Origin of the sequence: Janthinobacterium svalbardense (assembly GCF_002327145.1) — a bacterium.
Lineage (GTDB): Bacteria > Pseudomonadota > Gammaproteobacteria > Burkholderiales > Burkholderiaceae_D > Janthinobacterium > Janthinobacterium tructae.
In genome coordinates, this window is record NZ_CP023422.1 from 115,089 (window position 1) to 230,431 (window position 115,343).

Here is a 115,343-nt window from a genome sequence, read left to right on the forward strand (position 1 = left end):
CCACTCGGGCGGCACGATGGACGTGGAACCGGTGGCAATCACCACGCTGGCAGCTTCCACCAGCGTGTGTTCATCCACCTGCAATGTGCCGGGGGAAATAAAACGCGCATGGCCGCGCAGTTTTTCTTCGTCGGGGATGGCATTGACGCCGTCGAGGACGAACCCGACAAAGCGGTCGCGCTCGCTGCGCACCCGGCTCATCACCTGCTGGCCGTCGATGCGCACGGGGCCCGCATGCACGCCAAAAGCCGGCGCGCTCGCTACCGCATGGGCCGCCTCGGCCGCCGCGATCAAGAGTTTGCTGGGCATGCAGCCCACGCGCGCGCACGTCGTGCCGTACGGCCCGCTTTCGATCATCAGCACGCGCTTGCCCTGCATGCGCGCCGCCTTGTGCGCCGTCATGCCGGCCGTACCGCTGCCGATCACGGCCACGTCCACTTGTAGTGTTTTCATCGTGCTGTCCATCCCACTGAGGTTGCTCACAGCGTTCGATACTACCCGTTTGCCGAAAATAAGGTTTTACTTTGCTGCAATATATGTATTAGTATAACTAATCATTTTTTGAATTTATAAGCTGAGCTAATGGGATCACTCGATTATCGCGCGCTGGCCGTGCTGGACGCCGTGGCCAGCCATGGCAGTTTCGACAAGGCCGCCCTGGCGCTGGGCATCACCCAGTCGGCCGTATCACAGCGCATCAAGGCGCTGGAAGACGCCAGCGGGCGCTTGCTGATCATCCGTGGCCAGCCGGCCGTGCCGACGGGCCTGGGCCAGCGCCTGATCGTGCATCACCGCAACGTCAAGCTGATGGAAGCATCGCTCGACATCGACCTGGGCAACAGCGTCAGCATGCCGGAAATCGCCATCGCCATCGATGCCGACAGCCTTGCCACGTGGTTTCCCGACACTTTATACGCCCTGCTGGCGCCGCCGCGCTGCCAGCTTGACGTGCGTCTGGCCGACAGCGACAGCGCCTTGCAGATGGTGCGCGACGGCACGGTGTTTGGCTGCGTGGCGGCCGAGTCCGGTACAGCGCTGGACGCGGCGGCAGCCACCAGCGTCACGCCGCTGGGCACCTTGCGCTATGTCTGCGTGGCCACGCCCGTGTTTGCGGGCCACTGGTTCGGCGATGGTTTTATTGCCGAGGCAGTGCAGCTGGCACCGGCCGTGGTGGGCCAGCACGGCTTGCTGGCGCGTTTCCTTGCTGAACAACTCAATCTGCGCGAAGCATTTCCGCACCACACCTTACCAGTGGAAGCGGCGCGCCGCAGCTGCGTCCTGGATGGCCTGGCCTACGGCCTGATACCGCAGCGCCTGGCCGCGCCAGCGCTGGCAACGGAGCGCCTCGTGGATCTGCTGCCGGGCAGCACCCTGGACGTACCGCTGAGCTGGCATGCCTGGACCCTGGACACGCCGTTTACCAAGCTGCTGTCGGAGCAGATCGTCAAGTCGGCGCGCAATTACCTGAATTAACTTAAATATCCAGCGGGTCCACTTCCAGCGACCATTTCACGCGCGACTTCATGGCGCGCAGCTCACTTAACCATTCTTTTAAAAACGCCTGCAGCGCGGGCCGCGAGGGCGATTCCAGCAGCAGCTGGGCACGGTCCACGTTGTAGACGCGCGTCATGCTCATGGGAATCGGGTCATTGATGGTCACTTGCGGGTGCGCCATGCACTCCTTGGCCGCCTGCAGGAACTCGATGGCCGTGGCCAGCTCGGGCGCCTCGGCGCGCAGCAGGGCCTGGAACAGGTACGGTGGCAACGCCGCCTGCGCCCGCTCTTCCAGCAAGGTGGTGGCGAAATGGTCGTAATCGTGGTTGACGACGGCGTCGTACAGCGGATGGCGCGCATAGCGCGTCTGGATCAGCACCTCACTGACGCTGCCGCCTTCCGTCTGCGCGGCCCGCCCGGCCCGGCCCGCCACCTGCATCAGCTGGGCGAACAGGCGTTCGCTGGCGCGGTAATCCTGCGAAAACAGGGCCGTGTCCGGATTCAAAATGCCCACTAACGTCAGCTTTTTGAAATCGTGGCCCTTGGCCACCATCTGCGTGCCGATCAGAATATCCACTTCGCCCCGATGCACGGTGTCGAAGGCTTCCTGCGCGCTGCCCTTCTTGCGCGTGGAATCGGCATCGATGCGCAAGATGCGTGCCTCGGGAAACAATTGCTGCAAGCCCTCTTCCACGCGCTGCGTGCCGCGTCCCAGCGGCTGCAAATCGACGTTGCCGCAGGTGGGGCAATGGCGGGGAATGCGCAGTTCCAGGCTGCAATGGTGGCAGCGCAGCCGGTGTTCCGGCTTGTGCAGCACCATGAACGAGGTGCAGCGCGTGCAATTGCTGATCCAGCCGCACGATTCGCAGCAGATGACGGGCGAATAGCCGCGCCGGTTCAAAAACAGCAGCGACTGCTCACCGCGCTCCATGCGCAGTTTTAATGCAGCCACCAGGTGCGACGTCAGGCCATCTTTCGGCTTGTCGCGCTCCATGTCGAGGATCTTGACGCGTGGCAACACCGCATTCTTGACAGCCCGCTCGCGCAGTTCCAGCTTGCGGTAGCGCCCCGTCTGCGCGTGGTGCCAGCTTTCCAGCGAGGGCGTGGCCGAGCCCAGCACGATGGGAATCTGCAATTGCCAGGCGCGCCACACGGCCAGGTCGCGCGCGGAATAGCGCAAGCCTTCCTGCTGCTTGTAGGAAGGATCGTGCTCCTCGTCGATGACGATCAATTTGAGTTTCGGCAAGGAGGCCTGGATGGCTAATCTCGTGCCGAGCACGATGCGCGCCTGGCCCTGGTGGGCGGCCAGCCAGTGCAGCATGCGTTCGCCTTCGGACAGGCTGCTGTGCAGGGTGGCCAGCATGACGCCGGGAAAGCGCGCGCGGATATTGCCTTCCAGCTGGGGTGTCAGGTTAATTTCCGGCACCAGGATGAGGATTTGCGCCGCCTCGTCGCGCGCCAGCACCTGGGCGCAGGCTTGCAGATACACTTCCGTCTTGCCGCTGCCCGTCACGCCGTACAGCAGGGTCGGCTTGAAACCCAAGGCGCCGCCGATGGCGTCGGCCGCTTCCTGCTGCGCGGCATTCAGTGCCGGCATGTTCAGCGGCGTGCCATCGTGCGCATCGGCCAGCTTGGCCAGCTTCTTGATGGCGCGGTCCAGCGCCACGGTGGTGAGCACGCGCAAGTTCTTCGGTAAACCCGGCAGCGCCACTTCACCCAGCGGACGCTGATAGTAATCGGCGGCAAAGGCGGCCAGCGCCAGCCACTGTTCCGACAGCGGCGCCAGCTGGCTGCGCACGGCCAGCACGTCCTTCAATTTCGCGGCGGGCACGTCGGTACTGCTTGAGATGCCGACGATCAGCCCCATCACTTCGCGCCGGCCGAACGGCACCAGCGCCAGTTGCCCCACTTGCGGCAGCGCTACGTCCGCGCCGACGTCCGCATCCGCCGCCGCATTCCAGCGGTAGTCGAACAGGGCGTTCAGGGGCGTGTCGAGCGCGACTTTCAGGATGCACGACGTCAAAATGCACTGCGACATGGGGTTTGGCCTATCTTATAAAAAAACGCGCGGCAGGGTCAATCGCGCGCCGGGAGGTCCGGCATCAAGCCAGCGGGCCATGATACTTGTTTCGTCCGTCAAACGCCTAACAGCAGGCGGGACAGCGTGGCATCATGCCTGAAGAAAATTCTGTGGATAACTTTGTGGACAAAGCAAAATTAACTTTCATAAAAATGTGGACAGAGAATTTTGATCGCCGTCAAGAGGGGCACGCAAGAAAAATTAACTATTTAAAATCAATGACTTAAAAATTGATCCCCGAAAGGCGATAAATCCGTGGGGCATTTCCGCCGCTGTGCATAACTGAACCATTTCTGATTTTTTTATACAGGAATAAGCACCGTTTTGATGCATGCCTTGCGCAAAAATCTCCACCATATGCGGCAAAGTTGACAATTGCCGGGCAAGCGTTCGGTTTTGCCTGGCGGGCGGCGAAACATTGTTGAATGATCATGCAGTGCAACATGCACTTCAGGTGAAATCTGAACTTCGACGCTAAGTATCGGTTAACAAAATACTTTTTAATTTTATCCACAGAATCTGTTGATAACTTTGTGGACAATGAAGGAATAAGGCTGGCGAACGGAAGAATAACCTTATCAATTGCAACAAAGTCCGCCGGGCAAGGCATTTTTTATTTCTTAATAATCAAGCACTTGCAGAGCATCCCCGGGCATGGATTTTCGACTGCCTCTTATTTCCGCAGCAAAAAAAATTGTGCATAAGTCGGTATTTCCTGCTAGGGCGCAGCAAAGAAAAAGGCAGGCTTTCGCTGGAAAGCCTGCCTCTCTGCCCCTGTATCAGGGCAATGCGGTGAAATTACTGGCCGCTGCGCATGGCGCGGCTCATGCTGTGCACGGCTTCCACCATGGCTGCCACCGATTCCGGCGGCGTGAACTGGGAAATGCCATGGCCCAGGTTGAACACGTGACCCGTGCCTGCCGACGGCGCGCCAAAGGCGCCCAGCACTTTCGCCACTTCGGCGCGGATCTGCTCGGGGCTGGCGAACAGGATGGCCGGGTCGAGATTGCCCTGCAAGCCCACTTTATGTCCGACCAGCTGGCGCGCGCGCGTCAGGTTGACGGTCCAGTCCAGGCCCACGGCATCGGCGCCGATGTCGGCGATCTGCTCGATCCACTGGCCGCCGCCCTTGGTAAACACGATGGCGGGAATCTTGACGCCATCCTTGTCGCGTTTCAGCTGCGCCACCACTTGCTGCATGTAGGCCAGCGAGAATTCCTGGTAGGCGCCATCGGCCAGCGCACCGCCCCAGGAATCGAAAATCATCACGGCTTGCGCGCCGGCATCGATTTGCGCATTCAGGTACTGCGCCACGGAGGTGGCGTTAATCGCCAGGATGTGGTGCATCAGGTCAGGACGGTTGTACAGCATCTTCTTGATGGTATGGAACTCTTTCGAGCCGCTGCCTTCCACCATGTAGCACGCCAGGGTCCACGGGCTGCCGGAAAAACCGATCAGCGGCACGCGGCCATTGAGTTCCGTGCGGATTTGCGTGACGGCCTTGAAAACGTAGTCGAGCGACTCCAGGTCCGGCACTTGCAAGGCCTTCACATCCTGCTCCGTGCGCAGCGGGCGCTCGAACTTCGGGCCTTCGCCATCGGCAAAATACAGGCCCAGGCCCATCGCGTCGGGCACCGTCAGGATGTCGGAAAACAGGATGGCCGCGTCGAGCGGGAAGCGCTCCAGGGGCTGCAAGGTCACTTCGGTGGCGTAATCGGGATTCTTTGCCAGGCCCAGGAAGGAGCCGGCCCGCTCGCGCGTGGCGCGGTATTCGGGCAGGTAGCGGCCCGCCTGGCGCATCAGCCAGACAGGGGTGTGCTCGGTCGGCTGGCGCAACAAGGCGCGCAGGAAAGTGTCATTCTGGAGCGGAGCAAATTGTGGCATGGCAGGCAATCGAGCTTGGGAAGAAGCGGTATTATCGCATCCAATCGCCAGCAAATCATTGATTCAGGTGCCGCTTTGCAGCATTTGCCACGCACAGCGATGACTTTCGTTGTGCTGGCCCTTCCTTTATGATGATGCACGCCGCCGCGCTGCCTGACGCCGCCTGGAGGCCCCCTTTTCCACCACGACACGGAGCCCGCATGACCTCGACCGCATCTTGCACCCCTTATGGCATTTGGCCATCGCCGATCAGCGCGGCCATCGTCGCCGCTGGCGCCTCGCCGCTGACACAGCTGGCCCTGGGCGGGGCGGATGGGACCGACGTGTTCTGGCTGGCCGGGCGCGCCAGCGAGGCGGGCCGCAATACTCTGCTGCGCCAGCGCGGCGCGCGCATCGATGAACTCACGCCGGCACCGTTCAATGTGCGCACCCGCGTGCATGAATACGGCGGCGGCGCGTATGCCGTGGCCGGCGATAGCGTGTATTTTTCGCATTTCGCCGACAATTGCCTGTACCGCGTGGCCGGCGACGCCGCGCCCGAAGCGTTGACCACGGGTGGCAACACGCGCCATGCGGACTTCGTCGTCGATGCGGCCCGTGCCCGTTTGATCGCCGTGCGCGAGCAGCACCCGGATGCAGGCCACGCGCATCCGGAAAACTGCCTGGCCGCCGTCGGCTTCGACGGACGCGAGACGGTGCTGGCGCGCGGTCACGACTTTTATGCGGCGCCGCGTTTGTCGCCGGACGGCAGCCAGCTGGCATGGATCAGCTGGGACCACCCGCGCCTGCCGTGGCAAGGCACGGAACTGTGGCTGGCCGATGTGCACGCGGACGGCAGCCTGGGTTCGCCACGCCTGATCGCCGGCGGCGCACGCGAGTCGATTTGCCAGCCGGAATGGTCGCCGAACGGCTTGCTGCACTTCGTTTCCGACAGCAGCGGCTGGTGGAATCTGTACCGCCTGCACGGCGCCGACATCGAGGCGCTGTGCCCGATGGAAGCGGAATTTGCCACGCCGCACTGGACTTTCGGCGCCAGCATGTACGGTTTTCTGTCCGACGACGAGATCGTCTGCACGTATATCCAGGCCGGCGTCAGCTACCTGGCGCAATTGAATGTGGCCGAGGCGAAACTGGAACCGATTCCCCACCCGTACCAGGAAATCCGCGAACTGCGCGTAGGCCCCGGCTTCGTCGCGCTGCTCGGCGGCAGCCCCACCATCGCGCTGGAACTGGCGCGCATCGACCTGTCGAACCACGAACTGGAAGTGCTGGCGCAATCGATCACGCAATTGCCCGCGCTGGCTTACCTGTCCGTGCCGCGCAGCTTGAGCTTTTCTAGCAGCAATGGCCGCACGGCGTACGCCTTCTTTTATGCGCCGACCAATGGCGACGTGCAGGCGCCGCCAGGCACATTACCACCCGTCATCGTCATCAGCCACGGCGGCCCCACCAGCATGGCCAGCAATACCTTGAAACTGGCGACGCAGTACTGGACCAGCCGCGGCATCGGCGTGCTCGACGTCAACTATGGCGGCAGCAGCGGCTTCGGCCGCGAATACCGCGACGCGCTGCGCGGGCAGTGGGGCATCGTCGACGTGGAAGACTGCATCGCCGGCGCGCGCTACCTGGCGGCCAACGGCCTGGCCGACCCCGAGCGCCTGATCGTGCGCGGCGGCAGCGCGGGTGGCCTGACGACCCTGTGCGCGCTGACCTTCCACGACGTCTTCAAGGCCGGCGCCAGTTACTACGGCGTGTCCGACCTGAAGGGCCTGGACGACGATTCGCACAAATTCGAATCGCGCTACACCGATTACCTGATCGCCCCCCAGCCGCAAGCCGAAGCGCTGTATCTTGAACGCTCGCCCATCCATCACACGGATAAACTGTCGCGCCCGATGATCTTCTTCCAGGGCCTCGATGACAAGGTGGTGCCGCCGCAGCAGTCGCAGCTGATGGTCGACGCCCTGCAGGCGCGCGGCGTGCCCGTCGCGTATGTACCGCTCGAAGGCGAAGGCCACGGCTTCCGCAAGGCGGAAAACATCGTGCACACGCTGGAGGCGGAGCTGTATTTCTACCAGCGCGTGTTCGGCCTGCCCGTGGCGGCCGGCGAGCCTCCCGTGCACATCGCCAATTTGCCCGCATGACAGACCCACACTTGGACCAGCAACTGCTAGCCGAATTCGCCGCCCTGGAGCAGCACGAACAGATGATCCTGGCCCTGCTGGCCATTGCGGGCGAGCCGGTGGGCAAGCATGCCGTGTATGAACACTTGCAGCGCGCCAATGTCGTCGAGCCGGACGGCACGCCGTTTGCCCTGCTCACCGTCACGGGCATGCTGCAACATTTGACGCGGCACGCGCTGGCGTCCGAAGTGGTGGGACGCGGCTATGCCTGCGAAGCCAAGCTGCGCTGGCCCGCCATGCGCGCGGCCATCGAACACCTGGCGTTCCGCGACCTGTGCCAGGCCATCGAAACCATCAACCCCGTGCGCCGCAACTGGGATGGCTATGTGGAATTGCGCAGCTACCGGCAAGGCGTGGCGCGCTTGCGCATCGCCCTGTTGCGCAATGACGAGGTGCGCCATGTGGCCGCCATCCTGGCCGCCTGCATGGCGTGCTATGAAGCGCAGCAGCTGCATCCGCTGATCGAGATTTTCGGCCGCCCGTTCGAGCCGGAAATGCTGTCTTTCGTCATGCCGCAACTGCAGGATGACATCCTCGCCGTGCTGCTAGGCAACGCCCCGCGCGAGCCGGCCACGGCGCACGCCATCCGCAGCTACGCGCGCGCGCACCATGCGCGCCAGGCGGCGGCCGGCGACCATATCGGCGCCGCCCTGCCGCTGGCCCTGGCGGAAGATGCCCTGCTGTGCGGCGAACTCGACGCCGCCGCGCGCTACCTGGCAGGCCAGCAGGGGCCGCAGGCGCTGTTTGTCGACAGCAGCATCGCCCTGTTGCGCGGCGAACATGCGCATGCCGTGGCGGGCTTCGACACGGCCCTGAAAGGACTGCGCAAGGAGGCGGGCAAGCGCAAGCTGTGCTTTACGGGCATCGGCGGCCACCTGTATGTGCTGGCCCTGCTGCGCGGCAACGACGCCAAGTTGCTGAAAAGCGCGGAAACCTATCTCGATATCGCGCTGCATGCGCAGCCGAACCACGACAGCATCGTCTACCAGCAGTTGAATACCTTGCGCCTGGTACGTGCCGGCGTCATGCTGGCGGAAAGCATCCCTACGCGCAGCTGGGAAACGGGCTTGCAGGCGCAGCTGTTCCAGGCCTTGCTGTACTACTGGCTGGCGCTACCGCAATTGAGCGAACGCAAGGATCAATTGCGCTTGCTGGTGCAGCAAGCCGACGCGGCTGGCTACGACCTGATCGCCGCGCAAGCGGCCGGCTTGCTGGGCTTGCTGGCTGAGCCGCAGCAGGAGCGCTACGCCACGTCCAAGCGGGCGCAGCACGGCTTGACGGACATGGCGCCGTGGTTCGAGCGCCAGGAAGCGTGGCAGCGCCAGCTGAGCGCGCTGATCAACCTGCAGCAAAACGCACCCGCCGAAGCCATCGGCAGCGTCTCGCGCCTGGTGTGGCTGGTGGCGTTCGACCCGCGCTTCGGCCTGACGGCCGTGGAAGTGCGCGAGCAGAAACGCGACGCACGGGGCGGCTGGAGCAAGGGCCGCGCCATGGGCCTCAAACGCCTGGCCGAAGAGGCAGGCGACATCGATTTCCTTACGCCGCAAGACGCCCGCGCGGCCGGCAGCATCGCACCGTTCAAACAATATTATTCATCAGCACCGCGCTATGAAATCGAGCTGGACAAGGCTGCCATCTTGCTGGTGGGCCACCCGCTCGTCTTTTGGATCGACCATCCCGACACGCGCGTGGAACTGATCGCCGGTGCGCCCGAGCTGCTGATCAAGTCGCACGAGGGGCAGCTGTGGCTGGGCATGCAACCGCCATTGCCCGACAACGGCGGCAACGTCGTGGTGCAGCGCGAGACGCCGACGCGCCTGCGCGTGGTGCACATCCTCGACGAGCACCGGCGCATCGGCGCCATCGTGGGCCTGGGCCTGTCCGTGCCCCTGCATGCAGAGAAACAAGTCATGCAGGCGATTGGCGCCATTTCATCGATGGTCACCGTGCAATCGGACATCGGCGGCGGCGCCGGCGACGCGGAAGTCATCACGGCCGACCACCGCCTGCACGTGCATCTGCTGCCCTACCAGCAGGGTTTAAAGATGCAGGTTTTAGTGCGCCCGCTGCTCGACAACGGCGCCTATTACGCGCCCGGCAGCGGCGCCGAAAGCGTGTTTGCCGACGTGGCTGGCCGCGCCGTGCAAGCGCGGCGCGACCTGAACGGGGAGCGCGAAGCGCAGCGCCAGCTGATTGGTAAATGCCTGGTGCTGGAAGAGGCGGAAGAAGAGCATGGCGAGTGGCTGCTGGGCCAGCCTGCGCTGGGCTTGCAACTGCTGGTGGAACTGCAAGCGCTCGACCCCGCTGGCATGGTGCTGGCATGGCCCGAAGGCGAAACCATGCGCGTGTCGAAACGCATCGACAGCGGCCAGATGCGCCTCAATATCAAGAGCGAAAAAGACTGGTTTGCCGCCAGCGGCGAAGTGCAGATCGATGAAGACAAGGTGATGGACTTGCGCGCCCTGCTCGACTTGATGCAGAACAATAAAAGCCGCTTCGTGGCCCTGGGCGACAACCAGTTCCTGGCCCTCAGCGACGAATTGCACCGGCGCCTGTCCGAGCTGGCCGCGTATGGCGAAGCGCATGCCGATGGCGTGCACATCCACCCGCTGGCCGCCTTCGCACTGGAAGAGCTGGCCATTGACGCGGGTGGCGTGAAGGCCGACAAACTCTGGCGCGAACATTTGCTGCGCCTGCGCGCCCTCGACGATTATCAACCGCAGCTGCCCAGCACCCTGCAGGCCGACTTGCGCGACTACCAGCTGGCCGGCTACGCATGGCTGGCGCGATTGGCGCACTGGGGCGTGGGCGCCTGCCTGGCCGACGACATGGGACTCGGCAAGACGCTACAGGCGCTGGCATTGATTTTGGCGCGCGCGCCCAACGGCCCCACTCTGGTGGTCGCGCCCACGTCCGTCTGCATGAACTGGATCAGCGAAGCGCAGCGTTTTTCACCCACCTTGAACATCAAACTGTTCGGCAGCGGCGACCGCGCCGACATGCTCGATACCTTGCAGCCGTTCGACCTGGTGGTGGCCAGCTATGGCTTGCTGCAGCAGGAAGCGACCCTGTTTGCCGGCGTGCGCTGGCATACGATCGTGCTCGACGAAGCGCAAGCGATCAAGAATGGCGCCACCAAGCGCTCGCAAGCCGTGATGGCCTTGCAAGGGGATTTCCGCATGCTGGCCAGCGGCACGCCGCTGGAAAACCATTTGGGCGAACTGTGGAATCTGTTCCGCTTCATCAACCCCGGTTTGCTGGGTACCCTAGACCAGTTCAATCTGCGCTTTGCCGGACCGATTGAGAAAGATCAGGACAAGCGGGCGGCGGCTGGCGCGCGCTTGCGGCTGCGCCGTCTGATCGCCCCCTTCATCTTGCGCAGGACAAAAACGCAAGTGCTGTCCGAATTGCCGTCGCGCACGGAAATCGTGCTGGAAGTGGCATTGTCGCCGCAGGAAACGGCGCTGTACGAATCGTTGCGCCGCGAAGCGCTGGAAAAGCTGGCCATGGTGGAAGGGCCGGCGTCGAAGAAAGCCATCCAGATCCTGGCGGAAATCATGAAGCTGCGCCGTGCCTGCTGCAATCCGCAACTGGTGGCGCCGGAACTGGGCCTGGCCAGCAGCAAGCTGGCGGCCTTCGCCGAGCTGCTGTCGGGCTTGCTGGAAAACCGCCACAAGGTGCTTGTCTTCAGCCAGTTCGTCGACCATCTGACCTTGATACGCCAGCACCTGGAACAGCATGGCGTCAGCTATCAGTATCTCGACGGCAGCACGCCCATGCAGGAGCGCAAGCGCCGCGTGGATGCCTTCCAGGCGGGCGAAGGCGACGTTTTCCTGATCAGCCTGAAAGCGGGCGGCATGGGCATCAACCTGACGGCGGCCGATTACGTGATCCACATGGACCCGTGGTGGAATCCGGCCGTGGAAGACCAGGCCTCGGACCGCGCCCACCGCATGGGGCAATTGCGTCCCGTCACGATTTACCGCCTGGTGGCGAAACACACGATCGAGGAAGGCATCGTCGAATTGCACCAGCACAAGCGCGACCTGGCCGACAGTCTGTTGGAAGGTAGCGACGCGGCCGCGCGCATGTCGGCCAGCGACATGCTGGGCATGCTGCAGGAAGGGTTGAAGCCATGAGATTGAAAAAATGAACGGGGAAACGGCGTTCCATGCGATGATCCTTTTTCCCTGTTTCTCTGCCACCCCATGACCGACTATATCGCCACCAGCGCCGGCCAGCGCGCCACCTTTTTGTGCGGCAAATCCTGGACGGCCTATGTCAGCACCTTCGTCATCGCCGTGCTGCTGTTCTTTGCTGCCCTGCCGCTGGCTTTCAAGTACAACGCGCGCGCCGCCTTCGTGGTACTGATCGGCTCGGCCCTGATCGTCGGCTACCGCCTGCTGACCATCCGCAGCTATCAGCTGTACATTGATGAGGCGGGCGTGTGGCTGGCCTCCGGCATCTTGCCGTGGAAAAAGAAACTCATGGGCGTCAAATGGCGCGACATGGATGAAGCCGTCTACGAAACCAATTTCTGGAGCTGGCTGTTCCAGTCCTACACGGTGCGCGTCAGCCAGCGCTACACGCAAGACATCGAAATCCACGCCACCGGCATGGCGCGCGGCAAGGATGCCGTGGCGGCCATCAATGCGCGTCAGCAGGAGATGCTGCAAGGCAGCGCCATCGTCGTCTAGCGGGGCTGACTTGCCTGGCAAAAAACTGCGCAAGCGCGGCAATTAATGCTAATCTTTGGCCGCCCTGGCAAGCAAAGCCAACCTTTCAATAGTTGTTTGTTACTTATATTATCAGTTTATTATTTTCTTATAATAGCAAACAACAAAATATTCAAGAGATAAACTATGCTTACAAGAAATAAAGTTGCGCTCGCCGCATTGATGCTGGCCTTTACCCTGACACCGGCCAGCGCCGCCAAAAAGCCGCAGAAGAACGGCAAGGCCGGTACCAGCAGCAGCAAGAAAAAAACCGTCGCCAAGAAAGCGGCCGTCGTCAGTGCCGCCACGGCAGCCACGGTCGCCGCCGTCGCCAGCGAGAACAGCAGCGACCGCTCCATGAATAACCTGAGCGGCCAGTTCCTCACGGCCCTGTGGCGCCTGGACCCGGAAAGCGCGATTTCGGTCGGCAAGTACGATGGCGCCGCCAACCTGAGCATTCCCGACGCGGCCAGCCGCCAAAAGCAACTGGCCTTCATCGAAGAATGGCTGGGCAAGTTCGGCAAGCTAAATGCCAGCAAAATGTCGGACAAGCAACGTACCGACCTGGCCTTGCTGACGAATAAACTGCAATCGGACCGCTGGTATCTGACCACCTTCCGCGAATTCGAATGGAATCCCGCCCAGTACAACGTGGCCAGCTCCATCGACTTCATCCTGAACACGGAATACGCAGCGCAGCCGCAGCGCCTGCGCACCTTGCTCAAGCGCATCGCCAGCGTGCCGCAATACTATGCGGCCGCGCGCGCCAGCATCGTCAACCCCACGCGCGAACACACGCAGCTGGCCATCGCCCAGAGCGCCGGCGTGCTCAGCGTGCTTGATGACCTGAACAAGACGGCACAGGCGTCCATCCTGACGCCGCTCGAAAAACAGCTGTACAACGCGCGCATCGCCGCGGCCCGCTCGGCCGTGCAAGGCTATGCGGCCTGGCTGACGGAACAGGATGCCGCGCTGGCACAGAACGGCAATGCGCGCTCCTTCCGCATCGGCAAGGACTTGTACGAACAGAAATTTGCCTACGATATCCAGGCCAGCGTGAGCGCCGAGCAGATGTACCAGAAAGCCCTGGCCGCGCGCGAAAAGTTGCTTGAGCACATGGATAGCCTGTCCGACGAGCTGTGGGTGAAAACCATGGGCGCCACGGCCAAGCCGCTTGACCGCACGGCGAAGATCGGCATGGTGATCGACAAGCTGTCCAGCAATCACGTGGCGCCCGCCGATTTCGTTCCGGAAATCCGCCGCCAGATCCCGGAACTGCAGGAATGGGTGACCAGCCACAACCTGCTGACGATGGACCCGAAAAAGCCCCTGGTCGTGCGTGAAACGCCCGCTTACCAGCGCGGCGTGGCCGGCGCCAGCATCGAGGCTCCCGGCCCCTACCGTCCGCAGGACCGCACCTATTACAACGTGACGCCGCTCGACGGCGAAACGGCGGAACAGGCGGAAAGCAGCTTGCGCGAGTACAACCACTGGATCTTGCAGATCCTGAACATCCACGAAGCCATTCCTGGCCACTACACGCAACTCGTGTATGCCAACAAGTCGCCGTCGCTGGTCAAGTCCATCTTCGGCAACGGCGCCATGATCGAAGGCTGGGCCGTGTATGGTGAACGCATGATGCTTGAATCGGGCTACGGCAACAATGCGCCGGAAATGTGGCTGATGTACTCGAAGTGGAACTTGCGCAGCGTCACCAACACCATCCTCGACTACAGCGTGCACGTGCAGGGCATGACGCAAGAGCAGGCGCTGGACCTGCTGACGCGCCAGGCCTTCCAGACCAAGCGTGAAGCGACGGAAAAATGGCGCCGCGTGCAGCTGAGCTCGGTGCAACTGACCAGCTATTTCAGCGGCTACAGCGAAATCATGGACTTGCGCGAACAGCGCAAGCAAGCGCTGGGCAACAAATTCGTGCTGAAGGATTTCCACGAGCAATTCCTCAGCTATGGCAGCGCGCCCGTGAAAGTCATCAAGGAGTTGATGAACTAAGCGGCGCTCGCCATCGGCTTGCAAAGGGCGCTGCGGCGCCCTTTTTTCATGCGTTTGCGCCGCCGCAAACCGCCAGCGCCCTTGTCCATTAAGCTGATGGGAAGGCAAGCGCCACCGCACTCCTCACTGGCAATTGCCGATTTTTCTGCTAGGCTGGATTTCAGGAGCGTCCATGCATATGCCCATCCAGTTCGACACCCTCGATTACGCCAAACGCCTCGCCTCGGCCGGCGTACCCACGCAGCAAGCGGAAGCGCATGCGGCAGCCTTGGGTGATGTGCTGGGGTCGGCAGTCGTCGTGCATGGCGAACTGGCGGCGCTGGAGCGCAATCTGCTGGGAGAAATCAAGCTGGTGGCACAAAGAGTCGACACCAGGGCAGGGGCCCTGGATGTGAAAATAAATGCGCTGGAACTGAAACTCGACAGCAGAATAGATACACTAGAACTGAAACTTGATAGCCGAATAGATGCACTGGAACAGAAGTTCGATAACAGAATAGATGCACTTGAACAAAAGTTCGATGCCAGATTCGATAACTCCGAGCAGAAGTTCGATGCCAGATTTGATAATTCCGAGCAAAAATTCAACGCCCGCCTGGAACGCCTGGACTTGCACCAGGGCGCGGACATGAAACACGTGTACTGGATGATGAGTACCTTGATCCTGCTCAACCTGGGCATCCTCAGCAAACTGATGCTGCAGTAAGCACTCACCCACCCATCCGGCGATAAAAAAGCCGCTGCTCCCGAAGGAGGTCAGCGGCTTTTGCTTGCGAATATTGTAGAGCGTCTAGGACGCTTCTTCCGGCGCCTGGGTGGCCCTGACGAAGATGGGCGCCACCAGCAGGCCCAACTCGAACAGCAGGCACATGGGGATGGCCAGCGAGAACTGGCTGACCACGTCCGGCGGCGTGACGATGGCGGCAATCACGAAGGCGCCGACGATGATGTAGGGACGCACTTCCTTGAGTTTCGCGATAGTAACCAAGCCCATGCGCACGAGGATCACCACCACCACGGGCACTTCGAACGTCGCGCCAAAGGCCAGGCACATCGACATGACGAAATCGAGGTAGTTTTCGATATCGGGCGTCACCGCAATCGAGGATGGCGAAAAATCGCTGATGAAGTGGAAGACGCGGCCAAACACGAAGAAATAGCAGAAGGCCACGCCGGCGATGAATAGCAGGGACGAGGAAATGACCAGCGGCGCGATCAGGCGCTTTTCATGCGTGTACAGGCCGGGGGCGATAAAGGCCCACATCTGGTACAGCACCCAGGGCAAGGCGACGATGAAGGCGATCACCAGCGTCACTTTCATCGGCACCAGGAACGGCGAGATGACGCCGGTGGCGATCATTTTCGAGCCGGCCGGCAGCGAGGCGATCATCGGCGCGGCAATAAAATCGTAGATTTGCGAGGGGCCGGGCCAATAGAACAGCACGGCGCAGACGACGGCGATGCCGATCGAGGCCTTGACCAGGCGGTTGCGCAGCTCGACCAGATGCGAGATAAAGGTTTCTTCCACCGGAGATTTGCTACTCATGAGTAAAAGGAGGAGGAACTGGCGCGCGGGCGGAAGCGCGCCACGCGGGCGGCCGCCGACTGCACGTGCTGTTTGCCGCCATGGCGCTGCTTGTACCAGCCAGGGATGGCGGAATTGCGCACCAGTTTCTTGCGGCGGAATTCACGCGCCTTGCGGGCCAGATCTTCATTGGTGGCGCGCAGCATGGCTTCATGCGCATCGTGATGCCCCTCATACGAGCTGGAATCGCCGCGCCAGGCGTTTTCCACCTCGGCCAGGTTGCCGGAGATCGAGTTTTCCACGCCATGCATGGATTTCTCCACGCTTTGCTTGACGGAATGGGCTGCCTCCTGCACTTCCTTCTGCAGGTTTTTCAGCTCTTCCATTTCAATTTCGCGCGAGACTTCGGATTTCACCTGGTTCAGGTAGCGTTGCGCGCGGCCATACAGGGTACCGGCCATGCGCGCCACTCTCGGCAACTTTTCAGGGCCGATGACTATCAACGCAACCACGCCGATGATGGCGATTTTAGAGAGACCGAGATCGATCATAAGCGGACAAGGGCTGTTACCGGACGAGGCAAGCGCCCCGCCACGCTATCAGAACTTGCTTTTCTCTTTCGTCTCGACGTCGATGGTGCTTTTGTCGGCCACTTGCGATGGCGCAGCAGGAGGGGTGTTGGCTGCCGGGGCGTCATCGTCGCCCTTGACGCCATCCTTGAAGCCTTTGACGGCCTTGCCGATATCACCGCCGATATTGCCCAGTTTCTTGGTGCCGAAGACCAGCATCACAATGACCAGAACGATCACCCAGTGCCAAATACTCAATGAACCCATCACATTCTCCTTGCGGGACGGTGCCCGAATAGCGTCGACCAATGCCGGTAGTATACACGTGAACCCGGCGTACGGCGAAATCAGTGCTGGCCACGCCAGGGGCGGGGGCCGCCGTACACATGCATGTGCAGGTGATACACCTCTTGGCCGCCGTTCGGGCCGCTGTTGATCATGGTCTTGAAGCCGCCGGCAGGCGTGCCATCGGCCTCATACGTGACGGCGCAGCCGAATTCGGCAGCGAGTTTCGGCGCCAGGCGCAGCAGCTTGCCCAGCATGTCCGTATGGCTGTCGTCGCAGTCGGACAGGCTGGCCACGTGGCGCTTCGGAATCAGCAGCAGATGCACGGGGGCGGCCGGGTTGATGTCCTTGAAGGCCAGCAAGTCCTCGTCTTCATACACGATGGACGAAGGAATTTGTTTTGCAGCAATCTTGCAGAAAATACAGTTATCCACGCACGCTCCAGTAGGTCAGTGTTTGTCTGTTTCGCCGGCGTCGCGCAATTCATCCTTGCGTGCCGCCTTTTCTTCCAGGCCGGACAGGCCTTCGCGGCGCGCCAGCTCGTCGAGCACCTGCTGCGGCGTCAGGTCGAACTGCGCCAGCATCACCAGCGAGTGAAACCACAGGTCGGCGCATTCGTACAGGACCTTCGACGGGTCGTTGTCGCGGCGCGCATCCTTGGCGGCCATCACCGTTTCCGTCGCCTCTTCGCCGATTTTTTTCAAAATCGCATCGTCGCCTTTGGCAAACAGGCGCGCGACATAGGAGGTGGCGGGGTCGCCACCGTTGGCCAGCTTGCGCGATTCGATCACGGCGGCCAGACGCTTTAAAGTTTCACTCATTTGCTCTTGCTTTCCGCGTAAATCGTCTCAGGGTCTTTCAGCACGGGATCGGTGATTTGCCATTCGCCCGTTTTTTCGTCGCCTTCGAATTTCTGGAAAAAGCACGAATGGCGGCCCGTATGGCAGGCGATGCCGCCGGCTTGCTCGATCTTCAGCAAGACCACGTCTTCATCGCAATCGAGGCGGATTTCCAGCACCTTTTGCGTGTGGCCCGATTCTTCGCCCTTGTGCCACAGTTTTTTGCGCGAACGGCTCCAGTACACGGCTTCGCCCAGTTCCACCGTGCGCGCCAGCGCGTCGCGGTTCATCCAGGCGAACATCAGCACGTCATTGCTGCCCGCTTCCTGCGCGATCACGGGCACCAGGCCGTGCTCGTCCCATCTGACCTTTTTGAGCCACTTGGCATTGCTTGCTACGATGGTTCCGTTTTGCATGTTCTATATCCTGGGTACTATTTTGTTTACGCCAGACGCATGGGAATGCCCTGCTGCGCCATGAAACGCTTGGCTTCCTGTACCGTGTGCTGGCCATAGTGGAAGATGCTGGCGGCCAGCACGGCGTCCGCGCGGCCCACCTTGATGCCGTCGACCAGGTCTTGCAAGCCGCCCACGCCACCCGAGGCGATGACGGGGATGCTGACGGCGTCGGACACGCCGCGCGTCAGGCCCAGGTCAAAGCCCACCTTGGTGCCATCGCGGTCCATGCTGGTGAGCAAAATTTCACCAGCGCCCAGACTTTCCATCTTTTTGGCCCACGCGAACGCGTCCAGACCCGTGGCGGTGCGCCCGCCATGGGTAAACACTTCCCACTTGCCGGGCGACACCTGCTTGGCGTCGATGGCGACGACGATGCATTGCGAGCCGTGCTTTTGCGATGCCTCAAATACCAGCTGGGGATTCGTCACGGCCGAGGTGTTGATGCTGACCTTGTCGGCGCCCGCGTTGAGCAGCCGGCGCACGTCTTCCACCACGCGCACGCCGCCGCCCACGGTCAGCGGAATGAACACTTGCGACGCCACCGCCTCGATGATGTCGAAGATCAGGCCGCGATTGTCGCTCGACGCGGTAATGTCGAGGAAAGTGATTTCATCGGCGCCCTGCTCGTCATAACGGCGGGCGATTTCCACCGGGTCGCCGGCGTCGCGCAATTGCGTGAAGTTGACGCCTTTGACGACGCGGCCATTGGTCACGTCGAGGCAGGGGATGATACGTTTTGCAAGCATGATGGTATCCAGATTGTCGCCAGGCCCAGGCATGCGTGAGCACGCCCCGGCCGGGCTGGCTTAAACGGCGGCGTCGGTCAGTTCGTCGGCGCGTTCTTGCGCCTGCGCCAGGTCGATCGTGCCCTCATAGATGGAACGGCCGCAGATCACGCCTTCGATGCCTTCGGCCTGGACCGCGCACAGCGCTTCCACGTCGCCGATATTGTGCAGGCCGCCCGAGGCGATGACGGGGATCTTGACGGCTTGCGCCAGCTTGACGGTGGCGTCGATATTGATGCCGCCCATCATGCCGTCGCGGCCGATGTCCGTGTAGATGATCGATTCGACGCCGTAGGCTTCGAATTTTTTCGCCAGGTCGATCACTTCGTGGCCCGACATCTTGCTCCAGCCATCCGTTGCCACTTTGCCATCTTTGGCATCCAGGCCGACGATGATGTGGCCCGGGAAGGCGCCGCAGGCGTCGTGCAGGAAGCCGGGGCTTTTCACGGCCGCCGTGCCGATGATGACGTAGGTGATGCCGGCGTCGAGATAGCGCTCGATGGTGTCGAGGTCACGGATGCCGCCGCCCAGCTGCACGGGGATTTCCTCGATGTCGTTTTCCAGTGCGAAATCCTGCACCGCCTTCAGGATGGCTTTGACGGCGCCTTCGTTCTTCGGCTTGCCGGCAAAGGCGCCGTTCAGATCGACCAGGTGCAGCCGGCGCGCGCCTTGCATCAGCCAATGGCGGGCCATCTCGGCCGGGTCTTCGGAAAATACGGTGGCAAGTTCCATATCGCCTTGTTTCAGGCGTACGCAGTGACCGTCTTTCAGGTCGATGGCGGGAATTAGCAGCATGGTCAGTGTGGTTTAAAGTGAGTGAAGAAGCGAAAAAAAGCTGAAAAGGTCACGTAGCTCACATCAAGGTTGCCAGTGAACAAAGTTCTTGTACAGCTGCAAGCCAGCGGCAGCACTTTTTTCAGGATGAAACTGTGTCGCGAAAATATTATCACGCGCGACGGCGCAAGCGAACGGCGCGCCATAGACAGTCTCGCCCACCGTGTGCGCCGCTTCTTGAGGTTGAGCAAAATAGCTGTGCACAAAGTAGAAATACGCGTTGTCGGCAATGCCATCCCACATCGCATGGGACGCCGTTTGCCGCACTTGGTTCCAGCCCATTTGCGGCACCTTGAAGCGCGAACCGTCTTCCTGCAGCTGGCCGTCGAGCTGGAAGCGCACGACTTTGCCTGGCAACAAGCCCAGACCGGCCGCATCGCCCTCTTCGCTGCCGTCGAACAGCATTTGCTCGCCGATGCACACGCCCAGCACGGGCTTGCTGTCGGCGGCGCGCAACAGCGCCTCCAATACGCCCGATTCGCGCAGGCTGCGCATGCAGTCGGGCATGGCACCCTGGCCAGGCAAGACGATGCGGTCGGCGCTGTCGATATCGGCAGCTGCGCCGGAAATGCGCACGTCGGCTTCCGGCGCCACGGCACGCAGCGCCTGCGCCACCGAGCGCAAATTGCCCATGCCGTAATCCACCACCACAATTTTATTCATGTTTGATCCCGGAATCTACAGTATAGCGAGAGCGGCGCTTACAGGCTGCCCTTGGTCGATGGAATGATGCCGGCCGCGCGCTCGTCGAGCTCGGCAGCCATGCGCAGCGCGCGGCCAAAGGCCTTGAACACGGTTTCGCATTGATGGTGGGCATTCGTACCGCGCAGGTTGTCGATATGCAAGGTCACGCCCGCATGGTTGACGAAGCCGCGGAAGAATTCCAGCGTCAGGTCGACGTCGAAGCCGGCGATCATGGCGCGCGTAAACGGGATGTGGTATTCGATGCCCGGGCGGCCCGAGAAATCGAGCACCACGCGCGACAGCGCCTCGTCCAGCGGCACATACGCATGGCCGTAGCGGCGGATGCCCTTCTTGTCGCCGATGGCCTTGGCCACGGCCATGCCCAGGGTGATGCCCACATCTTCCACCGTATGGTGGTTGTCGATATGCACGTCGCCCGTCGCTTCGATATCCAGGTCGATCAAGCCGTGGCGGGCGATCTGGTCCAGCATATGGTCGAGGAAGGGCACGCCGGTGTTCAGCTTTTGCTGGCCCGTGCCGTCCAGGTTGAGGGCGACGCGAACTTGCGTCTCATTGGTGTTGCGCGTGATTTCTGCGGTGCGGTTCATGGGAGGCTCTGGCGATAGGCTAAACGAGGGATGCCTTGAAGGCATCGTAAAAAAGGGAATTCTCTTCCGGGGTGCTGACGCTGATGCGCAGGCAATTGGCCAACGCAGCATGCATTTTACTCATATTTTTTATTAAAACCCTGCGGGCAAGCAGTTTTGCGCAAACATCGTCGGAATCAGCCACACGAATCAGAAGAAAATTTGCCTTCGAGGGAAACACCGTCACACCGGGCAGCTCCGCCAGGCGCAGCGCCAGCGCGTCGCGCGCGCTATTGAGCAGATCCGCCTGCGCATTGAGCACGTCGAGGTGCTCAAGCGCGAATTCGGCCGCCGCCTGCGTCAGCACATTGACATTGTACGGCGGACGCACTTTCTCGAATTGCGCCAGTAGGGCCGGCGCGGCCGACATATAGCCGAGACGTATGCCCGCCAGGCCCAGTTTCGACACGGTGCGCATCACCACCAGGTTCTCGAATTCGGGCAGGCGCCCCATAAAGCTGCGCTGCGCGAACGGTTCATACGCTTCGTCGACGACGGCGATGCCCGTGTCACCGAGGGCGGCGAGGATGCGCTCGATGTCGGCGCTGGCAAACAGGTTGCCCGTCGGGTTGTTCGGATACGCGAGGAAGACCAGCGCCGGACGGTGCTGTTCAATCGCCGCCAGCATGGCCGGCATATCCAGGCTGAAGTCGGCCTGCAGGGGCACACCGACGAAATCCATGCCGGCAAACTGCGCCGAACGCGCATACATGACGAAGGCCGGCACGGGCGCCAGCAGCACGGCGCGCTGGCCCGGCTCCTGGCGGGCGCAAGCCATGGCCAGGATGGAAATGAGTTCATCGGAGCCGTTGCCCAGCATGACGTCGTAGCCGGCTGGCACGCCCAGATTGGCGCAGATGGCCGCCTGCAGGCTGGCGTACGACGGCGGATAGCGGTTCAGCGCCACGCCGGCCAGGCGCGCGCCCAGTTCCTCGCGCAGCTGCGGCGGCAGCGGATACGGGTTTTCCATCGCATCGAGCTTGATGTAACCGCTGGCATCGGCGACCTGGTAGCTGTTGACGGCGCGCACATCGGAACGCACGGTGTTGCTGATTAACTGATCGAGGAAAGACATGCTGCAAACACTCCTGATGGAATTAGGGAGACTAAATGACGACGTCTTCCGGCACGCTAGCGCTGCGCGCCTTGCGGGCCGGCGTTTTTTTCACGGTGGGCGGCTTTTTCACGGCAGCCGGTTTTTTAGCGGCCGCCGGCTTCTTCTTCACGGCCGCCTTGGCGGCCTTCGGTGCGGGAGCCGCCGGTGCGGCCAGCTCCTGCGCCAGTGCCGCCAGGCGCTGTTCGATGATGGCGCAATAATCGGGGTTCAATTCAAAGCCGACGAAATCGCGTCCGCAGCGCTTGGCCGCCAGGGCCGTGGTGCCGCTGCCCATGAACAGGTCGAGCACCACACCGCCGGGCGGGCACGAAGCCTTGAGCATGCGCTCGATGATTTCGAGCGGCTTTTGCGTCGGGTGGTCGGCCCGTTCCGGGTGTTCCTTGTGCAGGCGCGAGACGCTCCACAAGTCTTTCGGGTTGTAGCCCACTTCCAGCCATTTCGCGCCGATGAAGATCGAGCGCGAACGGGCTTTCTTGGTGGCCGCGTCGTAGGCGATGCGCACCGCGTCAAGGTCGAAGTAGTAATCCTTGCGCTTGACGAAGAAGCCGATGGTGTCGTGCACCGATGAAAAGCTGCGCACGCTGCCGCCCATGGACGGCACGCGGCGGTCCCAGATGATTTCATTCATCATCGCCATGCGCTGCTTCAGCATGACGAAGATCTCCGGCGAATAGCGCCAGGTGAGAAAGATATACAGGCTGCCGTTGGCTTTCAGCTTGGGCAGCGCCGCATCGATCCACGCTTCCGTCCAGCGCAGGTAGTCGGCCACCGACTGCTGGTCCGAGGCGTTGCCGTAATCCTTGCCCAGGTTGTACGGCGGATCCGTCAGGATCAGGTCCACCGAGCCATCGGGAATGCGCGCCAGCCCCGCCAGCGCATCTTCGCAATAGACCCGGTTGACCCAGTCCGGCCGCTCCGCCACCTGCGTCATGGCTGCGGCTTCAAACGCAGTTCGGCGCTGCGCGCGTGCGCTTGCAAGCCTTCGCCATACGCCAGGGTGGCGGCGACACGGCCCAGGGTTTGCGCGCCCGCTTCACTGACGTGAATGATGGACGAACGCTTCTGGAAGTCGTACACGCCCAGCGGCGACGAAAAGCGCGCCGTGCGCGAGGTTGGCAGCACGTGATTAGGGCCGCAGCAATAGTCGCCCAGCGATTCGGACGAAAAGCGGCCCAGGAACATCGCGCCCGCGTGGCGAATCTGTTCGGCCCACTGCTGCGGGTTTTCCGCCGAGATCTCCAGGTGTTCCGCCGCGATGCTGTTGGCGATCTCGCAGGCTTCTTGCATGCTGCGTACCTTGATCAAGGCGCCGCGGTCTGCCAGCGAGGTGCTGATGGTGGCCTGGCGCGGCATCGTCGGCAGCAGCTTGGCGATGCTCTCTTCGACTTGCGCGATGTAGCCGGCGTCCGGGCACAGCAGGATCGCCTGCGCCAGCTCGTCGTGCTCGGCCTGCGAAAACAGGTCCATGGCGACCCAGTCCGGGTCCGTCGTGCCGTCGCACAGCACCAGGATTTCGGACGGCCCGGCGATCATGTCGATGCCGACGATGCCGAACACGCGGCGCTTGGCGGCGGCCACATAGGCGTTGCCGGGGCCGACGATTTTATCCACGGCGGCAATCGTCTGCGTGCCGTAGGCCAGCGCGCCGACCGCTTGCGCGCCGCCGATGGTGATCACGCGCGTCACGCCGGCGATCGCGGCGGCGGCCAGCACCATCTGGTTTTTCACGCCATCGGGCGTCGGCACCACCATGATGATTTCCCCCACGCCCGCCACATGCGCGGGAATGGCGTTCATCAGCACGGACGACGGATACGCTGCTTTGCCGCCCGGGACGTAGATGCCGACCCGGTCCAGCGGCGTGATCTTCTGGCCCAGCACCGTGCCATCAGGCTCGGTGTAGCTAAAACCGCGCAATTCCTCGCGCTGGCGTTCGTGGAAGGCGCGGATGCGCTGCGCGGCGATCTGCAGCGCTTCGCGCTGCGCCAACGGCAAGCCGTTCAGGGCCGCCTGCAATTCGGCCTGCGAAATATCAAAGGCCGCCATTTCCGCCGCGCCACCATGCGGGATGCGGTCGAAACGGTTCGTGTATTCCAGGACGGCGGCATCGCCGCGCGTTTTCACGTCGGCCAGGATGCTCGCTACCGACGTTTCAATCGCCGCATCGGTGCCCGCCTCGAACGCCAGCAGCGTATCGAGCGATTGTTGGAAACCATCCTGGCTTGAATCGAGCTTGCGTATCTGTATCGGCATAATCGGCTTTCTGCTACTGAGAGTGTCTAGGCTTGCGAAGCGCGTTCAAACGCCTCGATAATCGGCTGCAAGCGCTCGCGCTTGAGCTTGAGCGCTGCCTGGTTGACCACCAGGCGCGACGAAATTTCCATGATGTGCTCGACCTCGACGAGGTTGTTCGCGCGCAAAGTGCTGCCCGTGCTGACCAGGTCGACGATGGCGTCGGACAGGCCGACCAACGGCGCCAGTTCCATCGAACCATACAGCTTGATCAGGTCGACGTGCACGCCCTTGGCGGCGAAATGCTCGCGCGCCGTGTGCACGAACTTGGTCGCCACGCGCAGTCGCGCGCCCTGGTGCACGGCCTTTTCGTAGTCAAAACCGGCCTGCACCGCCACCGACATGCGGCAAGAAGCGATATTCAGGTCGATCGGCTGGTACAGGCCTTCGCCGCCGTGTTCCAGCAGTACATCCTTGCCCGCCACGCCGAAATCGGCCGCGCCGTACTGCACGTAGGTCGGCACGTCGCTGGCGCGCACGATGATGACGCGCACGTTCGGATCGTTGGTGGCCAAAATCAGCTTGCGCGAGGTCTCCGGGTTTTCCAGCACCTTGATGCCGGCAGCTTCCAGCAGCGGCATGGTGTCCTCAAAAATGCGGCCCTTCGAGAGCGCCAGTATCAGCTGCGAATTGTCGCCCGTGTTCGATCCGTTCATGCTCGTTCCTTGTTATTTGATGCGTACGATGTTCGCGCCGACGGCGGAGAGCTTCACTTCCATGCGGTCGTAGCCGCGGTCGAGGTGATAGATGCGGTCGATCAGGGTTTCGCCATCGGCGGCCAGGGCCGCGATCACCAGCGATGCCGAGGCACGCAGGTCGGTCGCCATCACGGGCGCGCCGCGCAGCTGCTTGACGCCGGCGATGATGGCCGTGTTGCCTTCGATGGTGATGTCGGCGCCCAGGCGGTTCATTTCCTGCACGTGCATGAAGCGGTTTTCAAAAATCGTCTCGGTGACGCGGCTGGCGCCGTTGGCGATGGTGTTGACGGCCATGAACTGCGCCTGCATGTCGGTCGGGAAGCCCGGATATTCCGTGGTGCGGAAGCTGACGGGGTTCGGACGGGCCGACATCTCCGCGCGGATCCAGTCGGCGCCGAAGGTCATCGTCAGGCCCATGGCGCGCAGCTTGTCGAGCGCCGCATCGAGGATATCGGTGCGCACATTGCGCAGCGTGATGTCGCCGCCGGTGGCCGCCACGGCGCACAGGAAGGTGCCCGTCTCGATACGGTCGGCGATGACCGCGTGCGAAGCACCATGCAAGGCGTCGACGCCCTGGATCACCAGGCGGCTGGTGCCGATGCCGTCGATCTTCGCGCCCATGGCCACCAACAGGTGCGCCAGGTCGGTTACTTCCGGCTCGCAGGCGGCGTTTTCCAGGATGGTCTCACCGTCGGCCAGGGTCGCGGCCATCAGCAGATTCTCGGTGCCGGTGACGGTGATCATGTCGGTGACGATGCGCGCGCCTTTCAGCTTGGCGCACTTGGCGTAGATGTAGCCGGCCTCGATGCGGATCTCGGCGCCCAGCGCTTCCAGGCCCTTGATGTGCTGGTCGACGGGGCGCGAACCGATGGCGCAGCCGCCCGGCAGCGAGACCTTGGCTTCGCCGAAGCGCGCCAGCATGGGGCCCAGCACCAGGATCGAGGCGCGCATGGTTTTCACCAGTTCATACGGCGCTTCCAGGGTGGTGATGGCGCTGCCGTTCAACACCACACGGTCGCCGTCCTGCTGCACCTTCAGGCCCGTCTGGCCCAGCAGTTTCAACATGGTGGCCACGTCGTGCAAGTGCGGCACGTTGGTCAGGTCCAGGTCGCCCGCAGTCAGCAGGCCCGCGCACAGGATGGGCAAGGCGGCGTTTTTCGCGCCGGAGATGGCGATGTCGCCGTTCAGGCGGTTGCCGCCGTTGATGAGGAGTTTGTCCATGTGCTTATCCTTGGAATTCTTCAGGTGTCAGGGTTTTCATCGACAGCGCGTGGATTTCCTCGCGCATGCGGTCGCCCAGCGCCGCATAGACGATCTGGTGGCGGGCGATCAGGCGCTTGCCGGCAAACGCGGGCGAGACGATCACGGCCTGGAAGTGCTGGCCATCGCCCTCCACTTCGAGGTGCGTGCATTCGAGGCCGGCCGACAGGTAGCCGTGGATCAGTTCTGGAGTGGTGGTCACGATAAGTCCTTGATATTGAATAGGGTAGTAATGGGATGTGCCGCAATCAATGGCGCAATCTGTAACCGCTTTTCAGCAGGCGGATCGATGCCAGCGCCAGGATCACGAGGAAGCCGGCGACGATGGAAAGACTGAGCCACGGGCTGACGTCGGACACGCCGAAGAAGCCGTAGCGGAAGCCGTCGATCATGTAAAAGAAGGGGTTCAGGTGCGATACCGTCTGCCAGAACGGCGGCAGTGAGTGGATCGAATAGAACACGCCCGACAAAAAGGTGGCTGGCATGATCAGGAAGTTCTGGAAGGCGGCAAGCTGGTCGAATTTCTCGGCCCAGATGCCGGCGATCAGGCCCATGGTGCCCAGCATGGCAGCGCCCAGGAAGGCGAAGATGACGATCCACAGCGGTGCGACAAACGACAGGTCGGCGAACCAGCAAGTGATGGCAAACACGCCAAAGCCCACGGCCAGGCCGCGCGCGACGGAAGCGAGTACATATGCCGAGAAGATTTCCCAGTGCGACAGGGGCGTCAGCAGCACGAACACCAGGTTGCCCGTGATCTTGGACTGGATCAGCGAGGACGAGGAATTGGCGAACGCGTTTTGCAGCACGCTCATCATCACCAGGCCGGGAATCAAAAAGGCCGTGTAGCTGACGCCGGGGCTCGGCTCCACGCGGCCATCCAACACATGGCCGAACACCAGCAGGTACAGCATCGACGTGAGCACGGGCGCGGCCACGGTTTGCGTCGCCACTTTCCAGAAGCGCAGCGTCTCTTTGTAGACGAGGGTGCGAAATCCTGTCGAAATCATACGGTACCTTTATCCATGATCTGCAAGAAGATATCTTCCAGGTCGGCTTGTTGCAATTGCATTTCGTCGATCTCGACGCCCGCTTCACGCAGGCGGGCGAGGATTTTCTCGACTTCGCTGTATTCGTTGACGCGCAGGCTGAACTTGTTCGGCGTCTGCTGTTCTTCCGGGTGCAGCACCAGGTGCTGCAGGTCGGCCGGCAGGCTGCCGTGTTTGAGGTGCACCTGCAGCTGCGAGCCGGCGATGCGGCGGATCAGGGCCGACATGGTATCGAGCGCCACCACCTTGCCGGTTTTCAGCATGGCGACACGCTGGCACATGGCTTGCGCCTCTTCCAGGTAGTGGGTGGTCAGGACGACCGTGTGACCACCTTCGCGGTTCAGGCGCGAGATGAACTTCCACAGGGTCTGGCGCAGCTCCACGTCGACGCCGGCCGTCGGCTCATCGAGCACGATGACGGGCGGCTTGTGCACCAGCGCCTGGGCCACGAGCACGCGGCGCTTCATGCCGCCGGACAGGGCGCGCATGTTCGTGTCGGCCTTGCCGGTCAGGTCGAGGTTTTCCATGACCTCGTCGATCCACTTGTCGTTGTTCGGCAGGCCGAAATAGCCGGACTGCAGACGCAGGGTTTCGCGCACGGTGAAAAACGGGTCGAACACCAGCTCCTGCGGCACCACGCCCAGGTTGCGGCGCGCATTGCGGAAGTCCTTGACCACATCGTGGCCATGGATCTTGACGGTGCCCGCGTCGGGGCGTATCAGGCCGGCGATGATGGAAATGAGGGTCGTCTTGCCGGCGCCATTCGGGCCGAGCAGGCCGAAAAATTCGCCTTCCTCGATGGCCAGCGACACGCCGCCCAGCGCCTTGAGCGATTTATAGCTCTTTTCTACATTCGTGATTTGAATTGCGGTCATGTGCTTGTTTCAAGTGTAATGCGTCTGGTGTGATGCGCCAGTTGCCGGAAACATCCAGGCCGGCAGGCCGGTGCAGGGCGCCCCCTTCAGACGAGGACGGCGCAACAGTCAATTATAGTTGGAAAATTCGTGGAACACTTGGAGATCAATCCGGCGGCGCTGCTGGCCTGCCGGCTTGAAAGCTACTGCTGATGCGGGGAGTGGGACAGGATCAATGATGATGCAGGTCGGACGGGCTGCGTTCGGCGTGGCCGTCGGCGCTGCCGCAGTCGTCGGCGCTCAGTGTGCTCGAGACGAGCGAGCAGACGCCATACAGCTTGGTGAGGTTTTTCAGGTTGTTCGGCAGGTTTTTCAGCTCCAGCACGCCGCCCGCATCCTGCGCGGCGCGCTGCCACGTCAGCATGACGGAAACGGCGGCCGAATCGACAGCCTTGATGTTGCGCAAGTCGAACTTGGTCTGACCCGAGCGGATGGCATCCATACCCTGCTCCAATGCCACAGTGGCATTGTGCACGGTCAGGGAAGTCAGGGATTGCAAGGTGTCGAGAGAGTCGGGCATGGCGTCGGGCTGCGCTGGTCTGGAGCTGGTTCAGGAGCTATATGATAGCCGATTATTTGGCTTTGACGGTCGGACGGCTGGCCAGGGCCTTGTTTTTTGCCTGCAAGGTCTTGATCAGGCCATCGATGCCGCCCTTGCTGATCTCGCTGGCGAAGCTGCTTTTGTACGTTTCCACCAGCCACGCGCCCAGCACGTTGATGTCATAGATCTTCCAGCCGGACGGGGTTTTCGCCACGCGGTAGTTCAGGGGCACGGGTTCGCCGCGCGCCACGTTCACCTGCGAGCGCACTTCCACTTCCGTATCGCCAGGTTCGGCGCGCATCGGCTTGAATTCCACGGTTTCGTTCTTGATCTGCGACAGGGCGCCCGAATACGTGTAGATCAGCAAGGTGCGAAATTCCGCGGACAGCTGCTTTTGCTGGTCCGGCGTGGCGTCGCGCCAGAAGCGGCCAGCGGCCAGGGCCGTCATGCGCTGGAAATCCACATACGGCAGGATCTTGCTTTCCACTAATTCGGTGACGCGCTTGATATCGCCAGCCTGGATCGCCTTGTCGGCCTTGGCCGTGTCGATCACGTCCTGGCTGATGCGTTTGACCAATACGTCCGGCGCTTCCGTCGCCGGGGCGGCCTGGGCGGCGGTGGCAAAGGCGATGGTCGCCATCGCCAGCAGTTGTTTCATCAATTTCATGGTTCTACCTTTCATGGTGTTGCTATGCACCGGCTGACGTTGATCGCAGCCGTGGTGTTTCTGTACCGGAGTTTACTCCTGGGGCCTTGCCTCGGAAGCCACGGTATTGCTACCAGATGTTACGAGGTCCGCGGGCGCCACATCGGCCGCTGCCGTCGCAGGCGGCGTTTCCGCTGGGACAAGCTGCGGTTGCGCATCGTACTCCGGCGCATAATCGCTGGTGTCGTTTTTTGGCACTTTGCGGTCGCGGCGGTCCGTGTCGCCATCGAAAACCTTGCTTTCGCGCGCCTGCAGGAAGCCGTCGCGGATGAATTCATAGCGGTCCAGCGCGGCCGCTTCCATCAGGTTGGTCGCGTCGAGCAGCGCGGCGCGCTTGTCGACCACGCGCGTCACCGTACCGATATTGCGCACATTGACCGGATCCTTGTAGCGCCATGGGTCGCCCGTCATATCGAGCGGCAGGGCCACCGTGTCGCGCACGGTCGATGGGCCCAGCAGCGGCAGCATCACATACGGACCTGGCTGGATGCCATACCAGCCCAGGGTCTGGCCAAAGTCTTCGTTATGCTTCGGAATGCCCGCCTGCGAAGCGATGTCGATCAGGCCGAGAATACCGAAGGTCGAGTTCATGCTGACGCGCACGACGTCTTGCAAACCCGCTTCACCCTTGCCTTGCAGCAAATTGTTCACGGCGCTCCAGACATCGGACAAGTTGCCGAAGAAGTTGCCCACACCCGTTTGCACGAACGATGGCGTGACCGTCTTGTAGGCCGTGGCGACCGGTTTCAGCGCCACCTTGTCGACGGTGTCGTTGAACTTGAACATGGCGCGGTTATACCCTTCCAGCGGGTCGCGCGGATTGGTGCCGGTGGCGCAAGCGCTCACGCTGGCGGCGATGGCCAGGGCCAGGCCGATACGCGCCAGGCTGCCTTGGGATTGTTTGGTCGACTCGCTCATTTGCTGTCCTTTCCTTCCGCTGCCTTGCTGTAGATGAACTGATTGATCAGGTCTTCCAGCACTGTGGCCGATTGAGTACGGGCAATCTTGTCGCCCTCTGCCAGGTTCGTCAGATCGCCGCCTGCTTCCAGGCCGATATACTGCTCACCCAGCAAACCGGCCGTCAAAATCTTGGCCGAGCTGTCTTTCGGAAATTTGTAGCCATCTTCGATGTCGAGTTTCACCAGCGCCTGATACGTCTTGTCGTCAAAGCGGATCTCCGCCACGCGCCCCACCACCACGCCAGCGCCCTTGACAGGCGCCTGCGGCTTGAGGCCGCCGATATTGTCGAACTTGGCAGTAATGGTATACGTCTTGCTGAAAGACAGCGAGCTCATATTGCCGGCCTTGAGCGCCAGAAACATCAATGCCGCCACACCGAGCAAGACGAACAAGCCGACCCAGACATCTATAGATTTACGTTGCATAAACAATCCTAAATAATTTTTACTTGCTGCCGCCTGCGCAGCATCTTGCCCAGGCCAGCTGTTGTTCGCTAATCGGCAATTACTTGCTAAACATCAACGCCGTCATCATGAAATCGAGCCACCACACCATCAACGACGAAATCACCACCGTGCGCGTGGTGGCGCCGGACACGTCTTCCGGCGTCGGCTGTGCCTGGTACCCCTGGAACAGCGCGATGAATGTCACCGCAATGCCGAAGACCATGCTTTTGACATAGGTACCATTGCCGATATCTTTCCAGACATCCACACCGCCCTGCATCTGCGACCAGAACGAGCCTTCATCGACGCCGATCAGCACCACGCCGACCAGGTAACTGCCGATGACACCGACGGCCGTGAAGATGCCACCCAGGATAGGCATGGCGATCACGCCAGCCCAGAAACGGGGCGCCAGCACGCGCTGGATCGGGTTGACGGCCATCATTTCCATGGCCGACAATTGCTCGCCCGCCTTCATCAGGCCGATTTCCGCCGTCAGCGAGGTGCCGGCGCGGCCCGCGAACAGCAGCGCCGTGACGACCGGACCCAGCTCACGCATCAAGGACAGCGCCACCAACTGCCCCAGCGACTGCGTCGCGCCAAAGGTACTCAGTGTGTAATAGCCTTGCAAACCCAGCACCATGCCGACAAACAGGCCGGACACGGCGATGATCACCACCGAACGGCTGCCGAGATAAAACAGTTGCTCGATTACCAGGCCCGGACGGCGCCACAGGCCCCCCGAGGAAGCGATGATGATAAAAAACGAACGCACGGCAAAGCCGAGGTCTTGTACTGACCGCCGCAACCATGCTCCGATCGCCGCCAGGAACCGCGCGATCATCGGCCCGCTCCCGCGTGCAAGCCCAGGTCGTCGGCCAGCGACTTGCCCGGATAGTGGAACGGCACGGGGCCATCGGCCTCGGCATTGACGAACTGCTTGACGTACGGATGCGTCGACACGGCCATCTGGGCCGGCGTGCCGTGCGCCACGATCTTGCCCGATGATAGAAAATACACATAATCAGCGATGGCGAAACACTCCTTCACGTCGTGCGATACCAGGATAGACGTGGAACCCAGCGCATCGTTCAGATTGCGGATCAAATTGGCCGTCACGCCCATGGAAATCGGATCCAGGCCGGCGAACGGCTCGTCGTACATGATCAGTTCGGGGTCGAGCGCGATGGCGCGCGCCAGCGCCACGCGGCGGCCCATGCCGCCCGAGATTTCGGCCGGCTTCAATTGCGCCGCATTGCGCAGCCCCACCGCGTGCAGCTTCATCAGCACCAGGGTGCGGATCAGCTCTTCATTCAGATCCGTGTGTTCGCGCAAGGGGAACGCCACGTTTTCGAACGCCGTCAAGTCCGTAAACAGGGCGCCGTGCTGGAACAGCATGCCCATCTTGCGGCGCAACTGGTATAACTCGTCGGTCTTGAGCGTATGCACGATCTGGCCGTCGATATTCACGGAGCCGGAACTGGGGCGCAGCTGTCCGCCGATCAGGCGCAATACGGTCGTCTTGCCACTGCCGGAGCCACCCATGACGGCCACAACTTTTCCACGTGGGAAATCCATTTGAAGGCCCGATAAAATCGAACGTTCTCCATAGGCAAAGTGTAAATCACGGATCTCAACAAGATTTGGCACGACGAAGCTCACTATTTTAATGGCGTATTGTAGTGCAGAAACGCCAACCTCTGCTGAGACACCCCTTGGGACAGCCCCGTAAAGGGGAAGAATACAACACTAATGAATCGAAAGTCAGATATTGTAGTGGAAATTTGACCAGCGCATCGCGTCCCCATCCGATGGCGCTCAAGGTTATTGACTTGATAAGTCAAATAACAAAGGCCACGCCGCAATCCGCGCCGTGGCCCTGTCAAAAAAACGAACAATTGCTCGTTAATTAGCGTGGCAGCAGGGATGCCCCCATCAGGAACTCATCGACGGCGCGCGCACACTGGCGCCCTTCGCGGATGGCCCAGACCACCAGCGACTGGCCACGGCGCATGTCGCCGGCGGCAAACACCTTGGCCACCGACGTCTGGTAGCAACCCTGGCCGTCCGTGCTGGCCTTGACGTTGCCGCGCGCATCCGTATCGACACCGAACGCTTGCAGAACTTGTTGCACAGGGGAAACAAAACCCATGGCCAGGAAGACCAGGTCGGCCTTCATCTCGAATTCCGAGTTCGGCACTTCGCTCATCTTGCCGTCTTTCCACTCCACGCGGCAGGCGATCAGCTTTTCCACCTTGCCGCCCTTGCCTTCGAAACGCTTGGTGGCCACGGCCCAGTCGCGCTCGCAGCCTTCCTCATGCGAGGACGAGGTGCGCAGCTTGGTCGGCCAGTACGGCCAGACCAGCGGCTTGTTTTCCTGTTCCGGCGGCTGCGGCATCAGTTCGAACTGGGCCACCGAGGCGGCGCCATGGCGGTTCGAGGTACCCACGCAGTCGGAGCCCGTGTCGCCGCCGCCGATCACCACCACGTGCTTGCCCGTCGCCTTGATCTGGTCCTTGAGCTTGTCGCCCGCGTTGACCTTGTTTTGCAGCGGCAGGAAATCCATGGCGAAGTGCACGCCTTTCAGTTCGCGGCCCGGCACGGGCAAGTCGCGCGGCTGCTCGGCGCCGCCGGCCATGATGACGGCGTCAAATTCTTTTTCCAGGTCTTCCGGGAAAATGGTTTCCTTGGCCCAGTTGTTGACGTGGGCAGGGAAATCCTTGCCGACCAGCACGCTGGTGCGGAAGACCACGCCTTCGGCTTCCATCTGTTTCACGCGCAAGTCGATGTGCGATTTTTCCATCTTGAAGTCAGGGATGCCATAACGCAACAAACCACCGACCCGGTCGCTCTTTTCAAACACGGTGACGGCATGGCCGGCGCGCGCCAGCTGCTGCGCCGCCGCCAGGCCGGCAGGGCCGGAACCGACGATGGCCACTTTCTTGCCCGTGCTGAAAGGGGCCGGCTGCGGCGTGACCCAGCCGTGCTCCCAGCCCATGTCGATGATTTTATGCTCGATCGACTTGATGCCGACCGGATCTTCGTGGATGCCCAGGGTGCAAGCCGACTCGCACGGCGCCGGGCAGATGCGGCCCGTAAATTCCGGGAAGTTATTGGTCGAATGCAAGATGTCGAGCGCTTCGCGGTAGGCGCCGCGGTACACCAGGTCATTCCAGTCAGGAATGATGTTATTCACGGGACAACCCGTGGTGCAGAAGGGAATGCCGCAATCCATGCAGCGCGCACCTTGCACGGTGGCTTGCGCATCCGACAGGTGCAGCACGAATTCCTTGTAGTTCTTCAGGCGCGCGGCAGGCTCCAGATAGTGCTCGTCCTGGCGCTTGAATTCCATGAAGCCGGTAATTTTACCCACGATAGTTCCTTTGTATTTTTAGCTGGCGGGAGCGGCGCGGCCGCTCCCTTCACATTCATCTCGGCTGGCTCAGGCGGCGACGGCTTGTACTTCCATGGCGGCGTCCGCTGCCATTTCAATCAGCGCGCGCTTGTATTCGTTCGGGAAGACTTTCACGAACTTGCCGCGCGCCACAGCCCAATCGTCCAGCAGGACGCGGGCGCGGGTGCTGCCCGTGTGCTTGAAGTGACGCTCGATCAGGCGCTTGAGGATGACCTCGTCGGCTTCCGGCACGCCGTCGCGGTGCTGCGTATGCCAGGCATCGCGGTCGAGATGCTGTTCCGCTGCCGACACGACCTTGTCCAGGCTGACCATGGCCGTGTTGCACTTGCTGGCAAAGTCACCCAGCGGGTCATATACATAGGCGATACCGCCCGACATGCCGGCCGCGAAGTTGCGTCCCGTGTTGCCCAGCACCACGACGGTGCCGCCCGTCATGTATTCGCAGCCATGGTCGCCCAGGCCCTCGACGACCGTGGTGGCGCCCGAGTTGCGCACGGCAAAGCGTTCACCGGCCACGCCATTGAAGAAGGCTTCGCCGGCAATGGCGCCGTACAACACCGTGTTGCCGATGATGATGTTGTCCACCGCCCAGCCACGGAACTCGGTATTGGGCCGCACGATGATGCGTCCGCCGGACAAGCCTTTGCCGACGTAATCGTTGCCCTCGCCCACCAGGTCGATCGTGATGCCGTGCGCCAGAAAGGCGCAGGCCGACTGGCCCGCCGTGCCTTGCAGCTGGATGTGGATGGTGTCGTCCGGCAAGCCGGCGTGGCCATATTTCTTCGCCACTTCGCCGGACAGCATGGTGCCCACCGTGCGGTTGACGTTGCGCACGGGCGAGATGAAGGAGACGCGTTCGCCCTTCTCCAGCGCCGCGCGCGCTTGCGCGATCAGCTTGTGGTCCAGTGCCTTCTCCAGCGCATGGTCCTGGAATTCCACGTGGCGGCAGGCTTGGCCGCTTGGTGTTTCCGGCTTGTAGAAGATGGCCGAGAAGTCCAGGCCTTGCGCCTTCCAGTGCGAAATCGCCTTCGATTTATCCAGCAAGTCGACGCGGCCGATCAATTCATCATACGTGCGGATACCCAGCTGCGCCATCAATTGACGGGCTTCTTCGGCCACGAAGAAGAAGTAATTGACGACATACTCAGGCTTGCCGGAAAACTTGGCGCGCAGGACGGGGTCTTGCGTGGCCACGCCCACCGGGCACGTGTTCAAATGGCATTTGCGCATCATGATGCAGCCTTCGACCACCAGCGGCGCCGTGGCGAAGCCGATCTCGTCAGCGCCCAGCAGGGCGGCGATGACCACGTCGCGGCCCGTCTTCATCTGGCCGTCGGCCTGCACGCGGATGCGGCTGCGCAAGCCATTCAAGACCAGCGTTTGTTGCGTTTCTGCCAGACCCAGCTCCCACGGCGTACCCGCATGCTTCACGGACGACAATGGCGAGGCACCCGTGCCGCCGTCGTGGCCGGCGACCACCACGTGGTCGGCTTTGGCCTTGGTGACGCCGGCAGCGACCGTGCCGATGCCCACTTCCGACACCAGTTTCACGGAAATCGAGGCACGCGGATTGGCATTCTTCAAGTCATGGATCAGCTGCGCCAGATCTTCGATCGAATAGATGTCGTGGTGCGGCGGTGGCGAAATCAGGCCCACGCCCGGCACGGAAAAGCGCAGGCTGGCGATGTATTCGGACACTTTATGGCCCGGCAACTGGCCACCTTCGCCCGGTTTCGCGCCTTGCGCCATCTTGATCTGAATCTGGTCGGCCGAGTTCAGGTAGGCGGCCGTGACGCCGAAACGTCCCGACGCCACCTGCTTGATGCGCGAGCGCATGGAATCGCCTTCCTGCAGCGGAATATCGACGACGATCTGCTCGGCGCCCACGATGGATGCCATGGTGTCGCCCTGGCGGATCGGGATGCCCTTCAATTCCTGCACGTAGCGGTTCGGATCTTCGCCGCCCTCGCCCGTGTTCGACTTGCCGCCGATGCGGTTCATGGCCACCGCCAGGGTCGCGTGCGCTTCCGTGCTGATGGAGCCGAGCGACATGGCGCCGGTAGCGAAGCGCTTGACGATTTCCTTGGCCGGTTCCACTTCGTCGAGCGGGATCGCCTTGGTCGGATCGAGCTTGAACTCGAACAGGCCGCGCAGGGTCAGGTGGCGACGGCTCTGGTCGTTGATGATTTGCGCGTACTCTTTATAGCTGGAGAAATTGTTGCTGCGCGTGGAATGCTGCAACTTCGCAATCGCATCCGGCGTCCACATGTGGTCTTCGCCACGCACGCGGAATGCGTATTCGCCGCCCGCGTCGAGCTTGTCAGCCAGCACGGGATCGTTGCCGAAGGCCAGCGCGTGCAGGCGCAGCGCTTCTTCCGCCACTTCAAACACGCCGATGCCTTCCACGTTCGACGCCGTGCCCTTGAAGTATTTGTCCACCAGCGACTTGTTCAAGCCGATGGCTTCGAAGATTTGCGCGCCGCAGTACGACATATACGTCGAAATGCCCATCTTCGACATGACCTTCATCAAGCCTTTACCCACCGCCTTGGTGTAGTTATAAATGGCTTTCTCGGCCGACAAATCGCCGGGCAAGCCGTGCGCCATCTCGGCCAGGGTTTCCATGGCCAGATACGGATGGACGGCTTCCGCGCCATAGCCAGCGAGCAGGGCGAAGTGGTGCGTTTCGCGGGCCGAGCCCGTTTCCACGACGAGGCCGGTGGAGGCGCGCAAGCCCTTGCTCACCAGGTGCTGGTGCACGGTCGAGGTGGCCAGCAGCGCTGGGATCGCCACCTGGTCGGCGCAAATCGCGCGGTCCGAGACGATCAGGATGTTGTGGCCGGACTTGACGGCGTCGACGGCTTCCGCACACAGCGAGGCCAGGCACGCTTCCACGCCTTCCTTGCCCCAGGCCAGCGGGTAGCAGATATCGAGTTCATACGACTTGAACTTGCCGCCCGTGTGGGCGCTGATGTTGCGCAAACGCGCCATGTCGTCAAAGCCCAGCACGGGCTGCGCCACTTCCAGGCGCATCGGCGGGTTGACGTTGTTCGTATCGAGCAAGTTCGGTTTCGGGCCGATGAAGGACACCAGTGACATCACCATCGCTTCGCGGATCGGGTCGATCGGCGGATTCGTCACTTGCGCGAACAATTGCTTGAAGTAGTTATACAAAGGCTTCAATTTGTTCGACATGACGGCCAGCGGCGAGTCATTGCCCATCGAGCCCGTCGCCTCTTCGCCGGCCACGGCCATCGGCGCCATGAGGAATTTCAAGTCTTCCTGTGTGTAGCCGAACGCCTGCTGGCGGTCCAGCAACGATGGCTGCTCTTTTTCGCCCTGGGCACGGTCTTGCTTGGCTTGGCCTTCGGCCATCTTGATCTCGTCGAGCTTGATGCGCACCGAGTTGATCCACGCCTTGTACGGCTTGGCGTTGGCGTAGGTGTTTTTCAGCTCCTGGTCGTCGATGATGCGGCCCGCTTCCAGGTCGATCAGGAACATTTTGCCAGGCTGCAAGCGCCATTTCTGGATGATTTTCGACTCAGGAATCGGCAGCACGCCCGATTCCGACGCCATCACCACCAGGTCGTCGTCCGTGACGATGTAGCGCGCCGGACGCAGGCCGTTGCGGTCCAGGGTGCCGCCGATGTGGCGGCCATCCGTAAACGCCATGGCGGCGGGGCCGTCCCACGGTTCCATCATGGCCGCGTGGTATTCATAGAAGGCACGGCGGTTGTCATCCATCGTCGTGTGGTTTTCCCACGCTTCCGGGATCATCATCATCATCGCCTGGGCGATCGGATAACCGGCCATCAACAGCAGTTCCAGCGCATTGTCGAAGCACGCCGTGTCGGACTGGCCTTCATAGATCAACGGAAAGAGTTTCTGCAGGTCGTCGCCCAGCACGGCCGACTTCATCACGCCTTCGCGCGCGCGCATCCAGTTGAAGTTGCCTTTCACCGTGTTGATCTCGCCATTGTGCGCGATCAAACGGTACGGGTGGGCCAGCGGCCATTCGGGGAAAGTATTCGTCGAGAAACGCTGGTGCACCAGGGCCAGGGCCGAGATGCAGCGCGCATCCTGCAAGTCCTTGTAATACACGCCCACCTGGTCGGCCAGCAGCAAGCCCTTGTACACAATGGTACGGGCCGACATCGATGGCACGAAGAATTCCTTGCCGTGCAGCAGCTTCAAGGCCTGGATGGCGTGGCCCGACGATTTGCGGATCACATACAGTTTGCGCTCGAGCGCGTCGGTGACCATGATGTCCGGGCCGCGACCGATGAAGATCTGGCGGATGACCGGTTCCTTGGCGCGCACGGTGGGCGACATCGGCATGTCCGTATCGATGGGCACGTTGCGCCAACCCAGCACGACTTGGCCCTCGATGCGCACGGCGCGTTCGATTTCCTGTTCGCAAGCGATGCGCGACGCGTGTTCCTTCGGCAGGAAGACCATGCCCACGCCGTATTCGCCAGGCGGCGGCAATTCCACGCCCTGCTTGGCCATTTCTTCGCGGTAGTACTGGTCAGGAATCTGGATCAGGATGCCGGCGCCATCGCCCATCAACGCATCGGCGCCCACGGCGCCCCGGTGATCGAGGTTTTTCAGAATCAGCAAACCCTGTTCGACGATCGAATGGGTCTTGTTGCCCTTGATATGGGCGACGAAACCGACGCCGCAGGCATCGTGTTCATTGGCTGGGTCGTACAGGCCTTGCGCTTTCATGGGCTTCTCCGCTGCAGTGAGTATCGAAAAACTAGAGTAGTGCAACGCAACAAAAAACTCAACTAGAACAATTAGGGTCGGAGTCGAATTAAATTCAATTCTGAAGCTCTAAAAATTTAATAGGGACATAGTCGAACCGATTTCAATAAAACGTCAGAACGAAACCATTTTTTGTTTTAAATGCGAATACTTTTCACGGCATCCGTTGCGGCCGCGATTTTTCGGGGACGGCCCCGCTTGGCAGGCAGTACTTGCCGCTGCATTTTCTGCTCCAGCGCCTGCTTGAAAGCGTCGGAACCCAGCGGCCAGCCCTTCAATACAGCCTCTTCCACCACTTTCACCTGGCTGCTGCCCAGTCCCTGCTCGACCAGGCGCAGATACGCCGCCTCGCGGTCGAACGGCGTGTTGCCCAGCCCCCAGTACAGCGCGTGGTCGGTGATGAGGGGATCGGGACGCACGCCGGCATGGTGGGCATAGCTGGACCACGCATGGTCCAGCGCCTGGGCCGCCAGGCCTGTTTGCACGGGCACGCATTCCAGGTAGCGGCAGCAAGTCAGGAAGAAATTGTCGGCATCAATGACGGAGGTTTTGTAGCGTCCCTGCCACAAAGCACCTTCGCGGCCGTATTTTTGATTGAAGTACGGCACGTAATAGCGTCCCAGCCACTGCATCAGCTGCCCCAGCCCCGTGGCATCGCTGGGCGTGGCCAACAAATGTAGCTGATCAGGCAATAAAACATAGGCGTGGATGGCCACTTTGAACATTTTCGCGCCCGCTTTCAGCCAGGACAGGAATTGTGCGTAGTCGGACGCGTCCTGGAACACCGGCTGACGGTTGCTGCCGCGCTGGATCACGTAATGGGGCAGTGAGGGAATGATGAGACGGGGCAAACGGGCCATGGCAAAGTCATAAAATGAAGGCTAAGACCTTGATTTTACACACTTTGCATACAAGGAACGACTCTGACCCTGTTTTATTAAAAATACGCCGAAAAATGATGGACTCTGTCCCTTTTATGCTACCGCCCGCTTGCGGGCGGCGCAATAGGGACGATCAGGACAGATTAAAGCTGGCTGACAGGCTGTAGCCTTCGCCATACGCACTACGCAGCGGCAAGTCCTGGCCCAGGCCGGTCTTGGCTTTCTTGCGCAGGCGGTACACGAGCATGTCGACCCGGCGGCCCGCATCGGGATCTTCGCCGCCCATGCCGGCCACGATGACGTCGCGCGGCACGGGGCGGGTGTTGATGGTGAGCAAGTGCAGGAAGTTGAATTCCTTTTCCGTCAGGGCGATGACGGCGCCCATCAACTCAAGTTGGCGTGCGCTTACTTTCAAGGTCCACTTGCCTGGTTCCGGCACGGGATCTTGCGGACCCACGCGGCGGTCGAGCGCCTCGATGTGGGCGGCCAGTTCGGGAAACTTGATCGGCTTGGTCAGATAGTGGTCGGCGCCCAGGCGCAAGCCCAGGATGCGGCTGTCGAAAGCGACACGCCCCGTCAGCACCAGCACGCCGATTTGCGGATACAGCTGGCGCATGCGGGGGATGACGTTGAAGCCGTCCTCGTCAGGCAAGCCCAGGTCCAGCACGACCACGCCGACATTGCCATGGCTCAACGCCGTCCACATCCCGCCAGCGGAGCTGGTGATATGAACTTCGTGTTCGAGCTCAACGAGAAACTCCGCCATGTCTTCGGCGTAGTCCAGATTGTCTTCGACGATCAGTATTTTCGTCATTGCAACGCCATTCTTCCGTTAGTGAGCTACCGTGGGCAAACCATGCCATTCACTTCTGCACCATGATGGACGGCACAATAGGTTTACGTCAAGGAATTATCACGGTTGCCTTCAGCGGAAGCAAGGCTTTTCCTTGTCTAGACAGGAAGCGGCAGCCAAATGCGGAAAAGCGCCCCGCCTTCGGGCAGATTATGCCCCTGCAAACTCCCCCCATGCACGTCCACCACGGCGCGCGCCATGTACAGGCCCAGGCCCGCACCGGGATGCGTGGCATGGCTTCCACGGCTTCCTTTATCGAACAGCTGCGCCAGTTCTTCTTCCCGCAAGCCGGGCCCCGCATCGCGCACGCACAGGGCCACACCGCCCTCGGGCACCAGCCTGGCCGACACGGTGATGCTGCTCCCCGGCGGGCTGAACTTGACGGCATTGTCCAGCAGGATTTTCAGGCACAGGGCCATGCCGGGCACGTCGCAGCGCAGCCTGGCGGGCAAGTCCTCGTCCAGTTCCAGCTGCACGGTGTGGCTGGCCGGTACGGTGGCGACCGCCTGCTGCAGCAAGGCCAGCGGCGCGATGCCGTCGGCGGCCCGCTCGCGGCCGATGGCCGCCATGCGTTCGGGCGACAGATAGTCGTCGATCATGGCCAACAAACGGTCGACGGCCATCTGGATTTTCACGTAGCGCTTGCGCGTGGCCTCGTCGGCGTCTTTCGACGTCGAGACGAGGCGCTGGATGGCGCCGTCGATGGTGGCCAGCGGCGTGCGGAATTCGTGCGACAGCATCGAGGCGAAGCGCTTTTGCTCCTTTTCCCGTTCCGTTTCCTGCGCGTGAAAGGCGCTGACGTCGCGCAGCGTGCCCACGACGGTTTCGCCCCGCCCCGGTGCGGCGGGCACGATGGTCGAGCTGATTTCCAGCGCCAGTAGATGCCCGTCGGCATGCGGCAGTTCCACTTCGCGCAGCAGGGATAAACGGCTGGTGTCGCCAGCGTGCCAGCGCTGCAGCCGGGCCGGCAGGTCTTGCGCCAGACGCGCCGCGTGCGCGCGCAAGGCCGTAACGTCATGGCCCGTCAGGCGCTGCGCGGCGGGGCTGATATACAATAATTCGAGGGTAGTGGCGTCGAGCAGGAAGGCCGCATCGCGGCCGTGTTCGGCCAGCAGGCGGAACTGCGCTTCGCCCGCCCGCGCGCTTAGCAGGGCGCGGCGCAACTGGACGCAACGCAGCGCCATGAGGATGGCGCCGGCAAGCAGCAGGAAGAGAAAGGGCAGCATGCTTTATACCTGGCAAGAAAGAAGCGCCAAGTATAAGCGTGCGGCGCCCTTAATCTTCCAGTGGGGCGAAAATCTGCTGCAAGTCTTCCTGCGTGAGCGCCATCTTCTGCGCTTCGCCTTCGGCCAGGATCGATTGCGCCAGTTCCGATTTCTTTTGCTGCAGCAGCTGGATTTTTTCTTCCAGCGTGCCCTTCGCAATCAATTTGTAGACGAACACGGGCTTGTCCTGGCCGATGCGCCAGGCACGGTCGGTGGCCTGGTTTTCCGCCGCCGGATTCCACCACGGATCGTAGTGGATGACCGTGTCGGCCGCCGTCAGGTTCAAGCCCACGCCGCCCGCCTTCAGGCTGATCAGGAAGATGGGCACGGCGCCCTGCTGGAAGGCCGCCACTTGCGCGCCCCGGTCCTTCGTCTCGCCCGTCAGCAAGGCGTAGGGAATGTCGCGCGATTCGAGCTCTTCCTCGATCAATTCCAGCATGCTGGTAAATTGCGAGAAGACGAGGATCTTGCGCCCTTCGTCGAGCAAGTCTTCCACCATCTGCATCAAATCAATCAGCTTGGCCGAACCGGCCGACTGCTTCTTCGCCGGCAAGGATTTCACCAGACGGGGATCGCAACAGACCTGGCGCAGTTTCAGCAGCGCTTCGAGGATGACGATCTGGCTGCGCGCCACGCCTTTCTTGTCGATTTCTTCGCGTACTTTTTGATCCATCGCCAGACGCACGGTTTCATACAGGTCGCGCTGCGGACCCGTCAATTCCACCTTGCGCACCATTTCCGTCTTCGGCGGCAGTTCCTTGGCCACATTGTCCTTCGTGCGGCGCAGCAGGAACGGTTTGATGCGGCGGTTCAGCAGCATGCGGCGCAGCGGGTCGTCCTGGCGCTCGATCGGATGGCGGAACTGGGTATTGAAGGTCTTCTCGTCACCCAGCAAGCCCGGCAGCAGGAAGTGGAATTGCGACCACAGTTCGCCCAAATGATTTTCCAGCGGCGTGCCGGACAGGCACAGGCGGTGGCGCGCGCGCAGCAGGCCCGCGCTTTGCGCCGCCTTGCTGCGCGTATTCTTGATGTAGTGCGATTCGTCGAGGATGACCAGGTGGAAATCGTGCTCGCGCAGGGTTTCCTCGTCGCGCGGCAACAGGGCGTAGGTGGTCAGCACCAGGTCGCATTGATCGATCTGGTCGAATTGCTGCGCGCGGTCCTTGCCCTGCAGCAGCAACACTTTCAGGCTGGGCGCGAACTTGGCCGCCTCGTCCTGCCAGTTGCCCATCAGGCTCGTCGGTGCAATCACGAGGGCCGGATGCGTGAGGCGTCCCGCTTCCTTTTCCACCAGGATATGCGCCAGGGTTTGCACGGTCTTGCCGAGGCCCATGTCATCGGCCAAAATACCGGCCAGGTCATGGTCGCGCAGGAATTGCATCCACGCCAGGCCATCGGCCTGGTAGTCGCGCAGGGTGGCCTGCAGCCCGGCTGGCGCCGCCACTTTTTGCACAGAACCGAACTGGCTCAGCTTGCGGCCCATGGCGCGCAACTGCTCGCCGCCCGTCCAGCGCAGTTCCAGGCCACGCGCCAGCTCTTCCAGGCGCGCCGCGTCCAGGGTCGACATGCGCACCGCATGTTTGATCTTGTCGCTGAAGTACAGTTCCCCCAAGGTGTTGAGGATCGGGCGCACTCTGCCCCACGGCAGCGCGACGCGCGTGCCGTCCGGCAAGGTCGCCAGCATCTGGTCATCATCGGCATGCGCTTCGATGACTTTCGGGTTGAAATCGTTGGGCGCGTTGCGGATCAACTGCACCAGCACGGGCAGCAGCGGCACTCTTTCCTGGTTGACGACGATGCCCAGTTCCAGCTCGAACCAGGCGTTGCCGCTGTCCGGGTCCTGGTCGTCGATCTCCGCGTACCAGTCACCGGCTTCGCTCACGTCGTAGCGGTACTTGGCCGTCTTTTCCACGATCCAGCCCTGCTTGCGCAAGGCATCGATGCCGGACTCGGCAAACCGCAGCCATTCCGCCTGGGAAGGCAGTTGCAAGGCGCCCTTCAAGCCGCTCAAGGGCGCGGAGCCCGGCTTCTTGAATTGCAGCTCGGCCAGGGTGGCCAGGGCGCGCGCTTCATCGAGCGTATTTCTCTGGATAATTTCCGTCACCTCGCCCACTTGCCGCACCACGCGCTGCGACGGGTCGAACGCGACGCGCTCGCCATCGTAGTCGTAGGACAGCACGGCGAAATCGCTCCAGCGCTGCGCGCTGCCATCGGCCAGCAGGGCGCTGTCGAGCAGCAAGACCGGTTGCGCCGGCACGTCCTTGCGCAAGCGCTGCGGCAACGGTTGCGGCAGCGGCATCAAATGCTGCAAGCCTTGCGCCAGCAGCAGTTGCGACACGCGCACCTTGTCGTTCGCATTCAACGGCGGCGCCTGTGCCACCAGCGCTTGTAGATCGGCGAGGGAAATGTCGGAGCCGCCCTGGTTCAGTTCCAGCACGCCGCACGACAGGTTGTCGATGTACCACGGCGGATCGGTGGGCAGCATGTAGTCGATCTGGTCGGCGCCATGGTGCTTCGCGCCTTCCGGCGGGTCCACTTGCCAGCCCAGGCGCATGGTCTTGCCTTCGTCGCGCCAGAACAGGCGCGCGGGACGCACGGGACCTTCCTTCAACGGGTACACGAGGCCATTGCCGACATCGGCCCAGGAATTGGCCCACAACAGTTTATCCTGCTCGGCCAGCATTTTCAGCAGGGCCGCGCCCACCTTGCCCTTCGGCTCCGTGGCGCTGCCCGTCTGCGAGTTCTGCCCGCTGCGCATGGCCACGAAGAAACGCACGAGGTCTTCGTCGGCTGGCGTCAAAAACGTGGGCGGCGCAGACAGCAGCGAAAAGATTTCGCTGATGGGAGTAGCGGCCGCCACGTCGCCATTTGGCCGCAGCCGCGCCTTGTACAGGCACAGGGCCACGTGGCGGCCACCGCTGGTGGGCGCCAGCACGTAGATCAATCGATGGGCGTTGAGTTTGGGGTCTGGTTCGGCAATGCTCAGCACGGCCTTCGGATGGGCGGCAGCCTCCACCCGCTGCAGCCAGGTGGCGATAGCATACGGCAAAGGCGCTCCCGGCGCGCTGGCCGGGGCAACTGGGGTTTCACTGGTTTCGTCGCGGGTAAAATCCATGGGGCGCATTTTTGTGTAAAGGTCGTATCCAAATCGGCAACAGGCAATATTATCCGCCATACAGGCGTTGCTGGCTTGATTCACACACGCTCTTTGAACAGTTTTAATGCGCGATGCCTAAAAAATAAGTATTTAATACGACACTTGAGACCCGCAAGCGGCAAAAGTGGCCCGTCACCGGCCATCTTCGCCGCCCGTGGACGGCTCTTGTCAGGCCGGCACAGTTTCTTCTTCTGCCACGCTGGTGGCCTCGACTACCGGTGCCGTGCTCGTATCGGCTGGCGTAAAGTTGCGCAAGAACAAGAAGAACTGGCCCATCATCTGCGTCCACAGTTGCAGATTGATATTCAGGTATTCGCGGCTGACGCCACCGGCGACCAGCACATCCATTTCCAGCACGACGAAATCGCCATGCTGGGCCACACGGGCAAAACGCTTGCTGCGGTGCCATTCGGCCAACAAGCCGACTGGCAAATCGCCGCCCTGCACGCGCAGCGGGCAGCTCAGGGTCAGGTCCGCGTACTGGCCGGGCGCCGTTTCATTGCCCCACAGCACTTGAAAGCCGATGCCATGGCTGGCACTGTGCAGGCGCACGACGCCGTCGTGTTCGATGCTCGTCACGGCGCAGCCGGCCGCCTTGATGGCCTCGGCCGTTTGTTCCGCATTCAGGGTGGTCAGCAAGTTGGTGTTGGTGTGTTCCATCGTCATTCCATTCATTTCAAAAAAAAGTAAACTATTGGGGGGCCGGCGCGGGCGTGGCCGGCGTTTCTGTTTGACGCGCATCGAAGCGCCCCTGGTACAGCTGGTCGCCATACTGCTGCGCGATTTGTTCCAGCTTGACGCGGCTTTGCGCGGCGAACGGCTGGCGCGCCTGCATGACGTCCAGCACGTCCAGGCCTTCATACGCTTGCAAGATTTCCTGTCCGGCCGCATACAGCTGGGCATTCTTGCTTTCGCAGCGCGCCAGGGCGCCGCGCTGCGACGCCACTTCGCCGTCGAGGCGCGCACGCTCCGCGTCGATCTGCTTGCCCGTGGCGGCCAGTTGCTCGCTGGCCTGGCGCAATTGCGCCAGGTTGGCCGTTGCCTCTTGCGCGGCGGCGGCGCTGCGCTGTTGCTGCTCGCCCAGTTTTTCCCGCTGCGCGCGCTCCTGCGCCAGCTGCGACTGGCTGCGGGCCAGCTCCTTCTTCAAGCCATCGCTGGCAGGCGCAGCGGCAGCAGCGGGCGCGGCCTTGGCGGCCGGCCCGCCCTTGGCTTTCAGCACTTCCAGCTCGCCACGCGTCTGCTGCAATTGCGCCGTGACATTGCGCAACTCGGCACGCAGGCGCTCTTCCATGCTTTGCCCCTTCTGTCCCTGCGCCTGGGCGGCGCCACCGGCCAGCAGCATCAGCAGTAAAACCGGCAAGCGCGTTTTGTTGAATATCAACATCATGGCTCCTTAAAAACGCGCGTTCAATTCGATTTGCAGGGTGTCGATCGACAACGCCGAACCGAACACTTCGCGGCTCGACGTCCAGCGGCCATTCAGCCACGTATTCTTGTCGAGCGCATACGCGCCGCCCAGGTAATACCCGCGCGCATTCGTGCCGCCCAGGTGGAAGGTGGAATCGTTGTAGGCGTCAGGCAAAGCGTCCGGTTCGATGCGCTTGTAGCCAAGCAGCACGTTCCAGTCGCCGCGCGCTTGCGTGTTCGCCTTGCCCAGAGTCGCCTGCAGCATGTAGGCATTGCCGCCGCTCCTGAAATCGGCTTGCGAGACGCCGCCCGTGCCGCCGAAGTTGTTCATGATGCCGCCCTTGGCGCGCGCCCACATGGCACTCTTGTCGTAGGCCATGTTGCGCACATAATCGCCTTCGATGCGCAAGTCCGTGCCGCCGGCCACCTTGCTATCCCAGCGCGCATTCAGATTGGCCAGGCGGAATTTCGACGCCAGCCCCACGAATTGCGGCTGCGGTGTATTCGCCGGGTCGAGCGGATTGAGCGCGATATTGCGCAGCAGCATCAAGCTATTGCCCTTTTGCATGCTCGATGGACGCGACCAGTCCGTGCTGCAGCCATCGGCGCCTGCGTACAGGGCGCACGGCTGCGAATATTCTCCGCTGATGTTGCGGAAGTTGTAGTAGGCCAGGGCGCCGCGCAATTGATGGTCGCTATTGATCTTCCACGAGGCGCCCACCTGCGCGCCCAGCAGCCATTTGTTTTCGCTGGACATTTTTGCCTGGCTGCGGCTAGGCGCATTGTCGGACGAATACTCGAGCGGAATCAGGCCCAGGGTGCCGAACACGGTGACGTCCTTGCTCTCGCCCACCGGCTGCTGCAGCTTGGCGGCGATACCGTCGAAATTGAGTTCGCTGGAAAACAGTTCATCGCCAGACACAAACGGGTTATCGAAGCGGCCCGCCGTCAGTTTCAGCCAGGAAGCGGGCTGGTACGACAACCAGGCCTGGTCCAGCCAGATGTTTTTCTTGCCCAGGCCACCGCCCAGGGTTTGCGTGGTCGATACCGGGCTGTCGTCGTTGCCGCTGGCCAGGCGGATGCCCGCTTGCGTGCTGTCGGAAATGTCGGCCAGGATGCCCAGGCGGGCACGCGCGCGCAGCAAGTGCTTGCGGTCTTCGCGCGTGTTCAGCAGCGCCGGCAGGGCCAGATTGGTGTTCGAATTGACGTCGTAGCCGCTGCCGCTGTTGAGCGAGCGCCAGTCGATCTCGATATTGCTGTTGGCCATGTCGTAGTAGCGCGATTCGTAGCGCGCGCGCACATCGCCTTCGACGCGAATGCGCTTGGTCCAGGCCGGCGTTTCATTCGGCGCCGCCCAGCCGCCCGCCTTCGCCTCGGCCAGCACTTGTCCCTTGATCTCGTCGCGGATCTGCTCGCGCACGGTGTGTGAAAGATACGGCACGCGCACGTCGCCTGGCTGTACCTGCGCCAGGGCGGCCGGCGCGGCGGCCGGACGGGCTTGCGCTGCGGCCAGCGCTTCGCTCTGCGCCTGCGCCAGCAGCGCCTCGCCGGCATCCTTGTTCAGGGCGCCGCTCTGGATCAAGCCGCGGATCAGTTTGACCATGGTGCTGTCGGCCGGTGCTGCGGCCTGGGCTTGCACTGCACCGGCCGCCATGCTCAGGGCGAAGGCGGCCAGCGCCAGCGGAAGGCGGCGCATGCGCTGTGGGGAAGAAAATATGAGGTTCATCGCTTCTTTCGGTAAAAATTAATATGAATTAAGGACGCTATGGCCGGCGGCCTTTAATGGATACGCGAGCCGGGAAACGCAGGGACGCCGGCGGCCGCTCATCGGCGCGGAAGTCGCGCACCATGGCCAGCACCTGCTCATCCGTCTGCGCATTGCCCGTGCCTTGCACAAGGTGGACCTTCGACGTCCGGCCTTCCGTATCGAGCCACAGGTCGACGCGGATGTCGGCGAACGCCAGCTGGCGCGTGCGCGGGTCGCGGGCGAACGCCATCTGCAAGGCATTGGCCACATAGCGGCCATACGATCCCGCACCGAGGCCGCCGCCACCGCCGCTGCCGCTCATGCCGCCGCCGCGTCCGGCCTGGATGCCGAAGGCGTCGCTGCCGGCCTGCGCCGCACCGTCGATGGTGACGGGGTCGCCCTTGTCCGGCGACGGGCTTTCCGGCGCGTCATCCATGGGCTTGTCGGCCGGCGTCGGTTCCGGCTCCGACACTTCCGGCACCACCTTGTCGGGCGTCGGTTCCGGCAGTTTTTCCGGTTCCGGCGGCGGCGGTTGCGGCGGTGGCAGCATCAGCATCGGCGGCGCCGCCACTTCGCGCTTGGTGGCCGCCGTGTCGGACAGCAAATACCAGACCAGCGCGGCCAGCGCAGCGGCCAGCAGCGCGCCGCCGGCCACGCCGCCCCAGCGGCGCCACCACTGCGCCGCGCCCGACGGTTCCGAGGCGGCCGTCTTCATCATGTCGTCACGCTTCACCTTGCGCTCCTCATGCCGGCTTGCCGGTCACCAGGCCCACCTGGTTCAGGTCGATGCGGCGCAGCAAGTCGAGCACTTCGACCACTTTCGCGTATTGCACGGCAGCATCGCCGCGCACGATCACGGGAAAGTCGGGCGTGAGGGCCTTTTCCGTGCGCAGCCGCTCTTCCAGCTCCGGCAGGGTGACGGGATAGGCATCGAGGAAGACCTGGCCCGCGTTGTCGATGGTGATGGCCTTGGTCTTCGGTTTCTCCAGCGCCATGGCCGAGCTGGCCTTGGGCAGGTCGACCTTGATGCCCGGAATGCTGGCGTTGCTGGTCAGGATGAAGATCACCAGCACCACCAGCAGCACGTCGACGAAGGGCGTGATGTTGATGCCGCCGCTACGCTTGCGGGGGGTAAACTTGGCGGAGGTGGCCATGGTTATGTGCCCCTCACGCCTGTTGCAGCACGGGACGCATCTGCCGTCCGTCGCCCTGCTCTTCAGCCAGGCGCGTGGCAAATTCATCGACGAAGACCGCCATATCGGCGACGATGGCGTCCGAACGCGAGGACAGCCAGTTGTAGCCGAACAGCGCGGGAATCGCCACGCCCAGGCCCGCAGCCGTACACAGCAGCGCAGCGGCCATGCCCGGCGCCACCGAGTTGATGTCCACCGCGCCGGCCATGGCCGCCACGACGAACACCAGCATGATGCCGATCACGGTGCCGAACAGGCCGACATACGGCGCGCCTTCGATGGTGGTCGAGAGCCAGATCATGCGTTTCGACATGCGCTCGCTTTCGCGCACCATCACGCCATCCATGGCGGCGCGGATGGCGCCGATCGTCGCGTTCGACACGGCGTTCAGGTCGTAGCCACGGTCGTGGCGGCGGCGCATCTCGTCGATGGCCACGTCATACAAACGCCACAGCGAGGAATCGGTCTTCACGGAAGCGCTCAGCTTGCCGTTGCGCGCCAGGTGGTCGAGCGGCGCGCCGGCTGCTTCGTGGAACGACTGCATGAATTGCGCATTGGCGCGCGCGATGGCGCCATAGCTGCGGCCCTTGCCGATCATGATGATCCACGACAAGGCCATCATCAGGCCCAGCAAGCCCACGACGATCCAGGCGTCGAGCGGCATGGCGGCGATGATGAAGCCGAAATGGCTTTTACCGGCCTGCTGTTCATCGGCGCCAAACACGGCCAGGCGCGATTCAGAACCTTGCGAAACGGCATCGGCCAACAACAGCGCATCGGGACGTGCCGTGCGCGACAGGCGCAGCTCGTCGATGGCTCCCGTGAAGTTGGCCAGGGTGGCGGTGCCGGTGGCGACCGGCGGCGCATCGGCGCCTACCGAGGCGGCAGTCGTAAAGGCTGGCAGGGCGGTAGCCAGCGAGACGGCCGGACGGCCGCCCACATACAGGGCCACGTTGGCTTTGTCGGCCTTCACCGCCAGGTGCGACCATTGCGCCGCCTGGATCGGCTGGCCAGGCTTGCTGCGCTGGCCATTTACCTGCACGAACGGCACGCCCTGGTCGATACCGATCAGCAATTCATTGGCGCCGTCGCGGCGCGCATACAGCACTTGCTGCGGGCCCAGGCTGTCCGGGCGGACCCAGGCAGAGAAGGTAAATGGCGCAGCGGCGGCCAGCGCCAGCGAAGGCGAGGCGGGCAGCATCAGGGGCGCGCTGCCCAGGCGGGCACCGGCACCGATGACGGAACCGTCGAGCGCCGGCACGGCCGTCTGGGCATGGTTGCCGTAGGCGGTGCTGTCGCGCGAGGGCACGCCCGGCTCGGCGAAGTGGTACACCAGGCTGTAGTCGGGGTCGAAGGTACGCTGGCCATTGCCGGAAGCGGGCGCCTTCGGATTGCCGTAGTACATCCACAGTTGCTGTGGCGTGCCGGCCGTCAGGGCCGGTACGTCGACCCAGATCAGGGCGATGCCCAGCAGCGGGTTGAATTGCTCGATCTGGTGGTTCAGCACCGTTTTATCGTCGCCCGCCACGAAGCGCAGGTCGGCGCCGCTGTCGCTGACGCCCTCGAAGTTGAAATTACCCGAATGCAAGCGCAACAGCACGGGAATGCGGCCGGGATCGCCGCCCACGGCGCCGGCCTTCGGGCCGGCATCGACGGTGACGGGTTTGCGGTAAGCCCAGTCGGGCTGCCACCAGGCGTGCGCCAGGCCGGGAACGAGCGTGCCCAGGATCGTGAGCAAGAAAAAAAGACGTTGCATGACAGTGATTCTCCGAAGAAAAGTCTAAAAAAGTGCAGTGCTGGTGAGCTGGCCCGTCAGTAGCTGGCCGACAGGTTGAAATTGATGCGGCGCACGTGTTTGTGCGTGCGCGGGCCATCGCGCAGCGGATACGCAAAGTCGATGCGGCCATTCAGGTAGCGCAGGAACTGGAAGCTGCTGCCCACGCCCACGGACGCCAGGCCGAACAGGTCTTTCTGTTCCACCAGCGGATCGCGCAAGCGCAGGCGCGCGCCATCGACAAACGCGTACAGGCGCCAGTTTTCCAAGCGGCTGAAATACGTCAACTGGGGCGTGCGCCATTCGACGCTGCCGGACACGCCGTAGTCGCCCGTTGCTTCGGCCGACAGGTAGCCGCGCACGGAATTGGCGCCGCCGGCGGCCATCTGTTCGCCCGACACCAGCGCCGCATCGGCCAGCTGGCCCGCCAGCTTGCCGTACAGCTGCGCGCCGCTGCCCAGGGTGGTGGTGGCGTTGGCGTCGCCCTTCAGGACGAGGAAGCTGGGCGAGGCCTTGTAGCGCTTGTTGTCGTAGGCGGCGCTGTCGCTGCCATAGCCGAACGAGGCGCGCGTGCCGGCCACCAGCGACAGGCCCAGGCCATACGTCGCCGCCTCCGTCTGCGCAAAGCCGTTATACGACACGCTCAGGGGCACATACTTGAGCGGAATGCTGCTGCCGGCACCATTCAGTTTCAGCGCTTCCTGGTTATCCTTGAAATCGATGCCGGCAGAAAAACTGTGCCACCAGATGCCGCTGTTGGGCACCGTGTAGTTGACTTTCATGCCCAGCGCATGGCCCTTGCCCAGCACGCTGGTACCGCCCGTGCTGGCCACGTTGCTGTTCGACTGGTAGCCGGTCGCTTCCACGCTCCAGCCCTGCGTGCCGATCGGTGCCACATACGAGGCGGACCACACTTTGGTCTGGTTCAGGTCGCCCGGCGTGCCGAAAAAGCTGAGGGCGGCGCTATGCCCCAGCTGCCACAGGTTGTCGTGACCGAGCGACATGCTGGTACGCAATTTCTTCGTATCGGCGCTGTAATCGTTGTTCAAGCCGACACTGGCGCGCCACGGGCTGCTGTCTTCCACTTTCAAGTCCACGTCCATGGTGCCGGGCAAGCTGCCCTGCTTGACCAGCGGCATCACCTGACGCTTGGGGCCACGGTTCAGGGCCGTCAGTTCCACTTGCGCCTGCGTAAAGTCGGGCACCTTGCCCTCCGTCAGTGCCGGCACTTGCTGGCGCACGTCGAGCGGCGAGTTGTACTGCGCACCGACCACGCGCAAGCGTCCCACCTTGGTTTCGCTCACCTGCAGCACCACCACGCCCTGCTCCACCTGCTGCTCCGGCAAGTCCACGTAGACGGACTGGTAGCCGCGCGCCTGATAGGCGGCGACCAAGGCGTCGCGCGCCCCTTCCACGTCCTTCAGGGTGCGGCCCGGCCCCAGGAACGGCGTGACCGCCTCTTCGATGGCACGCGCATCGAGCACGGTATTGCCGCGCACCAGGTATTCCTCGATCGTCACTTGCCGTTCCGGCGCGGCCACGGGGGCGGCCGCCGGGACGGCGTCTTGGGCGAGCGCCATGCCGGGCAGCGCCAGCATGGCCAGGCACAGCAGGCTCAAGGCGGTCGCGGGCGCCTGCGGCGCGCCGTTACCTCGTTTCTTCATCTCACGCATATTCCATTCACCTCAAAATCAAACGGTTGCCCTACCCGGTATCGCGGCGCCGAACGCTATGCTCGGCAAGACAGTACCTAGACGAACGCCGCACGCACGAACTGACGTTTGTCATCAAATGTTCATAAAACTCCGGCCACGACGCTGGCGCCGCGACCGGAATGGCCTCCCGTCAAGCTCGTACAGCGGTCACGGCTGCAAGCCGCGACGCTCGTTTGGCGTGAGCGCCTGCAGCTGCGGCGCCGTCAACGGTCCCGCGCCCAGCACCTGCACCACGCCGGCCGGCTGGTAGTTCGACGCCTGCGGCTCGCCGCCCTTGCCCTTGCCGCTGCCGCCCTCGTCCGTCTGCTCGTTGCCAAAGCCCAGCACCTTCACGGTAAACAGCGACGGCAGCGCCTGGCGCGTGGCAGCCCGTTCGCGCTGCAGCACGTCCTGCGCCGCCGTCACGGCTTGCGAGGCGGCTGCGCTGGCATTGCTGAGCGCACCCACGTTCACCGCGGCGATGACCGGCATACCCGTGGCTTTGCCCTGCACCTGGATGTTTTCCGCATTCACCACCTGCAGCGCGGCCAGGTTGACGTTGCCCGAGACGCGGATGCCCGCCTCGCCCGCGTCGATGGTGCCCAGCGGGGCGATCAGGTCGATGTCGCCAGGCGGCACCTCCGGGATCGGGTTCAGGGTGGCGATGCCGGCACCCGTGCTCGGCGTGCTGGGTGACAGGCTGACCAGGCCGATGCTGTCGTACACGCGGCGCTGCGGCGTGTACACGACGGTGGACTTGGTGCCGCGGCCCGCGTTGATGTCGCCCTGCGCCGACCAGGCCAGGATGTTGCCGCCGAAGGTAGTAAAGATGCGGCTCTGGCCCAGCAGGATGCTGTCTTTCGCATAGATCTGCACCTCGCCCGCCCCCTGTGTCAGCACGCCCGAGCCTTCGCCCGGCGCATAGCCGCCATCGACACCGATCAGCGCGCGGCCGCCCGGCACCGTGATGCCGATATCGCCGCCGACATCCGTGTGGATGCCGGCATCGTTGACGACCACGTGCGGTACGTTGTAGCTAGGACGGCCAGCCTCGATCCACTCCTGCGGACTCAGGTAGCGCACGCCCGCCAGCGGCCGCTTGGTGTACACGCCGGCGTAGTCATCGACCGTGTACAGTGCGCTGCTGAACATCGTCAGGTCGCCCTTGTAATCGATCTTCTTGCCAGCCTTGTCCTGCGATGGGAACAGGGTGGCGATGGCCTCGCGGCCGCGCAGGTAGCTGCCGCGGCGCACGCCGTCCGCATCGTTGTACTCGCGCCCCGCCGCTTTCAGCTCGGCAAAGTAAACGTTGCTCAGGTACACCTGCTGCTGTTCCTTCGGCAAGGCGGCAAAGAAGCTGCGCGCATCGGTGGCGGGGTCATAGCGGATGCCCAGGCCGCTGTCGCCGCCGAAGCGCGTCGTCAGCCAGTTCACCAGGTGCAACTGGCTGACCAGCGCATACTCACGCGCCAGGTCGCGCCGCACGCCGCCCGTTTGCTGGCCAGCTTTCTCCAGTTCAGCCTGTTTCGTGCCCAGGAAGGTCGCCGCGCCCGCCTCGTCGCCGCTGTAGGCGAACTGGCCACGCAGCCAGTCGGCCAGGGTCAGCTTGCCGCCGTAGACATACACGGCGCTGCCGGACTGGTCGGCCAGTGGCTTGCCCGGATCGGCCAGCTTGGCCGGGTCCAGGTAGCGCGCCGCGAAGGCCGCATAGTCGGGGCCATTGCGGCCCACGCCGGCGGCCACGGCGATGCCGGCACCTTGCTCGCCTGGCCGGGCATTGACGATGCTGCCCAGGCTGCGCAATTCCGCCTTGTCGGCCATGTACAGGTCGCGCCCTGCGCTCACGTTCAGCTGGCCTGGTCCCGCCACATAGAAGGTGCTGTAGCGGATATCGCGCCCGGCGCTGACGACGGAAACGTCATCGGCATGGCGGTGCACGAACAGGTTGCCGCGCGCGGACGAGCTGCCCGTGGCGACCGGCTTGTCCGGGTAGTCGGGCCGGCCGACGAAGCCCTTGCTGGTCCATCCCGCCGCGCCATCGGGCACGCCCTCGACGCTGCCGAGCGGCGTGCCGGAATTGACGATGTCGCGTCCGGCGCGCACGGCGACGGCGCCACCGCCCTCGTACCACACGCCCAGCGGGCCAGTTTCACCCTTCAGTGTTGCCCGGTATACGATGCCGCCCGTGCGCAGGCCGACGATGTCGCCGCTGTTGGCATAGAAATGCGCCGGCACCTGGCCCACCGGCACATAGTCCGACACCGTCGGCGCCGTCATGCTGAACAGCGGATAGGTCTGTTCGGCCACGCCGGCGCCGTTGGGACTCGAAGCAAACGAGAGCAGCGGCGAGGGCGCCAGCGCATTCGCGTTGACGTTATGCAGCGGCAACAGGCCGAACCAGACCGTATCCAGCGCGCCGACGAAGCCGGGGTTGAACGGGTTCGGCAACAAGCGCGGATCGGCGCCCGATGGCGTGATCGGATAGCCGGCCGCGTGGATGGAATCGGCCGCCAGCATTTCCAGCTGGCCCGCGCCGGTCCTGACAAATTGCGGCGCCACCGGCGACGGTGCGAGGATCACGCCGTTTTGCGGCATGTCAACCTTGCTGCCCTCGCCCAGCCTGCCCAGGCTGGCATTGCCGTAGTACAAGCTGCCGCTGGCGGCCACGGCGCGCAGCACGGATGGCATGACATACCGCCCGTCCGATGGCGCGTGGTTGTCGCCCGTCACCGATTGGATCCAGGCCGACGTCGGCGTCAGATTGCCGCCTGCGCTGAACAGGTCGATGGCCGTGGCCGGCGTCCACAGCGAGAACCAGCTCCAGCCCTCGCCCTTGCGCTCCACGCCCTGGTAGTTGAACGGCGAGCCATTGGCCAGCTGTTTCACGCGGCCCGCATCGGCCGTGCCGCCCAGCACCAGGTCGCCGCGCGCGTCGATGCGCACGCCACTGTCACCGGGCACAAGGATGGGCCCGCCGCTGGCAATCGCCGTGCCCGCCGTATAGGTTTCATACGGACGTGACTCCTTCGGATCGGCGCGGTCGAAGCGCAGCTCGACGCCGCCCACCGCACCCGCTTCCATGCGCAGCGCGCCACGCAGATTGGTGAGAGTGCTGTTGAGCGTCGGATACTGGCGCTCGAAGCGCGTATCGGCATTCGGGAAGTCGCTGTTGGCATCGAAGCTGCGTACCTCGGCAACAGGGTTGAGTCCGCCGCCGATGCGGATGTCGAGGTCGCCGCCACCCGTCAGCAGCAGCTTGCCGTCCGGCGTCACCCTGCCCGTGCTGCCCACGGCCACGTTCAAGCCCTGGCTGCGCGGCGTGTATGCGCCGCCCGGATCGGCGCGCGAGGTCAGCATGCCGGCGTCGCCACCCGCCTGCAGCAGCACGTTGCCACCGCCCAGGGTGCCGATGCCCGTAAAGCCGGACACGATCGGCAGGCCGGCAAACAGGTCGTAGCCTTCTGGACGCGAAATATAGGTGCCGAAGTTGATCCACCATGCCGTCGGCACGCCCGCGCCCGTGCTGCCGCTGCCCTGGCGCCACAGCCAGGTGCCGATGTCGCTGGTGTCCTGCTGCGCGTTCAGGGTGCCGATGGCATCCTCGCGGCGGGTCAGGGCGGTGCCCACGGTGTCGCCCTTGACGTCGCCCTGGGCGCGCAGCAGCAGGTTGCCGCCGTGCTCCGGATACCAGGCGCGGTACAGGCTTGCGCTGCCGCCATCGACGTAGGGCGTCAATTGATCGCCTAGCGCGCCGAGCAACTTGCCCTTGGCGCTCAAGCCGCGCGGCAGGTTGAACAGATCCTTGCCATCGACCAGCGGCGAGGCCGACTGCGTGCCCGCCGTGTAGACGCCATACAGTGACCGCATGTCAAAGTCGCCGGCGGCGAGCAAGTCGAGGTCGCCCGTGCCCGTACGCAGCACGCTGAACAGGGGCTGGCGCGCCGGCGCAGTCACGTCCATGTATTCTGGCGGCGTGCCATCGGCAACCTTCACCACGATCACGCCATAGCCCCAGTCATTGTAGGCAAGCAGCGCTTCTTCTCCGCCAAAGTCGGCCACGTTGATCGGCGTGCCCGGCTCATAGCCAAACATGCCGGCATCGTCGCCCCATATGTATTGTCCAGGCAAGCCGGTACCTGGAATTAACTCGCGGGCAGCACCCATGCCGTAATGCGTATCGGCCAGCATCAGATGGGCATCCTTCGCATGCGGCCGCAGCGCGCGCGTGTCGGCGGCGGCCGTATCGGCGCCGCCCACCAGGCGCAGTGACCACGCTTGCGAACCCTGCGCAAGCATGGGCGCCAGCGCCAAGTTGCGGCCCTGGCTGCCCGTGCTGTCGGCCGGGCGCAGCGCCACCATGGTCGCGTCGCCTGGCAGCTTGACCACCGTGCCGGCGGGCAGCACGCTGCCCTTGTCCAGCGCCAGCGCCGAGGCCAGCACCACACCGTTGAAGAAATTACCACTATCGTTCGTGTCCATGGGCTTGCCTTCCGGGAAGGGCAAGGCGACATTCGCCGGCCACAGCATGGCCGCCACGCTGGCCGCGCCCGGCAGGCGCAGGCCCGCATCGAGCTGCATGCCGCTCGACAGGGTCAGCGCCTGTTGCAAGACGGTGCCGGCCGCGTACAGCACGCTGCCATCGGCATTGCGCACGGCGCCCCCCAGCACGCTACCGGCAGGCAAGTTCAGCGTATCCGTCAAGGTGGCGCGCACCGCCAGCAAGGTGCCACCGCGCAACTGCATCGGCTTCATCGGCAAGGCGAAATTGACGCTCGTGCCTGATTTGAAATACGTGCCTTCGGCCAGGGTCACCAGGCCCGCTTGCGGCACGACAACCTCGCCGCCCCAGGGCAAGCGGCCCTTCACCAATTGCCAGCCCTGGTCGTCCGACGTGACGGGCAAGCTGCGGGTATCGAAGCCATCCGTGATACTGCCAAAGACGCTGAGCTTGCCGCCGGCGCGCAGCACCAGCGCGCCCGCCTCGCCCGAGCCGTACACGCCGCTCAGGCGCGCCAGCGGATTGACACCGTCGTAGCGGTGGCCGGACAGGTCGATGTCGCCATCGATGTGCAAATCGCCGCCCGGCGTGGCGCTGACGATCTCGACGCCGGGGCGCAAATGGAAGGCGTTGGCATCACCGCGCAAGCCGCGCAATTTGTTGTTCATCAAGTTGCCGTTGGCCAGCGCATGCAGCATGAAAGCCTGGCTGTCCGCATGCTTCTCGTCCAGGTAAGCCTGGTTGATGCCCTGGTAGCTGCGGCCATCCGCATCCTTGCCCGTGCCGGCGGGGGCATCCTTGTATTGCCAGAAGGCGTTGACGTTGATGGTGCGCGCGCCGGCGATGTTCAGTGCGCCAGCCGCATCGATATCGATATCGTCGCCCGTGGCGCCGCCGAGGCGACGCGCGTCCAGATCGATGCTGCCGTAGTTGCCGCCCTTGTCGCCGCTGCGCAGGTCGAAGCGCGCACCGTTTTCCAGGGTCAGGCGGCCGCCGGGCGCAGCCAGTTCGATCACGGCGCGGTTCGGCGCCTCGATCACCTGGCCATAGCTGTCCGTGCGCAGCAGCGTGCCATGCGCATCGAGCACGGCGCCGGATGCGATGGTGACGCCGTCGCGGCCGGCCAGGCGGATGCTGCCCACCTGTTCGCCGCTGGCATCGATGCGGCCCTTCACGGTCAAGCTGCCGCCGTCGACGGAGACGCTCACTTCGCGCGCCTTGAGCTCGTCACCGATGGTCAAATTGCCCTGCTTGAGCTGGAAGCTGCGGCTGCCGAATACCTTGCCCGTGGTCAGGCGCTGGTTCAGGCCGGCGAAGTCGCCGATCTGCCGGGCGCGGATCTCCACGCCACCGGCCGCGTACGCTACCTGGGTGCCGCCCGCGTCATAGCTGCCGCTGGCGCCGCCCAGTAAGGTACCGCGCAAGTCGGCCGTGCCGGCCGCCTCGCCCGTGGCGATCACGCTCAGCTTGCCGGCGCGGTTGTTGACGGCCGACACGTCGATCACGGAGGCAGCCGCCTGGCGCACATCGCCTTCGCGGCTGTCGAGCATCACGTCGCCACCCCAGCTGTATTTGCTGGTATCGTAGAAATCGATCTTGCGGCCCGCCAGGTCCAGCTTGGCCTTGTCGCCCAGCAGCACATCGCGCTCGGCCGACAGGGTCAATTTTCCGCTCGGCAAGACCACCGCTGTATCCACGCTAACGCTGTTGCCGCTCAGCGCCACTTCGGCGCCCAGGGCGCCGGCCAGCGCCGCATTCGTCGGCGTGGCGGCAGCAGCGCCTGCCGGTGCGCTCACCTTGAGTTCACCGCCTGCCGTGATGCGGTTGACGGAACCGGCCGCGCCCGTCAGCAGCGGCGTGTTGATGACCACATCGCCACCGCTGTAGCGGTAGCCGTTGATGGCCGTGTCCCACGCGCCCTGCGACTGGTACACGGACAGGCTGCCCTTGTTGTTGGCCGTCAACTGTTCGCTGGCATTTAGTGCCACCTGGCCGAAGCCCAGTATCAAACGGTCCAGGTTATGGATGGTGTCGGGACGGCTGTCCGGCGTGAAACCGAACTCGATGCGCTTGGCGTCGACCTGCAGGCGGCCGCTGCCCGTGCCGGGGCCAGCGGCGACGACGGCACCGGGCGCATTCGTCGCGCCCTGCCACACCAGGGTGTCCGTGTGAATGCGCGCCAGCGCGTCCGTGCTGCCATAACCGTAGATGGCGGGCGTATTGAGCACCAGGCGCGACAGCGACGACTTGCCCGTGGCCGCATCGATGGTCGACAGCTGCGCCGAATCATAGAAGTTGAAGGAGTTGCGTGCCGTCAAGCCCAGGCTTTCCAGCGCCGGTGCGCCCGTGCTGGTATCGCCACGCAGCAGGCGGTCGAGCACGCCCTGGTTCAATGCCAGGCCGTCCGGCAGGGCGCTGCGGGCACTGGCGTCCGCCAGCGAGGCTTCGCTGCCGATATTGATAGCCCCCATCGCCAGCACCAGGTTGCGCGTGCCGTAGCGCACGTTGTCGCGCAGGGTAAACGCGCGCTCCGTCACGGCGGCGATGGTGCCTTCCGAATACAGCGAGGTCGTGCCGCCGCAGGCGACTATCGTCTTCGCGCACGCGCCGATGTCGATGATGCCGGGACCATCCGAATCGGACGGCGTACGCACGGCCGGCAGCATGTCCAGCCAGCCGTTCGAGACGGCCAGCACGCTACCCATCGGCTGGTACACATAGCCATCGCGCGAGTCCCAGGCCGCCTTGCCGCGGCCCAGCGTATTGATGCCGGAACCTTGCTCGAGGAAGATGCCATCAGTGGTTTTCGTCGTCACCAGGAACACCTCGGCCGCCTTCAGCACGGCGCCGTCGCGCAGCACGATGCCGCCCGCCGATTCGTTGATGGCGGCGATATTGGCGCGCTGGTTGCTGCCCGTGGCGATATCGCTGTAGGTGACGCGCGGCAAGCCGCCGATGCCCAGGCGCTGGGCGCCAAAGGCGTTGATCTGCGAGGCGTGCACGGAGACGCCATCGAAGTCCGCCAGCGGCGCCGTGCCGTCGGCCAGCACCTCGTAGCGGGTCGATGCATGGCGCCCCGTGCCCAGCAGCAGGGAGCCGCCAAAGCCGCCCTCGGCCGGCGCGTACAGGGCGCTGCCATCCATCATCAAGGGCGTGTGATTATTCTCGACACTGTGCAGGAACGGGGCGATCAGCTGCACGCGCACGCCCTTGGCGTCGCGTTCCAGCATGGCGCGCGGCACGCCGTCGCGCGTGGCCTGCGCCACGGCAAACGCGGCATAGCCCGTTTCATTGAATTGCGAATAACTGCGCAGCACGTCGGCCGGCGTCAGGATGGCCTGGCCGGGAACGGCGTCGCGGATGGCCGTGCCGGCGATGCCCGTTTGCGCCGCCGTGGCATACGAACCGTTGCGCATGGCCACCGTGCTGCCCGCTTCGACGGCGCCGGCCAGGCCATTCAATTCCACACGGAAGGCGCCCGGCAGCAAGGCGAAATTCGATGGCAGCAGGGTGTAGGTGCCGGCCGCCAGGCCAGGCACGCCCGCGCCGATAGTGATCTGGCGCCCCACGGCGGGCTTGCCCGCGCCTTGCTCGGCCGTCAAAGGCGCCACGTCCGGCTGCACGCCGGGAACGATGGCGTACACGGGGTTGGTATTGATGCCAGGCAGGGTGAAGCCGCCATTCGGCTTCATCTGCACCAGCGGATTGAGACGCGCATCGGTGGAGCCGCCGCGCCCGGCCAGGAAGGCCGCGCCCGTCAAGGTGCCGCCGCCCGACAGGTCGAGCACGGCGCCCGCTTGCACGTCAACGGCAGCGCCCGTCAAGGCGATCTCGGGGCCGTTGCCCACGCCCTTGAGCACGACATCGTTGCCGTCATACAGGTAGCTGAGGCCATCGAGCGTGCCGCCATACGGCATCGTCAAGCCTTTGGCGCTGACGGACGTCAGGCTGCCCGGCAACAGGTTGACGCGGCCCGTGTAGGCTTCATAGCCTTCGGCGCCCAAGGTGATCTGGCCCAGCGGCGCGCGCAGCACGCCACGCTGGTTGATGGTGGGCGCAACCAGGTTCAGGCTGCCAAACACGGAATAAGGCTGATTCGGCGTGGCGCTGCCGGCGCTGCGCTCGATATTGAGCATGCGCAAGGGATCGAGCGCGACGCGGATATTGCCGAACTCGTCGACCTGGCTGCTCTGGCCCACCATGACCATGCCGCTGTCGCCCGTGGCAGGATAAATCTGCGCGGCGGCCAGGGTGGCGTTGCCCGGCTGGTACAGGGCGGCGTTGTTCGACATGCGCAAGTCGCCGCGGCTGTTCAGGGTCAGCTGTTCGAAGGCATCGCGTTCGACCGCCAGCGGCTTGCCGCTGCTTTGCACGATCTCGCCGCGCGTGCCCATGTTGACCTCGCCCGCAAGATCGAGCATGCCCGCATCGATCTGCAGCAGGGAGCCGTCGGCCACCAGCGGCACGCCCAGCATGCCGCGCCCCTTGCCCCCATTTTTCGACCCTTTCACGGCATTGGGCACGATGTAATTGTCCTTCTGTCCGCGCATGGCCGTACCCAGGCGCACATACGGCGCCGCCAGGTGCACCTGGCTGGCAAGCGTGCTCACCTGGTCCTGGCCCTCCGTCTCTGGCTGCGGCCGTGCCGTCAGTCCCAGCGAACTGGCGCTCAGGCGCAGGCTCTGGCCCAGCGCCAGCTTGACGTCGCCATCCACGCTGAGCATGCCGTTGACATGCATGGCCAGGTTATCGAAGCCGCCGGCCTGCACGCGGTCGGCACCCAGGCGCGCAGTGCCGTAGCGCAAGGCCTCATCCTGCTGGCCGGCGCGCAAGTCTGCCGGCAGCACGCTGTCGCCCTGCACTTGCGCCAGCACGAATTCGCGCGGCACCCGCACCGCATTGTCGACGGTGTCGCCTTGCAGCGTCTGGCGGTCCACCTGGCCATAGTTGGGCGTGTCCAGCGCCATCGCCAGGGTGCCGCCAGCCGCGCCGGCGCCACCGGCCGCCGCACGCAGGGTACCATCGGCAAAGATGCCGTTGTAGGAACTGAGCGAAATCAAACCGCCGCTGCCGGCAACGTTGACGGCGCCCTGGTTTGGCAAGTCCAGGGTGGCTTGCGCACCGCTGGCGTCGAGCAGCGCGCCCGGGCGCACGACGACGAAGGCATCGGCCGCATCGACGCTGGCGGCATCGGCCTTGTAGCGGGCGCCGATTTCAATGCTGCCGCCCTTGTCGGCGCGGCCATAGCGTCCGCCCCGCATGTCAGTGGCCACGGTGGCGCGGCCGGCGACGTCGAGCACGGCGTGTTCGCCGATCCAGATCGAGGTGGCTTGTCCCTTGCCGTTCGGCACATCCATGTCGCTGCCCGTGCCAAACGTGCCGGGCAGGATGGCGATCTTGCCGCCCCAGGCGTCGAGCTTGCCGTCGATGCTGATCTGGTCATTGCCCGTGATGCTGATCTGGCGGCCCGGATCGACCGTGATGGCGGCCCCTTCCTGCACCGCCAGCGCGCCCCGCACGTTGGGGCTGCCGGCCGTCAGCGACAGGTCGGCGCCGCCGCGCTGCGTCAAGCGGGCCTTGCGCGTATCTTCCTGGTACAGCGCCGGCGTCCACGCTTCCAGTGCGGCGGACGGATCGGTACCGCTGGCCACCGTGCTGCCGGTGGCGGGATTGAAGCGCAGCACGGGCATCCGCACATCGATCTGCGCATTGTTGACCACCACGACGCCGTCGCGGCCAGAGACGGCGTAATCGGCAAAGCCGCTCTGGAACAGGCTGGCGCCCAACGCCAGCATGGGCTGCACGGCAACGTCGCGTCCCAGCATGGTGCCGGTCGGCAGCAGCACGCCGCGCGGCGTACGCACGTCGTCGGCGGCGATGCTGCCGGCCGCATACTGTGTCGTCAGCGGCAGGATGGGCAAGCCGTTGGGAAAGACCTCCGCCGTGACCACGAATCCCGCATTGAGACCGTTGATGGCCGTTACCACGCTGCCGGCGGGCGCGATGGAACCGCCCTGGACATACCTGGTGCCGTTGATGAAGAAATTCGCGCCCTGCGGCACCAGCAAGTCGGCCCCCAGCACCAGCGGTTTCAGCGTCGACACATCCGCCGTCACGGGCTTGGCCAGGGTCTCGCCCGGCTTGATCAGGCTGGTGATGATGGCGAAATCAAAGGGGATCTTCTCGCCCTGGGCAATCAAAAATTCATCGCTCAGGCGCAGGCCGACGGGGGCGCTGCTTCCCGCTGGCAGCACGTCGCCACCCTGCAGTTTGCCGCCGATGCTGACGGCCGTGCCGCTGTCGATCGCCAGGCGCCCGCCGCCCTTCACGCCATGGCCGCGCAACTCACCGTCGAGCTTGAGCAAGGCGCCGGTGGAAGCTTTTTCGCGCGGCAAGTCGACCGCCAGGGTGATGTCGCCGCCACGCCCGCCCTGCAGGCTGCGATTGCTCATCAGGGCGGCGCCGGACGAGACGTCGATGACGCTGCCGCCAGCCAATTCGATACCGCCCGAACTCTTCAGGGTGACCTTGCCGCCATTGATATACGGCAAACCGGCGACGGCGCCCGGGTCCAGTTCCAGGTTGCTCCACTGGCCGCGCGCATCGAGACGCACACCGGGCGCCACGCGCACGCCGGCCGGGCCCGTGGGACGCCCTTCCGGCGACACGGGCGCATCGAGCCACACGGCGCCCGTATTCGCCAGATAGCGCGACACCATGTTGCCGGCAGCAATGCTGCCGCTGCGCGCGCTCACATTCGCCTTGAGCGCCACGTCAGTGGCGTGCAGGGCGATGTCGCCGCCATCGGCCACGCGCACATCCGCATTGACGTCGAGCTTGTCGTAGGCATAGATATTCAGTGCGCCCAGTTCCAGTCCGTTGAGCCAGTCCGCGTCGAGCTGCAAGGCTTTGCTGCGCGCGGCCGGCAAGGCATCGCCCAGCAACTGGCCATCGGCGATGCCGGCCACCTTGCCGATTTGCACGTTCTCCAGCATGGCTTGCGGGCTGTCGCGCAGCTGGCCCGTCCTGGTATCGAAGACGGGCGTCATTTTGCCCACGATCAATTGACCGGCACGCGCCGCCGCCGTCTGCGCCTGCTTGTAGCTCTCCATGCCGTCATCGCGCTTGCGCTGCTGGCGCTCGCCCTGGAACGCGGAGGTATCGATATCGCCTTCCAGCACGGCCGCGCCCGTGGAAACGATCAGGCGGCCCGCATCGCGGCCCACGGTATAGCCGTTTTCCAGGCGCTCGCGCGGGCCGATCAAGGCATTCGCGTAGGTTTCCGTCGTGTTCGCGCCCCAGCGCGCATGCGTGCTTTCATAGCCGCGATACAGGCCCGTGTACAGGTTGTCGCCAGGGGCCGTGCTGAGCTTGTACATCGCGCCATCCGCCCCCTTCAGCCACGTCTGCTTGACCATGCCCGTCTGCACGTCCAGCGAACCGCCGGCGATGTTGATGCGCGAACCGGCCTGCGTCACCACTTCGCCGCCGCCAAAGCCGACGGTACCGCCCTGGGCCGCCCACTCGCCGATGCCATGGCCGCTGGTGTTCAGGTAGCCGCTCACTTCCAGCAAGCCGCCTGCCGTGTACCAGCGGTCCGTGGCGTAGCCATTCGTGCCGGCCGGCACCAGCACCAGGTCGCGGCGGTCGACCCACACGTCGCTGTTGTTGAGGTATTTCGCGTCCCGGCTGCCGGGCGCGTCGCGCTGCTCGTTGCCCTGCACATTGATCAGCACATTATTGCTGCTCATGTCGACCTTCACGCCGACGGCGCCGGAAACGTCGATGGCGGCATCGCGCGCCACGTGGCTGCGGCGGGCCGCATCGACCAGCACCTGGCCACCCGTGGCCAGGGTCAGCGAGTCGCCCTCGAACTCCACGTTGCCGGCGGAAACAATGCGCACCAGCGACTGGTCGCGCCGGTCCTGCGGCGTGTCCGTTCCCTTGCCCGTATCTTTCAGCAGGGTGTCGCGCTGCACATCGAGCGCCGTGGCGCCGTTGTCATCAATGACGACAGCGCTGACGCTGCCGCGCGCCAGGGTGACGCCGGCGTTCTCGCCTGCCGCCGCCAGGTGGATGCTGCCGCGGCCATTCACTGTCGTGCTCGACAGCAGCACACCATCCTGGCGCACGCTATTGCCGCTGAGCGTGATGTCGCCCGTCGCCGCCTGGATCACGCCGTTGTTGACGACGGCACCGGCGCTGCTGCCGGCCGTGCGCAGCATCTCGACTTCATTGCCGCGCGTGCTAGAAAACTGGTTTTTGTCCGTGCCCTGGCCCGGGCGCACGACGATGGCGTCGCCGGCGGCCAGAGTCGTCTGGCCATTCGGCGTGGTGATGGCGCCCGCATTCTCGACGCTGCGGCCAGCCAGCAGCACATAGCCGCCGCCTTCCGTCACCGTCTGCGGCTTGCGCGTGTCGATGCGCGCGCCGGCGGCGACGACGACATCGGCCTCGGCCTTGCCATGCGTGTAGGTATTCTGGCCCAGCAGCAAGTCATTCGCGAAGGTCGGCACGGCGCCCGTACCCTGCGCCTTGCCGTACAGGCCGCTCTTGAACTGGCTGTCGCTCATGCCCATGGCGGCGGCCGCCAGGTTGCGCGTATCGACCTGGCTGCTGCCCGTAAACACGATGCCGTTGCGGTTGACGATCATCACCGTGCCGTCGGCCTTGATCTGGCCCTGGATCTGGCTGGGGCGCGCCAGCGGATCATTCACGCGGTTCAATACGGACCAGTGCGATTTCTGGTCGAATTGCAGGGTGGTGTTCTTGCCGACGTTAAAGCTTTCCCAGTTCAGGATCGCCTTGTCATCCGTCTGCATCACCTTCACGACGGTCTTGCCGTCGGCCTGGGTCTGCACGGGCCCTTGGGCATTGAGCCAGCCGGCCGTCAGGCTGTTGCTGTCGACCTGCAAGCCGCCCTTGGCCAGGCCATCGGGGGCGCCGCCCGCCGCCAGCGCCGCCTGGCGCGCGGCCGCCTGCACCGCCTGCTCGGCGGCGATGCCGCGCGCGGCCAGCAGCAGATTGTTCAGCGATTGCTGCAGCTTGCCTTCGGCCTTTTGCTGCTGCAGCAGGGGATTGTTCAGCGATGTTGCCGGCTGGCCATTCGGCAAGCGTCCCGTGGCGGCAGCCGTGCCCTGCTGCGCTCCCTTGCCTGCGAACCAGGCGCCGCTGAACGGCTGCTGCGCCTGGGCGCCACCGGCCTGCAGCAGCATGGCGATGGCCAGCGCCAGCGGTTTCAAGCGCACCGGGCGCCCGGTCCGGTTGCCCGCCATGGCGGAGGAGGATGCGTGTTTCGTGACCGACTTGCTTCGCTGCATGGCGACATTCCCTTTTCATGTTCCGTTGCTGACCGATATCGCGAAAGGGCACGCGGCACGCACGGGGCGGGCGGCAGGCACTGATTCGCGGCTTCCAGCAGCATTGACAGGGAACAAGGTCCGGGACTGCAAAAGGTCATGAAAATGTCATAATTGGCGGGGCGCCAAGGCGGAGCTCAGCCGAACAGCACGATGCCGCCCGGCAGCCGCGTCACGCGCGCGCCATACGCGTCCTGGATCAGGGCGATCACGTCGTCGAGGCGGTCGAGCGAAAAGCTGGCTTGCACGCGCGTATGTTTCAAGGCGTCGCCATTGAGGATCAGCTTGCCGGGACGGTAGCGGTTCACTTCGTCCACCACCTCGGCCAAGGTGCTTTGCTTGAACACCAGCAAACGCTGGCGCCACGCGCTGACGTCGCTCTTCGCCACCGCGCGGGCGATGCCGAAATGCTCGGGCCGGTAGCGCAGCTGCTGGCCGGCCGCCAGTTCCGCATCGTTGCCGGCCTGCGCCACGCGCAGGCGGCCCGCCAGACATGTCACGCACACTTCCTGGCCGAACAGGCGGATATTGAAGCGCGCGCTGCCGGCCGATACCGTGCCGTCGCCCGCCTGCACGCGCACACGCGCCGCGCCGCGCAAGCCGGCCTGAAATTCCGCTTCGCCCGCCAGCAGCACCAGCGCCGCAGCGCCGTCCTGCAGCGGCGCCGCATCGAGGCGCGTCTGCGTATTCATCTGTACCAGCACGCCACCGTCGAGCGCCACTTCGCGCTGCTCGCCCGTGCCCGTGGCGTAGTCGGCGGCAAGACCCGCCACGGCAGGCCACAAGTCCGTCGGCGGGCGCAGCACCAGCAAGCCCAGCGAGGCGGCCACGGCACCGCCCAGCCAGGCCCGCCGCGCCGTGTTCACGGGCCGCTGCGCCCGCTTGACGGCGCACGCGGCCGGTGCCATAGCCCCCCACACGGCGCGCGCCTCGGCAAAGGCGTTGGCATGCTTGCGGCTGCGCGCGCACCAGTGGCGGAACACTTGCGCATCGCGCTCGCTGACCTGGCCCGAGGCCAGGCGCACGACCCACGCCTGCGCTTCCTTCTGGATGACACTCATGTCGTCTTCCGCTTGTTCAATCATGATGTTTAGACGTTTTTCCTGCGCCGGGACCGAAGCGCTGAATGAAATCGCGTCCCATGCGTTCGCAGCAATGTTCCAGGCCGGCGCGCAATTCTTTCTCTACCGTGCGGGCGGAAATGCCGAAGCGCTCGGCGATATCGCGGTGCGGCAACTGGTCGACGCGGGCGGCGATGACGATGGCGCGCCGGCGTTTCGGCAACTCCTGCAAGGCCCGCTCCAATTCTTCCAGTTCGGCGCGCGCGCTGAAGGTGCGGGCCGGGTCGGCCAATTCATCGGCCATCTCGTACAGATCGTCGATATCGGGCAGGCTGAGCAGACGCGCATTGTCGCGGCGTTGATCTTCCGCAATGTTGATGGCGATGCGCATCAGATAGGCGGACGGATAGCTGATCGCTTCGGGCGCGTTCATCCGTTCCACCCGCAGATACGTTTCATGCAGCGCATCATTGGCCAGGTCTTCCGAGCCCAGACGGCGCTGCAGGTGGCGGCGAAACTGTCCGTAGCGTTCCAGGAACAGCTTGCGCAAGGTGGTTTTGAGTAATTCCGGCATGCTCAAGGCGCCCCGGCCAGCAGATACGGCGCGCAATCGGCGCCCGGGTCGGGTCGCGGCGTGAGTAAAATCGTCAGCGGCTGCGGCAAGCCTGCCGGCGGCGCGTCATCCATCAGCAGGCTGCGCAGGCGCTGCAGCACGGCGCGGTCGCGCTGCGCCACGCCGCTCGCTTCCAGCACGTGCACGGCGCGCACCTTGCCCCGCTCGTCGAGCCACAGCTGGAAGGCCAGCCGGTAGCGGCCGAAAGCGTCCGGATGCAGCCGGCACAGGGCGCGCGTGAGCGAGCGCTGCAGGATGGCCGCATAGCCCTGCAACGGCGGCGTGGCGGGCGCCGCTTCGGCCGGCGCAGGCACGGGTGCCACGGGGGCGTCGGCCAGCGCCAGCAAGGTAAAGGCATTGCTGCCGCTGAAGCGCGCCCCCAGCTGGGTACCGGCCAGCAAGCGCTGCAGCGCCTCGGCCGGTGTGTAGTCGCCGCGCACGGGCGCGGCCACTCTGCCTGCCGCCAGGGTGCTGCTGACGAGCACGGAATACCCCGTCACTTCGCCAAACGCCACCAGCGCCGCATCGAGAGGCTGGGCGGGCAAGTCGAAGCGCACGGTGGCCTGCGTGCCGGGGTCATTACCGGACGCACTGGCAGCCGGTCGCGCGAATGTCATGAATGTCATCAATGTCATCAGCAAGCAGGCGGACAGGGCATTGCCCCTTGCGGTGCGGCGGTGGATTCGTGTCATTGTCCAGGGAAATCAACGAGAGCCTGCTCATGAAGTGTCTTGACTGCAATGTTGTCTGCAGAATGGCAGGATGGTAGCTTCATAAAATGACAACTGTATGACATTGCTCATTAGCGACCGGGCTGGCGTGTCATCGCTGCGACACATGACCTTGCTACGCTGAGCGCCTATTCCACCGCTCCGGGAGCCACCATGGCACGCCTGTTATCGCTATTGCTGTTGACCTGCGCCGCCATGGCCGCGCAGGCGGACGAGCACACCGTCGTCGTGAAAGCCGCCGCACCGGAGAAGGGCTGCGTGGAGGTGGAAGTGAACGGCAAGCGCGCGCAATCGATGTCTTGCTTGAGTGAAAAATTATTACCCAACAGCAACACCGTGAAGGGGCCGCCGCCTACCCTGTCCGGCGCGGAAGCGACCGTGCAGCGTCCGTCGAACCAGCTGGGTCTGTACAACCGCGCCGCCCTCGAACACCGCATGGGCAATGCCTTTGGCAAATCCGTCACGCCGCAGAGGCCAACGCCGGCGCCGCCCGCCAGCCCGCTGCTGCCGGCCCGCTGACGCTGTTGTCAACGCACAGTCCATTTGCGCTGTCAAGATTGCGCAATCGCGCCGATTGCGTATCATTCCAGGCTTGATCGCTCTGGAAACAACCATGCTGCCCACTATCGAACAACGCCTTGCCCTTGAACTTGCCGCCAAACCGGTGCAGGTTGCCGCCGCCATCGAACTGCTCGACGAAGGCGCCACCGTGCCCTTCATCGCCCGTTACCGCAAGGAAGCGACCGGCGGCCTCGACGATATCCAGCTGCGCCTGCTCGAAGAGCGCTTGCGCTACCTGCGCGAACTGGAAGAGCGGCGTGCCGCCATCGTGGCCTCGATCACGGAACAGAACAAGATGACGCCCGAGCTGCTCGACGCCGTCATGCACGCGGAAGACAAAACGCGCCTGGAAGATTTGTACCTGCCCTACAAGCAAAAGCGCCGCACGAAGGCGCAGATCGCCATCGAAGCGGGCTTGATGCCGCTGGCCGACTGTTTGCTGGACAATCCGGAACTGACGCCAGAAATGGAAGCGGGCAAGTTCCTGCGCGACGCGTTTACCAGTGCCGACGGGAATAATCCGGGCGTGGCGGACACCAAGGCGGCCCTCGACGGCGCGCGCCAGATTTTGATGGAGCGTTTCGCCGAAGACGCGACCTTGCTGCAATCCTTGCGCGAATACGTGCAAGAGCACGGCATCGTCGAATCGAAAGTGGTGGCAGGCAAGCAGGATGAAGGCGAAAAATTCGCCGATTATTTCGACTACTCGGAAACCATTTCCACAGTCCCCTCGCACCGCGCACTGGCCCTGCTGCGTGGCCGCCGCGAAGGCATCCTCGACGTCACCCTGCGCCTGGACACGGAAGCGGAAAAACCGAAATGGGATGCGCCGCACAATCCGTGCGAAGGCCGCATCGCCGTCCGCTTCGGCATCAAGCAACAAGGCCGCCCGGCCGACAAATGGTTGCTTGATACGGCGCGCTGGACCTGGCGCGTGAAAAGCTTCATGCACCTGGAAACGGAACTGATGGGCGCACTGCGCGAACGCTCGGAACTCGACGCCATCAACGTCTTCGCCACCAATTTGAAAGCGCTGCTGCTGGCCGCACCGGCCGGCCAGCGTGCCACCATGGGCCTCGATCCCGGCCTGCGCACGGGCGTCAAGGTCGCCGTGGTCGACGCCACCGGTAAAGTCGTCGACACGGCCGTGATCTACCCGCACCAGCCGAAAAACGACTGGGATGGCTCCTTGCACACGCTGGGCCGTCTGGCCGCCAAGCACAATGTGTCGCTGATCTCGATCGGCAACGGCACCGCTTCGCGCGAGACCGATAAACTGGCGCAGGACCTGATCAAGCAGCACCCGGAAGCGAAGATGACGAAGATCGTCGTCTCGGAAGCGGGCGCGTCGGTGTATTCGGCATCCGAATTCGCCTCCAAGGAATTGCCGGACATGGATGTGTCCCTGCGCGGTGCTGTGTCGATCGCGCGCCGCCTGCAAGACCCGCTGGCCGAACTGGTGAAAATCGACCCGAAATCGATCGGCGTGGGCCAGTACCAGCACGATGTGAGCCAAAGCCAGCTGGCCCGCTCGCTCGATGCCGTGGTGGAAGATTGCGTGAACGCCGTGGGCGTGGACGTCAATACCGCGTCCGCTCCCCTGCTGGCGCGCGTGTCCGGCCTGTCGGCCAGCGTGGCGCAAAGCATCGTCAGCTACCGCGACATGAAGGGCGCATTCACCTCGCGCGCGGCCTTGAAAGCCGTGCCGCGCCTGGGCGATAAAACGTTCGAACAGGCAGCCGGCTTCTTGCGCGTGATGGGCGGCGAGAATCCCCTGGACGCTTCGGCCGTCCACCCGGAATCGTACCCGCTGGTGGAAAAGATTTTGGCGGACATCAAGAAGGATATCCAGGCCGTCATCGGCGAAACGGCGCTGCTGAAAACCCTCAGCCCGGCAAAGTATGCGGATGAAACGTTTGGCGTGCCAACCATTACCGATATTTTGAAGGAACTGGAAAAGCCGGGCCGCGACCCGCGCCCCGAATTCACCACGGCCACCTTCAAGGAAGGCGTGGAAGAAATCCGCGACTTGCGCCCGGACATGATTCTCGAGGGCGTGGTCACCAACGTGGCCGCCTTTGGCGCCTTCGTCGATATCGGCGTGCACCAGGATGGCCTGGTGCACATCTCGGCCCTGTCGAGCACGTTTGTGAAAGACCCGCACACGGTGGTCAAAGCGGGACAAGTGGTGCGCGTGAAAGTGCTGGAAGTCGATGAAAAGCGCAAACGCATCGCGCTGACCATGCGCCTGACGGACAGCGCGCCACAGGCGGGCAGCAAGCCCGAGCAAAAGGGCGACCGCAACGACCGCCGCAGCATGGCGCAGCACCAGTCGCAGTCGCGCAATGCGCCCGAGCCGGCCGGCAGCATGGCCGCCGCGTTCGCCAAGCTGCGCGGCTAAGCCCATGGCCGACAGGCATGACCTCGTCATCCTGGCGGTAGACGCCGCCAGTGCCGGGGCGCAGTTATTGCTCGACGAATTGTCGGACGTGCTGCTGCGCATCAATGGCGACAGTGGCCGTTCTTCCTTCGATGTCGAAGCGGCAACGCCGCGCGGCGGCTTTTACCTGGCGCGCGATGGCGCTGGAGAACTGCTGGGCTGCGCCGCCCTGCGGCCGCTGGGCGAAGCGGAAAGCACCATAGGCGAGCTCAAGCGCATGTATGCGCGCCCGGGCTCAGCCGGCGTGGGCTCAGCCCTGGTGGCCCATGTAGAGGCGCAGGCGTGCCAGCATCACTACCATGCCCTGCACCTGTCCACCCGCGTGGCAAATGGCCGCGCCGTGGCGTTTTATGCCAAACACGGCTATGCACCAGTCATTGCCTGGGGTAAATACGTGGGCGCGGCACAATCGATCTGCCTGGGCAAGACCTTATAAGCCCCAACGTGGCTGACTTGCCCGATTTATGACTTGAGCGCATACCCGTGCCGTCGTTTTCTTATAAAATGACGGCATCTATTTATTTACCCATCAGAGGCAGCTATGAGCGACGTACAAACCTGGATCAAAGAAACCGTGACGAGCACGCCGGTCGTGCTGTTCATGAAAGGCACCGCCCAATTTCCACAGTGCGGCTTTTCCGGCCGCGCCATCCAGATCCTGAAGGCCTGCGGCGTGGAAAACATCGCTACCGTCAACGTGCTGGATGACCCGGAAGTGCGCCAGGGCATCAAGGATTATTCGAACTGGCCGACCATTCCGCAGCTGTATGTGAAAGGCGAGTTCATCGGTGGTTCCGATATCATGAATGAAATGTTTGAATCGGGCGAACTGAAAACCCTGATCGATGCCTGATAGCCAGCTTGCGCGGCCGCGCCGTATCGTCATCGCCATCACGGGCGCCACAGGCGCCGTGTATGGCTTGCGGCTGTTGCAATTGCTGGTCGCCATCCCTGGCGTCGAAACGCATCTGGTCTTGTCGGATGCGGCCGTACTGACCCTGCACCAGGAAACGGGCGTGGGGCGCAAGGACATCGAAGCGCAGGCGCACGTGGTGCACAAGCTGCGCGATATCGGCGCGTCGATCGCCAGCGGCTCGTTTCAATCGGATGGCATGGTCGTCGCGCCGTGCTCGATGAAGACGCTGGCGGCCGTGGCGCATGGCTTGTCGGATAACTTGATTACGCGGGCCGCCGATGTGGTGCTCAAGGAGCGCCGGCGCCTGATTCTGATGGTGCGCGAAACGCCGTTCAACCTGGCGCACCTGCGCAATATGACGGCCGTGACCGAAATGGGCGGCATCATCTTCCCGCCATTACCCAGTTTTTATCACCACCCGCAGAGCATCGCGGAGATGGTCGACCATACGGTGGCACGCGTCATCGACCTGCTCGGCATCGAGCACGCCCTGGCGCCGCGGTGGCATGGTTTGAAAATCCCAGATCCATCAGCAACAAACTGAAAAACTACACACGTCACGATACCTGACAAAAGCGTAGCGAGCGGAAGGAAGAGGTGGTCGAGAAGCGCAACCGTACTGTAGTACGGTGAGCATCGCAGACCGCCTATGCCGACGCGCAGTAGCTTAGCTCAGGCATCCACCACTCAGCGCTTGTCGAACTGATGGGCACTGGCCTGCTTTAAATCCCTGGCTTCTTCAACCATCCTGCGGTGGGCGATCCGTTTGCGCATCACTTCCGCATGTTGCGCGGCAGTCATGGGAGGCACGGTCATCAAGTCCTTCAGCTGCGCGGTATTGCTGTAGTTACTTTTCATAAGACGGCTCAAATGCTCGGCTCCGTAGTGGATGAACTGGCTGCTTCTGCTGTGATTATGCGCTGGTATTGGCTGCCGCGCCGCTGCGTACGGGATTATTGTCAAATAATTCCGCTGCAGCGCAACATGCGAGGTCTTATTGTGCGGCAAAATCATGTCTCCAGTATGACGCTGCGCAAATAAAAGGACAGGGAGAGCACCGCCAGCGAAAAGCGGACGGCGCCGGCCGGGGAGGGTCTGAATGCTTACTTTTGGTAGTTGACTCTGACCAGCATGCGAATAAATTCACGCGCGATTTGACGATGATGTTCATCCAATCTTTGCAAATCGGCAATTAATTTCACATCGGCAGACTCAAAACGCGATAAAGCGCTGCCCGCTTCGCCATTCGGCGTGGCGCTTTCCGGGCCGCCAAACCGCAACCATTCCGCCGGAACGCCCAACCATTGGGCAATCATGCGCAATTTCTCTTGCGTGGGAATTGCTTCACCTACTAACCATTTCCTAGCTGCATGCACGGTAATCGGGCGTCCGTCGAAACGGATGTTGAATTCCCGGGCCAGTCTGGTCGGGCTGTCTGGAGAGTAATGGGCGTTTTTGAGAGCCAACTGAAGTCGTTGGCTGAAGCTTTCGCGTTCGTTAGAAGAATTCATAGGTGTACTATTTCATGTTGTAACATGAAAGTCAGTTTCTTGAATGACCATACAGATTGTTACATTTGAAAAGAGTATAAATTAACAATTAACACTCCGGCCAGGCTTTTCAGGTGCAAAAGCGGTCCAAATTTTCTCTTGTGATTCTGTGTGGCTTCGGTTCAAATTCGCGGCTGGCCTTGATTTTCGCACTGCAGCACGATTCAAAGCCTCGGTTTGGCATTACAACGTACGGTATCGGATAATGCCCTGCTCCACCGATACACGCAATGCCCATGTCATACAATTTCTTGTAGACAAAGTTTTCAGAAGGGCCATTCTGTTTTCAATATGGAAATAACCAATACAACGTGCTCATAGTGAAACGTTGTTTTTTGATCGTGCCTACTGCCCAAAAAATTTTACTGCCATCGCAGCGAAAAGAATGTCGCCGTTATGCCAGGAAAGCTCTTTTTGGTGTCATCTTGGCCACCAACTCTCGATCTTAAGCGTGTTTGCGCAAGAAGAATCAATTTATTTTCAGTAACTGTTGTCTTATTCACCAAATTTCCCTCTCCACACACGTTTTTTTCTTTGTTGCAGCACGGGCAGGGCACGCTACAATAGTATTGACGTTGACGTAAACGGCACTTTGCCACCATCTGCCCGGCAGCACCCATCTATCGACCGATCACCCATGCAACCGACACCGCCCGCAGCAATGACGACCTATACCATTACCGAACTGGCGCGGGAATTCGACATCACGGCACGCGCCATCCGTTTCTATGAAGACCAGGGCTTGCTCAGTCCGAAGCGCGAAGGCGCAGGCGGACGCAGCCGCGTCTACACGCCACGCGACCGCACCCGCCTCAAACTGACGCTGCGCGGCAAGCGCCTGGGCCTGGCGTTGTCGGAGATCAAGAGCCTGGTCGACATGTACGAGTCGCCGAAGGACACGCGCGCGCAAATGGACCGTTTCCTGGGCGTGCTGGCGCAGCACCGGCAGACGCTGGAACAGCAGCGCATCGATATCGAAATGGCGCTGGCGGAAATCAGCGCGCATGAAGACGCGTGCGCGCACATGCTGGCGGACTTGAACCTGGATGAGGCGCAAACCAACTAGACATCGATGCGGTGGCGCTTGCCATGCGCGCTTGACGCGTCTCACTTTACGTTTACGTAAACGTCACAACTGAGTATCATAGCTTCACTGACCCGGCACCCATGACCGCCACACTTATAACGACGAGGACGACATGCTCCATCTCCCAGGCTTGACCTTTGACCACGGCGACGACATCGCATCGCTCAGAGTAGCGATCCAACAATTTGCCGCCGCCGAAATCGCGCCGCGCGCGGCCGAAATCGACCGCACCGACCAGTTCCCCATGGATCTGTGGCGCAAGATGGGCGACATGGGCTTGCTCGGCATCACCGTCAGTGAAGAATACGGCGGCGCCGGCATGGGCTATCTGGCGCACATCATCGCCATGGAAGAAATCTCGCGCGCCTCGGCCTCCGTCGGCCTGTCCTATGGTGCCCACTCGAACCTGTGCGTGAACCAGATCAAGCGCAACGGCACGGCCGAGCAAAAGGCGAAGTACCTGCCGAAACTGATCACGGGCGAGCATATCGGTGCGCTGGCCATGTCGGAGCCGAACGCGGGCTCGGACGTCGTCAGCATGAAGCTGCGCGCCGACTTCAAGGGCGACCGCTGGGTCTTGAACGGCACCAAGATGTGGATCACCAATGGTCCCGATGCGGACGTGCTGGTGGTGTACGCGAAAAACGACCTGGAAGCGGGCGCGCGCGGCATGACGGCGTTCCTGATCGAAAAGAATTTCAAGGGCTTTTCCATCGCGCAAAAGCTCGACAAGCTGGGCATGCGTGGCTCGCACACGGGCGAACTGGTATTCCAGGATTGCGAAGTGCCGGCCGAAAACGTGCTGGGCGGTCTGGGCAAGGGCGTCAACGTGCTGATGTCGGGCCTCGACTTCGAGCGCACCGTGCTGTCCGGCGGTCCGCTGGGCATCATGCAGGCCTGCATGGATCTGGTCGTGCCTTACGTACATGACCGCAAGCAATTCGGCCAGGCCATCGGCGAATTCCAATTGATGCAAGGCAAACTGGCCGACATGTACTCGACCATGATGGCGTGCAAGGCCTATGTGTATGCCGTGGGCCAGGCTTGCGACCGCGCCACCACGCCGGAAGCCGTGCGCCAGTTGCGCAAGGATGCGGCCGGTGCCATTCTGTATAGTGCGGAGAAGGCGACCTGGATGGCGGGCGAAGCGATCCAGGCCCTGGGCGGCAACGGCTACATCAACGAGTATCCGGCCGGCCGCCTGTGGCGCGATGCCAAGCTGTACGAAATCGGCGCCGGGACCAGCGAAATCCGCCGCATGCTGATCGGCCGCGAACTGTTTGCGGAAACCAAGTAAGCACGGGCGCGCGGTTATCGACTGGGTGATGCGCCATTCATGCGAGCACAACTATGACGCACATTGCCTTCCCCAAATTGCTTTCTTCCCAGATTGCATTCGATATCGCGCGCACCATCCGCGATGGTTTTGACAAGCATTACCGTCTGTTCCGTGAAACGAGCCAGCACGCCAAGCGGTATTTCGAGCAAGGCGCCTGGAGCGAGGCACAGACGGCGGCCCGCGAACGCATCGACTTTTATGACAAGCGCGTGCAGGAATGCGTGCAAATGCTCGAAGATGAGTACGAAGAGTCGGAGTTGAACGACGAAGTGTGGCGCGAACTCAAGCTGCACTACATCGGCATGCTGACGGAACACAAGCAGCCAGAACTGGCGGAAACCTTCTTCAATTCCGTCTGCTGCAACATCCTGCACCGCACTTATTTCAATAACGACTATATTTTCGTGCGTCCCGTCGTTTCCACGGAATACATCGAGACGCAAGACCCGGTGCCCACCTACCGTGTGTATTACCCGGGCAAGGATGGCTTGCGCCTCACCTTGCTGCGCTTGCTGAGCAACTTCCAGCTGGACTGCGCATTTGCCGACCTGGAGCGTGACGTGGCCCAGGTGGAAGCGCGATTGCAGCAGCTGTTCGGCGGCGACCGGATCGAGCCTAACCACCAGCTCCAGGTCTTGACCAGTTTGTTCTACCGCAACAAGGGCGCCTACCTGGTCGGCAAGGGTATCAACGGCAACCGAGAATATCCGTTTGTCGTGCCCATCCTTCACAACCGCCATGGCAAACTGGTGCTCGACACGGTGCTGTTCGAGCATCAGCAGATTGCCGTGCTGTTTTCGTTTACACGCGCCTATTTTCTGGTCGATATGGAAGTGCCGTCGGCCTATGTGCAATTCCTGCGCAGCTTGCTGCCACGCAAACCGCGCAGCGAAATTTATACGATACTGGGCCTGCAAAAACAGGGCAAGACGCTGTTTTACCGCGACTACCTGCAGCATCTGAAACACTCATCGGACCACTTTGAAAGCGCGCCCGGCATCCGCGGCCTGGTGATGCTGGTGTTTGCCCTGCCGTCGTTTCCGTATGTCTTCAAGGTGATCAAGGATTTTTTCCCGCCGCCCAAGGAAACCACGCGCGCGCAAGTCCAGCAAAAGTACTTGCTGGTGAAACACCACGACCGCGTGGGCCGCATGGCCGACACGCTCGAGTATTCCAACGTGGCCTTTCCCCGCGCCCGCTTTTCTGCGGAACTGCTGGCCGAGCTGAAGCAGTTCGCCCCCTCGCTGATCGAAGAAGACCAGGAGCAGATCATCATCCGCCACCTGTACATCGAGCGGCGCATGGTGCCGCTGAACATGTGGCTGAGCAATGCCGAAAAGGAAGGCCGCGCTGACCTGGTGGAACACGCCATCATCGAGTACGGCAATGCCATCAAGGAATTGGTGGCGGCGAATATTTTTCCTGGCGACATGCTGTATAAAAACTTTGGCGTGACCCGTCATCAACGTGTCGTTTTTTACGATTACGATGAAATCGAGTACATCACCGATTGCCAGTTCCGCGTCATTCCCCAGGCGCGCACGGAGGAGGAAGAAATGTCGGCCGAACCGTGGTATCCCATCGGCAAGCACGATGTGTTTCCCGAACAATTCGGCACCTTCCTGCTCGGCAATCCACGCATCCGCACCTATTTCATGCAGCACCATGCCGACCTGCTGACGGCGCAATACTGGCAGGCGCGCAAGCAGCGCATCGAAGACGGCCATATCGAGGACGTCTTCCCGTATCCGCAGCACCTGCGTTTTTGTAAGCAAGCACCTTCCCACCCCCCAACCGGAGATCCAACATGCATGATCCAGTCGTAATCGTCGGTGCCGCGCGCACCCCCATGGGCGCCTTTCAGGGCGATTTTGCCAACGTCACCGCCAGCGACCTGGGCGCCGTGGCCATCCGCGCCGCCGTCGAACGGTCCGGCGTGGCGCCGGATGCCGTTGAACACGTGTTTTTCGGCAATTGCCTGATGGCCGGCCAGGGCCAGGCGCCCGCGCGCCAAGCCTTGCGCAAGGCTGGCTTGCCGGACTCCACAGGTGCCGTGACCCTGTCGAAAATGTGCGGCTCGGCCATGCAGACGACCATGTTCGCGCATGACACCTTGCTCGCCGGCAGCGCCGACGTGGTGGTGGCAGGCGGCATGGAATCGATGACCAACGCCCCTTACCTGGTGCCGAAGGCGCGTGGCGGCTACCGCATCGGCCACGGCATGATCTATGACCACATGATGATGGATGGCCTGGAAGACGCCTACAGCCGCGATGAAAAAGGCAATGCCCGCTCGATGGGCACGTTTGCCGAAGAGTGCGCCAGCCAGTACAGCTTCACGCGCGAAGCGCAGGATGCGTTTGCCATCGAATCGGTGAAACGCGCGCAAGCGGCCACCAAGGATGGCAGTTTCGAATGGGAAATCGTGCCCGTGACCGTCTCCGGCCGCGGCGGCGACACCATCGTCAGCATCGATGAAGGCCCGCAAAAGGCCCGCCTGGAAAAAATCCCTACCTTGAAAGCGGCGTTCAAGAAAGACGGTACCATCACGGCCGCCTCGTCTTCGTCGATCAACGATGGCGCGGCAGCTCTGGTGCTGATGCGCGAATCGACGGCGAAAAAACTCGGCTGCACCGTCATCGCAACAATCCACGGCCACGCCACGCACGCGCAGGCGCCGAACGAGTTCACCACGGCTCCTATCGGCGCCATCAAAAAGCTGTACGCGAAAACGGGCTGGAGCAGCAGCAACGTCGACTTGTTCGAAATCAATGAAGCGTTCGCCGCCGTGCCGATGGCCGCCATGCACGACCTCGACATTCCACACAGCAAGATCAACATCCACGGCGGCGCGTGCGCGCTGGGCCACCCGATCGGCGCCTCGGGCGCGCGCATCATCGTCACCCTGCTGGGCGCCTTGAAGAAAACCGGCGGCAAGCGCGGCGTGGCGGCCCTGTGCATCGGCGGCGGCGAAGCGACGGCGATGGCGATCGAACTGGTATAAGCTGCTCTGTTGACGACAGGCGCGCGCGGCATGAACACGTTTGCTGCGCGCCTTTTCATTCATTACTCAGGGAGAAAGACATGCCTACCGCATTGATCATCGGCGCCTCGCGCGGCATCGGCCACGCAATCGTCCGTCAATACCGCCACGCTGGCTGGCGTGTCATCGCCACGGCGCGCACGCCGGACGCCTGCGATGCCCTTGCGCAACTGGGCGCGGAAGCGCATCAGCTCGACGTGACGGATGTGGAAGGCTGCGCAGCCCTGGGCTGGAAGCTCGACGATGAAAAGCTCGACGTCGCCATCCTCAACGCGGGCGTGTATGGCCCGCGTCACGACGGTTCCCCCACGCAAGAAGATTTCGATGCCGTCATGCACACGAACGTGCTGGCAGCCATGCGGCTGCTGCCGATCCTGGCGCCGCTGGTGGCGTCTGCAAAAGGGAAACTCGCCGTGCTGTCCTCGCACATGGGCTCCCTGAGCGAACGGGGCAACCCCAGCGGTTCGCTGTACCGCGCCAGCAAGGCCGCCTTGAATTCCGTGCTGATCGATACTAGCCTCGTGCATGGCCCGCAAGGCGTCAGCTGCGTGGCCTTCCACCCGGGCTGGGTGCGCACGGACATGGGCGGTACCGGCGCCGATATTTCGCCCGAGGAAAGCGCTGCCGGCATCCGCGCCACGCTGGCCAGCCTGCCGGTTACGGACAAGGCCGTGTTCCGCAATTACGATGGCAAGCCCATCGCCTGGTAATTCCCGCATCCACTATAAAAATATACGAGACGACGTCCATGATACTCAATGAAGAACAATCGATGATCCAGGAAGCGCTGCGCAGTTTTTCGCGCGAGCGCCTGGCGCCCAATGCGGCCCGCTGGGACAAGGAACATCATTTCCCCAAGGAAGAATTGCAGGAACTGGCCGCGCTGGGCGCCTTTGGCGTGGCCGTGCCGGAAGCGCTCGGTGGCGCCGGCCTCGACTACGTGTCGCTGGCCCTGGTGCTGGAAGAAATCGCTGCCGGGGATGGCGGCACGTCGACCATCATTTCCGTGAATAATTGCCCCGTGTGCAGCATCGCCATGATGTACGCCAACGATGCGCAAAAGGAGCAATGGCTGCGCCCGCTGGCACAAGGCGCCATGCTGGGGGCATTTTGCCTGACGGAACCGCACACGGGCAGCGACGCCTCGGCCCTGCGCACCACGGCCACGCGCGACGGCAACGAGTACGTCATCAACGGTACGAAACAATTCATTACCAGCGGCAAGTATGCAGACGTGGCCATCGTCATGGCTGTCACCGACAAGGCGGCCGGCAAGCGCGGCATCAGCGCCTTCTGGGTGCCGACGAACACACCTGGCTACATCGTGGCGGGACTGGAACAGAAGATGGGTCAGCATTCGTCGGACACGGCGCAAATCCTGTTCGACAATTGCCGCATCCCGGCGGAAAATTTAATCGGCGAAGAAGGACAAGGCTACAAGATCGCCCTGTCCGGCCTGGAAGGCGGACGCATCGGCATCGCTTCGCAAGCCGTGGGCATGGCGCGCGCCGCGTATGAGGCGGCCTTGCTATATGCACGCGAGCGCGAAAGTTTCGGTAAAGCCATCTATGAACACCAGGCCGTGCAATTCCGCCTGGCCGACATGGCCACGCAAATCGAAGCGGCGCGCCAGCTGATCCGCCACGCGGCGTCGATGAAGGATGCGGGCTTGCCCTGCCTGAAGGAAGCGGCCATGGCCAAGCTGTTTGCGTCGGAAATGGCGGAAAAAGTATGCTCGGACGCGATCCAGGTGCACGGCGGCTACGGTTATGTATCCGACTTCCCCGTCGAACGCATCTACCGCGACGTGCGCGTGTGCCAGATTTATGAGGGCACGAGCGATATCCAGAAAATTTTGATTGCACGGGCGTTGTAAGCCCAACTGCAGATACTGGGGTCGTACCCTGCAGGGTACGACCCCGGGGTTACGCCCTTGGGTTTTCAATAGACGAAAAAAAAGCCTACTCAGGGTAGGCTTCGTTCCAATGTATTACCAATGCTTTAATCGTGTCATGGACGCCAGTGCTATCTGCAAAGTGCCTCCTGATTTTCGGACTCCCATGCTATCTGCATGGTGACTCCAAGGTGTAAATCGACCATCGTATCCGGAATTACAAAATCCACTCTTCGCTCTGTCACGCCATCGACATTACACCTGTCGGTCGCCGCGCTGAAACTGGATGGTGAGATGATTTGCTGCCAAATCTCAATCACTGAACGGAGTATAGCACAGCCTTTTGTGCGACGCAACAACCTTTTTAAATCAAGTCCTTAGCGCCAGCGGCTTGTCCTCTTCGCCGCCACGCGCCACTCTTTCATATTCGGAAATCACCTGCGCGCCCAGCAGCAGCAGGGTGGCGCCGATTTCCAGGCTGAACATGACGACGATGGCCGTCGTCATCGAGCCATACACGACGTTGACCTGCGACAAGGTGGAAAAATACCAGACCAGTACATGGCGGGCGATTTCCCACAGCAGGGCCGCCGTCACGCCGCCGATCAGCGCATGCGTAATCGACAAGCGCCCCACGGGCATGACCAGGTAAATCGAGCTGAGCACGAGGATTTCGCCGCCCAGCCCCAACAGATACAGCAGCACGCCGGACACGCCTTCCAGGCCCCAGTCGTGGCGCAAGAAGCGCACGCTTTCCTCGCCCATCACCTGCAAGCCGCCCGCCACCAGGGTAATGAGCAAGATGCCCACGCCCAGGCACAGGATGTAGCAGTACGGCAGCACGGCGGAAATGAGGAAATGGCGGCGGCGGATGGCGACGCGGTGAATGAAAATCACGCTCATGGCGTTTTCCAGCACGGTAAACGCCAGCGAGCTGAAAAACAGCATGGTCAGCAGCAGCAGCCAGCCGATCACGCCCCGGTTGTCGAGAAAATGCGCGATCTCGCCCACGATGGCCTTCGATTGTCCCGGCACCAGCCATTCCAGGTAATGGCCGATTGTTTGCAGCAATTCGTCCTGCGCGATCACGTGCGACAGGGCCACCACCACCAGCATCAGCAGGGGCACGATGGACAGCAGCGAGTAGTACGCGACGGCGCCCGCCAGCAGCAAGCCCTGGTTGGCGCGAAAACCCTTCAGCACCTGCAGCGCGAAGGCCAGCGGATGGCTGAGGATGTAGGTACTGGCGTGGCGGTTGATCATGTCGGGTGCGGTGAAGAAGTCGGCGCGGCCTTGTGCCACGCCTTATCACACTAGCATACTGACAATCGCCCTGCTGCACCGTGCGCTAGCAGACGGCCGGCTCCCGCAAGGTCAAGGTTTGCCGGTCCGCATCCAGGGTCGCCAAGATGCCCATCGGTAGCGTGAACTGGTGGCGGATGTGGCCAAACGAGTAGCCGCTGACGGCCGGCACGCGTAAAGGCTGCAAATGCTGGTCCAGAGTTGCATCGAGGCTCAGCGCAGTGTCGCCCTCGGCCGCCTCGCAATGCTCGAAAATGCCCAGCATCAAGGCCGCCGCCTTGTTGAACCCCACGGACAGGTCGAGCTGGCATAACATCCTGTCGATGCGATACGGCACTTCATTGATTTCTTCGAGGAAAAGGATGTGTTCGCGGAAATCAGCCGCATACGGCGTGCCGGCCAGCGCGCTGACCATGCACAGGTTGCCGCCCGTCAAGCGTCCCGTCGCCTGGCCGCCACGCACGGTGCGGATGGCGAAATTCGGCTGCGTCTGCGCGCGGCGGTGATTCTCCAGCGCCATGGGGATCGTGTAGCTATCTTGCGGCGTCATCAGCACGTTTTGCAGCTGCGTCACCGTGTACTCGGAAAACGTGGACGACGCCACAGGGCCGTGAAACGTCACCAGGCCCGTCTGGCGGCCGATGGCCAGGTGCAGGGCCGTGATGTCGGAATAGCCGATCAGCACTTTCGGGTTGGCGCGGATCAAGGCATAGTCGAGCAGCGCCAGCAGCGAAATGCAGCCGGAGCCGCCACGGATGGCCCAGATCGCCTTGACGTCCGGGTCGCGGAACGCCGCGTGCAGGTCGTCGAGACGCTGCTGCACCGTGCCCGCATAGTTACCGTGCACGGCGCGGATGTTGGCGCCCAGGCTGGCGCGCAAGCCCAGCGATTCGATATTGCGCTGAGCCTTGGAGATGGCGTCCTCATCCGTAAAGCCGCCCGGTGCGATGATGGCGACCAGGTCGCCGTCGCGCAGGCGCGCCGGTTTGATCAATGCGTGTTGCTGTTGCATGCGTTTGCCCTCCCCTTGCGCGGCCGCCGCCCATGCCGGTGTGCCTGCCGCCCCTAAGGTGGCGGCCAGCAAGCCGCCGAAGCGGCGCCGGCTGAGATTGGTCTGACTGGACATGCGGCCCTTTCCTGAAATAAAAAACGGCGACGCCAGGCGCCGCCGCACGAGGTTAGCATGCCGACAGGATCGCCGCCGGCAGCGCTGCCTTACAGGAACTTGTACTTCAGCTGGAAAGTGAAGGCGCGGCCACGCGGGTCGGCCACGCGCGGATCCCAGCCGGCGCCCACCACTTCATCCACGTTGTGCGCGGTGAACGGTGGATCGCGGTCGAACAGGTTCTGGATGCCCAGGGTCAAGGTGGTATTCTTGAAGCCCGTGTACGTGCCCGACAAGTTATACGTGGTGTAGCTGGACACATCGGCCTTGAAGCCCGGTGGCGGCGTGCCCTTGCCGTCATTCGGTACCTGGTCCTTGTAGCCGGAAGCAAAACTCTGGACCAGCAAGCCGCTCCAGTCGCCGCGCGAGACACCGAAGCTGGCATTGTGTTTCCAGCGCAAGTACAAATCACGCGTGTAGAAATTGCCCACCAGCTCCTTGTATTCTTGCCCCTTGTATTCGGCAAACTTGAAGCTGTCCATATACGTGCCGTCCAGGGTCGCCGTCCATTTCGCATCGCCAACCTTGCCTTCGCCGCGCAAGCTCACGTCGAGGCCGCGCACGCGGCTGCCGCCCGCATTGAACCAGCCCGCCTGTACGTAGTCGATGGTGCCATCGGCCTTGCGGAAAATATACTGGTTCAGCGCCTGGTAATTGGCCAGCACGACTTGCGGCGTGCGTTTCAGGAGCTGGTCCTGGGTATTGATGGCCCAGTAATCGAACGAGGCGGAGTAGCCTTTCACCGGCTCGATGACGATGCCGACGCTGCCCTGCTTCGACGTCTCAGGCTTCAGGTTCAGGTTGCCGCCCGTCGTGTAGCTGAGACGATCGATGCTGCAATATTCCTTCACGCCGGGATACTTGATACAGCCTTCCTGATCTTTCACACCATTCGGCAATTCCTGCGTCAATACGCCCGAATAGAGCTGGTCGAAACTCGGTGCCAGGAAACCCTTGCTGGCCGAGGCGCGGAACAGGACGAAGTCGGCCGGCTGGTAACGCAAGGCAATCTTCGGATTCGTGGTGGCGCCCACCTGGCTGTAATCGTCACGGCGCACGGCCAGCTGCATTTCCAGGTCTTTCATGATGGGTACCAGCAACTCGGCATACACGGCCTTGACGTTGCGGCTGACATCCTTCAATGCGGCATTTCCTGGCGCCAACAGAATCAGGTTGGCATCGACATCCTGTGCGAAACTGTAGCCTTCGCGGCGCAAGTCAAAACCGGCCGCCATCGCCACGGCGCCAGCCGGCAGTTGGAACAGTTCGCCCGAAACGGCGCCATCGATCTGGGTGAGAGTCGTCTTGCCATGCTGGAAGGCGCCACGGAACTTGGTCGATTCGATCAATTGCCTGGCCGCTTCCGTCTGGCTCTGGCCCGCACCCACCCACGGATTGATGATCCCGGTCCCCAGGGCCGCGTACAACTTGTCCGTGTAGGAATAGCCATCGGTCAGCTTGGTCTTGGTGGTGCTCTGTGCGTAGGAAACGCCGGTTTTGTAATCCCACTTGCCGAAGTTGCCTTCAAAACCCAGCAGTACGCGCGCATTGTCGGTGGTGTTTTCCTGCGTGCGGTTGCCCACGTCATTCGCGCGCCATTTGTAGGCAATCGGCTTGGTCTTGTCGAACGACGGGATGTAGGCCGACAAATCCTGGTAATACGCGCCGCCCACGGGGTAGACGGCCTTGTTGGCAATGCTCGTCTGCACCTGCATCGGCGTCAAAATCGCCGTGGCCTTGGTGCGCGAACCGAGCGCTTCGACAAACATGCGGTGGTCGGGCGCCAGCTTGAAGGTGCCGCGCGACAGGAAATTGGCCCGCTCAACAGGGAATTGCAGCACATAGTCGGCGCCATAGTCGTAAGCGCACGAATACTTGGTGCGCAACGGTGACGTCACGTCTTTCCACAGTGCCGTCTGGTATTGCGACATGCCGGCGACGCTGTCGCACTTGCCCTGGAAGCTCAGGGGATTGGCTTGCAGGTATTGATTCGGGTCGCCAGGCAGCTGGAACGCGGTGCCCAATGCCGTGCCGGCCCCCGCCATCTGGTTGGCAAACGGCGTTCCCGTGGTGTCCGGCGACAGCCCCCGGCCCGGCTGGTAGCCGTTGACGAAGGAGCGGTCGCTGCCGTTCAGGCGCTGCGCCTTGTCGACGGTCAGGCTGGCCATGAGGTTGTAGCCATCCTCTTCCAGCGAGCCCGTGCCGGCCAGGATGGAAGCGCGGCGCGTGGCGCCGCCACCGGCCTGCGTGTCGTTGGTGGAAACGGAGGCTTCCACGCCGCTGTAATTGGTTTTCAGAATGAAATTGATCACGCCGCCGATGGCGTCCGTGCCGTAGATGGCCGAAGCGCCATCCTTGAGGATTTCCACGCGCGAGATTGCCCCGAGCGGAATGGAGTTCAAGTCGACCGCGCGGCCACTGGCGCCATGCGTGGCGACGCGGCGGCCATTCAGCAGCACCAGAGTCGCGCCCGGTCCCAGGCCTCGCAGCGAGGCGAACGAGGCGCCGCCAGCCAGACGGTCCGCATCGGCGCCAAACACGTTATTGCCCGAAGTCATGTTTTCGGCCCCCGTGCCATTCGCCGACAGGGTGCGCACCAGTTGCTCAGCCGTCGTGATGCCCTGTTTTTCCATCTGCTCAAAGCTGATGACTTGCACCGGCAGCGCGCCTTCCTTGGCCACCCGCTTGATGCTGCTGCCCGTCACTTCGACCCGTTGCATCGCTGGCGGCACCGCTTCCTGTGCCATCACCGGCCCCACTACCCCCATCAATGCCACCAACTGCGCTAGCTTCTTCAATTTCACAGGTCTTCTCCTTGTTGGGCAATCGAAACTTGAGTTCTCAAGTCAGGCTGTTAGATATGTCGCAACGTCTGTCTCGCAGTACATTTTTTTATGACATTTGCGCATGACTTTATTTGTTTTCATTTTCAGAGTAGCGCGATGCATCCGGGCCCAGCCAATGAAAAATGCTTTCCCAACCATAACTTTTTGGAATGAATGCCCTTTTCCGCGACGTGGTCACTTGCCTGCGGGGCGGCCCTTGGCGGGATCGACGTCCAGATAGCGCCAGGACGTGAATTCCACGGGGTGGCGCCTGTAGTTTTTTAGCCACGGTTGCTGCAGGTCGGCAGAGATGGGATGCGTCAGCAACACCCACGGCGTGTAAGCGTGGATCAGCTGAAACAGGTCGAAGTACAGACTGCGTCGGCGCGGCGTATCGGATAGCAGGCGCGCCTCCTCATAGCGTTTATTGTAATCGGGCAAGTTGAAGCGGGCATAGTTGGCGCGGCCAACGTTGCCGCCATACAACAATTGCATAAAGTTATCGCCATCGGGAAAGTCGGCGATCCAGTTGGTCTCGAACATCTGCACCTTGCCCAGGCGCGACGCCTTGATGATTTCCGTCTTCTTGTCGCTTTTAAATGCCACGCGCAGGCCGATGGCGTTCAGGTTGCGCCGCCACAACTCATCGCGCAGCCGGCCCACCGTGCTCGGCTCCGTATGCATGCTCAAGATCAAGGGCGTGCCGTCCGGCTGCGTGCGGAAACCATCGACGCCCACCTTGTAGCCAAAACGGTCCAGCAAGGCGCGCGCCAGCACCGGGTCGTAGCCGACGGGGCTGCGGTACGCCTTGTCGTAACCGAGCACATTCGGCGGCAGCGGCGATTGCGCCGGCAAGGCCAGGCCCTTTTTCAGCAGCGCGATGTCTTCGCGGCTGTTGTAGCTAAGGGCGATGGCGCGCCGCAGGGCCAGCTTGTCCTTGCTCGTACCGCCCAGCACGGGGTCGTCCATATTCATCCACATGTAATACGTTTGCAGCACGGGAAAGCGCGTCAGTTGCAAGCCCTTGGCGGCCAGCGCCGGTTTCAGGGCACCGTTTTCCAGCACCATGTCCGTCATCGATTCCGGCACTTGCTCCAGGTAATCGAATTCGCCTTTCAGGAAACCCAGCATGCGCGATTGATACTCCTCGACGATGCGCACTTCGATGCGCTCGACCAGCGGTAATTGCTTGCCTTCCAGCGCGCTGGCGATGGCGCGCGCGTCAAGTGGCAAGGCGGCCAGCGCCTTGGCCTCGGTATGGAACACGGTGGGACGGAAAGTCGGATTGGCCTGCAGCACGATCTTGTCGCTGCGCTTCCATTCCTTGACGAGGAACGGCCCCGTGCCCACGGGGTGATTACCGATCTGCCCTGCCGCCGGGTACGCTTCGGCCACTTCGCGCGCCACCACAGCTGTCGCCGGCATGGCCAGGTAAAACAGGAAGTTCGGATCGACGGCGTTGAGGCGGATGCGCAAGGTGTATTTGTCCAGCGCCTGCAAGCCGGCGATCGGCGTGTCGTAGCTGAATTTGGCTTTCAGGGCCGCATCACCCACCAGCTTGTCTTCCAACAAAAACAGCCACGGCGACTTCAGACCGGGGTCATACAGGCGCGTCAGGCTGTACACAAAATCCTGCGCCGTCACTTCGCGCGGCTGGCCCTTGAAAGCGGGATCGGGGGTGAAGTAAATACCGGGCTGCAGGTGAAAGGTATACGTGCGCCCGCCATCTTCCACGGTGGGCATGCCGCGCGCCGTATTGCCCTGCAGCTGCACCGGACGCGCCAGGTAGTCGTAGCGCAGCAAAGGGTCAAAAATGTTTTCCATCAAATTCAGGCTGGCCAGGTCCGACGCCACGGCCGGGTCCAGGCCCGTCTCGCTGGTGCTCAAAAACAAGTGCAAGGTTTTGTTCGCGCGGGCATCGGTGGCGGCATGCGCTGGCGCAGTGAAAAGCGTCAACAGGGCCAGGCCGGCGGCGCAGGCGGTTTTGCGGAAAAACATCATCAGTGATCCAGTGCAGACAAGGGTAACGAACAGCGATAAGCGACAGGCATCCCCCACACTACGCGGGCAAGCGACGGGGCGCCAATGAAAACAGGCTGCCAGCTTATAACTTTTTGGCATGCGATTGCTGCATTCTTTCATCAACTCGTATCGGGCTGCCCCTATACTTTGTTTGCAGACATTTTTCACCCCCGACACACAGAACTGATCGCATATGGCACTTAATTACATCTGGTCCGGCTTTTTCCTCGTTGGCTTCCTGGCCGCAGTGCTGCAGTGGCTGTTTCTCGGCGATACCGATATCTTCAAGCGCATCATCGATGGCACGTTCGAAACGGCACGCATGGGCGTGATGGATATCGCTCTGCCGCTGGCGGGTGTGATGACCTTGTGGCTGGGGATCATGAATATCGGCGAAAAGGCCGGCATCGTCGGCTGGCTGGCGAAAGTGATCGCGCCCTTCTTTTCGCGCATCTTTCCGGAAATTCCGAAAGACCACCCGGCCACGGGCCACATGGTGATGAATTTCTCGGCCAATCTGCTGGGCCTGGACAATGCCGCCACGCCGTTCGGTTTAAAAGCCATGGAAAGCCTGCAAACCCTGAACCCGAACAAGGAAGAGGCGACGAATGCGCAAATCATGTTTTTGGTGCTGCACACCTCGGGCCTGACCCTGATTCCGCTGGCCATCATGGCGCAGCGCTCCATCCTCGGCGCAGCCGATCCGTCCGACATCTTCATCCCCTGCATGATCGCCACCTATGTGGCCACCGTGGTCGGCATCATCACGGTATCCATCAAGCAACGCATCAACCTGCTCAACCGCGTCGTCCTGAGCTGGATGGGCGGCATGACGAGCGCCATCGTGGCCATGATCTGGTACTTCACGCAATACCTGACGAAACAGGAAATCGAGCTGGTCTCGAAAGTGGTCAGCAACCTGGTGTTGATCAGCGTCATTGCCATCTTCATCATCGGCGCCCTGCGCAAGAAGGTGAACGTGTATGACGCCTTCATCGAGGGGGCGAAAGGCGGCATCCAGACCTCGATTACCGTGATTCCCTATCTGGTCGGCATGCTGGTGGCCATCAGCGTGATCCGCAATGCGGGCGTGTTCAATTTCCTGATGAGTGGCATGAACTGGTTCTTTGCCAACCTGGGCATCAATACGGACTTCGTGCCGGCCTTGCCGACAGCCATGATGAAGCCGCTCAGCGGTTCCGGCTCGAAAGCCATGATGATCGACGCCATGAATACCTACGGCGTCGACTCGTTTGTCGGCCGCCTGGCCTGCGTCTTCCAGGGCTCGGCCGACACCACCTTCTATATCGTGGCCCTGTACTTCGGTTCCGTCGGCATCCGCAAGACACGCTATGCCATCACGGCCGGCCTCATCGCCGATTTCGCTGGCGTGGTCACGGCCGTCTTTGTTGCCTACGTCTTTTTCCACTAAGGAGCACCATGTTACGTCCTGTTCTGATGGCTGCGCTGTTGGCGGGTCTTGGCCTGTCGACTGCCCACGCGCAATTGCCCGAATCCGTCAGCCTGCTGCTGCGCAGCGCGAATATCCCCGAAGACGCCATGGGCGCCATCGTCTTGCGTGGCAACGCCACCGTGCTGTCGCACGGCGCCGAGCGCAGCATGCAGCCCGCTTCCACCATGAAGCTGGTGACGACGGCCGTGGGCCTGGAGCAACTGGGCCCCATCTTCCGCGGCCGCACGGAGTTGCGTACCAGCGCCGACGTCATCAATGGCGTACTGAAAGGCGACCTGATCCTGCGCGGCGGCGCCGACACGGATTTCAACGCGGACGTGCTGGCACACATGCTGCAAACCCTGCGTAACCAGGGCATCGTCAAAATCAAGGGCGATCTGATACTCGACCGCCAGCTGTTCCAGCCGGCCCGGCCCGATATCGGTATGCCGCCCTTCGATGAGTCGGCCGAGTTCCGCTACAACGTCATCCCCGACGCCTTGTTGCTGAACACCAATTTGCTCGATATCAACATGAACTCGACGGACCGGCAATTGAGTATCCTGATGCAGCCGGCGCTGGAGAATGTCAGCATCACCAGCGACATGAAGCTAATCAAAGGTAATTGCGCGCGATGGGAAGATGGCTGGCGCCCGCCGGAATACCGGCGCGATGCGGGCGGCAAGCTGCAGGTGATACTGCACGGCACCTTCCCACAAAATTGCAGCAAGGCCACCAGCATCAACGTGCTCGACCGCAACGATTATGCAGACCGCTTGTTCCGTGCCACCTGGAAACGCCTGGGCGGCACGATCACGGGCACGGTACGCGAAGCGCCATTTACTGGCTTGCCGCCGACGGCCGAGCCGGTCGGCACGCGCATGCTGGCCGACCATGTGGCGCGTGCCTTGCCGGAAGTGCTGCGCGATATCAACAAGACCTCCGACAACACCCTGGCCCGCACCTTGTTCCTGAGCCTGGGCAGCTTGCAGAGCGATGGCTGGCTGGGCAGCCGCCCCGTTGCCATGGCGGTGCCGGAAGATACGGCCAATCGGGCGCGACTGGTCATCCAGGAATGGTTCCAGCGGCACCATATCGACACCCAGGGCATGCTGATCGACAACGGTTCCGGCTTGTCGCGCACGGGACGCATTGCGCCAGCGCAAATGGCCGGCGTGCTACAAGCGATGCAGCAAAGCCCGTGGGCGCCGGAGTTCCAGTCCAGCCTGCCCATCGTGGCGCTGGACGGCACCATGCGCAAGCGCCTGCTGAACAGCCCGGCCGCCGCGCGCGCCCGCATCAAGACGGGCACATTAAAGAATGTGGTGGCCATCGCCGGCTACGTACCTGACGCCAACAACCAGTTGTGCGTGGTGGTCGCCATGATCAATAGCGACCTGGTGGGCAATGGCAATGGCCGCGCCGCCGTGGATGCGCTGATCGAGTGGGTCGCCAGGAGCGGCACCACGCCGGTGGTTGCCGCTCAATAAAAGGGATGCAAAGACAGGAAGGCGGCGCGCAGCGCTGCCTTTTTTTACCTGTACGCTGTAAAACCTGCGCTTTTATAGTGACAAACGCGCCAGACGAAAAAAAACCCGCCAATTGCTTGACGGGTTTTTCTCTAGGTGAAACAGCCGGGGGCTGTTTCATCAAATAACAAGCCTGACGATAACCTACTTTCACACTGGTTGCAGCACTATCATCGGCGCAAAGTTGTTTCACGGTCCTGTTCGGGATGGGAAGGGGTGGGACCAACTTGCTATGGTCATCAGGCATAACTTGTACTGGCATTTGTCCTCAGTAGAGCGACAAAGCCTGAATCTGGAAGAAGCAAAGATTAGGGTAATGAATTGTAGTATCAACAAACGCACAACGTTGTACCGTCTTATCCTCTGTACCTGCTAAGGTTATAGGGACAAGCCGTACGGGCAATTAGTACTGGTTAGCTTAATGCATTACTGCACTTCCACACCCAGCCTATCAACGTCCTGGTCTCGAACGACCCTTCAAAGAGCTCAAGGCTCTGGGAAATCTCATCTCAAGGCAAGTTTCCCGCTTAGATGCTTTCAGCGGTTATCTCTTCCGTATTTAGCTACCCGGCAATGCCACTGGCGTGACAACCGGTACACCAGAGATACGTCCACTCCGGTCCTCTCGTACTAGGAGCAGCCCCCTTCAAATTTCCAACGCCCACGGCAGATAGGGACCAAACTGTCTCACGACGTTTTAAACCCAGCTCACGTACCACTTTAAATGGCGAACAGCCATACCCTTGGGACCGGCTACAGCCCCAGGATGTGATGAGCCGACATCGAGGTGCCAAACTCCCCCGTCGATATGAACTCTTGGGAGGAATCAGCCTGTTATCCCCAGAGTACCTTTTATCCGTTGAGCGATGGCCCTTCCATACAGAACCACCGGATCACTATGTCCTACTTTCGTACCTGCTCGACTTGTCAGTCTCGCAGTTAAGCACGCTTATGCCATTGCACTATCAACACGATGTCCGACCGTATCTAGCGTACCTTCGAACTCCTCCGTTACACTTTAGGAGGAGACCGCCCCAGTCAAACTGCCTACCATGCACTGTCCCCGATCCGGATAACGGACCAAGGTTAGAACCTCAAACAAACCAGGGTGGTATTTCAAGGTTGGCTCCACGAGAACTAGCGTCCCCGCTTCAAAGCCTCCCACCTATCCTACACAGATTGGTTCAAAGTCCAATGCAAAGCTACAGTAAAGGTTCATGGGGTCTTTCCGTCTAGCCGCGGGTAGATTGCATCATCACAAACATTTCAACTTCGCTGAGTCTCGGGAGGAGACAGTGTGGCCATCGTTACGCCATTCGTGCAGGTCGGAACTTACCCGACAAGGAATTTCGCTACCTTAGGACCGTTATAGTTACGGCCGCCGTTTACTGGGACTTCAATCAAGAGCTTGCACCCCATCATTTAATCTTCCAGCACCGGGCAGGCGTCACACCCTATACGTCCACTTTCGTGTTTGCAGAGTGCTGTGTTTTTATTAAACAGTCGCAGCCACCAGTTTATTGCAACCCTTTCACCCTCATGGAGTAAACCATTCAAGCTACCGGGGCGTACCTTTTCCCGAAGTTACGGTACCAATTTGCCGAGTTCCTTCTCCCGAGTTCTCTCAAGCGCCTTAGAATACTCATCTCGCCCACCTGTGTCGGTTTGCGGTACGGTCTCGTATGACTGAAGCTTAGAGGCTTTTCTTGGAACCACTTCCGATTGCTTCATGCACAAGTGCACTCGTCTCAACCCCTTGAATTACGCACCCGGATTTGCCTAAGTGCCTTCTATGAGCCAAAAACCAACTATTCCAACAGTTGGACAACCTTCCGCGATCCGTCCCCCCATCGCATCATACGACGGTGCAGGAATATTAACCTGCTTCCCATCAGCTACGCATCTCTGCCTCGCCTTAGGGGCCGACTCACCCTGCTCCGATGAACGTTGAACAGGAAACCTTGGGCTTACGGCGTGGAGGCTTTTCACCCCCATTATCGCTACTCATGTCAGCATTCGCACTTCTGATACCTCCAGCATCCTTTACAAGACACCTTCGCAGGCTTACAGAACGCTCTCCTACCATATCCAATAAAGGATATCCGCAGCTTCGGTGACTGGCTTAGCCCCGTTACATCTTCCGCGCAGGACGACTCGATCAGTGAGCTATTACGCTTTCTTTAAATGATGGCTGCTTCTAAGCCAACATCCTGACTGTTTTAGCCTTCCCACTTCGTTTTCCACTTAGCCAATCTTTGGGACCTTAGCTGGCGGTCTGGGTTGTTTCCCTCTTGACGCCGGACGTTAGCACCCGACGTCTGTCTCCCAAGCTCGCACTCATCGGTATTCGGAGTTTGCAATGGTTTGGTAAGTCGCAATGACCCCCTAGCCATAACAGTGCTCTACCCCCGATGGTGATACTTGAGGCACTACCTAAATAGTTTTCGGAGAGAACCAGCTATTTCCAAGTTTGTTTAGCCTTTCACCCCTACCCACAGCTCATCCCCTAATTTTTCAACATTAGTGGGTTCGGACCTCCAGGGCGTGTTACCGCACCTTCATCCTGGCCATGAGTAGATCACTTGGTTTCGGGTCTACACCCAGCGACTGATCGCCCTATTCGGACTCGATTTCTCTACGGCTTCCCTATGCGGTTAACCTTGCCACTGAATGTAAGTCGCTGACCCATTATACAAAAGGTACGCAGTCACGGAACAAGTCCGCTCCTACTGTTTGTATGCACACGGTTTCAGGATCTATTTCACTCCCCTTCCGGGGTTCTTTTCGCCTTTCCCTCACGGTACTGGTTCACTATCGGTCGATTACGAGTATTTAGCCTTGGAGGATGGTCCCCCCATATTCAGACAGGATGTCACGTGTCCCGCCCTACTTGTCGTACGCTTAGTATCACCGGTCCAATTTCACATACGGGGCTATCACCCACTATGGCTCCTATTTCCAGAGGATTCTGTTATCGGTCCGACTATCACGTACAGGCTCTTCCCATTTCGCTCGCCGCTACTTTGGGAATCTCGGTTGATTTCTTTTCCTGCAGCTACTTAGATGTTTCAGTTCGCCGCGTTCGCCTTGCATACCTATGTATTCAGTATGCAATACCCTAAAAGGGTGGGTTGCCCCATTCGGAAATCTGCGGATCAAAGTGTGTTTGCTCACTCCCCGCAGCTTATCGCAAGCTACTACGTCCTTCATCGCCTGTAATCGCCAAGGCATCCACCATGTGCACTTATTCGCTTGTCCCTATAACGTTAGCCTCTCATCATTTGCATAATGAAAGAGCGCTACAGGGATAAGAAAGTACAACGTTGTTGCTTGTTTGTTGATACATACAATCATTACCCATCAAGTCGCCTCATGCATTGCTGCACACATAGACTTGATCAATAAATAATCTTTACTTCTTCCAGATTGTTAAAGAACGAAACAGCTTTGATCGCTAAAAGATCAAATCTAAACCCAGAGGCTTACATTTGTACTTTCGAGTAAAACGTGGTGGAGGATGACGGGATCGAACCGACGACCCCCTGCTTGCAAAGCAGGTGCTCTCCCAGCTGAGCTAATCCCCTGGGTATCTGTGTTACTGGTAGGTCTGGCTGGACTAGTGTCCACCTTACCCCCGGGTTTGTTTTTACTGGTAGGGCTGGTTGGACTCGAACCAACGACCCCCGCGTTATCAACACGGTGCTCTAACCAGCTGAGCTACAGCCCCAACGCGGAACTACTACGACTACTGTTTCTTCTTAATTAAACAGCCGATAAGTGTGAACATTTGATGCGTGAATCAGTTACCTGATTCGTGCAAACTCTAGAAAGGAGGTGATCCAGCCGCACCTTCCGATACGGCTACCTTGTTACGACTTCACCCCAGTCACGAATCCTACCGTGGTAAGCGCCCTCCTTACGGTTAAGCTACCTACTTCTGGTAAAACCCGCTCCCATGGTGTGACGGGCGGTGTGTACAAGACCCGGGAACGTATTCACCGCGACATGCTGATCCGCGATTACTAGCGATTCCAACTTCATGCAGTCGAGTTGCAGACTACAATCCGGACTACGATACACTTTCTGCGATTAGCTCCCCCTCGCGGGTTGGCGGCGCTCTGTATGTACCATTGTATGACGTGTGAAGCCCTACCCATAAGGGCCATGAGGACTTGACGTCATCCCCACCTTCCTCCGGTTTGTCACCGGCAGTCTCATTAGAGTGCCCTTTCGTAGCAACTAATGACAAGGGTTGCGCTCGTTGCGGGACTTAACCCAACATCTCACGACACGAGCTGACGACAGCCATGCAGCACCTGTGTACTGGTTCTCTTTCGAGCACTCCCTGATCTCTCAAGGATTCCAGCCATGTCAAGGGTAGGTAAGGTTTTTCGCGTTGCATCGAATTAATCCACATCATCCACCGCTTGTGCGGGTCCCCGTCAATTCCTTTGAGTTTTAATCTTGCGACCGTACTCCCCAGGCGGTCTACTTCACGCGTTAGCTGCGTTACCAAGTCAATTAAGACCCGACAACTAGTAGACATCGTTTAGGGCGTGGACTACCAGGGTATCTAATCCTGTTTGCTCCCCACGCTTTCGTGCATGAGCGTCAATCTTGACCCAGGGGGCTGCCTTCGCCATCGGTGTTCCTCCACATATCTACGCATTTCACTGCTACACGTGGAATTCTACCCCCCTCTGCCAGATTCTAGCCTTGCAGTCTCCAATGCAATTCCCAGGTTGAGCCCGGGGATTTCACATCAGACTTACAAAACCGCCTGCGCACGCTTTACGCCCAGTAATTCCGATTAACGCTTGCACCCTACGTATTACCGCGGCTGCTGGCACGTAGTTAGCCGGTGCTTATTCTTCAGGTACCGTCATTAGCAAGAGATATTAGCTCTCACCGTTTCTTCCCTGACAAAAGAGCTTTACAACCCGAAGGCCTTCTTCACTCACGCGGCATTGCTGGATCAGGCTTTCGCCCATTGTCCAAAATTCCCCACTGCTGCCTCCCGTAGGAGTCTGGACCGTGTCTCAGTTCCAGTGTGGCTGGTCGTCCTCTCAGACCAGCTACTGATCGATGCCTTGGTAGGCTTTTACCCTACCAACTAGCTAATCAGATATCGGCCGCTCCACGAGCATGAGGTCTTGCGATCCCCCACTTTCATCCTTAGATCGTATGCGGTATTAGCGTAACTTTCGCTACGTTATCCCCCACTCTAGGGTACGTTCCGATATATTACTCACCCGTTCGCCACTCGCCACCAGAGCAAGCTCCGTGCTGCCGTTCGACTTGCATGTGTAAGGCATGCCGCCAGCGTTCAATCTGAGCCAGGATCAAACTCTTCAGTTTAATCTCTGTTTAATGTCATTTCTGACAGGTCGGACAGTATCACTACCATCCAAATCTTTTGCATTACAAAAGATTTACTCACTCAAAAAACTGACAGGCTACTTCCGAAGAAGTATCCTATTTCATTATTTCTTGTGAACATTTGATATTTTAAGTTAGACGCCAATCCGAAGATTGACGCTGCACTTACATCAAATGCCCACACTTATCGACTGTTAATTGTTAAAGAACTGTATTCGGTGCTACTTTCGCGCTATCGACAAAGCGTTGTGTTTGTCAGCTGCGAAGAAGGAAGAGTATGAAGCATTTCGCTAAATCCGTCAACCTTCTTTTCTACTACCCAGCCCCTGAAGGCTGTCCCTTTTGTGCCGCAAACTAGTGCGTCTCATCGGGGAGGCGAACTATAGCAAAGCGGAGCGACAGAAGCAAGGCTTGCGTCAGAGATTTTTTATCGCCGCGCTGACCCAGTGAAAGCCCAACCGCTCCTGCTCCATGCGGATGCGCTGGCCCAATACGTCGTCTTGCAGTAGTTGAAACAAAGTGTGCTCTTCCGGCGTCAATCGGCTCAGCTTGCCGAGATGGCGTTTATGGGCTTCTTCACTGCCCCATAACGAGCGGTGCGCTTCCAGTGTCGGGATATCCATCAGTATCGAACCGGCATGCGGAAAAATGGTGCGCAGCCGGTCGAGAATGGCAAAACCATGCGTATCGATATCGCCCCAGTAAATGATTTGCTTGCAGTCCAGCCAGCGCACATCACACAGGCGCTCGACGCCATAGCCGCCACCAAAAATCACCATGCTGTGTGGCACGTCCGGGAAGGCCAGGCCGTTGATTTCGTTTTCGGTAATGAAGACCCGTTCAACCGCCGTCTGCAAGGCGGCAAACTGCGCCACCGGCACGCTCAGGTCCGACAGCCCGCCAAGATAGTGGCGTGCATCGAGCAGGCGAAAGCGTATCAGTGCGGGCTTGGCTAACAAGCCGTAGCGCGCTTCGAACTGGCGCGCACCGACCGCCTGCACATTGATCGCGCCCGGCGGCAAGACCTGGTCGAGCAACTCGGCCAGCAGACCCTTGCGTGCTTCGATGAATTTGCCATCGACACCGGCAATATCAAGTTCGCGCAGATACAGCTGCGAACGCGGATTGGCCACAAACCATTGCAGAACCGCCAGGATACGCGGCCAGTCGGCGGCGTTCTCCAGCACGCTCATCGGACGCCGCACCAAGTAGCCGGCCAGCACCGGAAAAGCCTGAAGGCTCAAGGCCGCCAATTGCTCGAAGCGGCGTTTTTCAGCACCCTTGCCGATCAGGCGCAAGGCATCGGCTTCATCGGCCAGCACGATTTTGTCGGGCAACTGGTTGCGGCCAAGCTGGCGATGATTGATTTCACGACGGGTGATCTCGTAGCCATAGCCCTTATGGCGCCGGCTGCCTTCTTCAAGCTGCCGTATCCAGTGCCGCACCGCATCGAACTGCGTGCCCAATTCGGCCGTACCCGGTTGGCGCACATTGAGCGTCAACGGAAACAGCGCTTCGCCGCCCTGCTGCGCCGCCAGCCAGCGGCCACTGTCCCACAGGCGCAGCAAGTGCGCCTGTATCATCGCCGGCGTGGTCCAGGCACTGTTGCTCACGATGATGGTGCCGCGCGCGTATCGCGCTCGGAGCGATATTGCTCGATGCTCAGGCAGCGCAGCATCGACTGCCGCCCCTCTTCGCTATGGACAAACCCCAGGCCCGCCACATAGGGTTCGATGATGTGGATTTTCTGTAGTGGCGTGACGATCAGCAATTGCAGATTCATACGCTTGAACAGTTCCAGCCCATAGCGCGCGGATTCATCCGAGCCGCGGCCAAACGCTTCGTCGATCACGACAAAACGGAAGGAGCGCGAGCGCACCACGCCCCATTCGAGGCCGAACTGGTATGCCAGGCTGGCGGCCAGCACGGTATAGGCCAGCTTTTCCTTCTGGCCGCCGGATTTGCCGCCCGCATCCGTGTAATGCTCATGCTCACGGTCGTCTTCACGCCAGCGCTCGGAGGCCGAAAACACAAACCAGTTGCGCACATCGGTCACCTTGCGCGTCCAGCGCTTGTCGACCTCGGCGCTGCCGCTACGGCCACGGAAACGCTCGATGATGGTTTTCACTTGCAGGAATTTGGCTTCCGAATATTCCTCGTCGCTCGACCCGGTCAGCGCGCCCTCGGTGCAGGCGCGCAAGTCGGCCTGGAAGTCGCGCAGGTCGGCGTCCAGGTTGGGCTCGGCTTCCAGCGCGATATAGCGGTTGGGGTTGTAATCGATGTCGTGCAGGGAGCGGTTGATGATATCGATGCGCTCGCGGATAGTCTCGCGCTCGCGCTTGAGCTGTGATTGAAAACCGGCAATTTCGCGGATCGTGTTTTCATTCAGCAGCTCCTTGAAGCGCTGCGCAAAGCGCGGCAAATCATCGGCCTGCAGCGCCGCCAGCATCTTGTCGAATTCACTGGCGGCATTGATACTGACATCGACTTCACGCGTATCGAGCGGCCAGGCCGTCACGTAATCGCTCATGGCATTGATGATACGGTCGCGCAAGCCGGCGATTTTCTTGCTGTCGGCATCAATCCGCGCCTGCAAGAACCCGCGCATGTCTTTTTCACGGTTGTCGCACGACTCCACCGTCAGCTTGTGTTCGCCCAGTACTTCAGGCTGCAACTGCAGCAGCAGAGGAAAATACAGCTCACGCGCGTGCACCGGCGTGGCGTCCAGCAACTGTGCGCAGTCGGCCAACTGGCGCCGCGCCTGATCCTGGCGTTCGCTGAGCTTGGCATGTTCAGTGGTGTGACGGCTGATGTCCTCATCCGTTTTGGCTTGTGCTTGCGTCAGCGCCTCAAGCTGGCTCTGCAGCTCTTGCAGCAAATCGGACGCCGCTTCCAGCGCCTCTTTTTCACGCAGCAGTTGTTCGATCGCCAGCAGCACCGGCTTCCACTCCAGATCACCGAAATGCTGGAACAACGCCAGTTGCTGCCACTGCCCCACGCGATCTTGATGCGTCTTGAATTCCAGTCCCAGTGCGCTGATGCGCGCAACGTGGGCAGTAATGCGCAACGACAAGTCACGTGCGTGCTTTTCCAGCGCCGCGATCTTGGCCTGGTTGGTCCAGCCCAGAACATAACGGGTGCGGTCTTGTAACTGATGACGGTCATCCTTTTCGTGCCGCTCGCCACCCGCCTTGATCTGGCCGTTGCGCGTGATGGCCAGTTTTTCGCGCTGGAATTGCTGCAGCGAGTCACAGCAGGCATAGTCGAAACGCCGCGCCAGTTCACTGGCGATCCAGGGATAAAACGCGGAATCGGGCTTGATCGACAGCTTGCGCACCAGTGAATCCGGATGCAGCGGCCGCGCTTCCGGCACGCTGACCGTGCGTACCCGAAAGTACACCAGGCGGGCGCCAAGATGGCTGCGGTCGACCCACGCCGCCACCGCCGCATAATGGGCTTCCGGCACCAGCAGCGCCAGGCCGAAATTGTGCAGCAGGCGTTCGGCCGCGCCCTCCCACTCGCCGGCATCATCGCGTACCTGGATCAGTTCGCCAACAAAGGGCAGCTCGTCACCATCGAGATCGAGCGCGCCACACAGCAAGTCGCGCAGTTTCAGCATCTGGCCTGGAATATTCGAGCGGCGCTGGCGTAACGATTCGAGTTCTCCTGTTAACTCCCCATGGCTGCTGCGCAATTCACGCAACGTCACGCCGGCCTCGGTCAGGCGGCTATTCGACTCGTCACGTTGCGCCACGCATTGCGCGTGGCCACTGTCGATGGCGCGCACATTAGCGCGAAAGCTTTCGTCATCGGTCGCACCCGGCAAGCCCAGCGCTTGCGCCAATTCATCATATTGCGCCGCGCGCCGCGTACGCTCATCCTTCAGCATTTGCTGGCGCGCAATCTCGGCGTCGATCTGCGCCAGGCGATTGCCGCCGTTGGCGGAAATAGCTACACGGATATCATCGCGGCGCACGCCGTGCTCACCGCGCAACTGTTGCAGCCGCTGCAGGCGCGCAGCCGTTTTTTCCAGCTCCAGCACCAGTTGTTCCAGACGGTTTTCAAGCAAGTCGCTTTTCAAGGCAGCAAACCATGGCCGCAGCGCTTCGCGGCAACCGCGCAATTGCTCATCTTGCTGCTGCAAGCTGGCATGGCGTGCGCAATCGCTTGTGAGCGGCAGCAATTGCTCGATTTGCTGTTTCGCCTTCAGTACCGCTTCGTGCGCCCGATGCAGATCATCGAAATGGGCGATCAGGGCGGCGATACGCTCCTCGACAGGAAATGCTTCCAGCATATGCTCGCGCACGAAGTCGGTCAGGTTGCCGACCGATTTCATCGATACCGTCTGGTGAAACAACTCCATCGCCTGTTCATTGCCGATGCCGAAGCGGCGGCGGAAATCGGCGCCATACGGTGGAAAGCTGTCGTGCAGGGTCACGCCCTTGCTGGCGCGCAGGCGCTTGCGCAACTGGTTGATATCGGTGCCGAAGCCGGCAAACTGGTCTGCGATCGACAAGGCACTGTCCGCCACCACATAAAAGCGCTCGGGCTGGCCGCGTGCATCCTTGAGCCAGAAGACCTGCGCCAGGGTCACTGTCTGATCGTAGCCCTCGTTATAAAAGACGCCAAGAATCACGGCATAAGTATTCTGGTCACGCAAGGCGACCGCGCGCGCCGTGTTGCCAGTGTCGCCGCGTTCCGATTTGTAGTGGCCGAGCACATACGTGCGCAAGCTGCGCTCATGCGCATCGGCGCCAGCGGCCTTGTTGTAGGAAATTTTTTGCGCGGGCACCAGCAAGGTGGTGATCGCGTCGACCAGCGTCGACTTGCCAGAACCGATGTCGCCGGTCAGCAGCAGATTATCGCCGCCCGGATGCAGTTTCCACACACGCGCATGGAAGGTACCCCAATTGAAGACTTCGAAGTGATGCAGGCGAAAGCCGGCGCGCTCCATGGCCGCCGGGTCGGCGAAATCAAGCTGGGGCATTCCACCGTCCTCATGGTCACGCGCCGTCATTGCGCCTCCTCCGACAGGCTCATGCCATGACCGGCGTAATCATTCAGGCGCTGCTCGAAATCGCTGAGCCATTGCGCATCGACAAATGCCTTCAAAATGCGCCGCACTTCAAATTGCTGATCCTGTCCACGCAAACGATACAGGAAGCCCAGTTCGACCACTTTGTTCAGATGCGTCTCCATACGGTCGAGCAAACGTGCTTCATTGGCGGTATCGGGCAGGAAAAGGCGCAATTGTTCGGTGATCTGCTCACGACTGACGATCAATCGCGTGTCACCGCCATTACTGTCAAACTCCGCCAGCTTTTTACGCAACAGCACCAGGATCAAACTGACCGGATAACTGAGCTGGCGGCGCGGCACCAGGCGCGGCAGTGCAACTTCCCCTTCCGACGTGGCGCGCTGGCGCAGATAGGCATAGCCCTCGGCTTCATCGAGGATCAGCTCCAGCCCGATGTGCTGGCAATAATCGCGCACGCGCGCTTGCAGCAGCAGCAGGGGCTGCCACAAGGCGACATCATTTTCCTGGTACAAGACGCCTTGCATCAAGGCGATCAGGATCTGGCTGTAATGTGTTTCGCTGGAAGAATTCATCATGCACTAAAAATAAGGAGAGGCACCGTGGCAATGCGCGCACGACCTTGTGCATCGGTCCAGTGTATCGTTTCTTCTTGCGTGTCGTCGATCACGCTGGGCAATTCCTGCGTCGCCAGGCTCAGATAAGTGGCCAGTTCCGCCAGGCCCTGCTCGAGCGGATACTCGGCGATCAATGCGGCGAGTGACACTTGTTTGCGCTCCTGTAGCGCACGCCGGATATTCGACGCCAGCTTCAGGCGATCGACATAGACCTGCTCGAACAAGGCATCCGACGGCACCGGTTCGGCCGCGTCATCGAGCACGCCCTGCAAGATGACGGGTTTGAATGGCGGCGTAAACAAAGTGCGGTCCATCGGTGCCAGCACATTCGGCGCTGCGGCGTCGATATCGATAAAGGCCGCATGCTCGACCACCGCGCGTGCATCGAGCGCCTTTTTTTCTATGTCACGTATCAACTGCATGATGCGGCGATTTTCCAGCCAGGCCTGATCGTCGAGATAGCGCCGCAGCTGTTCGGACAAGCGCGCTACCGTGCGCTGCGTCACTTCGCCAGCCTCCAGCCAGTCGTAATGAATTCGCAGCAAGCGGCCATCGGGCGCCAGTTCGCGTACCGGATCAAGCGCCATTACCGCATTCAGCAGCGCCGTCAATTCATCCTGGCGCGAGGGCGACATCAACAGATCCCAGAAGGCGCGAAAACTCTTGCCTTCATCGGAATCGGCGATCACATCGCGCTTGCCGAAAATCTCCTGCAGCAATTCACCCTTGCTACCCTCCCAGGTAGCGATGCGCTCCCGCACTGATCGGTCCAGGCTGCGAAAATTATGCTCTACAGCGCGAAAGTCGGACAACAGTTCGCGCGCCGTCGATGACATTTGCAGGAAGCGTTCGCGTATCTGCGTCGGTTCCATCATGTCGAGCCGGCCCTGGGCGATTTGCGCGATTTCCGCATCGATCGCCGCCTTGCGTTTTTGCAGCTCGGCGATACGGGTGCGGGGATTTAATTCCGTGCCGTCGATAATCTGACGCAGCAAATCGAATACCGTCATCAATCGCGATTCGGTACCGATGAATTGCCGTTGTCCCAGGCCAAGCAGCCATTCGATTGCCTGTTCGGTCGGCGACGTCAGATCATAGTGCGGTTCGTCCTGCCCGCTTGGATAATATTTGCGTAGCCAGCCCCGCTCATCGGAAGCCCAGTCGTCCAGATACGCTGTCGCGCTTTTGGGAAACAACACCTCGCCAGCCAGTTCGTGCAGATGATACAGATGATCGTCCAGATGCGATGCCAGTTGCTGGCGCGCGATGGTACGGATATTGGGCGCAATAAAATGATGGTGCAGAAAACTGGCGATCATCGGTGCATGATCGGCGGCGAGCAAACGCCAGGCCGGATGGTTGCGGCGCTGGGTAGAAAGTTGTTGATAGTCCATCTGTATGCGTTTTAGGGGCTATTGCGCACTGTAGCACCGATCAATGGCACAACTCATGATAAATCTCTAAACGTAAAAAAACCCCCACCGGATCACCGATGGGGGTTTTTTCGAATAACAAGCCTGACGATAACCTACTTTCACACTGGTTGCAGCACTATCATCGGCGCAAAGTTGTTTCACGGTCCTGTTCGGGATGGGAAGGGGTGGGACCAACTTGCTATGGCCATCAGGCATAACTTGTACTGGCATTTGTCCTCAGTAGAGCGACAAAGCCTGAATCTGGAAGAAGCAAAGATTAGGGTAATGAATTGTAGTATCAACAAACGCACAACGTTGTACCGTCTTATCCTCTGTACCTGCTAAGGTTATAGGGACAAGCCGTACGGGCAATTAGTACTGGTTAGCTTAATGCATTACTGCACTTCCACACCCAGCCTATCAACGTCCTGGTCTCGAACGACCCTTCAAAGAGCTCAAGGCTCTGGGAAATCTCATCTCAAGGCAAGTTTCCCGCTTAGATGCTTTCAGCGGTTATCTCTTCCGTATTTAGCTACCCGGCAATGCCACTGGCGTGACAACCGGTACACCAGAGATACGTCCACTCCGGTCCTCTCGTACTAGGAGCAGCCCCCTTCAAATTTCCAACGCCCACGGCAGATAGGGACCAAACTGTCTCACGACGTTTTAAACCCAGCTCACGTACCACTTTAAATGGCGAACAGCCATACCCTTGGGACCGGCTACAGCCCCAGGATGTGATGAGCCGACATCGAGGTGCCAAACTCCCCCGTCGATATGAACTCTTGGGAGGAATCAGCCTGTTATCCCCAGAGTACCTTTTATCCGTTGAGCGATGGCCCTTCCATACAGAACCACCGGATCACTATGTCCTACTTTCGTACCTGCTCGACTTGTCAGTCTCGCAGTTAAGCACGCTTATGCCATTGCACTATCAACACGATGTCCGACCGTATCTAGCGTACCTTCGAACTCCTCCGTTACACTTTAGGAGGAGACCGCCCCAGTCAAACTGCCTACCATGCACTGTCCCCGATCCGGATAACGGACCAAGGTTAGAACCTCAAACAAACCAGGGTGGTATTTCAAGGTTGGCTCCACGAGAACTAGCGTCCCCGCTTCAAAGCCTCCCACCTATCCTACACAGATTGGTTCAAAGTCCAATGCAAAGCTACAGTAAAGGTTCATGGGGTCTTTCCGTCTAGCCGCGGGTAGATTGCATCATCACAAACATTTCAACTTCGCTGAGTCTCGGGAGGAGACAGTGTGGCCATCGTTACGCCATTCGTGCAGGTCGGAACTTACCCGACAAGGAATTTCGCTACCTTAGGACCGTTATAGTTACGGCCGCCGTTTACTGGGACTTCAATCAAGAGCTTGCACCCCATCATTTAATCTTCCAGCACCGGGCAGGCGTCACACCCTATACGTCCACTTTCGTGTTTGCAGAGTGCTGTGTTTTTATTAAACAGTCGCAGCCACCAGTTTATTGCAACCCTTTCACCCTTCTGGAGTAAACCAGTCAAGCTACCGGGGCGTACCTTTTCCCGAAGTTACGGTACCAATTTGCCGAGTTCCTTCTCCCGAGTTCTCTCAAGCGCCTTAGAATACTCATCTCGCCCACCTGTGTCGGTTTGCGGTACGGTCTCGTATGACTGAAGCTTAGAGGCTTTTCTTGGAACCACTTCCGATTGCTTCGTGCACAAGTGCACTCGTCTCAACCCCTTGAATTGCGCACCCGGATTTGCCTAAGTGCCTTCTATGAGCCAAAAACCAACTATTCCAACAGTTGGACAACCTTCCGCGATCCGTCCCCCATCGCATCATACGACGGTGCAGGAATATTAACCTGCTTCCCATCAGCTACGCATCTCTGCCTCGCCTTAGGGGCCGACTCACCCTGCTCCGATGAACGTTGAACAGGAAACCTTGGGCTTACGGCGTGGAGGCTTTTCACCCCCATTATCGCTACTCATGTCAGCATTCGCACTTCTGATACCTCCAGCATCCTTTACAAGACACCTTCGCAGGCTTACAGAACGCTCTCCTACCATATATATCTGTGATAAATCACAGAACAATATCCGCAGCTTCGGTGACTGGCTTAGCCCCGTTACATCTTCCGCGCAGGACGACTCGATCAGTGAGCTATTACGCTTTCTTTAAATGATGGCTGCTTCTAAGCCAACATCCTGACTGTTTTAGCCTTCCCACTTCGTTTTCCACTTAGCCAATCTTTGGGACCTTAGCTGGCGGTCTGGGTTGTTTCCCTCTTGACGCCGGACGTTAGCACCCGACGTCTGTCTCCCAAGCTCGCACTCATCGGTATTCGGAGTTTGCAATGGTTTGGTAAGTCGCAATGACCCCCTAGCCATAACAGTGCTCTACCCCCGATGGTGATACTTGAGGCACTACCTAAATAGTTTTCGGAGAGAACCAGCTATTTCCAAGTTTGTTTAGCCTTTCACCCCTACCCACAGCTCATCCCCTAATTTTTCAACATTAGTGGGTTCGGACCTCCAGGGCGTGTTACCGCACCTTCATCCTGGCCATGAGTAGATCACTTGGTTTCGGGTCTACACCCAGCGACTGATCGCCCTATTCGGACTCGATTTCTCTACGGCTTCCCTATGCGGTTAACCTTGCCACTGAATGTAAGTCGCTGACCCATTATACAAAAGGTACGCAGTCACGGAACAAGTCCGCTCCTACTGTTTGTATGCACACGGTTTCAGGATCTATTTCACTCCCCTTCCGGGGTTCTTTTCGCCTTTCCCTCACGGTACTGGTTCACTATCGGTCGATTACGAGTATTTAGCCTTGGAGGATGGTCCCCCCATATTCAGACAGGATGTCACGTGTCCCGCCCTACTTGTCGTACGCTTAGTATCACCGGTCCAATTTCACATACGGGGCTATCACCCACTATGGCTCCTATTTCCAGAGGATTCTGTTATCGGTCCGACTATCACGTACAGGCTCTTCCCATTTCGCTCGCCGCTACTTTGGGAATCTCGGTTGATTTCTTTTCCTGCAGCTACTTAGATGTTTCAGTTCGCCGCGTTCGCCTTGCATACCTATGTATTCAGTATGCAATACCCTAAAAGGGTGGGTTGCCCCATTCGGAAATCTGCGGATCAAAGTGTGTTTGCTCACTCCCCGCAGCTTATCGCAAGCTACTACGTCCTTCATCGCCTGTAATCGCCAAGGCATCCACCATGTGCACTTATTCGCTTGTCCCTATAACGTTAGCCTCTCATCATTTACATGATGAAAGAGCGCTACAGGGATAAGAAAGTACAACGTTGTTGCTTGTTTGTTGATACATACAATCATTACCCATCGATTTGCTTTTTACGGCAAACCAATCAATAAATAATCTTTACTTCTTCCAGATTGTTAAAGAACGAAACAGCTTTGATCGCTAAAAGATCAAACCTAAACCACAGTCTTGTTGACTGGCTTACGTTTGCACTTTCTAGTAAAACTTTGGTGGAGGATGACGGGATCGAACCGACGACCCCCTGCTTGCAAAGCAGGTGCTCTCCCAGCTGAGCTAATCCCCCTGGGTATCTGTGTTACTGGTAGGTCTGGCTGGACTAGTGTCCACCTTACCCCCGGGTTTGTTTTTACTGGTAGGGCTGGTTGGACTCGAACCAACGACCCCCGCGTTATCAACACGGTGCTCTAACCAGCTGAGCTACAGCCCCAACGCGGAACTACTACGACTACTGTTTCTTCTTAATTAAACAGCCGATAAGTGTGAACATTTGATGCGTGAATCATTACTGATTCGTGCAAACTCTAGAAAGGAGGTGATCCAGCCGCACCTTCCGATACGGCTACCTTGTTACGACTTCACCCCAGTCACGAATCCTACCGTGGTAAGCGCCCTCCTTACGGTTAAGCTACCTACTTCTGGTAAAACCCGCTCCCATGGTGTGACGGGCGGTGTGTACAAGACCCGGGAACGTATTCACCGCGACATGCTGATCCGCGATTACTAGCGATTCCAACTTCATGCAGTCGAGTTGCAGACTACAATCCGGACTACGATACACTTTCTGCGATTAGCTCCCCCTCGCGGGTTGGCGGCGCTCTGTATGTACCATTGTATGACGTGTGAAGCCCTACCCATAAGGGCCATGAGGACTTGACGTCATCCCCACCTTCCTCCGGTTTGTCACCGGCAGTCTCATTAGAGTGCCCTTTCGTAGCAACTAATGACAAGGGTTGCGCTCGTTGCGGGACTTAACCCAACATCTCACGACACGAGCTGACGACAGCCATGCAGCACCTGTGTACTGGTTCTCTTTCGAGCACTCCCTGATCTCTCAAGGATTCCAGCCATGTCAAGGGTAGGTAAGGTTTTTCGCGTTGCATCGAATTAATCCACATCATCCACCGCTTGTGCGGGTCCCCGTCAATTCCTTTGAGTTTTAATCTTGCGACCGTACTCCCCAGGCGGTCTACTTCACGCGTTAGCTGCGTTACCAAGTCAATTAAGACCCGACAACTAGTAGACATCGTTTAGGGCGTGGACTACCAGGGTATCTAATCCTGTTTGCTCCCCACGCTTTCGTGCATGAGCGTCAATCTTGACCCAGGGGGCTGCCTTCGCCATCGGTGTTCCTCCACATATCTACGCATTTCACTGCTACACGTGGAATTCTACCCCCTCTGCCAGATTCTAGCCTTGCAGTCTCCAATGCAATTCCCAGGTTGAGCCCGGGGATTTCACATCAGACTTACAAAACCGCCTGCGCACGCTTTACGCCCAGTAATTCCGATTAACGCTTGCACCCTACGTATTACCGCGGCTGCTGGCACGTAGTTAGCCGGTGCTTATTCTTCAGGTACCGTCATTAGCAAAAGATATTAGCTTTCACCGTTTCTTCCCTGACAAAAGAGCTTTACAACCCGAAGGCCTTCTTCACTCACGCGGCATTGCTGGATCAGGCTTTCGCCCATTGTCCAAAATTCCCCACTGCTGCCTCCCGTAGGAGTCTGGACCGTGTCTCAGTTCCAGTGTGGCTGGTCGTCCTCTCAGACCAGCTACTGATCGATGCCTTGGTAGGCTTTTACCCTACCAACTAGCTAATCAGATATCGGCCGCTCCACGAGCATGAGGTCTTGCGATCCCCCACTTTCATCCTTAGATCGTATGCGGTATTAGCGTAACTTTCGCTACGTTATCCCCCACTCTAGGGTACGTTCCGATATATTACTCACCCGTTCGCCACTCGCCACCAGAGCAAGCTCCGTGCTGCCGTTCGACTTGCATGTGTAAGGCATGCCGCCAGCGTTCAATCTGAGCCAGGATCAAACTCTTCAGTTTAATCTCTGTTACTTTGCCATTTTATTGGCACCGTCTTGCGACGGGTCGCTCACTCAAAAAACTGACAGGCCACTACTTGCGTAGCGCCTATTTCATTATTTCTTGTGAACATTTGATATTTTAAGTTAGACGCCAATCCGAAGATTGACGCTGCACTTACATCAAATGCCCACACTTATCGACTGTTAATTGTTAAAGAACTGTATTCGGTGCTACTTTCGCGCTATCGACAAAGCGTTGTGTTTGTCAGCTGCGAAGAAGGAAGAGTATGAAGCATTTCACTACATCCGTCAACTCCTTCTTTTCCTGCCCATCGCCGTTTCCGGTGATCCTCAAGTGCCGCATTTGACTGCGTCTCATTGGGGAGGCGAACTATAGCAAAGCGCCCCGCCAGTAGCAAGGCTTTTCCGGGGTATTTGCGGCCAACTGCTACAATTTCGCCCCCTCAGCGCAAATTCGCGTCCCACCATAGAAGATTCACCATGAAACAACAAGCTCAAGGATCAGGCCTGACCCTGAAACGAGCTGGCTTTACCACTGGCTTCGGCGTGCTCGCCGCCACCCTCGGTTCCGCAGTCGGTCTCGGCAATATCTGGAAATTCCCCTATCTGACGGGCGCGAATGGCGGCGCCGGCTTCCTGCTCATCTATTTACTCGCCACCTTATTAGTAGGCCTGCCCGTGATGATCGCGGAAATTACCCTGGGCCGCCGCGCCAAGGTCAACCCGATCTCCACCATGGAACAACTGGCACCGAAGGGCAAACCCTGGTGGCTGGTCGGCGTGATCGGCATGATCGCCGCCTTTCTGATCGTCGCGTTTTACTCGGAAGTGGTGGGCTGGGTGTTTGCGTATATCGCCAAAGCCATCGACGGCTCCATCCTCAGCAGCGACAAGCTGGTGACGGAAGCGGCCTTCGCCTCCCTGATCAGCAATCCCCTGCAATCGCTGTTCTGGCAATGGGGCGTGCTGCTGTTTATCGGCGGCATATTGATGCTGGGCGTGACCAAGGGCATCGAAGCGATCGCCAAGAAACTCATGCCGCTGCTGTTCCTGCTGCTGCTACTGCTCTGTGCGGTCAGCCTGTCGCTCGATAAAGCAGGTGAAGGCCTGGCCTTTTTGTTTCGTCCTGATTTTTCAAAGCTGACGGCTTCCGTCGTGCTGACGGCCATGGGCCTGGCTTTCTTTAAATTGTCCGTCGGCATGGGCACGATGATGACCTATGGCAGCTATTTCCGCGACGACCAGAATATCCCTGTCACCACCTTGCGCGTAATGGCGGCCGACCTCGGCGTATCGATGCTGGCCGGCATCGCCATCTTCCCCGCCGTGTTCACGTTTGGTTTCGCCCCCAGCGCGGGACCGTCGCTGGTGTTCATCACGATTCCGGCCGTGTTCTCGCAAATCCCGATGGGACAAGCGCTGATGGTGGTGTTCTTTATCCTGGCCGCCGTGGCCGCCACGGGCGCGATGCTGTCGCTGATGGAAGTACCGGTGGTGATTTTCCATGAGCGCTTCGGCTGGACGCGCACCAAGGCTACCGTGGTGACCATGCTGCTGCTTGCCGTGCTCGGTTCCGTATGCGCGCTGAGCAACAGCACCCTGGCGGACCTCAAGCTGTTTAATTTGAATATGTTTGACCTGTTCGACTTCGTCTCATCGAATATCTTCCTGCCCGTGGGCGGCATCGCGATTGCCTTGTTTACAGGCTGGGCCTGGGGCAAACAGCATTTCATCGAGGCGATCAGCAATCACGGCCAGTTGCAGAATCAAACTCTGGCGTATGTGCTGCTGTTCCTGCTGCGCTTTGTCTCGCCTGTATTGATCCTGATCGTGATGCTGAAGGGATTACAGGTCTTCTGATCAGAGTACCCGGGTGTAGGTCTGGCGCACCAGTACCCGGTCGCCGCAATCGAAATGCCACCATTCGCTGTTGATGCCGAAGAAACCCGCCTGGAACATGGCTTCGCGCAACAATCGGCGATGCGCCACGTGTTTCTCGGTAATTTCTCCCTTTTCCAACAAGGACAGCTCCAGCGCCGGGTGTGAGCGTTCACTCAAGTCGTCAAATCCCGTGCCCATGTCCAGTTCCTGCCCATCCGGTCCCACGATGGTGATGTCGAGCGCCATACCAAATGAGTGAATCGAGCCGCGCGACGGTTCGGCGATGTAGCCGAGCAACTCCGTGCCCTGCAGCGCATCCCACAATTGCTGCTGGACCCGCTGCGGGCGCAGGGCATCGAGCACCAATAAATGATGATCGGGGCGATGCGCGGCCAACCAAGCCACGGCCTGTTCCAGCGCAGCGGCCGCATCGCGGTGCAGCCAGGCGCAATCAATGGGACTGTATAAGTCGCGGCCGACGAAATTGTCGGGCGTGGCATAGCGCAAGTCGACGGCGATGCCGGCGATGCTATTCAAATGCCGAAATTGCGGATCGCTGCCGACCGCTTCCAATTGCAAAATTGCAACAGACATCAGACTCCTCTTTCCAGACACTGACGCGCCGCCACGCCGATGCTGTCGGCCAGGCGCCGCGCGCCATGCGACAGCGGCGAGTGGCTCGCCGTCAATAAATACAGTTGAATCGGTATCGTGGGTGCCCAGGGACGGCGCTGCAAGCGCTCGGGCGAGCCGGAGGCGGCCGTAAACGGGTCGACCACGGCCATGCCGGCGCCCGCTTCCACCAGGGAACGGGCAATTTGATAGGTTTGCACCACGGTACTAAAGACGGGGTGGATATCCTGCGCCTCGCAGGCGGCAACCACCAGTTCGCCCAGCGGATCGTTGTCCGCATGGCCGATCAGCTCGCCATTCAGGCCATGCGCCGTCAAGGGCGTGCCGCAGTCGGCCGCATGCCAGGTGCCAGCCGGCGCGATCACCGTCATGACACCCTGCGCGATCGGTTCGGCCACGATGCCCGGATGGCGCGGGTCTTGCAGCGACACGGCCAAGTCCGCTTCACCGAGGCGCAGGGTATTGACGATCTCGCCCGTGTGGTGGGTAGCCAGCTGGCAACGCGTGTGGGGAAAGTCGCGCCGCCACTGCGTCATGGCAAACGGCAAGACACTGATGGCGAGCGTCGGCGTGGAAACCAAACGGATAGTTTCCACCGCATGGCCCTTCAGGCTGGCCGCCAGGCGGCGGATGCCCAATAGATCGCGGTTGAGCTTTTCCGTCTCGACAAACAAACGGTGCGCCTCGGGCTTCGGGTACAGCTTGCCCCGCACGCGCTCGAAAAGCGGCATGCCCAGTTGCAACTCGCAATGCTGCAAGACCTTGGTCACGGCCGGTTGCGAGATATGCAGCACCTGGGCGGCGCCGCTGATGGTGCCGACTTGCATGATGGCGTGAAACACTTCGATATGACGCAGCCGCATGAGCTATTCCTTTACCTTGCCGTGGCCACCTGGGCCGTCAACGTTCAGCATATAAGAAAAAGTCATGGGCTGGAACGGCTATGCTACTTTGCTACAACAGCAGGTGTTGCAACCGCTGGGGCGGCGTCGTCAGCACTTCCAGCAGGGCCGCCGTTTCGCCATCGGGCGTGCCGTCAAACAAGGTGTTGCGGTATTTCATCTGGAAGGCGATCAGCACATTGCGCGTCGCTTCATCGAAGATGCCCGTATTCGGCGTCGCATAACCGTGCTGGGCCAGCTTTTTCTGGAACCAGACGGCGTCCGGCACTTGGCTCTCAAACATGAGGCGCTGCGCGGCCACACGGTTCGCGTCCGGCCAGACGATCAGGCCCGCATCGGCCAGCTGGCGCCATGGGAACAGGGGGCCCGGATCCTGCTTGCGCTGCGGGGCGATCTCGTTATGGCCGAGGATGTTTTCCGGTGCGATGTTGTAGCGGGCCTGGATATCTTTCAGCAGCGGAATCAGCTCATCGATCTGTGCCTGCGGAAACGGATACCAGAGGCGGCCTTCCGGCGTGTCCTTGTAACCGGGGTTGACGATCTCGATGCCGATCGAGCTGACATTCAACTGTGTATAAGTCTTCCAGTTACTCACACCCGCGTGATTGGCCTGGCGCGACTCGTCGACCAGCACGTAAAACTTCGGCTTGTCCGTGTCGGTCAGCAAATAATGGCTGCTGACGACCTGTTCCGTCAGGATCTTGATCGAGCGGGGCAAGTCGCTGACCGTGTAATGGATGACGATGAATTTCACGCGCGGGCTCTGGCTGCGCGCCGTCAAACTGTGGTCGAGGTGCGGCGCGGGCGTGCTACAGGCGGAGAGCAGAGCCACCAGCAGGGCGAGAGCGATTTTTTTCATGAAAGATCCGTGTTCGGGTTAATAAATTGTTCAGTTCTTGCTGGCTGCCCTGGCTGCCAGCTTGGCCGCAGCCTCATGCGAACGGGCAACTTTTTGCTCCATCATCAACGATACCGGCAAAGCGGCGCGCATGGCAACTGCAATGGCCGGGTGCAACTGCGCCGCGCGGCCCGCCAGCACCACGGGACGGGGACCGTAGCGCGCCGTCAGGGCCAGCGCCAGGCGCGCCAGTTCCTGTCCCGCGCGCTGCAAGATGTCCAGCGCCAGCGGGTCGGCATCCGCACTGGCGGCCACGGCCAGCGCCAGCCGGCCGATGGCGCCCCGGTCCTGTCCATACATGAAGGCGCGCGACAGCGACCAGTCGCTACCGCCGATATGCGCAAACACGGCTTCGGCCATGGGCGAGCTTTGCCAGCTGCCGGGCGCCTCGTCTTCGCGGCGCCAGATGTGGCGCAAGGCTTCACGGGCGATCCAGTAGCCGCCGCCGCCATCGTCGAGCAGCACGCCGCGCCCGCCCGCGCGGTGAAACACGCCATCCGCATCGATCCAGGCGGCAATCGAGCCCGTGCCAGCGTAGACCAGATAACCTTCGCCCGGTTCAAAACTGTCGCGATAGGCAATGTCGATATCGTTGCCCACGCTGACATCAGCGGCGTCCAGCGCCAGCAAAGTGGCCAGCGTTTGCGCCAGCACAGCATCGTCGCCGCCAAAACCCGTCAAGCCCGCCACCACGGCACGCGGCTGGCCAACGGCCAGCACGGCATGG

General features: G+C 61.3%; 78 protein-coding genes, 3 tRNA genes and 6 rRNA genes (2 of these 87 cut by a window edge). 20 read left to right on the forward strand and 67 right to left on the reverse strand.

Annotated features, from left to right (window positions below; translation table 11 throughout):
* Positions 1-453: the start of a dihydrolipoyl dehydrogenase gene (locus CNX70_RS00495; RefSeq protein WP_096232593.1), read on the reverse strand. It extends 996 nt beyond the left edge of the window; only the first 453 of its 1,449 coding nucleotides appear in the window; its start codon is at positions 451-453; its stop codon lies off the left edge, out of view.
* 129 nt (positions 454-582) lie between these two features.
* Between CNX70_RS00495 and CNX70_RS00500 the strand changes: the two genes are divergently transcribed.
* A complete protein-coding gene (locus CNX70_RS00500) occupies positions 583-1,473 on the forward strand; it encodes an ArgP/LysG family DNA-binding transcriptional regulator (RefSeq protein ID WP_096232595.1) in 891 nt (296 codons plus the stop codon).
* Between the two features lies 1 nt (position 1,474).
* Here the strand turns inward: CNX70_RS00500 and CNX70_RS00505 are convergent, their stop codons facing one another.
* Together CNX70_RS00505 and hemE are read right to left on the reverse strand one after the other, a co-directional pair.
* Complete coding sequence (locus tag CNX70_RS00505; RefSeq protein WP_096232597.1) at positions 1,475-3,532, reverse strand: primosomal protein N'; 2,058 nt, start codon at positions 3,530-3,532, stop codon at positions 1,475-1,477.
* An 840-nt stretch (positions 3,533-4,372) separates the two neighbouring features.
* A complete protein-coding gene (gene hemE, locus CNX70_RS00510; RefSeq protein WP_096232599.1) occupies positions 4,373-5,458 on the reverse strand; it encodes a uroporphyrinogen decarboxylase in 1,086 nt (361 codons plus the stop codon).
* 200 nt (positions 5,459-5,658) lie between these two features.
* Between hemE and CNX70_RS00515 the strand changes: the two genes are divergently transcribed.
* The 5 genes from CNX70_RS00515 to CNX70_RS00535 all read left to right on the forward strand — a co-directional run bounded on the left by CNX70_RS00515 (position 5,659) and on the right by CNX70_RS00535 (position 15,072).
* Complete coding sequence (locus CNX70_RS00515; RefSeq protein WP_096232601.1) at positions 5,659-7,602, forward strand: dipeptidyl-peptidase 5; 1,944 nt, start codon at positions 5,659-5,661, stop codon at positions 7,600-7,602.
* The gene (locus CNX70_RS00520; protein WP_096232603.1) at positions 7,599-11,780 is read left to right on the forward strand and encodes a DEAD/DEAH box helicase; all 4,182 of its coding nucleotides are present in this window, start codon (positions 7,599-7,601) and stop codon (positions 11,778-11,780) included. The genes CNX70_RS00515 and CNX70_RS00520 overlap by 4 nt, the downstream gene beginning before the upstream one ends.
* Positions 11,781-11,849: 69 nt before the next feature.
* Complete coding sequence (locus CNX70_RS00525; protein ID WP_096232605.1) at positions 11,850-12,338, forward strand: hypothetical protein; 489 nt, start codon at positions 11,850-11,852, stop codon at positions 12,336-12,338.
* Between the two features lie 165 nt (positions 12,339-12,503).
* Positions 12,504-14,366, forward strand: a complete 1,863-nt coding sequence (locus CNX70_RS00530) for a DUF885 domain-containing protein (protein WP_096232607.1) — start codon at positions 12,504-12,506, stop codon at positions 14,364-14,366.
* A gap of 172 nt (positions 14,367-14,538) precedes the next feature.
* A complete protein-coding gene (locus CNX70_RS00535; protein WP_096232609.1) occupies positions 14,539-15,072 on the forward strand; it encodes a hypothetical protein in 534 nt (177 codons plus the stop codon).
* An 84-nt stretch (positions 15,073-15,156) separates the two neighbouring features.
* Here the strand turns inward: CNX70_RS00535 and tatC are convergent, their stop codons facing one another.
* From tatC to CNX70_RS00740, 41 genes are all read right to left on the reverse strand, one after another.
* Entirely contained in the window at positions 15,157-15,912 is a 756-nt protein-coding gene (tatC, locus tag CNX70_RS00540; RefSeq protein ID WP_071075003.1) for a twin-arginine translocase subunit TatC, read from the reverse strand.
* Positions 15,909-16,442 carry a Sec-independent protein translocase protein TatB gene (gene tatB, locus CNX70_RS00545; protein WP_096232611.1) on the reverse strand — a complete coding sequence of 178 codons (534 nt, stop codon included), beginning with the start codon at positions 16,440-16,442 and terminating at the stop codon, positions 15,909-15,911. Before tatB ends, tatC begins: the two co-directional genes overlap by 4 nt.
* A gap of 48 nt (positions 16,443-16,490) precedes the next feature.
* The gene (gene tatA / locus CNX70_RS00550; protein WP_071075001.1) at positions 16,491-16,727 is read right to left on the reverse strand and encodes a Sec-independent protein translocase subunit TatA; all 237 of its coding nucleotides are present in this window, start codon (positions 16,725-16,727) and stop codon (positions 16,491-16,493) included.
* An 80-nt stretch (positions 16,728-16,807) separates the two neighbouring features.
* Entirely contained in the window at positions 16,808-17,179 is a 372-nt protein-coding gene (locus CNX70_RS00555; protein ID WP_071075000.1) for a histidine triad nucleotide-binding protein, read from the reverse strand.
* Between the two features lie 15 nt (positions 17,180-17,194).
* Positions 17,195-17,566 (reverse strand): phosphoribosyl-ATP diphosphatase, encoded by a 372-nt coding sequence (locus tag CNX70_RS00560; RefSeq protein WP_034753849.1) that lies wholly within the window; start codon positions 17,564-17,566, stop codon positions 17,195-17,197.
* The gene (gene hisI / locus CNX70_RS00565; protein ID WP_071074999.1) at positions 17,563-18,000 is read right to left on the reverse strand and encodes a phosphoribosyl-AMP cyclohydrolase; all 438 of its coding nucleotides are present in this window, start codon (positions 17,998-18,000) and stop codon (positions 17,563-17,565) included. The genes CNX70_RS00560 and hisI overlap by 4 nt, the downstream gene beginning before the upstream one ends.
* Before the next feature lie 26 nt (positions 18,001-18,026).
* Positions 18,027-18,788, reverse strand: a complete 762-nt coding sequence (gene hisF / locus CNX70_RS00570) for an imidazole glycerol phosphate synthase subunit HisF (RefSeq protein ID WP_096232613.1) — start codon at positions 18,786-18,788, stop codon at positions 18,027-18,029.
* A gap of 60 nt (positions 18,789-18,848) precedes the next feature.
* A complete protein-coding gene (hisA, locus tag CNX70_RS00575) occupies positions 18,849-19,622 on the reverse strand; it encodes a 1-(5-phosphoribosyl)-5-[(5-phosphoribosylamino)methylideneamino]imidazole-4-carboxamide isomerase (RefSeq protein ID WP_096232615.1) in 774 nt (257 codons plus the stop codon).
* Between the two features lie 63 nt (positions 19,623-19,685).
* Positions 19,686-20,324 carry an imidazole glycerol phosphate synthase subunit HisH gene (gene hisH, locus CNX70_RS00580; protein ID WP_096232617.1) on the reverse strand — a complete coding sequence of 213 codons (639 nt, stop codon included), beginning with the start codon at positions 20,322-20,324 and terminating at the stop codon, positions 19,686-19,688.
* A gap of 38 nt (positions 20,325-20,362) precedes the next feature.
* Positions 20,363-20,953: an imidazoleglycerol-phosphate dehydratase HisB gene (gene hisB, locus CNX70_RS00585; RefSeq protein WP_010402123.1), complete on the reverse strand. Its 591-nt coding sequence runs from the start codon at positions 20,951-20,953 to the stop codon at positions 20,363-20,365.
* Positions 20,954-20,972: 19 nt separating this feature from the next.
* Positions 20,973-22,067 (reverse strand): histidinol-phosphate transaminase, encoded by a 1,095-nt coding sequence (gene hisC / locus CNX70_RS00590; protein WP_096232619.1) that lies wholly within the window; start codon positions 22,065-22,067, stop codon positions 20,973-20,975.
* A 31-nt stretch (positions 22,068-22,098) separates the two neighbouring features.
* Positions 22,099-23,040: a DNA-methyltransferase gene (locus tag CNX70_RS00595; RefSeq protein ID WP_096232621.1), complete on the reverse strand. Its 942-nt coding sequence runs from the start codon at positions 23,038-23,040 to the stop codon at positions 22,099-22,101.
* Positions 23,037-24,362, reverse strand: a complete 1,326-nt coding sequence (gene hisD, locus CNX70_RS00600) for a histidinol dehydrogenase (RefSeq protein ID WP_096232623.1) — start codon at positions 24,360-24,362, stop codon at positions 23,037-23,039. The genes CNX70_RS00595 and hisD overlap by 4 nt, the downstream gene beginning before the upstream one ends.
* A gap of 26 nt (positions 24,363-24,388) precedes the next feature.
* Positions 24,389-25,057 carry an ATP phosphoribosyltransferase gene (hisG, locus tag CNX70_RS00605; RefSeq protein ID WP_077398226.1) on the reverse strand — a complete coding sequence of 223 codons (669 nt, stop codon included), beginning with the start codon at positions 25,055-25,057 and terminating at the stop codon, positions 24,389-24,391.
* Positions 25,058-25,069: 12 nt separating this feature from the next.
* Positions 25,070-26,320, reverse strand: a complete 1,251-nt coding sequence (murA, locus tag CNX70_RS00610) for a UDP-N-acetylglucosamine 1-carboxyvinyltransferase (protein WP_096232625.1) — start codon at positions 26,318-26,320, stop codon at positions 25,070-25,072.
* Between the two features lie 4 nt (positions 26,321-26,324).
* The gene (locus CNX70_RS00615; protein ID WP_010402134.1) at positions 26,325-26,561 is read right to left on the reverse strand and encodes a BolA family protein; all 237 of its coding nucleotides are present in this window, start codon (positions 26,559-26,561) and stop codon (positions 26,325-26,327) included.
* A 46-nt stretch (positions 26,562-26,607) separates the two neighbouring features.
* Complete coding sequence (locus CNX70_RS00620; protein WP_070290316.1) at positions 26,608-27,369, reverse strand: ABC transporter permease; 762 nt, start codon at positions 27,367-27,369, stop codon at positions 26,608-26,610.
* Positions 27,366-28,283, reverse strand: a complete 918-nt coding sequence (locus CNX70_RS00625; protein WP_096232627.1) for an ABC transporter ATP-binding protein — start codon at positions 28,281-28,283, stop codon at positions 27,366-27,368. The genes CNX70_RS00620 and CNX70_RS00625 overlap by 4 nt, the downstream gene beginning before the upstream one ends.
* 211 nt (positions 28,284-28,494) lie before the next feature.
* Positions 28,495-28,842, reverse strand: coding sequence for an STAS domain-containing protein (locus CNX70_RS00630; RefSeq protein WP_096232629.1), 348 nt, complete (start codon positions 28,840-28,842; stop codon positions 28,495-28,497).
* Positions 28,843-28,894: 52 nt separating this feature from the next.
* Positions 28,895-29,530 (reverse strand): MlaC/ttg2D family ABC transporter substrate-binding protein, encoded by a 636-nt coding sequence (locus CNX70_RS00635; protein ID WP_096232631.1) that lies wholly within the window; start codon positions 29,528-29,530, stop codon positions 28,895-28,897.
* Positions 29,531-29,602: 72 nt separating this feature from the next.
* On the reverse strand, positions 29,603-30,487 hold the full coding sequence (locus CNX70_RS00640; RefSeq protein WP_096232633.1) for an MlaA family lipoprotein: 885 nt from the start codon (positions 30,485-30,487) through the stop codon (positions 29,603-29,605).
* On the reverse strand, positions 30,484-30,954 hold the full coding sequence (mlaD, locus tag CNX70_RS00645; RefSeq protein WP_096232635.1) for an outer membrane lipid asymmetry maintenance protein MlaD: 471 nt from the start codon (positions 30,952-30,954) through the stop codon (positions 30,484-30,486). Before mlaD ends, CNX70_RS00640 begins: the two co-directional genes overlap by 4 nt.
* A 79-nt stretch (positions 30,955-31,033) precedes the next feature.
* Positions 31,034-31,819: a lipid asymmetry maintenance ABC transporter permease subunit MlaE gene (gene mlaE, locus CNX70_RS00650; protein ID WP_096232637.1), complete on the reverse strand. Its 786-nt coding sequence runs from the start codon at positions 31,817-31,819 to the stop codon at positions 31,034-31,036.
* Complete coding sequence (locus CNX70_RS00655) at positions 31,816-32,625, reverse strand: ABC transporter ATP-binding protein (protein WP_096238208.1); 810 nt, start codon at positions 32,623-32,625, stop codon at positions 31,816-31,818. The genes mlaE and CNX70_RS00655 overlap by 4 nt, the downstream gene beginning before the upstream one ends.
* 259 nt (positions 32,626-32,884) lie before the next feature.
* On the reverse strand, positions 32,885-34,348 hold the full coding sequence (locus CNX70_RS00660; protein WP_096232640.1) for a glutamate synthase subunit beta: 1,464 nt from the start codon (positions 34,346-34,348) through the stop codon (positions 32,885-32,887).
* A gap of 69 nt (positions 34,349-34,417) precedes the next feature.
* On the reverse strand, positions 34,418-39,118 hold the full coding sequence (locus CNX70_RS00665) for a glutamate synthase-related protein (protein WP_096232642.1): 4,701 nt from the start codon (positions 39,116-39,118) through the stop codon (positions 34,418-34,420).
* A 176-nt stretch (positions 39,119-39,294) separates the two neighbouring features.
* The gene (locus CNX70_RS00670) at positions 39,295-40,017 is read right to left on the reverse strand and encodes a transposase (RefSeq protein ID WP_096232644.1); all 723 of its coding nucleotides are present in this window, start codon (positions 40,015-40,017) and stop codon (positions 39,295-39,297) included.
* A 154-nt stretch (positions 40,018-40,171) separates the two neighbouring features.
* Positions 40,172-40,852, reverse strand: coding sequence for a response regulator transcription factor (locus tag CNX70_RS00675; protein WP_034753797.1), 681 nt, complete (start codon positions 40,850-40,852; stop codon positions 40,172-40,174).
* 137 nt (positions 40,853-40,989) lie between these two features.
* Entirely contained in the window at positions 40,990-42,117 is a 1,128-nt protein-coding gene (locus tag CNX70_RS00680) for a PAS domain-containing sensor histidine kinase (protein WP_096232646.1), read from the reverse strand.
* A gap of 49 nt (positions 42,118-42,166) precedes the next feature.
* Positions 42,167-45,271 (reverse strand): DEAD/DEAH box helicase, encoded by a 3,105-nt coding sequence (locus tag CNX70_RS00685; protein WP_096232648.1) that lies wholly within the window; start codon positions 45,269-45,271, stop codon positions 42,167-42,169.
* A gap of 210 nt (positions 45,272-45,481) precedes the next feature.
* Complete coding sequence (locus CNX70_RS00690; protein WP_244198990.1) at positions 45,482-45,973, reverse strand: YbjN domain-containing protein; 492 nt, start codon at positions 45,971-45,973, stop codon at positions 45,482-45,484.
* A gap of 31 nt (positions 45,974-46,004) precedes the next feature.
* A complete protein-coding gene (locus CNX70_RS00695) occupies positions 46,005-46,700 on the reverse strand; it encodes a hypothetical protein (protein ID WP_096232652.1) in 696 nt (231 codons plus the stop codon).
* 6 nt (positions 46,701-46,706) lie between these two features.
* Positions 46,707-48,446 (reverse strand): putative porin, encoded by a 1,740-nt coding sequence (locus CNX70_RS00700; protein WP_096232655.1) that lies wholly within the window; start codon positions 48,444-48,446, stop codon positions 46,707-46,709.
* A gap of 37 nt (positions 48,447-48,483) precedes the next feature.
* Positions 48,484-49,200 (reverse strand): hypothetical protein, encoded by a 717-nt coding sequence (locus CNX70_RS00705; protein WP_244198991.1) that lies wholly within the window; start codon positions 49,198-49,200, stop codon positions 48,484-48,486.
* Positions 49,201-49,210: 10 nt separating this feature from the next.
* Positions 49,211-49,621, reverse strand: coding sequence for an ExbD/TolR family protein (locus CNX70_RS00710; RefSeq protein ID WP_034753784.1), 411 nt, complete (start codon positions 49,619-49,621; stop codon positions 49,211-49,213).
* A gap of 13 nt (positions 49,622-49,634) precedes the next feature.
* A complete protein-coding gene (locus CNX70_RS00715; protein ID WP_096232657.1) occupies positions 49,635-51,416 on the reverse strand; it encodes a DUF2341 domain-containing protein in 1,782 nt (593 codons plus the stop codon).
* Positions 51,417-51,472: 56 nt separating this feature from the next.
* On the reverse strand, positions 51,473-53,098 hold the full coding sequence (locus tag CNX70_RS00720; protein WP_244198992.1) for a ShlB/FhaC/HecB family hemolysin secretion/activation protein: 1,626 nt from the start codon (positions 53,096-53,098) through the stop codon (positions 51,473-51,475).
* A gap of 198 nt (positions 53,099-53,296) precedes the next feature.
* Entirely contained in the window at positions 53,297-66,946 is a 13,650-nt protein-coding gene (locus CNX70_RS00725) for a filamentous hemagglutinin family protein (RefSeq protein ID WP_096232661.1), read from the reverse strand.
* A gap of 176 nt (positions 66,947-67,122) precedes the next feature.
* Complete coding sequence (locus CNX70_RS00730) at positions 67,123-68,070, reverse strand: FecR family protein (protein WP_096232663.1); 948 nt, start codon at positions 68,068-68,070, stop codon at positions 67,123-67,125.
* Positions 68,063-68,620: an RNA polymerase sigma factor gene (locus tag CNX70_RS00735; protein WP_035823145.1), complete on the reverse strand. Its 558-nt coding sequence runs from the start codon at positions 68,618-68,620 to the stop codon at positions 68,063-68,065. The genes CNX70_RS00730 and CNX70_RS00735 overlap by 8 nt, the downstream gene beginning before the upstream one ends.
* A gap of 2 nt (positions 68,621-68,622) precedes the next feature.
* On the reverse strand, positions 68,623-69,276 hold the full coding sequence (locus CNX70_RS00740) for a secretin and TonB N-terminal domain-containing protein (protein ID WP_167389593.1): 654 nt from the start codon (positions 69,274-69,276) through the stop codon (positions 68,623-68,625).
* 267 nt (positions 69,277-69,543) lie between these two features.
* Between CNX70_RS00740 and CNX70_RS00745 the strand changes: the two genes are divergently transcribed.
* From CNX70_RS00745 to CNX70_RS00765, 5 genes are all read left to right on the forward strand, one after another.
* On the forward strand, positions 69,544-69,909 hold the full coding sequence (locus CNX70_RS00745) for a hypothetical protein (protein ID WP_096232667.1): 366 nt from the start codon (positions 69,544-69,546) through the stop codon (positions 69,907-69,909).
* Positions 69,910-70,003: 94 nt separating this feature from the next.
* Positions 70,004-72,352: a Tex family protein gene (locus tag CNX70_RS00750; RefSeq protein WP_096232669.1), complete on the forward strand. Its 2,349-nt coding sequence runs from the start codon at positions 70,004-70,006 to the stop codon at positions 72,350-72,352.
* A 4-nt stretch (positions 72,353-72,356) separates the two neighbouring features.
* Positions 72,357-72,827 carry a GNAT family N-acetyltransferase gene (locus CNX70_RS00755; protein ID WP_096232671.1) on the forward strand — a complete coding sequence of 157 codons (471 nt, stop codon included), beginning with the start codon at positions 72,357-72,359 and terminating at the stop codon, positions 72,825-72,827.
* Between the two features lie 105 nt (positions 72,828-72,932).
* Entirely contained in the window at positions 72,933-73,244 is a 312-nt protein-coding gene (gene grxD / locus CNX70_RS00760) for a Grx4 family monothiol glutaredoxin (RefSeq protein ID WP_071074969.1), read from the forward strand.
* Positions 73,237-73,851 (forward strand): UbiX family flavin prenyltransferase, encoded by a 615-nt coding sequence (locus CNX70_RS00765; protein WP_096232673.1) that lies wholly within the window; start codon positions 73,237-73,239, stop codon positions 73,849-73,851. The genes grxD and CNX70_RS00765 overlap by 8 nt, the downstream gene beginning before the upstream one ends.
* Before the next feature lie 143 nt (positions 73,852-73,994).
* Here the strand turns inward: CNX70_RS00765 and CNX70_RS00770 are convergent, their stop codons facing one another.
* Together CNX70_RS00770 and CNX70_RS00775 are read right to left on the reverse strand one after the other, a co-directional pair.
* Positions 73,995-74,321, reverse strand: a complete 327-nt coding sequence (locus tag CNX70_RS00770) for a hypothetical protein (protein WP_096232675.1) — start codon at positions 74,319-74,321, stop codon at positions 73,995-73,997.
* An 89-nt stretch (positions 74,322-74,410) separates the two neighbouring features.
* Positions 74,411-74,818, reverse strand: coding sequence for a hypothetical protein (locus CNX70_RS00775; RefSeq protein ID WP_034753756.1), 408 nt, complete (start codon positions 74,816-74,818; stop codon positions 74,411-74,413).
* 700 nt (positions 74,819-75,518) lie between these two features.
* Here CNX70_RS00775 and CNX70_RS00780 point away from each other — a divergent pair.
* From CNX70_RS00780 to CNX70_RS00805, 6 genes are all read left to right on the forward strand, one after another.
* The gene (locus tag CNX70_RS00780) at positions 75,519-75,923 is read left to right on the forward strand and encodes a MerR family transcriptional regulator (RefSeq protein ID WP_096232677.1); all 405 of its coding nucleotides are present in this window, start codon (positions 75,519-75,521) and stop codon (positions 75,921-75,923) included.
* A gap of 133 nt (positions 75,924-76,056) precedes the next feature.
* Positions 76,057-77,241, forward strand: coding sequence for an isovaleryl-CoA dehydrogenase (locus CNX70_RS00785; RefSeq protein WP_096232679.1), 1,185 nt, complete (start codon positions 76,057-76,059; stop codon positions 77,239-77,241).
* Positions 77,242-77,294: 53 nt separating this feature from the next.
* Entirely contained in the window at positions 77,295-79,109 is a 1,815-nt protein-coding gene (gene aceK / locus CNX70_RS00790; RefSeq protein ID WP_096232681.1) for a bifunctional isocitrate dehydrogenase kinase/phosphatase, read from the forward strand.
* Complete coding sequence (locus CNX70_RS00795; RefSeq protein ID WP_096232683.1) at positions 79,091-80,287, forward strand: acetyl-CoA C-acyltransferase; 1,197 nt, start codon at positions 79,091-79,093, stop codon at positions 80,285-80,287. The genes aceK and CNX70_RS00795 overlap by 19 nt, the downstream gene beginning before the upstream one ends.
* A gap of 80 nt (positions 80,288-80,367) precedes the next feature.
* Positions 80,368-81,036 carry an SDR family oxidoreductase gene (locus CNX70_RS00800; RefSeq protein WP_096232685.1) on the forward strand — a complete coding sequence of 223 codons (669 nt, stop codon included), beginning with the start codon at positions 80,368-80,370 and terminating at the stop codon, positions 81,034-81,036.
* A 38-nt stretch (positions 81,037-81,074) separates the two neighbouring features.
* The gene (locus tag CNX70_RS00805) at positions 81,075-82,202 is read left to right on the forward strand and encodes an acyl-CoA dehydrogenase family protein (RefSeq protein WP_096232687.1); all 1,128 of its coding nucleotides are present in this window, start codon (positions 81,075-81,077) and stop codon (positions 82,200-82,202) included.
* Positions 82,203-82,589: 387 nt separating this feature from the next.
* Here the strand turns inward: CNX70_RS00805 and CNX70_RS00810 are convergent, their stop codons facing one another.
* The 4 genes from CNX70_RS00810 to CNX70_RS00825 all read right to left on the reverse strand — a co-directional run bounded on the left by CNX70_RS00810 (position 82,590) and on the right by CNX70_RS00825 (position 89,510).
* Positions 82,590-83,483, reverse strand: coding sequence for a YihY/virulence factor BrkB family protein (locus tag CNX70_RS00810; protein WP_096238210.1), 894 nt, complete (start codon positions 83,481-83,483; stop codon positions 82,590-82,592).
* 85 nt (positions 83,484-83,568) lie between these two features.
* Positions 83,569-84,648 (reverse strand): S66 peptidase family protein, encoded by a 1,080-nt coding sequence (locus CNX70_RS00815; protein WP_096232689.1) that lies wholly within the window; start codon positions 84,646-84,648, stop codon positions 83,569-83,571.
* Between the two features lie 89 nt (positions 84,649-84,737).
* Positions 84,738-87,491: a TonB-dependent receptor gene (locus CNX70_RS00820; RefSeq protein WP_096232691.1), complete on the reverse strand. Its 2,754-nt coding sequence runs from the start codon at positions 87,489-87,491 to the stop codon at positions 84,738-84,740.
* Between the two features lie 216 nt (positions 87,492-87,707).
* A complete protein-coding gene (locus tag CNX70_RS00825) occupies positions 87,708-89,510 on the reverse strand; it encodes an ABC transporter substrate-binding protein (protein WP_096238211.1) in 1,803 nt (600 codons plus the stop codon).
* 217 nt (positions 89,511-89,727) lie between these two features.
* On the opposite strand from CNX70_RS00825, the gene CNX70_RS00830 reads away from it, so the two are divergent.
* Together CNX70_RS00830 and dacB are read left to right on the forward strand one after the other, a co-directional pair.
* Positions 89,728-90,966 (forward strand): spore maturation protein, encoded by a 1,239-nt coding sequence (locus CNX70_RS00830; RefSeq protein ID WP_096232693.1) that lies wholly within the window; start codon positions 89,728-89,730, stop codon positions 90,964-90,966.
* Between the two features lie 8 nt (positions 90,967-90,974).
* Entirely contained in the window at positions 90,975-92,477 is a 1,503-nt protein-coding gene (gene dacB / locus CNX70_RS00835; protein WP_096232695.1) for a D-alanyl-D-alanine carboxypeptidase/D-alanyl-D-alanine endopeptidase, read from the forward strand.
* Between the two features lie 170 nt (positions 92,478-92,647).
* Here the strand turns inward: dacB and rrf (CNX70_RS00840) are convergent.
* From rrf (CNX70_RS00840) to CNX70_RS00905, 13 genes are all read right to left on the reverse strand, one after another.
* A 5S ribosomal RNA gene (gene rrf, locus CNX70_RS00840) occupies positions 92,648-92,760 on the reverse strand.
* 138 nt (positions 92,761-92,898) lie between these two features.
* Positions 92,899-95,774 (reverse strand): 23S ribosomal RNA (locus CNX70_RS00845).
* A 392-nt stretch (positions 95,775-96,166) separates the two neighbouring features.
* Positions 96,167-96,243: transfer RNA gene (locus CNX70_RS00855), tRNA-Ile, on the reverse strand.
* Positions 96,244-96,343: 100 nt separating this feature from the next.
* A 16S ribosomal RNA gene (locus tag CNX70_RS00860) occupies positions 96,344-97,874 on the reverse strand.
* Together the 16S, 23S and 5S rRNA genes with 1 tRNA gene alongside form the textbook arrangement of a ribosomal RNA operon.
* A 437-nt stretch (positions 97,875-98,311) precedes the next feature.
* Positions 98,312-99,508 (reverse strand): Wadjet anti-phage system protein JetD domain-containing protein, encoded by a 1,197-nt coding sequence (locus tag CNX70_RS00865; RefSeq protein WP_244198993.1) that lies wholly within the window; start codon positions 99,506-99,508, stop codon positions 98,312-98,314.
* A complete protein-coding gene (locus CNX70_RS00870) occupies positions 99,505-102,882 on the reverse strand; it encodes an ATP-binding protein (protein ID WP_096232697.1) in 3,378 nt (1,125 codons plus the stop codon). The genes CNX70_RS00865 and CNX70_RS00870 overlap by 4 nt, the downstream gene beginning before the upstream one ends.
* A 26-nt stretch (positions 102,883-102,908) precedes the next feature.
* On the reverse strand, positions 102,909-103,505 hold the full coding sequence (locus tag CNX70_RS00875; protein ID WP_208624539.1) for a DUF4194 domain-containing protein: 597 nt from the start codon (positions 103,503-103,505) through the stop codon (positions 102,909-102,911).
* Entirely contained in the window at positions 103,505-104,941 is a 1,437-nt protein-coding gene (locus CNX70_RS00880; protein ID WP_096232702.1) for a DUF3375 domain-containing protein, read from the reverse strand. The genes CNX70_RS00875 and CNX70_RS00880 overlap by 1 nt, the downstream gene beginning before the upstream one ends.
* 121 nt (positions 104,942-105,062) lie before the next feature.
* Positions 105,063-105,175: ribosomal RNA gene (rrf, locus tag CNX70_RS00885) — 5S ribosomal RNA — on the reverse strand.
* A 138-nt stretch (positions 105,176-105,313) separates the two neighbouring features.
* Positions 105,314-108,202 (reverse strand): 23S ribosomal RNA (locus CNX70_RS00890).
* Positions 108,203-108,452: 250 nt separating this feature from the next.
* Positions 108,453-108,528: transfer RNA gene (locus CNX70_RS00895), tRNA-Ala, on the reverse strand.
* A gap of 67 nt (positions 108,529-108,595) precedes the next feature.
* Positions 108,596-108,672, reverse strand: a tRNA-Ile gene (locus CNX70_RS00900).
* Between the two features lie 98 nt (positions 108,673-108,770).
* Positions 108,771-110,300: ribosomal RNA gene (locus CNX70_RS00905) — 16S ribosomal RNA — on the reverse strand.
* A gap of 482 nt (positions 110,301-110,782) precedes the next feature.
* Here CNX70_RS00905 and CNX70_RS00910 point away from each other — a divergent pair.
* Positions 110,783-112,162, forward strand: coding sequence for a sodium-dependent transporter (locus tag CNX70_RS00910; RefSeq protein ID WP_096232704.1), 1,380 nt, complete (start codon positions 110,783-110,785; stop codon positions 112,160-112,162).
* Here the strand turns inward: CNX70_RS00910 and CNX70_RS00915 are convergent, their stop codons facing one another.
* The 4 genes from CNX70_RS00915 to CNX70_RS00930 form a co-directional block, all read right to left on the reverse strand.
* Positions 112,163-112,777, reverse strand: coding sequence for a M15 family metallopeptidase (locus CNX70_RS00915; RefSeq protein ID WP_096232707.1), 615 nt, complete (start codon positions 112,775-112,777; stop codon positions 112,163-112,165).
* Positions 112,777-113,679 (reverse strand): LysR family transcriptional regulator, encoded by a 903-nt coding sequence (locus tag CNX70_RS00920; RefSeq protein ID WP_096232709.1) that lies wholly within the window; start codon positions 113,677-113,679, stop codon positions 112,777-112,779. Before CNX70_RS00920 ends, CNX70_RS00915 begins: the two co-directional genes overlap by 1 nt.
* 91 nt (positions 113,680-113,770) lie before the next feature.
* Positions 113,771-114,577, reverse strand: coding sequence for an N-acetylmuramoyl-L-alanine amidase (locus CNX70_RS00925; protein ID WP_096232711.1), 807 nt, complete (start codon positions 114,575-114,577; stop codon positions 113,771-113,773).
* A gap of 30 nt (positions 114,578-114,607) precedes the next feature.
* Positions 114,608-115,343, reverse strand: partial view of a BadF/BadG/BcrA/BcrD ATPase family protein gene (locus tag CNX70_RS00930; RefSeq protein WP_244198994.1) — the 3' portion only. Its footprint extends 200 nt past the window's final position; the window shows 736 of its 936 coding nt (coding positions 201-936); the start codon falls outside the window, past its right edge; its stop codon occupies positions 114,608-114,610.

Bases quoted from the DNA above. Each gene is read 5' to 3' on its own strand.
- CNX70_RS00500 (WP_096232595.1), top strand. From the start codon at position 583: ATGGGATCACTCGATTATCGCGCGCTGGCCGTGCTGGACGCCGTGGCC.
- CNX70_RS00505 (WP_096232597.1), bottom strand. From the start codon at position 3,532: ATGTCGCAGTGCATTTTGACGTCGTGCATCCTGAAAGTCGCGCTCGAC.
- hemE (WP_096232599.1), bottom strand. From the start codon at position 5,458: ATGCCACAATTTGCTCCGCTCCAGAATGACACTTTCCTGCGCGCCTTG.
- CNX70_RS00515 (WP_096232601.1), top strand. From the start codon at position 5,659: ATGACCTCGACCGCATCTTGCACCCCTTATGGCATTTGGCCATCGCCG.
- CNX70_RS00520 (WP_096232603.1), top strand. From the start codon at position 7,599: ATGACAGACCCACACTTGGACCAGCAACTGCTAGCCGAATTCGCCGCC.
- CNX70_RS00525 (WP_096232605.1), top strand. From the start codon at position 11,850: ATGACCGACTATATCGCCACCAGCGCCGGCCAGCGCGCCACCTTTTTG.
- CNX70_RS00530 (WP_096232607.1), top strand. From the start codon at position 12,504: ATGCTTACAAGAAATAAAGTTGCGCTCGCCGCATTGATGCTGGCCTTT.
- CNX70_RS00535 (WP_096232609.1), top strand. From the start codon at position 14,539: ATGCATATGCCCATCCAGTTCGACACCCTCGATTACGCCAAACGCCTC.
- tatC (WP_071075003.1), bottom strand. From the start codon at position 15,912: ATGAGTAGCAAATCTCCGGTGGAAGAAACCTTTATCTCGCATCTGGTC.
- tatB (WP_096232611.1), bottom strand. From the start codon at position 16,442: ATGATCGATCTCGGTCTCTCTAAAATCGCCATCATCGGCGTGGTTGCG.
- tatA (WP_071075001.1), bottom strand. From the start codon at position 16,727: ATGGGTTCATTGAGTATTTGGCACTGGGTGATCGTTCTGGTCATTGTG.
- CNX70_RS00560 (WP_034753849.1), bottom strand. From the start codon at position 17,566: ATGAGTGAAACTTTAAAGCGTCTGGCCGCCGTGATCGAATCGCGCAAG.
- hisI (WP_071074999.1), bottom strand. From the start codon at position 18,000: ATGCAAAACGGAACCATCGTAGCAAGCAATGCCAAGTGGCTCAAAAAG.
- hisF (WP_096232613.1), bottom strand. From the start codon at position 18,788: ATGCTTGCAAAACGTATCATCCCCTGCCTCGACGTGACCAATGGCCGC.
- hisA (WP_096232615.1), bottom strand. From the start codon at position 19,622: ATGCTGCTAATTCCCGCCATCGACCTGAAAGACGGTCACTGCGTACGC.
- hisH (WP_096232617.1), bottom strand. From the start codon at position 20,324: ATGAATAAAATTGTGGTGGTGGATTACGGCATGGGCAATTTGCGCTCG.
- hisB (WP_010402123.1), bottom strand. From the start codon at position 20,953: ATGAACCGCACCGCAGAAATCACGCGCAACACCAATGAGACGCAAGTT.
- hisC (WP_096232619.1), bottom strand. From the start codon at position 22,067: ATGTCTTTCCTCGATCAGTTAATCAGCAACACCGTGCGTTCCGATGTG.
- CNX70_RS00595 (WP_096232621.1), bottom strand. From the start codon at position 23,040: ATGACGCAGGTGGCGGAGCGGCCGGACTGGGTCAACCGGGTCTATTGC.
- hisD (WP_096232623.1), bottom strand. From the start codon at position 24,362: ATGCCGATACAGATACGCAAGCTCGATTCAAGCCAGGATGGTTTCCAA.
- hisG (WP_077398226.1), bottom strand. From the start codon at position 25,057: ATGAACGGATCGAACACGGGCGACAATTCGCAGCTGATACTGGCGCTC.
- murA (WP_096232625.1), bottom strand. From the start codon at position 26,320: ATGGACAAACTCCTCATCAACGGCGGCAACCGCCTGAACGGCGACATC.
- CNX70_RS00620 (WP_070290316.1), bottom strand. From the start codon at position 27,369: ATGATTTCGACAGGATTTCGCACCCTCGTCTACAAAGAGACGCTGCGC.
- CNX70_RS00625 (WP_096232627.1), bottom strand. From the start codon at position 28,283: ATGACCGCAATTCAAATCACGAATGTAGAAAAGAGCTATAAATCGCTC.
- CNX70_RS00630 (WP_096232629.1), bottom strand. From the start codon at position 28,842: ATGCCCGACTCTCTCGACACCTTGCAATCCCTGACTTCCCTGACCGTG.
- CNX70_RS00635 (WP_096232631.1), bottom strand. From the start codon at position 29,530: ATGAAATTGATGAAACAACTGCTGGCGATGGCGACCATCGCCTTTGCC.
- CNX70_RS00640 (WP_096232633.1), bottom strand. From the start codon at position 30,487: ATGAGCGAGTCGACCAAACAATCCCAAGGCAGCCTGGCGCGTATCGGC.
- mlaD (WP_096232635.1), bottom strand. From the start codon at position 30,954: ATGCAACGTAAATCTATAGATGTCTGGGTCGGCTTGTTCGTCTTGCTC.
- mlaE (WP_096232637.1), bottom strand. From the start codon at position 31,819: ATGATCGCGCGGTTCCTGGCGGCGATCGGAGCATGGTTGCGGCGGTCA.
- CNX70_RS00665 (WP_096232642.1), bottom strand. From the start codon at position 39,118: ATGAAAGCGCAAGGCCTGTACGACCCAGCCAATGAACACGATGCCTGC.
- CNX70_RS00670 (WP_096232644.1), bottom strand. From the start codon at position 40,017: ATGGCCCGTTTGCCCCGTCTCATCATTCCCTCACTGCCCCATTACGTG.
- CNX70_RS00675 (WP_034753797.1), bottom strand. From the start codon at position 40,852: ATGACGAAAATACTGATCGTCGAAGACAATCTGGACTACGCCGAAGAC.
- CNX70_RS00680 (WP_096232646.1), bottom strand. From the start codon at position 42,117: ATGCTGCCCTTTCTCTTCCTGCTGCTTGCCGGCGCCATCCTCATGGCG.
- CNX70_RS00685 (WP_096232648.1), bottom strand. From the start codon at position 45,271: ATGGATTTTACCCGCGACGAAACCAGTGAAACCCCAGTTGCCCCGGCC.
- CNX70_RS00690 (WP_244198990.1), bottom strand. From the start codon at position 45,973: ATGGAACACACCAACACCAACTTGCTGACCACCCTGAATGCGGAACAA.
- CNX70_RS00695 (WP_096232652.1), bottom strand. From the start codon at position 46,700: ATGATGTTGATATTCAACAAAACGCGCTTGCCGGTTTTACTGCTGATG.
- CNX70_RS00700 (WP_096232655.1), bottom strand. From the start codon at position 48,446: ATGAACCTCATATTTTCTTCCCCACAGCGCATGCGCCGCCTTCCGCTG.
- CNX70_RS00710 (WP_034753784.1), bottom strand. From the start codon at position 49,621: ATGGCCACCTCCGCCAAGTTTACCCCCCGCAAGCGTAGCGGCGGCATC.
- CNX70_RS00715 (WP_096232657.1), bottom strand. From the start codon at position 51,416: ATGCAACGTCTTTTTTTCTTGCTCACGATCCTGGGCACGCTCGTTCCC.
- CNX70_RS00720 (WP_244198992.1), bottom strand. From the start codon at position 53,098: ATGAAGAAACGAGGTAACGGCGCGCCGCAGGCGCCCGCGACCGCCTTG.
- CNX70_RS00725 (WP_096232661.1), bottom strand. From the start codon at position 66,946: ATGCAGCGAAGCAAGTCGGTCACGAAACACGCATCCTCCTCCGCCATG.
- CNX70_RS00730 (WP_096232663.1), bottom strand. From the start codon at position 68,070: ATGATTGAACAAGCGGAAGACGACATGAGTGTCATCCAGAAGGAAGCG.
- CNX70_RS00735 (WP_035823145.1), bottom strand. From the start codon at position 68,620: ATGCCGGAATTACTCAAAACCACCTTGCGCAAGCTGTTCCTGGAACGC.
- CNX70_RS00740 (WP_167389593.1), bottom strand. From the start codon at position 69,276: ATGACATTCGCGCGACCGGCTGCCAGTGCGTCCGGTAATGACCCCGGC.
- CNX70_RS00745 (WP_096232667.1), top strand. From the start codon at position 69,544: ATGGCACGCCTGTTATCGCTATTGCTGTTGACCTGCGCCGCCATGGCC.
- CNX70_RS00750 (WP_096232669.1), top strand. From the start codon at position 70,004: ATGCTGCCCACTATCGAACAACGCCTTGCCCTTGAACTTGCCGCCAAA.
- CNX70_RS00755 (WP_096232671.1), top strand. From the start codon at position 72,357: ATGGCCGACAGGCATGACCTCGTCATCCTGGCGGTAGACGCCGCCAGT.
- grxD (WP_071074969.1), top strand. From the start codon at position 72,933: ATGAGCGACGTACAAACCTGGATCAAAGAAACCGTGACGAGCACGCCG.
- CNX70_RS00765 (WP_096232673.1), top strand. From the start codon at position 73,237: ATGCCTGATAGCCAGCTTGCGCGGCCGCGCCGTATCGTCATCGCCATC.
- CNX70_RS00770 (WP_096232675.1), bottom strand. From the start codon at position 74,321: ATGATTTTGCCGCACAATAAGACCTCGCATGTTGCGCTGCAGCGGAAT.
- CNX70_RS00775 (WP_034753756.1), bottom strand. From the start codon at position 74,818: ATGAATTCTTCTAACGAACGCGAAAGCTTCAGCCAACGACTTCAGTTG.
- CNX70_RS00780 (WP_096232677.1), top strand. From the start codon at position 75,519: ATGACGACCTATACCATTACCGAACTGGCGCGGGAATTCGACATCACG.
- CNX70_RS00785 (WP_096232679.1), top strand. From the start codon at position 76,057: ATGCTCCATCTCCCAGGCTTGACCTTTGACCACGGCGACGACATCGCA.
- aceK (WP_096232681.1), top strand. From the start codon at position 77,295: ATGACGCACATTGCCTTCCCCAAATTGCTTTCTTCCCAGATTGCATTC.
- CNX70_RS00795 (WP_096232683.1), top strand. From the start codon at position 79,091: ATGCATGATCCAGTCGTAATCGTCGGTGCCGCGCGCACCCCCATGGGC.
- CNX70_RS00800 (WP_096232685.1), top strand. From the start codon at position 80,368: ATGCCTACCGCATTGATCATCGGCGCCTCGCGCGGCATCGGCCACGCA.
- CNX70_RS00805 (WP_096232687.1), top strand. From the start codon at position 81,075: ATGATACTCAATGAAGAACAATCGATGATCCAGGAAGCGCTGCGCAGT.
- CNX70_RS00810 (WP_096238210.1), bottom strand. From the start codon at position 83,483: ATGATCAACCGCCACGCCAGTACCTACATCCTCAGCCATCCGCTGGCC.
- CNX70_RS00815 (WP_096232689.1), bottom strand. From the start codon at position 84,648: ATGTCCAGTCAGACCAATCTCAGCCGGCGCCGCTTCGGCGGCTTGCTG.
- CNX70_RS00825 (WP_096238211.1), bottom strand. From the start codon at position 89,510: ATGTTTTTCCGCAAAACCGCCTGCGCCGCCGGCCTGGCCCTGTTGACG.
- CNX70_RS00830 (WP_096232693.1), top strand. From the start codon at position 89,728: ATGGCACTTAATTACATCTGGTCCGGCTTTTTCCTCGTTGGCTTCCTG.
- dacB (WP_096232695.1), top strand. From the start codon at position 90,975: ATGTTACGTCCTGTTCTGATGGCTGCGCTGTTGGCGGGTCTTGGCCTG.
- CNX70_RS00870 (WP_096232697.1), bottom strand. From the start codon at position 102,882: ATGCCCCAGCTTGATTTCGCCGACCCGGCGGCCATGGAGCGCGCCGGC.
- CNX70_RS00875 (WP_208624539.1), bottom strand. From the start codon at position 103,505: ATGAATTCTTCCAGCGAAACACATTACAGCCAGATCCTGATCGCCTTG.
- CNX70_RS00880 (WP_096232702.1), bottom strand. From the start codon at position 104,941: ATGGACTATCAACAACTTTCTACCCAGCGCCGCAACCATCCGGCCTGG.
- CNX70_RS00910 (WP_096232704.1), top strand. From the start codon at position 110,783: ATGAAACAACAAGCTCAAGGATCAGGCCTGACCCTGAAACGAGCTGGC.
- CNX70_RS00915 (WP_096232707.1), bottom strand. From the start codon at position 112,777: ATGTCTGTTGCAATTTTGCAATTGGAAGCGGTCGGCAGCGATCCGCAA.
- CNX70_RS00920 (WP_096232709.1), bottom strand. From the start codon at position 113,679: ATGCGGCTGCGTCATATCGAAGTGTTTCACGCCATCATGCAAGTCGGC.
- CNX70_RS00925 (WP_096232711.1), bottom strand. From the start codon at position 114,577: ATGAAAAAAATCGCTCTCGCCCTGCTGGTGGCTCTGCTCTCCGCCTGT.